The 101,961-nt window shown below is 40.0% G+C and carries 84 protein-coding genes and 2 tRNA genes (1 of these 86 cut by a window edge); 25 read left to right on the top strand and 61 right to left on the bottom strand.

Translation table 11 applies throughout. The features are described from left to right. Positions 1 to 110 precede the first annotated feature (110 nt). From AN944_RS10145 to dnaQ, 5 genes are all read right to left on the bottom strand, one after another. Positions 111 to 2,117 carry a sodium:proton antiporter gene (locus AN944_RS10145; protein ID WP_082419983.1) on the bottom strand — a complete coding sequence of 669 codons (2,007 nt, stop codon included), beginning with the start codon at positions 2,115 to 2,117 and terminating at the stop codon, positions 111 to 113. Between the two features lie 236 nt (positions 2,118 to 2,353). Continuing rightward, positions 2,354 to 2,430: transfer RNA gene (locus AN944_RS10140), tRNA-Asp, on the bottom strand. A gap of 50 nt (positions 2,431 to 2,480) precedes the next feature. Further along, positions 2,481 to 2,557, bottom strand: a tRNA-Asp gene (locus AN944_RS10135). A gap of 467 nt (positions 2,558 to 3,024) precedes the next feature. Beyond that, complete coding sequence (locus AN944_RS10130) at positions 3,025 to 4,320, bottom strand: TIGR03503 family protein (RefSeq protein ID WP_055024490.1); 1,296 nt, start codon at positions 4,318 to 4,320, stop codon at positions 3,025 to 3,027. A gap of 3 nt (positions 4,321 to 4,323) precedes the next feature. After that, entirely contained in the window at positions 4,324 to 5,058 is a 735-nt protein-coding gene (dnaQ, locus tag AN944_RS10125; protein WP_055024489.1) for a DNA polymerase III subunit epsilon, read from the bottom strand. A 68-nt stretch (positions 5,059 to 5,126) separates the two neighbouring features. Here dnaQ and rnhA point away from each other — a divergent pair, with 68 nt between their 5' ends. Further along, positions 5,127 to 5,600 (top strand): ribonuclease HI, encoded by a 474-nt coding sequence (gene rnhA / locus AN944_RS10120; protein WP_055024488.1) that lies wholly within the window; start codon positions 5,127 to 5,129, stop codon positions 5,598 to 5,600. Between the two features lie 5 nt (positions 5,601 to 5,605). Here the strand turns inward: rnhA and AN944_RS10115 are convergent, their stop codons facing one another. Beyond that, a complete protein-coding gene (locus AN944_RS10115; protein WP_055024487.1) occupies positions 5,606 to 6,331 on the bottom strand; it encodes a class I SAM-dependent methyltransferase in 726 nt (241 codons plus the stop codon). A gap of 316 nt (positions 6,332 to 6,647) precedes the next feature. On the opposite strand from AN944_RS10115, the gene gloB reads away from it, so the two are divergent. Together gloB and AN944_RS10105 are read left to right on the top strand one after the other, a co-directional pair. Further along, a complete protein-coding gene (gloB, locus tag AN944_RS10110) occupies positions 6,648 to 7,424 on the top strand; it encodes a hydroxyacylglutathione hydrolase (RefSeq protein ID WP_055024486.1) in 777 nt (258 codons plus the stop codon). A gap of 143 nt (positions 7,425 to 7,567) precedes the next feature. Next, complete coding sequence (locus tag AN944_RS10105) at positions 7,568 to 9,085, top strand: LysM peptidoglycan-binding domain-containing protein (RefSeq protein WP_055024485.1); 1,518 nt, start codon at positions 7,568 to 7,570, stop codon at positions 9,083 to 9,085. Between the two features lie 144 nt (positions 9,086 to 9,229). Here the strand turns inward: AN944_RS10105 and AN944_RS10100 are convergent, their stop codons facing one another. From AN944_RS10100 to AN944_RS10090, 3 genes are all read right to left on the bottom strand, one after another. Beyond that, positions 9,230 to 9,775: a BsuPI-related putative proteinase inhibitor gene (locus tag AN944_RS10100; protein ID WP_055024484.1), complete on the bottom strand. Its 546-nt coding sequence runs from the start codon at positions 9,773 to 9,775 to the stop codon at positions 9,230 to 9,232. Further along, a complete protein-coding gene (locus AN944_RS10095) occupies positions 9,775 to 11,595 on the bottom strand; it encodes an AsmA family protein (RefSeq protein ID WP_055024483.1) in 1,821 nt (606 codons plus the stop codon). The genes AN944_RS10100 and AN944_RS10095 overlap by 1 nt, the downstream gene beginning before the upstream one ends. Positions 11,596 to 11,657: 62 nt before the next feature. Beyond that, on the bottom strand, positions 11,658 to 12,152 hold the full coding sequence (locus AN944_RS10090) for a putative 4-hydroxy-4-methyl-2-oxoglutarate aldolase (RefSeq protein ID WP_055024482.1): 495 nt from the start codon (positions 12,150 to 12,152) through the stop codon (positions 11,658 to 11,660). Between the two features lie 184 nt (positions 12,153 to 12,336). Between AN944_RS10090 and AN944_RS10085 the strand changes: the two genes are divergently transcribed. Continuing rightward, complete coding sequence (locus tag AN944_RS10085) at positions 12,337 to 12,651, top strand: hypothetical protein (RefSeq protein WP_055024481.1); 315 nt, start codon at positions 12,337 to 12,339, stop codon at positions 12,649 to 12,651. Between the two features lie 363 nt (positions 12,652 to 13,014). On the opposite strand, the gene AN944_RS10080 is transcribed toward AN944_RS10085, so the two are convergent. From AN944_RS10080 to AN944_RS09980, 21 genes are all read right to left on the bottom strand, one after another. Next, entirely contained in the window at positions 13,015 to 14,661 is a 1,647-nt protein-coding gene (locus AN944_RS10080) for a methyl-accepting chemotaxis protein (protein WP_055024480.1), read from the bottom strand. A gap of 367 nt (positions 14,662 to 15,028) precedes the next feature. Next, the gene (locus tag AN944_RS10075) at positions 15,029 to 16,177 is read right to left on the bottom strand and encodes a diguanylate cyclase (RefSeq protein ID WP_055024479.1); all 1,149 of its coding nucleotides are present in this window, start codon (positions 16,175 to 16,177) and stop codon (positions 15,029 to 15,031) included. 228 nt (positions 16,178 to 16,405) lie between these two features. Further along, positions 16,406 to 18,013 carry a glycoside hydrolase family 43 protein gene (locus AN944_RS10070; protein ID WP_055024478.1) on the bottom strand — a complete coding sequence of 536 codons (1,608 nt, stop codon included), beginning with the start codon at positions 18,011 to 18,013 and terminating at the stop codon, positions 16,406 to 16,408. 243 nt (positions 18,014 to 18,256) lie between these two features. Continuing rightward, positions 18,257 to 19,333, bottom strand: a complete 1,077-nt coding sequence (locus AN944_RS10065) for a LacI family DNA-binding transcriptional regulator (RefSeq protein WP_055024477.1) — start codon at positions 19,331 to 19,333, stop codon at positions 18,257 to 18,259. 269 nt (positions 19,334 to 19,602) lie between these two features. Further along, positions 19,603 to 20,085, bottom strand: a complete 483-nt coding sequence (locus AN944_RS10060) for a GNAT family N-acetyltransferase (protein ID WP_055024476.1) — start codon at positions 20,083 to 20,085, stop codon at positions 19,603 to 19,605. Between the two features lie 64 nt (positions 20,086 to 20,149). Continuing rightward, positions 20,150 to 21,133: a Gfo/Idh/MocA family protein gene (locus AN944_RS10055; RefSeq protein ID WP_235530885.1), complete on the bottom strand. Its 984-nt coding sequence runs from the start codon at positions 21,131 to 21,133 to the stop codon at positions 20,150 to 20,152. A gap of 339 nt (positions 21,134 to 21,472) precedes the next feature. Beyond that, entirely contained in the window at positions 21,473 to 22,789 is a 1,317-nt protein-coding gene (xylA, locus tag AN944_RS10050) for a xylose isomerase (protein ID WP_055024475.1), read from the bottom strand. Positions 22,790 to 22,862: 73 nt separating this feature from the next. Then, positions 22,863 to 24,317 carry a xylulokinase gene (xylB, locus tag AN944_RS10045; RefSeq protein WP_055024474.1) on the bottom strand — a complete coding sequence of 485 codons (1,455 nt, stop codon included), beginning with the start codon at positions 24,315 to 24,317 and terminating at the stop codon, positions 22,863 to 22,865. Positions 24,318 to 25,389: 1,072 nt separating this feature from the next. Next, positions 25,390 to 25,923: a cell division protein ZapC gene (locus AN944_RS10040; RefSeq protein WP_055024473.1), complete on the bottom strand. Its 534-nt coding sequence runs from the start codon at positions 25,921 to 25,923 to the stop codon at positions 25,390 to 25,392. Between the two features lie 187 nt (positions 25,924 to 26,110). After that, positions 26,111 to 27,133 carry a quinone-dependent dihydroorotate dehydrogenase gene (gene pyrD, locus AN944_RS10035; RefSeq protein WP_055024472.1) on the bottom strand — a complete coding sequence of 341 codons (1,023 nt, stop codon included), beginning with the start codon at positions 27,131 to 27,133 and terminating at the stop codon, positions 26,111 to 26,113. 65 nt (positions 27,134 to 27,198) lie between these two features. Next, complete coding sequence (locus tag AN944_RS10030; protein ID WP_055024471.1) at positions 27,199 to 32,043, bottom strand: NAD-glutamate dehydrogenase; 4,845 nt, start codon at positions 32,041 to 32,043, stop codon at positions 27,199 to 27,201. Between the two features lie 267 nt (positions 32,044 to 32,310). Beyond that, positions 32,311 to 34,665 carry an RND family transporter gene (locus AN944_RS10025; protein WP_055024470.1) on the bottom strand — a complete coding sequence of 785 codons (2,355 nt, stop codon included), beginning with the start codon at positions 34,663 to 34,665 and terminating at the stop codon, positions 32,311 to 32,313. Between the two features lie 132 nt (positions 34,666 to 34,797). Next, complete coding sequence (locus tag AN944_RS10020) at positions 34,798 to 35,808, bottom strand: YCF48-related protein (protein WP_055024469.1); 1,011 nt, start codon at positions 35,806 to 35,808, stop codon at positions 34,798 to 34,800. A gap of 48 nt (positions 35,809 to 35,856) precedes the next feature. Further along, entirely contained in the window at positions 35,857 to 37,221 is a 1,365-nt protein-coding gene (locus tag AN944_RS10015) for a DUF1329 domain-containing protein (RefSeq protein ID WP_055024468.1), read from the bottom strand. Between the two features lie 13 nt (positions 37,222 to 37,234). After that, positions 37,235 to 39,286, bottom strand: a complete 2,052-nt coding sequence (locus tag AN944_RS10010; protein ID WP_055024467.1) for a DUF1302 domain-containing protein — start codon at positions 39,284 to 39,286, stop codon at positions 37,235 to 37,237. A 315-nt stretch (positions 39,287 to 39,601) separates the two neighbouring features. Continuing rightward, positions 39,602 to 39,817 (bottom strand): DUF2835 domain-containing protein, encoded by a 216-nt coding sequence (locus AN944_RS10005; protein ID WP_055024466.1) that lies wholly within the window; start codon positions 39,815 to 39,817, stop codon positions 39,602 to 39,604. A 140-nt stretch (positions 39,818 to 39,957) separates the two neighbouring features. Further along, complete coding sequence (gene pepN, locus AN944_RS10000; RefSeq protein WP_055024465.1) at positions 39,958 to 42,513, bottom strand: aminopeptidase N; 2,556 nt, start codon at positions 42,511 to 42,513, stop codon at positions 39,958 to 39,960. A gap of 94 nt (positions 42,514 to 42,607) precedes the next feature. Beyond that, a complete protein-coding gene (prc, locus tag AN944_RS09995; protein ID WP_055024464.1) occupies positions 42,608 to 44,722 on the bottom strand; it encodes a carboxy terminal-processing peptidase in 2,115 nt (704 codons plus the stop codon). Between the two features lie 22 nt (positions 44,723 to 44,744). Further along, the gene (gene proQ / locus AN944_RS09990; protein WP_055024463.1) at positions 44,745 to 45,380 is read right to left on the bottom strand and encodes an RNA chaperone ProQ; all 636 of its coding nucleotides are present in this window, start codon (positions 45,378 to 45,380) and stop codon (positions 44,745 to 44,747) included. 268 nt (positions 45,381 to 45,648) lie between these two features. Beyond that, on the bottom strand, positions 45,649 to 46,107 hold the full coding sequence (locus tag AN944_RS09985; protein WP_055024462.1) for a GAF domain-containing protein: 459 nt from the start codon (positions 46,105 to 46,107) through the stop codon (positions 45,649 to 45,651). Between the two features lie 18 nt (positions 46,108 to 46,125). Beyond that, a complete protein-coding gene (locus tag AN944_RS09980; protein WP_055024461.1) occupies positions 46,126 to 46,419 on the bottom strand; it encodes a YebG family protein in 294 nt (97 codons plus the stop codon). Between the two features lie 214 nt (positions 46,420 to 46,633). On the opposite strand from AN944_RS09980, the gene AN944_RS09975 reads away from it, so the two are divergent. The 3 genes from AN944_RS09975 to AN944_RS09965 are packed head-to-tail and all read left to right on the top strand — an operon-like array spanning position 46,634 to position 50,529. Then, positions 46,634 to 47,263 (top strand): paraquat-inducible protein A, encoded by a 630-nt coding sequence (locus AN944_RS09975; protein WP_055024460.1) that lies wholly within the window; start codon positions 46,634 to 46,636, stop codon positions 47,261 to 47,263. Next, on the top strand, positions 47,253 to 47,903 hold the full coding sequence (locus AN944_RS09970; protein WP_055024459.1) for a paraquat-inducible protein A: 651 nt from the start codon (positions 47,253 to 47,255) through the stop codon (positions 47,901 to 47,903). Before AN944_RS09975 ends, AN944_RS09970 begins: the two co-directional genes overlap by 11 nt. Next, the gene (locus tag AN944_RS09965; RefSeq protein WP_055024458.1) at positions 47,890 to 50,529 is read left to right on the top strand and encodes an MlaD family protein; all 2,640 of its coding nucleotides are present in this window, start codon (positions 47,890 to 47,892) and stop codon (positions 50,527 to 50,529) included. Before AN944_RS09970 ends, AN944_RS09965 begins: the two co-directional genes overlap by 14 nt. 191 nt (positions 50,530 to 50,720) lie before the next feature. Here the strand turns inward: AN944_RS09965 and AN944_RS09960 are convergent, their stop codons facing one another. Further along, positions 50,721 to 51,947 carry a nucleoside recognition domain-containing protein gene (locus tag AN944_RS09960; protein WP_055024457.1) on the bottom strand — a complete coding sequence of 409 codons (1,227 nt, stop codon included), beginning with the start codon at positions 51,945 to 51,947 and terminating at the stop codon, positions 50,721 to 50,723. A gap of 98 nt (positions 51,948 to 52,045) precedes the next feature. Here AN944_RS09960 and rsmF point away from each other — a divergent pair, with 98 nt between their 5' ends. Both rsmF and AN944_RS22050 read left to right on the top strand, forming a co-directional pair. Further along, the gene (rsmF, locus tag AN944_RS09955; protein ID WP_055024456.1) at positions 52,046 to 53,488 is read left to right on the top strand and encodes a 16S rRNA (cytosine(1407)-C(5))-methyltransferase RsmF; all 1,443 of its coding nucleotides are present in this window, start codon (positions 52,046 to 52,048) and stop codon (positions 53,486 to 53,488) included. A 144-nt stretch (positions 53,489 to 53,632) separates the two neighbouring features. Then, complete coding sequence (locus tag AN944_RS22050) at positions 53,633 to 53,770, top strand: pentapeptide repeat-containing protein (protein ID WP_160319085.1); 138 nt, start codon at positions 53,633 to 53,635, stop codon at positions 53,768 to 53,770. Positions 53,771 to 53,847: 77 nt separating this feature from the next. On the opposite strand, the gene AN944_RS09950 is transcribed toward AN944_RS22050, so the two are convergent. From AN944_RS09950 to apbC, 8 genes are all read right to left on the bottom strand, one after another. After that, positions 53,848 to 54,636, bottom strand: coding sequence for a TatD family hydrolase (locus AN944_RS09950; protein ID WP_055024455.1), 789 nt, complete (start codon positions 54,634 to 54,636; stop codon positions 53,848 to 53,850). 44 nt (positions 54,637 to 54,680) lie between these two features. Next, positions 54,681 to 55,007 (bottom strand): PilZ domain-containing protein, encoded by a 327-nt coding sequence (locus tag AN944_RS09945; protein WP_055024454.1) that lies wholly within the window; start codon positions 55,005 to 55,007, stop codon positions 54,681 to 54,683. Between the two features lie 12 nt (positions 55,008 to 55,019). Further along, entirely contained in the window at positions 55,020 to 55,979 is a 960-nt protein-coding gene (gene holB / locus AN944_RS09940; protein ID WP_055024453.1) for a DNA polymerase III subunit delta', read from the bottom strand. Between the two features lie 34 nt (positions 55,980 to 56,013). Then, complete coding sequence (gene tmk, locus AN944_RS09935; RefSeq protein WP_055024452.1) at positions 56,014 to 56,643, bottom strand: dTMP kinase; 630 nt, start codon at positions 56,641 to 56,643, stop codon at positions 56,014 to 56,016. Beyond that, a complete protein-coding gene (gene mltG / locus AN944_RS09930; RefSeq protein WP_055024451.1) occupies positions 56,640 to 57,650 on the bottom strand; it encodes an endolytic transglycosylase MltG in 1,011 nt (336 codons plus the stop codon). Before mltG ends, tmk begins: the two co-directional genes overlap by 4 nt. A gap of 6 nt (positions 57,651 to 57,656) precedes the next feature. Next, positions 57,657 to 58,502 (bottom strand): aminodeoxychorismate lyase, encoded by an 846-nt coding sequence (pabC, locus tag AN944_RS09925; RefSeq protein WP_055024450.1) that lies wholly within the window; start codon positions 58,500 to 58,502, stop codon positions 57,657 to 57,659. 247 nt (positions 58,503 to 58,749) lie between these two features. Continuing rightward, positions 58,750 to 59,388: a uridine kinase gene (gene udk / locus AN944_RS09920; RefSeq protein ID WP_055024449.1), complete on the bottom strand. Its 639-nt coding sequence runs from the start codon at positions 59,386 to 59,388 to the stop codon at positions 58,750 to 58,752. A gap of 9 nt (positions 59,389 to 59,397) precedes the next feature. Beyond that, entirely contained in the window at positions 59,398 to 60,513 is a 1,116-nt protein-coding gene (gene apbC / locus AN944_RS09915; RefSeq protein ID WP_055024448.1) for an iron-sulfur cluster carrier protein ApbC, read from the bottom strand. A gap of 155 nt (positions 60,514 to 60,668) precedes the next feature. Between apbC and metG the strand changes: the two genes are divergently transcribed. Further along, a complete protein-coding gene (gene metG / locus AN944_RS09910) occupies positions 60,669 to 62,711 on the top strand; it encodes a methionine--tRNA ligase (protein WP_055024447.1) in 2,043 nt (680 codons plus the stop codon). Positions 62,712 to 62,794: 83 nt separating this feature from the next. Here the strand turns inward: metG and AN944_RS09905 are convergent, their stop codons facing one another. Both AN944_RS09905 and AN944_RS09900 read right to left on the bottom strand, forming a co-directional pair. Then, the gene (locus AN944_RS09905) at positions 62,795 to 64,732 is read right to left on the bottom strand and encodes a monovalent cation:proton antiporter-2 (CPA2) family protein (protein ID WP_082419981.1); all 1,938 of its coding nucleotides are present in this window, start codon (positions 64,730 to 64,732) and stop codon (positions 62,795 to 62,797) included. Between the two features lie 27 nt (positions 64,733 to 64,759). Continuing rightward, on the bottom strand, positions 64,760 to 65,527 hold the full coding sequence (locus AN944_RS09900; protein ID WP_055024446.1) for a Nif3-like dinuclear metal center hexameric protein: 768 nt from the start codon (positions 65,525 to 65,527) through the stop codon (positions 64,760 to 64,762). 198 nt (positions 65,528 to 65,725) lie between these two features. Between AN944_RS09900 and AN944_RS09895 the strand changes: the two genes are divergently transcribed. Then, a complete protein-coding gene (locus AN944_RS09895) occupies positions 65,726 to 66,088 on the top strand; it encodes a hypothetical protein (RefSeq protein ID WP_055024445.1) in 363 nt (120 codons plus the stop codon). Positions 66,089 to 66,194: 106 nt separating this feature from the next. On the opposite strand, the gene AN944_RS09890 is transcribed toward AN944_RS09895, so the two are convergent. After that, positions 66,195 to 66,686, bottom strand: coding sequence for a glycine zipper 2TM domain-containing protein (locus tag AN944_RS09890; RefSeq protein WP_055024444.1), 492 nt, complete (start codon positions 66,684 to 66,686; stop codon positions 66,195 to 66,197). 53 nt (positions 66,687 to 66,739) lie between these two features. Between AN944_RS09890 and aat the strand changes: the two genes are divergently transcribed. From aat to infA, 3 genes are all read left to right on the top strand, one after another. Further along, on the top strand, positions 66,740 to 67,447 hold the full coding sequence (gene aat, locus AN944_RS09885) for a leucyl/phenylalanyl-tRNA--protein transferase (protein WP_055024443.1): 708 nt from the start codon (positions 66,740 to 66,742) through the stop codon (positions 67,445 to 67,447). Then, positions 67,437 to 68,150 carry an arginyltransferase gene (locus AN944_RS09880; protein ID WP_055024442.1) on the top strand — a complete coding sequence of 238 codons (714 nt, stop codon included), beginning with the start codon at positions 67,437 to 67,439 and terminating at the stop codon, positions 68,148 to 68,150. Before aat ends, AN944_RS09880 begins: the two co-directional genes overlap by 11 nt. A gap of 85 nt (positions 68,151 to 68,235) precedes the next feature. After that, on the top strand, positions 68,236 to 68,454 hold the full coding sequence (gene infA, locus AN944_RS09875) for a translation initiation factor IF-1 (RefSeq protein WP_011496276.1): 219 nt from the start codon (positions 68,236 to 68,238) through the stop codon (positions 68,452 to 68,454). Between the two features lie 133 nt (positions 68,455 to 68,587). Here infA and clpA read toward each other — a convergent pair whose 3' ends face one another. Together clpA and clpS are read right to left on the bottom strand one after the other, a co-directional pair. Further along, positions 68,588 to 70,846, bottom strand: coding sequence for an ATP-dependent Clp protease ATP-binding subunit ClpA (gene clpA, locus AN944_RS09870; RefSeq protein WP_055024441.1), 2,259 nt, complete (start codon positions 70,844 to 70,846; stop codon positions 68,588 to 68,590). Between the two features lie 59 nt (positions 70,847 to 70,905). Then, the gene (clpS, locus tag AN944_RS09865; RefSeq protein ID WP_055024440.1) at positions 70,906 to 71,214 is read right to left on the bottom strand and encodes an ATP-dependent Clp protease adapter ClpS; all 309 of its coding nucleotides are present in this window, start codon (positions 71,212 to 71,214) and stop codon (positions 70,906 to 70,908) included. A 196-nt stretch (positions 71,215 to 71,410) separates the two neighbouring features. Between clpS and cspD the strand changes: the two genes are divergently transcribed. Continuing rightward, positions 71,411 to 71,617, top strand: a complete 207-nt coding sequence (cspD, locus tag AN944_RS09860) for a cold shock domain-containing protein CspD (protein WP_055024439.1) — start codon at positions 71,411 to 71,413, stop codon at positions 71,615 to 71,617. Between the two features lie 246 nt (positions 71,618 to 71,863). Here the strand turns inward: cspD and AN944_RS09855 are convergent, their stop codons facing one another. Then, complete coding sequence (locus AN944_RS09855) at positions 71,864 to 74,089, bottom strand: NADP-dependent isocitrate dehydrogenase (RefSeq protein WP_055024438.1); 2,226 nt, start codon at positions 74,087 to 74,089, stop codon at positions 71,864 to 71,866. 284 nt (positions 74,090 to 74,373) lie between these two features. On the opposite strand from AN944_RS09855, the gene AN944_RS09850 reads away from it, so the two are divergent. The 6 genes from AN944_RS09850 (at position 74,374) to AN944_RS09825 (ending at position 80,032) form a co-directional block, all read left to right on the top strand. Then, positions 74,374 to 75,021 (top strand): rRNA large subunit pseudouridine synthase E, encoded by a 648-nt coding sequence (locus AN944_RS09850; protein ID WP_055024437.1) that lies wholly within the window; start codon positions 74,374 to 74,376, stop codon positions 75,019 to 75,021. Between the two features lie 35 nt (positions 75,022 to 75,056). Further along, complete coding sequence (locus AN944_RS09845) at positions 75,057 to 75,536, top strand: NUDIX hydrolase (protein WP_055024436.1); 480 nt, start codon at positions 75,057 to 75,059, stop codon at positions 75,534 to 75,536. 140 nt (positions 75,537 to 75,676) lie between these two features. Further along, positions 75,677 to 76,795, top strand: a complete 1,119-nt coding sequence (gene mnmA / locus AN944_RS09840; RefSeq protein ID WP_055024435.1) for a tRNA 2-thiouridine(34) synthase MnmA — start codon at positions 75,677 to 75,679, stop codon at positions 76,793 to 76,795. 3 nt (positions 76,796 to 76,798) lie between these two features. After that, the gene (gene hflD, locus AN944_RS09835) at positions 76,799 to 77,419 is read left to right on the top strand and encodes a high frequency lysogenization protein HflD (RefSeq protein WP_055024434.1); all 621 of its coding nucleotides are present in this window, start codon (positions 76,799 to 76,801) and stop codon (positions 77,417 to 77,419) included. 40 nt (positions 77,420 to 77,459) lie between these two features. Then, positions 77,460 to 78,830: an adenylosuccinate lyase gene (gene purB / locus AN944_RS09830; RefSeq protein ID WP_055024433.1), complete on the top strand. Its 1,371-nt coding sequence runs from the start codon at positions 77,460 to 77,462 to the stop codon at positions 78,828 to 78,830. Positions 78,831 to 78,901: 71 nt separating this feature from the next. Next, complete coding sequence (locus tag AN944_RS09825) at positions 78,902 to 80,032, top strand: cupin domain-containing protein (RefSeq protein WP_055024432.1); 1,131 nt, start codon at positions 78,902 to 78,904, stop codon at positions 80,030 to 80,032. Between the two features lie 84 nt (positions 80,033 to 80,116). Here the strand turns inward: AN944_RS09825 and lpxM are convergent, their stop codons facing one another. From lpxM to pheS, 4 genes are all read right to left on the bottom strand, one after another. Then, positions 80,117 to 81,052, bottom strand: coding sequence for a lauroyl-Kdo(2)-lipid IV(A) myristoyltransferase (gene lpxM / locus AN944_RS09820; RefSeq protein WP_055024431.1), 936 nt, complete (start codon positions 81,050 to 81,052; stop codon positions 80,117 to 80,119). A gap of 194 nt (positions 81,053 to 81,246) precedes the next feature. Beyond that, complete coding sequence (ihfA, locus tag AN944_RS09815; RefSeq protein ID WP_055024430.1) at positions 81,247 to 81,546, bottom strand: integration host factor subunit alpha; 300 nt, start codon at positions 81,544 to 81,546, stop codon at positions 81,247 to 81,249. A gap of 4 nt (positions 81,547 to 81,550) precedes the next feature. Next, positions 81,551 to 83,938 carry a phenylalanine--tRNA ligase subunit beta gene (pheT, locus tag AN944_RS09810; RefSeq protein ID WP_055024429.1) on the bottom strand — a complete coding sequence of 796 codons (2,388 nt, stop codon included), beginning with the start codon at positions 83,936 to 83,938 and terminating at the stop codon, positions 81,551 to 81,553. Positions 83,939 to 83,953: 15 nt separating this feature from the next. Beyond that, positions 83,954 to 84,937 (bottom strand): phenylalanine--tRNA ligase subunit alpha, encoded by a 984-nt coding sequence (gene pheS, locus AN944_RS09805; RefSeq protein ID WP_055024428.1) that lies wholly within the window; start codon positions 84,935 to 84,937, stop codon positions 83,954 to 83,956. Positions 84,938 to 85,337: 400 nt separating this feature from the next. Here pheS and AN944_RS09800 point away from each other — a divergent pair, with 400 nt between their 5' ends. After that, positions 85,338 to 86,846: a methyl-accepting chemotaxis protein gene (locus AN944_RS09800; protein WP_055024427.1), complete on the top strand. Its 1,509-nt coding sequence runs from the start codon at positions 85,338 to 85,340 to the stop codon at positions 86,844 to 86,846. A gap of 132 nt (positions 86,847 to 86,978) precedes the next feature. Here AN944_RS09800 and AN944_RS09795 read toward each other — a convergent pair whose 3' ends face one another. The 10 genes from AN944_RS09795 to yceD form a co-directional block, all read right to left on the bottom strand. After that, a complete protein-coding gene (locus AN944_RS09795; protein WP_055024426.1) occupies positions 86,979 to 87,851 on the bottom strand; it encodes an NAD(P)-dependent oxidoreductase in 873 nt (290 codons plus the stop codon). Positions 87,852 to 87,904: 53 nt separating this feature from the next. Continuing rightward, complete coding sequence (locus AN944_RS09790; protein WP_055024425.1) at positions 87,905 to 88,390, bottom strand: acyl-CoA thioesterase; 486 nt, start codon at positions 88,388 to 88,390, stop codon at positions 87,905 to 87,907. Positions 88,391 to 88,670: 280 nt separating this feature from the next. Further along, positions 88,671 to 89,915 carry a beta-ketoacyl-ACP synthase II gene (gene fabF / locus AN944_RS09785; RefSeq protein ID WP_055024424.1) on the bottom strand — a complete coding sequence of 415 codons (1,245 nt, stop codon included), beginning with the start codon at positions 89,913 to 89,915 and terminating at the stop codon, positions 88,671 to 88,673. Between the two features lie 197 nt (positions 89,916 to 90,112). Then, positions 90,113 to 90,346: an acyl carrier protein gene (acpP, locus tag AN944_RS09780; protein WP_011496723.1), complete on the bottom strand. Its 234-nt coding sequence runs from the start codon at positions 90,344 to 90,346 to the stop codon at positions 90,113 to 90,115. Between the two features lie 159 nt (positions 90,347 to 90,505). Continuing rightward, on the bottom strand, positions 90,506 to 91,240 hold the full coding sequence (fabG, locus tag AN944_RS09775) for a 3-oxoacyl-ACP reductase FabG (protein ID WP_200913369.1): 735 nt from the start codon (positions 91,238 to 91,240) through the stop codon (positions 90,506 to 90,508). Between the two features lie 21 nt (positions 91,241 to 91,261). After that, positions 91,262 to 92,188, bottom strand: coding sequence for an ACP S-malonyltransferase (fabD, locus tag AN944_RS09770; protein WP_055024422.1), 927 nt, complete (start codon positions 92,186 to 92,188; stop codon positions 91,262 to 91,264). 124 nt (positions 92,189 to 92,312) lie between these two features. Next, positions 92,313 to 93,272 (bottom strand): beta-ketoacyl-ACP synthase III, encoded by a 960-nt coding sequence (locus AN944_RS09765; protein ID WP_055024421.1) that lies wholly within the window; start codon positions 93,270 to 93,272, stop codon positions 92,313 to 92,315. 9 nt (positions 93,273 to 93,281) lie between these two features. After that, positions 93,282 to 94,310 (bottom strand): phosphate acyltransferase PlsX, encoded by a 1,029-nt coding sequence (gene plsX, locus AN944_RS09760; RefSeq protein ID WP_055024420.1) that lies wholly within the window; start codon positions 94,308 to 94,310, stop codon positions 93,282 to 93,284. A gap of 15 nt (positions 94,311 to 94,325) precedes the next feature. Next, the gene (rpmF, locus tag AN944_RS09755) at positions 94,326 to 94,496 is read right to left on the bottom strand and encodes a 50S ribosomal protein L32 (protein WP_011496728.1); all 171 of its coding nucleotides are present in this window, start codon (positions 94,494 to 94,496) and stop codon (positions 94,326 to 94,328) included. Positions 94,497 to 94,513: 17 nt separating this feature from the next. Further along, on the bottom strand, positions 94,514 to 95,038 hold the full coding sequence (gene yceD / locus AN944_RS09750; protein WP_055024419.1) for a 23S rRNA accumulation protein YceD: 525 nt from the start codon (positions 95,036 to 95,038) through the stop codon (positions 94,514 to 94,516). A gap of 240 nt (positions 95,039 to 95,278) precedes the next feature. Here yceD and AN944_RS09745 point away from each other — a divergent pair, with 240 nt between their 5' ends. Next, on the top strand, positions 95,279 to 95,890 hold the full coding sequence (locus AN944_RS09745; protein WP_055024418.1) for a nucleoside triphosphate pyrophosphatase: 612 nt from the start codon (positions 95,279 to 95,281) through the stop codon (positions 95,888 to 95,890). Positions 95,891 to 96,057: 167 nt separating this feature from the next. Here the strand turns inward: AN944_RS09745 and AN944_RS09740 are convergent, their stop codons facing one another. Both AN944_RS09740 and rluC read right to left on the bottom strand, forming a co-directional pair. Continuing rightward, positions 96,058 to 96,714 carry an HAD-IA family hydrolase gene (locus AN944_RS09740; protein ID WP_082419980.1) on the bottom strand — a complete coding sequence of 219 codons (657 nt, stop codon included), beginning with the start codon at positions 96,712 to 96,714 and terminating at the stop codon, positions 96,058 to 96,060. Continuing rightward, the gene (gene rluC / locus AN944_RS09735; protein ID WP_055024417.1) at positions 96,711 to 97,667 is read right to left on the bottom strand and encodes a 23S rRNA pseudouridine(955/2504/2580) synthase RluC; all 957 of its coding nucleotides are present in this window, start codon (positions 97,665 to 97,667) and stop codon (positions 96,711 to 96,713) included. Before rluC ends, AN944_RS09740 begins: the two co-directional genes overlap by 4 nt. Positions 97,668 to 98,272: 605 nt before the next feature. Between rluC and rne the strand changes: the two genes are divergently transcribed. Together rne and AN944_RS09725 are read left to right on the top strand one after the other, a co-directional pair. Continuing rightward, a complete protein-coding gene (gene rne / locus AN944_RS09730) occupies positions 98,273 to 101,587 on the top strand; it encodes a ribonuclease E (protein WP_055024416.1) in 3,315 nt (1,104 codons plus the stop codon). Positions 101,588 to 101,778: 191 nt separating this feature from the next. Next, on the top strand, positions 101,779 to 101,961 hold the 5' portion of the coding sequence (locus AN944_RS09725) for a SulP family inorganic anion transporter (protein WP_055024415.1). It continues 1,377 nt past the right edge of the window; 183 of the gene's 1,560 nt are visible here — the first part of the coding sequence; it begins with the start codon at positions 101,779 to 101,781; its stop codon lies beyond the right edge, outside the window.

Here is a 101,961-nt window from a genome sequence, read left to right as displayed (position 1 = left end):
TGAAAACCCCAAACGAGGTGCATGAAAAAGCCAGTAGGGAGTACCAACTGGCTTAATAAAAACCGTCAACCTATTTTAGGACTAGACATAATGACGTTTAATCTACAAAACTATTGCTTTGTTTCGTCCTTTTCATTAATTGCATTATTCACTGTAGTGTTAGCTTCTGCATCACCTTCTGAATCAACTGCAGTTAACGTTTGATCAGTTGGTGCTTCTTCGTTGTCTAGCTCTACTGTTTGCTCTTGTGAGTCAAGGGTCTTTTGAGCAGCTTTATTGGCTTGTTCTTCTGCTTCAGCTAAATTACGTTGAATAATCGCTTGCTCTTGCGCTTCTTGTGGTAACAGGCTAATTAACTCAATTCCAACGGGTAAGTCAGTGTCTTCACCTGTGACAATTTTAACTTTTTGCTCTTTGGTTAAATATATCAGTGGCATTGCGGTTTCACCGTAACGCTCCCTAAAATGAGTCAAGGTGAAGTTTTCAGTAATGTTGGTCACTTTAATTACTGCACCTTTTGACATATAGCTCGCAATGCGAGCATATGAGACTGACTCCCCAAATAAACATAATCGTTTTAAATACGATTCTGACAATTGGTGTCTTGCGCTACCACCTTCGGCGTTATTTAGGCCGTACACTTTTTTAACGCCAAATAAATCCTGAAAATGAAAACTAACTAATGGGTTTAATTGTCGATAAGGCGATAAAATTAGCACTCTGCCGATACCACTTAAATCCATAAAGTTTTCAGCATGTTCTGATGCAGGGTTACCAAAGTACACCGGAATATTTGCCATTCTTGCTTGGCGAATGTTGTCCCAGTTATTATCAGCCAATACCACTTTAACTTGTTTATCAGTCAGAACTTTTGCTAGTTCTCGAGAAAACTTAGACGCGCCAAATAATAGCAATCCCTGAGATGAATCAGCCTTAACCCCCAAAAACTTAGCCCAAGGGCTCGCAGTAAGACTTTGAATAACCACAGTGCCTATAATGATCAAGAACACTAACGGTACGATTGAACTTGCTCCGTTAACACCAATGGCTTCCAATTTAATGGCAAAGAGTGATGATATGGCAGCTGCCACAATACCTCTTGGTGCTACCCAACTTAAAAACCATTTATCAGCCCGAGATAAACTTGTCCCAATTCCTGATATCCAAATACTCAGCGGACGGGCAATAAATAAAACGACCAATAATACACCGACCCCTCCCCATCCTAGATCCAACATCGCTGTCGAATTTAATCGCGCGGCGAGTAAAATAAATAGTGCCGAAATCAACAGTACAGTAAGCGTTTCTTTAAACTCTAAAATATCGGCAATGTCGACGCCACGCATATTGGCAAGCCATATCCCCATGACCGTCACAGTCAATAACCCCGATTCTTCTTGAAGCAAGTTCGATCCAACAAACATACCCAGCATGATGGTTAATACGGCGGTATTTTTTAGATAATGGGGAAATACATTGGTTCTTAGCGCAATACCGATGAGGTAGCCTGCAACGGCGCCCATGCCAAAACCAAGTAAAAGTGTCATTCCTAAAGCTGACAAAACATGCGTCGTAGGATCTGCTGCAGCGGCGACTGCAATATACTCATAAACCAGAACAGCGAGAATCGCCCCAATAGGATCAATAACGATACCTTCCCAGCGTAATATGCTGGCAAGGTTTGATTTAGGACGCACGGTGCGCAGCATGGGAACAATCACTGTTGGGCCCGTAACAACAACTAATGCGCCAAACAACATAGCCATAGGCCACTCAAAACCTAATAACCAATGTGCTGCTGGTGCAATACAAGCCCATGTAATAAAAGCGCCAAAAGTCACTAAATTGGTCACCATTCTGCCGTGATCTTTGATTTCTTTAAAATTAAGTGTCAGTGCGCCTTCAAATAAAATGACCGCCACACCTAACGAAATGATAGGGAAAAGTAAATCACCAAAAATGGCATCAGGATTTAATATATCTAGACCAGGGCCAAGTAATAACCCACAAAGAAGTAGCGGTAAAATAGCGGGTAAACGAAACTTCCAACCTAACCATTGACACAATAGAGACAAGACGCCAATTAACGCAAGCATGCCTGTGATGTGTTCTACCATGTTATTTCCTTATAAAGACACTAAATACTTATGCCATCAAATGTTGACGCTAATACCTTTAATAAAATACTAAATGTGATTATAGAGCAAGCAGTAATTGACAGTTTGATAGCATTTTATCGAATTTGATTAACATTGAAGAGCTAGTATTAAGAGTGGCAATAAATTTTGTATATTCAGTAGGTTAAATTGAAGGCACAAAAAAGCCCTTGTCATATGACAAGGGCTAATCTGTTTGGCGGAGCGGACGGGACTCGAACCCGCGACCCCCGGCGTGACAGGCCGGTATTCTAACCAACTGAACTACCGCTCCTAAACTGTGTCACCTGTATATACAGATAAACAAAATTTAAGTAACTTAACTGGCGGAGCGGACGGGACTCGAACCCGCGACCCCCGGCGTGACAGGCCGGTATTCTAACCAACTGAACTACCGCTCCACTTAAGTTGCGAAGAATAATAAAGTTGTCGTGAAAAACCGTCAACCATTTTTTTGAACTTTTTGTCTGTTTAGTTAAAAAATGCGCAGCAAAGGCTAAAAGATACACTTATTGATGATAAAACTAGCAAATCAAATAGCATTAATATTTCAAGCAGGACAGGATTCTAACGACAAGCAGGCCTGATGAATTAAAAAACTTACTGTTAAATTAACTAAAATCAGTTTTAGTTTTAGTTTTAGTTTTAGTTTTAGTTTTAGTTTTAGTTTTAAGAGTATAGTAGAAACATAACGCATGAAAATACAAAGGGTAAAAAAAGCCTGTGGACAAAACATCAATACAAAGTCGGTGTTAAAGTGGTTATTGCTGAATTAGCTAGCCGCTTTGCAGCGGCTATCTGTAAAGTCGTTTACGACTCAAGTCATCCTGCTTATAAAGAGGATTTAAATCCAACCATCAAAATAACACTACTTTTCATCTGGCATTGTTAAATCAAGATCATCAAGAGACGGGACATCTTCCTTGTCGCCTCCCTCTTGCTCTAATCGCAGCTTAGTCGCAGCTAATGCTTTATTAAGCGCTTGTTTTTTCCGCCAAATGATTAAGCCTAGAATACCAATGACTAATAAAGAGCCATTAACGACAAGGATCCAGAAGATAGCTTCTTCCTTAGCTGCAGCTTCTTCATTTGCAGCTTGTATCGCTGCTCGTCTAGCGAGCTCTTCAGCTGAAGGTGGCGGTGCTGGCGGTTCGATGAGATTAAAAAACTGCTCGGGTAAATCGAGCACTATTTCTCGTCCTTCGACTGTTGTAGATACCGCAGTGCCTTTAATTCGGTAACTCCCAAAGTCAGTCACTTGAGGGATCGAAATCAATGTTTCAGTACTCGTCACTTCATTAAAGCTTAGCGGTAATTTAAGCCCTGCGGGACCAACAATATCAAAGTGAAAATGCGTTTGTTCCAGTTTTAATGCTTCTTCATTTACCAGCGCTTGAATCTGCCAAATACCATTGAGCTTATCTTCTGGCTCTATAATTTCGACTTCAATTGGCTTTTCAGACAAATAGAACGGATAACTGACTTCTCGCTGAAAGATATTATTACGAGCTTCTACTGTTAAAGTGTAATTACCCCAAGGCTGATTTAAATTCTTTTTACCAGTGAACACACCATCATCAGGTGCTTCATCTAATCCTTCGCCATTGTCTTTATACGAACCGACAATGATTGTGCCCGTTGTAAAGTTGGCGTCGGTGTTTTTATGATGGCTTGCAAATTTTGTGGTCCACTCCACCATAAAATCTAAGCCAGGTAATCTAACCGTTAACCCGTCACCTAATAATCGTGCAGTGACTTTTAGACGTTCACCTTGATATAACGGCTGCGGAATGGGTTCAACTTCGATTTCCAGTTCTGAAACTTTCTGAATACTTGAGCCTTCAGCAAGGCTACCCAACAATTGCCAAGGGCCAGGCATAGGCTTAGTGATTTTAATCATATCGCCAGTTAAGCCATCAACCCACTTAACTGATTCAGGGTGACGGTCTGAATACCATTTTGAGCCGTCAGGTAAAATGACAATTACAGGCGCAGTGCCGTATTCTCGCTGTACTAACAAGGTTAACTCATCAACCATATGATCAATTCGAAAACGGTTTTTGAGTTCACTCGCTTGAGTGTATGGAACAGCAAAAGCCGATTGAGGAATCAAATTCCCAATCAGCAAAATGAACAATAAACAATACGGCTTTAATGCGGTCATCGGCTACGCTTCACCTCTCCAGAGGCACTTTCCTGACTTTTGAACTAAATCAAGACGTTGATCATGTGATACTAGTTCATCGGCCGTTGCAGAGATCACTTTAAGATTAAACTCATTTTGATCGATAAGCTGAATCCCACCCGCCTCTTGACCAGCTTTTTCATTGGACAAATTAAACTTAATTTGTCCACCCGTCATGATTAAATAAACATCTGCGAGGATTTCAGCATCGAGTAATGCACCGTGATAGGTTCTTCTCGAGTTATCAATGCCATAGCGCTTACATAAGGCATCCAAGTTGTTCTTTTGACCAGGATGTAAATGCTTAGCAACGGTTAATGAATCAAGAATGCCACAGATGTCGGCAGTTTTCGGTCCGTTAGGCTGCAAGTTAGCAAATTCATGATCCATAAAGCTGATATCGAAGGGAGCGTTGTGTGCAACAATTTCAGCTCCATCAATAAAGTCGATAAACTCTTGAGCAATTTGATGAAAACGCGGCTCTTTGGCAACCCTTTCGTCAGTGATGCCATGAACTTCAATTGCTTCAGGGTCAATTGCTTGACCTGGGTTGATGTATTGGTGATATGTACGGCCCGTGAGTTTTCTATCTATGACTTCTACACAACCAATTTCAATAATGCGATGTCCAATATATACAGGGCCACCAGCTTGGTTCATACCTGTTGTTTCGGTATCTAAAATAACCTGACGGCTTGCGCTAGAAATAATATTCATAGGTAACTCATTAATAAATGTTTAGGTATAATTGCCAAAAATAAGGTCAAACGTATGGTAACAATTCAATGTCAGAACTAAAACTTATCAAAATCTATACTGACGGCTCATGTTTAGGAAACCCAGGTCCTGGCGGATACGGTATTGTAATGAAATATAAGCGCCAAACCAAAGAAATGTCTGACGGATTTAAGCTTACCACCAATAATAGAATGGAGCTGCTCGCGCCAATCATCGCATTAGAAGCCTTGTATGAGCCCTGCCAAGTCATATTAACCAGTGATAGCCAATATATGCGACAGGGTATCACGCAATGGATCCACGGTTGGAAAAAAAAGGGCTGGATTACCTCAACGAAGACCCCAGTAAAAAATGTCGATTTATGGAAACGTTTAGATAAGGTCAGCCAAATCCATCAAATGGATTGGCGTTGGGTTAAAGGTCATGCTGGCCATGCAGAAAACGAACGTTGTGATGATTTAGCTCGATGGGCTGCTGAAGCAAAGCCCGAGCAAGAAGATGTCAATTATAATTCAGACTAACCAAATTATTGGTTAGTCTGTTTAGAATGACCCGTTCGCCCCGCTGTTGATGCTTGGGCCCATTGCGGCGCTCGAGCTTTTTTCTTTTCTCGTATAGGTGTTAATGGCGAGTCCATTTTACGTGCAACGATTAAATAGACGCTGCCGATTCCTGGTAGCCATCGCTCTAAGCGGTTTTGCCACCAACTACCTTGATTGATATCGCCTATTAAAGGGTGATAAATAAACCGTTCATCTTGAAGTATTTGATAACCGAGCAATCCTAACCAATCTTTGACTCGAGCAGGCATAAAAAATTGCCCAGACCAAGGAATTTGAGTTTGGTACTTAGGTAACAATTTACCCGCAAACGCCGTGCTTACCGGGTTTAGGCCACAAATGAAAATATAACCACCACAAATCATTACCCTATCGACTTCACGTAGTAGTCGATAAGGATCTTGTTCAAACTCAATTAAGAAACTCATTAAAACCGCATCCATTGAGCCACTTTGTAAAGGTAAGTGATGTGGATCAGCAATAATCGAAGCACCTTCTTCCTCATGAATAGAAAAATGGCGAGAGATATTACAATTTAAGCTGGAGATTTGATGACTTAAAGGACCTAATTTTAATAAATGGTAGCCGAATATTCTTGGCCACCAACTTGCTAAGCGCTGTTCTACAGCCAATTGTATTTCATCACCACAGGGTAATTGATGCCACTGTTGCGGTTTGTGATGAATCGACATAAACGCCCAGCCCCTTATAAAATACATATCGATAATTGAGTATAACGATTTATAACCCAAAGTCGTCAAGGGATAACAAAATATTTATTGTTTTGAGATCAATAAGTAAAATTAATGACATTCTTTATTCTAGTGGCAATAACGTCGCCTTTACTTCTTGTTAAATGACAGTGTTTAATCAAAGTCAAAATATAGAGTGCACTGTTTATTGAGAGAATGTATTAATCCAACAAGGCTCATCATACTGTTGATCAACATTTGGCGAGCTTCCAATAATCCGTTACTCTGTATCGACATATTTTACTAAGGTTAAATCATGCTTTCTGTTAACGCTATTCCCGCATTTAATGATAACTATATCTGGTTAATTCATCAGCAAGGAACCAATAAAGCTTACGTTGTCGATCCTGGATGTAGTCAAAGTGTGTTAGACCATATCAATGACACAGACCTTGAATTAGTCGGTATTCTAATCACACATCACCATGCAGATCATACTGGCGGTATCGCAGGTTTACAGCAAGCATACAACCAACAACTGAGCGTATATGGTCCTCAAAAAGAAAACATCGCAGGATTAACTCATCCTATTGAATGCGAACAAGCCCTAACGTTACCTTTTATCAATTCGTCAGTGCAGGTACTTATGGTACCAGGACATACACTCGGCCATATCGCCTATTGCATTGATGATGCTCTATTTTGCGGAGATACCTTATTTAGTGGCGGCTGTGGTCGATTATTTGAAGGAACGCCTGAGCAAATGGCAGCATCATTGGCAAAATTGACCAAACTAAATGGCAACACAAAAGTGTACTGTGCACATGAATACACCCAAGCTAACATCACTTTTGCGGTCGCGGTAGAGCCTAATAACACAGCTTTATTGCAATACGAGCAAAAAGTTGCAGCAGCAAGACAGCACAATATTTCAACAATCCCGTCTACCATTGCAACAGAATTAGCAATTAATCCATTTTTACGAAGTAGTAGTTCAGAAATTAAACAATCTATTTCAAAGCAGTTTAATCAACAAAATTTGACTGAACTACAAACATTTACTCTTCTCAGAGAATGGAAGAATCACTTTTAGTTTAGGGTTGATATCCCACGCAGGTTAACTTAACAAAGACAATTAGCGCATTTTGCTCTACAATGCCGCTTCAATTTTGACCAATACTTTAGGCTGACGTACTAAACATGTCAGTTTTGCAAGACTTAGGAATTTCGTTTTTGATGCATAAATCTTTATATTTTATCGTTGGTGGTGTGGCCTTTTTAAGTGGCTGTCAAACACTAACAACACCTAAGCCGGCTAAAGAGCCTATTACCATTCAAAAGCCAGTAGAGCCTGAAGAAACGGTCGTTAAAGTTGAAAAGCCCGTCGAGATCACAGATGTATGGCAACGCATTAGCCTACAGATGAAAATGCCGATTGATGACCAAAAGCTCGTCAATCAATATCGTGACTGGTATTTGGCGAACCCAAGGCATTTGGAAATCGTTTCACAGCGGGCTGAGCCATACTTACATTACATCGTAGAAGAGCTTGAAAAGCGTGACATGCCAATTGAAATTGCGCTATTGCCCATCGTTGAAAGTTCATTTGACCCATCTGCTTATTCAGCAAGTGCAGCTTCGGGGCTTTGGCAGCTCACGACCCCAATATCGAATCATTTTGGGGTAAAAAGTGATTGGTGGTACGACGGACGCAGAGATGTACCCGCGGCGACAACTGCTGCGTTAGATTTTCTAGAATATCTTTACGACAGAACTGGCGAAAACTGGTTGTATGCCATAGCAGCGTATAACACTGGTGAAGGCAGAGTAAATAATGCCGTTCGCAGAAATAAAGCCGCAGGTAAAAGCACTGAATTTTGGGCATTATCATTACCTCGAGAAACCCGACGTTACGTCCCGCAGCTCATCGCTTTATCCGATGTCATCAAAAATGCCGATAAATACGGCATTACCTTAACACCTATCGCTAATGAGCCTCATATCGCCGTTGTCGATACCCAAAGCCAAATTGATTTAAAACTGGCTGCTGATTTAGCGGACATGAACATAAACCAACTTAAAGCACTTAACCCAGGTCTTGATCGCTGGGCCACGTCACCAGAAGGGCCGCACACTCTAGTGCTGCCTTATGACAAAAGAGATGTATTTGAGCAAAAATTGGCGCAACTTGACCCAAAAGACAAGCTCAATTGGCATCGTTATAAGATTCAATCAGGTGATACTGTCAGTCATATCGCCAAACGCTTCGATACGTCAGCATCATTTATTCGCTCAAGTAACAATCTTAAAAACAACAATATTCGAGCTGGCAGATATTTAATTATCCCAGTGCCACCTGAAGGCGCTGACTTAACAACAGATCAGTTATTAGCGCAAAATCAATTAACACCTAAGAATATCACTTATACAGTGAAGTCTGGCGATTCACTGTGGGTTATCGCAAAGCGTTACAATGTCTCGGTCGATGATTTAATTCGCTGGAACCGTCTGCCTAAAAATGGCGCGTTAAGTATTGGAAAAGAACTGACAATTGGTAGCCGTGCATCAACAAATGCAACTGAGCGAACAGTTAACTACAAAGTTCGCTCAGGTGATTCACTTGCCCGTATTGCCAATAAATTTAACGTATCTGTAGATGACTTAATCAAGTGGAATAAGTTACATAACACCAAATATATTCAGCCTGGACAAATGTTACGTTTAATTGTTGATGTATCAAAAGTGAACGCTTAATTGAGTTACGCTATTCATTACTAATTACAAAAGTGCTGATTCGTTAAGCTTGAATCGGTAACTTAAATACCACCAATAAAAATGGCAAGTGATAATATCACTTGCCATTTTTTTACGCTGATTAGTGCTAATGGAAACGAAATGCTAGTTAACAACCAAAGGTGTTGAACCTGCATTTATCACTGGCATTGCACTTTCTTCAGCTTTACCGGCAAACTTGACACTGAATCGATATCCCGGTCCTGACACTTTTGCCATCACAGCAGCAGGGACACTAAAACGAGTTTCGATTGTTTGTGCTGGTGCTAACGTAACAGTACGCAATGCTTGGGTATACATCATATCCTGAGAAGAAGACCAAATTTGTTGACCTTTAGGATCATAAAGTCCTAAATCAGCGGTCATCCCTGAATTAAACATCAAGCTAACAGGATAACTCTGACTGTTAGTTGCCGTATGTTTTACCGACATTGCTTTAGTAGAGTCTGTATAGGTTTCAGCTTCTAAAAAGCCGACTAATAAGGTTTCTGCCATTGTTGATACTCCAGCACCAAGCGAAATTGATTTTGCTTTTACGACACTTTTAGTCTCTTTCGCAGTATCGACATCCGTGTTTTGTGCAGTGACATCTGTACTTGTTGTACTACAGCCCACTAACAGTAAACTTAAGCAACCTATAAAACGTTTCATTAAAACCCTCCTAATTTTTTGAACAAGCTATCTTTAAGCTTATCGGTTTCACCTTTTATTTTGGCATCAAATAACGCACTCGTGTCGATACCAAATTTAGGGTCTTGCATGCTACCTGTAATCGTTAACGGAATATCAACGCCCGCTAATGCATCTTTCTCACCACCCTGTCCTGCTAAAGAACCCACTAAAGACGTAGTTAATTTATAATCTACTGTTTGTGAGTCTATATTGGCATTACCATTACCGCTTAAACGTATAAGTGGTGATGACATCGCTAAATCAGGGTTGGTCAGTACTGCATTATTTAAATCAAAGCTGCCTGTCAGACTTGTAAAATCTGTTTTTAACTCTTCAGTATTTTTCGCAGAAAGATCACCTTTGAGTTTATCTTGCGCACTGCGGATCATTTGCGGAATATTAACCCCATAAAGTGAACCATCAGCGATTTCAAAATCCCCTTTCGCTAATAGGTTTTTCTTTATATTGTCAGGGATTAAACTTTTACCAGAGCCTTTAACTTTGAAGTTTGCTGCACCTGAAATTAAATCCACATCAGCAGCGTCTTTTAGTAGCGGTCTGAATTGTACGCCAGTCAGTGATTCTTCAAAGTGATAACTTGCGACTTTTTGGCGTGCATCAAGTTTTGCCGTTGCTTGAATACTGCCTTCATATAGGTTTGCAGAAAATTCACTCAAATTGGCGATACCATCTTTAACTGTGGCGTTCATTTTCCAATTTTGAGTTAGTAAATTAGCCACTTTAATTGACTTAATAGTGACGCCCATAGTCACATCAATGGTTTTTAATGCGGATAAGTCAGGCTCTGTTGCAGGTGCCGTGCTCGCCACCTTTTCTGTTTCTGCTGGAGTTTGCTCATCAGAAGCGGGCATTAACTTATCCACATCGATGTCGCCAAAGTCCATTTGCATGTTTATTTTCGGGATTTTTGCACCATAGTTGACACTTAGCTTACCTGTAGCATCAATTTCCATTGCAGATAATTTGCTAATAATGACTTCTACGTTTTGTGAATCAAGTGCAACGGCTATATCTGTCACTAATTGCGTGGATACTTGATTATTAGGAATGCCCTTACCGCTGACATCAGTATTAATCGTGAAGCCGTTAATGGCTAATTTAGCCAAGTCTTTACTGACGTTTAGCTTGCCTTCACCATTACTGTTAACCGTCATATCAGGAAGCTGTGCTGAAAAGTCATATGCAAAGTCAGCGTCATTACCCAATGAAAACTCACCCAATGTTAAGCTATTAAGCTTGAAGACTTGAGTCGTATCTGTCGTTTCATCAATCAGATTAATAGTGGTATTGGTGATTGATACTCCGCCAATTTGTAAGCTTTGTAGTTCAACACTTGTTTTAGCTGTTGAATCAGTCGTTTTGTCTTCTATCACAGCTGCCGAACTGTCACCACTCAAACCATCGATACTCGTGGTACCGTCCTTTTGCGTTATCATATTGACCGTTAAGCCATCTAATGAAAGCATCGCAATTTCAACTTCTTGGCTTAATAACGGCATTAATTCTACGTTGGCAACAGCTTCATTCACTTCAACAAAGTTGTTAGCAGAGAAATTTTCTGGATTAGATAGTGATATCCCACCCAATTTTATGCCAATCGATGGGAATACACTCCAGCTCAAATCATCCTTAATGACAAATGTACGTCCAGTTTGATTTTCAACCGCCTCAACAATTTGCGGTTTAAAACTATTCAAATCAAAAAATACCGTTAAGTACACTGCGAGTATTAATATTACTCCAGCCACGATACCTAACAGCCATTTAAGTGCCTTCATGTTTGCTTCCTTGTCAGTAAATTGGTTCTCAATTTAGCGTTACTATGTTGTTATGTAACAGTTTAGCTCAAAACCGTTAAATCTAAAGGTTTTTCAGCAATGGCAATACCATTGATATCAGCATAGATCATCATCTTGGGTTTAATATCGACACCAGCAATATTGATGGCAACATCAATTAAACCGACATCTTTTTTCTCAGTTTTAATTGGGTTTGTCGCAAGTGCCTGCACACCAATATCTATGGTTGCGATAGTACCTGCATCTCTGATTGCGCCATAAATGATTATCCCTTCCCATTCATTATTAAATGCAGACTCCGCAATCATATCGCCCAATAAGGCCCGTCGACAGACGCCACCACCATCAACCACTAGCACTTTACCTTTTCCCGGTGTGGCTAATACTGACTTAACTTTAGAGTTATCTTCAAAACATTTAACGGTGACCACTTCGCCATAAAAAATAGTTTTACCACCATAAGAGTTCCAATTCGATTGAACTAAAGTCAGTTTATTTTCGTAATGGTCAAATAAGTCGGGTAATAAATCTAACATCTCACACTCCATGTACTAAAATGAATAGGTTACCTCATAATATAAACGTCCATAGCTATTGAAACAATTCATTAATCTGAATAAACTGTCGCCTATACTTTACTTGTTCATGGATGAAAACATTGCAGTATTTGAATTTCTCATTTATTGCGAAATACCAATTAACTTTTAAGTAGTTTTCAATATGACTGATATCAATTTACAAAATGTAATAAATGCGTTCGATGAATTAGATTTTGAAAATAGAACAACTAAAAATCTTGAGAATGCACGTAATAGAATGCAAATGAAGACGTATTTATCTTCTTTGGATTACAGTTTACGACGCTTAAAAATCTTAGAAGAAGTGGTTTCTGAAATTGTCGAAGAAAAACAAACTGAATTGGTAAAGCAAGAACATATTCAAACCTACAAAGCAAAAATTATCCAGTTATCAAGAGAGTATAAAATCTCGTATCAAGACGTTATCAACATAATGAATAAGTTGAAACACCAGTAATGACTGTGCTTACTAATGAATTGGTTTAATACCGATTAATCTTCCTCGATAATTACCCTTTGCTAACTACTATCGACCATCGTTGATTTATATGTGCTGTATTATATATGCAGCATTAAATCTCCACTCCAGTCTAGCAATCATTTCTAAGCCCATAAGCGGTCTATCAGATAGCTTATGTTATTTTTAATGTGTTTAATGCAAATATCAATTCGTCAGCTATGTAAATTAACCATAAACAGTTAACAAAAATGAAATAAATTTGCATTTACAAGTTCGAATAAAAAAACCTTATTGAATATTTCCAACAAGGCTTTATTAGTTTATAAATGCGAGGTGTTCATCAATAAGACTATTTATGGTTTACACTTTAAACTGCCCTACTATGTTTTCAAGCTCATTTGAGCCTTTTGCTATATTGTCACTACTATCCAGTAATTTCTCGTTATGATTTTTATTCTCTACCGACATATCATTAATGCGGGTAATATTCATATTTAATTCTGAAATCACTGCACTTTGCTCTTCTGTTGCACCTGCTATTTGAATATTCATTTGAGAAATATCCCCAATCGCTGACTTAATTGAATGAAGAGCTTGTTCTACTTTTTGCGTTTCACCAACGGTTTCATCTGATTGTGTTAAAGCCCGTTCTACTGAATGGTTTACATCTTCAATAGCCTCTCTAATAGCATCAATAATGCCATTGATTTCACGGGTTGAATCTTGCGTTCTACTAGCAAGCGTTCTAACCTCATCGGCAACCACAGCAAAGCCTCGACCCGCTTCACCAGCACGGGCGGCTTCAATAGCAGCATTTAATGCCAATAAATTGGTTTGCTCAGCAATACCAACAATAACATCTAATATTTGCCCAATCTGGCTTGAGCTAACTTTTAGGCCTTTTGCAACAGATTCGGTTTGTTGTAGCTCAGAAGACAAATCACCAATTTTTGACATTGCCTTATCTACAATCATGGCAGTATTGTCGGCTTCAGTGTCGGCAATATTTGCACTCTGTGCAGCAGCTTGTGCATTTGACGCAACTTCTGCGGCTGTCATCGACATTTCATTTATCGCAGTAGCAACATTTTCGGTTTCCATTTGAACATTACTCGACACTTGATTTGCATCAGATGATATAGATGCAAGCTGTTGAGCAAGAGCTTGGCTTTGAGTGACATTTCCCGCAACTGAAGATACTAGATTTTGGATCTTGTCTGTAAAAATATTAAAATTATGAGCAATTTGCTTAAGTTCATCTTGACCATCTTCGGCTAACCTCAGTGTCAAATCCCCTTCACCTTTAGCAATATTCTCAAAAGCTGAAATAGTCTGTTGCATCGGCGTTGAAATACTTTTAGTGATAACAAACAAAATAATCAGGATCGGTAACCAAACCAATAAGAGTAAAAATAAATATTGCATCAAAAATTCAGTTTTTTGCGTTTGGATATCGTCGATATAAATCCCCGTACCAACGACCCATCCCCATGGAGTAAAACGTTCTACAACACTCATTTTAGGGCTAGGAGTATCTTGATTGGGTTTATTCCACATGTAGTTAACCGTGGCATTTTTGGCATTATGAGTACGTTCAATCATTAATTGAAATAACGGCACATTATCAGGGTCACGCATTGATAACACATTTGTATTGATGAGTTTTTTCGCAAATGCGTGTTGTACCATGACCCCAATGGTATCAACGGTAAAAAAATATTCATTACCAGAATAACGTAAATTATCTAAGGCATTAATAGCAGCAAGTTTCGCTTCTGCCTCCGACATATCACCTTGCTCAGAAGCCAAATAAAACTGATTGATGACAGAGCTTGCGACCTCAATAATACCAGTAAGTTTGGCCTGCTTTTCTTGCACCAATACATTTTCGATACGGTTAAAAGCGAACAAAAACATGAGCACAGTTGCAAAAGCTGCAACCATAATCATGGCCATCAAGCGGTTAGAAATACTCGTTTTACGAAAAAAATGATCTATAGCATTCATTGTCGTTCACCGTATTATTAGAATAAATATTGAGACAAACTAGACTATGGTTAAAGCTAATGAATAAGTAATGAACTGATTGTTATTTCCCCAAACAATCATCATTCAAATTTAGCTTATAAACATACCTTATTCCTTATAATCGACCGATTAAAGAAATTATTTAGCAAAGCACATGAATAAAAATCAATCAATAAACTCAGCAACTATGGGTAAGCCGCAAATGATTCGTGGTGAATAGAATAATTAAATATAGAATAGTGAGAGGTGTTCGCCATGTAATAACGCTTGTCGAAAAGGTGTTCATCAAAAAATAATAGCAAGCATTAAGCAAAAGTTAACTAAGGTCATCACTAGATGACGTGCATTACTGCGTTATCAATTGAATCTGATTTTTACCATTCTGTTTTGCAAGATATAAGGCTTTATCACCATGAGAAATCAACTCGTTCAAATCCCAACGTTGTTTTACATCTATTGACGCCCCAATCGAAATCGTGACCCTGAGGTGGGTATTCGGCCAATACAATTTGGGAACATCATCTAAGATTTTCTCTGCAATCTGACATAACTGTTGCTCATTGAAGCACTGAAAAACAGATAAAAACTCTTCTCCTCCGTATCGTACATTCATTCCAGTATACCGACCGCAATGTTGACGTATAATTTGCGCTACTCCATAAATCACATTGTCGCCGACTTGGTGGCCATAGGTATCATTAATTGATTTGAAGTTATCAATATCTATCATTAACACGCTTAATGGTTTATTAGTGTGTTGTGCGCTTTGTTCAATTTGCGGACCATTTTTAGTTAAATACAAACGGTTTTTAAGCTCGGTTAATGGATCCGTAACTGTTTGCAACGCTAATTTTTTTTGACTTGCTCTAAGCCGTAACTGTTGCCTTCTAATTTGGCTAAACTGCTGGAAGCTTTTACGAGTTTCAGAATCTCGGCGTAAGCTAGCCACTAAACTAATTAGGAACACAGCAAAAAAGATAGATATTCTATCGAGCTCTTCACCATAATCTTGTCCAATTCTATCTGGTGCGATTATCAGTAAATAACTCAACAACATCAGTGATAAACCAAATAGGCTCAGCTTAAATGGCATTCGAGATAATGCCCCGATGTAAACCATGACTAACACGCCACCTGATTGATAATCAAAATTACCTTGGGTCATCGCCAATTTTCCGATAGTAATAATCGACATGTATACCGTTAACACTAAAAACAGCTCGGCGAGCTCTAAATACTTGGATGCATAACGCCGCAAGGTAATTAACACCACTATGCAAAGTATCGATAAGAAGACTCTGCTGAGTGTCGCAACCCAAGCATGCTCAGTTAAGTGCTGGTAATCTAAAAGGCCAAATAAAAGATAAATAGGAATGACAGATAACAAAAATCCGGAATACGGCAACATGACTTGATGGACGTGATAATGCTTAAAACGCAATAACGAAAAACCGGTTAGTTTTTGATGAAAAGGCCGTAAAATAAAGTCGAACATAGACTACCCATTTTTCCTAAATTTTGCTTAAAAGCAGCAAAAACAGGTAAAACATTATTAATATTATGTCTTTATATATAGCAAAGTTTTCAAATACTAGCTACGAAATCATCCTCCATATGATTGAATAAATATGTCATAAATTTACCACACCACTCAATAATGTGAATAACACAAATTCTATCGCCATGTTATTCACATTAAGTCAGAAAGTATGTATGTCCATTCCTATTGATGGCGTTCTTTGTAGTCAAAGTAACTAAACTCTGCAACTGTGTTTTGCCCAGTTAAATCTTGAGCACATAAACCAACAAATGCACCAGTAAAACTGGAACCTTCTCCTTTGCCTGCTTCATCAGAAATTAAACTGTAATCTAAAGACGCAATGTGAAACCAGTCAGATCCATTTAATGAGTATTCAAATTTAAGTGTTTCATAGTGCACATCTGCTCGTAGATAAACCGATGATTGTAACAAGGGAATACGCTGTTCAAATATTGGAAATACAAGATCTAAACTTTGCTCACCTTCACAGCTCATAATATCTAGGTTTAGCCCAATTTTTTCATCATAAGATAAATATAAATAATGAAATTTATGAGCGTTGTAATAACAAATTAATCCTGCGGTTTGCTGAAAGTGGTTAGATTCAAACATGATTTTGGTTTGAGCAACAAATGAAAAATGACGCTGCCTTGTCGCAACCAACGCTTGCTCAAATGTGCTACCTAATGAATGCATTCCTGTCAGCAATAAGCTACCTGGTTTACGGGTTGTGCTTACAAAGTTTTCAGGGGTTGGACTTCTAAGCCATTGAAATTGATCCGCGATAAATCTATCTGTGAATTCATCTCTAAACGAGAAATCTCGCTGCGGTTTAGCTGTTAATCCAATTGGATTTAATTGTGCCTGCGATGAGTTAGTCGCTAACCTAAACCAACCATCATCGGTATATTGAACAGATTCTATTGCTGTTTCTCTGCCCATAGGACTGCGACGCTGTGATGTAGGTTGTTCAATATCAAGTGGTCTAGAAGTCAGATGAGCTAAATACCATTCCCCTTCTTTACTTTCTACTAAGCTACCATGACCATTACGTTGCAATTTGTGCTGTAAATGAGGAACCGTTGCTACAATAGGACCTTGAGGATCAACGTCATAAGGGCCATCGATATGTTTTGAACGGGCCATAGTACAAACATGTTCGTACCCAGTCCCCCCCTCAGCAGTTAATAAATAATAGTAACCATTTTTTTTATATAAATGAGGCCCTTCAGTTAACCCGAACTCTGTACCCGTAAAAATAATTTTCGACTCGCCAATTAATCTTTCTGTTTTATCGCAATATTGTTGTAAAGCGATACCACCGAAGAAACTTCTATCTGGCCGATAATCCCAAACCATATTCAATAGCCACTTTTTCCCATCGTCATCGTGAAATAAAGATGGATCAAAGCCACTACTATTGAGATAAACCGGACGAGTCCACTCTCCATCGATTGTTTCACAGGTAGTTAAATAATTAGGTGAATCTTTAAAGTTGCCATCAAATCGTTTGACGTTGGTATAAATAAGATAAAACTTACCATTATTGTGTGTAAGACATGGTGCCCATATACCACATGAGTCTGGGACACCAGTCATATCTAATAAATCAGCTCGATTTAACGGTCGATGGACTAAGGTCCAATTAACCAAATCTGTTGAATGATAGATTTGTACCCCTGGATACCACTCAAATGTTGATACAGCGATATAGTAATCATCATTCACACGTACAATGCTTGGATCTGGATTAAACCCTGGCAGTATGGGATTAATATCGGGTAAATTCATAGCTCACCTTTTCAGTTTGATAAGTTAAATGCCTTCACACTCTTTTAATCGCCAATATAAAACAACTGGGTGTTAACAGTATGATACAACATGCATATGTTAACGATAACATATTACCAAATCAGCTTAGTGTCAATTTGACAAATAAAAGCATTAAAAATGATGAAGCACGACAACAGACGAGGCTACACAAAAAAGCAGCAAATGATTGCTGCTAATAAAAATTCACTTGGTGTGGTGTGATCAGGCGTTAGGAATGAGCGATGACTTAACCCGGCTAGTTGAATCACGCTGTTTTAATTCAAAATCAAGCACGTGGCGTAAGTCAGACAATTTATCACTCAAGCCTTGATCAAACTTTCCTGTCGTCAACATTGCTATTGCAGCTTCTGCCATGGCTTCAATTGGTTGCTTAACCGTTGTAATGTTGGGCCAAATCGTCGTCGCTATTGACGTATCATCATAACCTACGACACTAAGTTGCTGAGGGACTTGTATCCCTAAAGAATTTGCCACAGAGATAACCGCTGCCGCCATATCATCATTACTTGCGAAAATAGCTGTTGGCATATTATTACAAGTTAACAACGCCTTAGCCGCGCTTAATCCAGATTTATAACTGAACAAACCTTGCTCGATGTATTCTGGCGGTATAGTTAACTTATTTGAACGCATTGCATCTAAGAAGCCTTGATAACGTAACCGACTTGCTCCTACATCTGGATGGCCAATAATAAACGCTATATCTATATGTCCTTGCTCTATCAATAGATTCGTCATTTCAAAAGCGGCTTGATAATCATCCATACAAACAAATGGGGATTGAGTCAGCTCGACATCAGGTGAAACACGAATGTAAGGAACGTTCAATGCTTTAAGCTCATTTAGAATTTCAATATTATTGCAAAATGGCGGCAATAAAATGACGCCATCGACACGGGTTTCTTCAACGAGATCACGAGTAATAGTCAGTTTTTCTACCTGAGTCCCTTCACATTCATCAACGACTAAATGATAACCACGCTGCCGACAGCTTTTTAACGCTGACATCATAAACTGACTGACATAACCACCTTGGCTAGGGTTTTCGTACAGTAATCCAATGAAGTAAGATTTTGCACTGGCTAAGCGACGAGCCGAAATATTTGGTCTGTAATGTAATTTATTGGCCGCCTCTTTAACTTTTAAACGCGTTTTATCACTGACCTTTTCATCATTGTTCAACACTCGAGAAACTGTCATTTTTGATACACCAGCTAATTCAGCAACATCCTGAATCGTGGATTTTGTTTTAGAATTACTCTTACTTATTGGACTCATTACAGACTCGCCAGCAGCTTAAAAATGTTACGAAATTCAAATGTAACAATACGAAGGAAAAAATAACAGGATTACTCAACAAATGACCCAGCTTGAACTTATTAAAATTATCTGTTTATGCTTTATTAAGACAAAACATACCAATATAAAACGAATAGAAACATAGCAATAAGTAACATTAATCTTATAAAGTGCCAAACAAGAATAATTATGATACCGATAACTTACAAAAACGATTAATCATTGCTTGCGTCTTAAGCACTATGTTATTAAAAACGCTTAAGCATCCATATATCACAGCCACCATGAATAGTTCCTGTAAGAGGCTTATCTAAATGTGTAAATCCCATAGATTCATATAAAGAAATAGCAGCTTTCATTGATGCTAAGGTATCTAAATAGCACTGCTCGTATCCTTGAGATTGCGCAAAATCCAAACACACTTTAGTAAGTTTTCTACCAATGCCAAAGCCTCTTGATTCTGGTAACAGGAACAATTTTCGTAATTCACAAGTTTGCTCACTGTCATTAAACTTTGCTATTCCACCGCATCCCACAATTTGGCCATTTAATTTGGCTACATAATATTGGCTTTTATTTTCTAAAGAATAATATCGGCTCATTTGACTTACTTCAGGATCTGAAGGACCAAACCCCTCCCCAATTGCACCAAATTCTGTACCTACTTTTGCAATAATATCTGCAACGGTCTGATCTTGATTTGGTGTGATCGGTTTGATTTCAATATTCATTTTTACTCCACTCCAAATTAACTAGCACTTTGTCAAACTCAAAAGGTATCTTAGAGTCAAAAAACTATTGGTTTATTTGGGATTTGATCCATTCCATCCGTGCTTGAAATGCTAATGACATTTGCTCAGTCACTATATTAGATGAGAGTTTACCAGCCAAAATATCGTTTGCAGCAGCTTCTATTTCAAAATTAAAACCGATACTTTTACGTTTATCATTAAACTCTGAGATTAACTCATCTCCCTGATATAAAAAGCACTGACTTGCTCGCCAAAAGTCTGGAATAGCAATATAACCTTTGTCACCAATGATGTAAGCCCAATTCTGTAATTTGCATCTAAAAGATGTAGCTAAGGTGGCCGTTACATTTTCATATTCAAATATGAAAGCTGCATCATTTTCGATTCCATTAGGTGCCAGATGTGAGGTAACAAATCCTGATATTGGCGTTTCATTAATGAAAAGTTGAGTAATGGCAATAGGATATACTCCCATATCATATACACAGCCACCAGCAAGCTCTTTGGCATACTCTCTTGAGTTAGGTTCATAAGCCTGCGGATAACCAAAATCAGCTTTAATGTGCATTAAATTGCCAATATGTCCTTCTTTAACCCATTGCTTTGCTTGCTGAATCGCTGGTAAAAAATACGTCCACATTCCTTCTAATAAATAAACTTTTTTTTGCTTTGCTAATTGATAAAGTACCTTTGCTTCTTCAGTAGAAATGGTAATTGGCTTTTCACACAGTACGGCCTTTCCTGCCAGAATTGCAGCCTTTGCTTGCTCGAAATGAAAATTGTGTGGGGTCGCAATATAAATAGCATCGACATTTTCATCATTGAATAAACTGTCATAATCTCCGTAAGATTGACAAATATCATATTGCGTCTTAAAAGCTTCAGCTCTTTTAGAGTCACGTGCTGCAATGGCATATAATCTGCTATTGTCGACATATGACATATCTGCAGCAAATTGATGAGCAATCCTACCTGCCCCAATAATTCCCCAGCTAACTTGCTTCATTTCTAATCCTTGTTTGTTCATTATTTATCCCACTCTGATTGTTCTGAGTCGCATGGATAAAATATAATCAATAATCTTCCGTAACTTTTTAAACCAAAATAATAGTCCAAGCTTATCCATTTAATAAAAGGCATGAACAAGATTAACTTTTATCATTATCTATTTTTATACTATTGGCGATTAACCGTCACGACAATAAAAAAGCCGTTAATTAGTATTAACGGCGGTTTATCAATACGACAACCAAAGTTATCGCAACTCTTATTTAGCAAGCATTGCATTGATAAGAGCCAATAAAAAGTAATCAATATTCACAAGCGACCTTCTTGTAGAATGAGATTACGTGAAAAAGTATGAACATTAAAAAATCATGCGATTAACATAATTTTCTAATAACTCTTGCTGACCACTTTGCGGTTTAGGGTCAAGCTGCTTAGCTTGGGCAAATTCACTTAACCCTGCTAAATCTAGCTTACCATGTAAAATGTTTTGACCTAGTTCACCATCCCAACCTGCATAGCGTTGCGCAACCTTTTTCTCTAAGGTTGCATCTGTAAACATGTCAGCCGCTTTAAGCAATGCCACAGCAATCGTATCCATACCACCAATATGGCCGTGGAATAAATCATTTGGATCGATACTTTGACGGCGGATTTTGGTATCAAAGTTAAAGCCGCCTGACTTAAAGCCACCCCCTTTCAAAATTTCATGCATGATTAATGTCATTTCTTCGACACTATTTGGGAACTGATCCGTATCCCAACCCAGTTGAGGATCGCCACGGTTAGCGTCGATAGAGCCAAACACATCGAGTGCAAAGGCATTAGCAATTTCATGATGGAATGAATGCCCTGCAAGCGTTGCGTGGTTCGCTTCGATGTTCACTTGGAACTCTTTTTCTAAACCGTACTGAGATAAGAAACCATGTACCGTCGCAGTATCGTAATCATACTGATGCTTAGTCGGCTCTTGTGGTTTTGGCTCGATTAATAGAGCACCTTTAAATCCAATTTTATGTTTATGTTCAACTACCATGGTAAGGAATCGAGCAAACTGTTCGCGCTCACGCTTTAAATCGGTATTTAATAGCGTTTCGTAACCTTCACGCCCGCCCCATAAAACGTAGTTCTCACCGCCTAGGCGTTGTGTTGCATTCATTGCAGTACAAACTTGGGTTGCGCCATAAGCGAACACTTCAGGGTCTGGATTCGTCGCGCCACCTGACATATAACGCTTATTACTGAATAAGTTTGCAGTACCCCATAGTAACTTCATGCCGGTTTCTTCTTGCTTCTGTGCAAGCACATCCGTCATTTCAGCAAAGTTATTTAAATATTCACGAATGTTGGCACCTTCTGGAGAAACATCTACATCGTGAAAACAGTAATAAGGCACGCCAAGCTTTTGGAAAAACTCAAACGCGACATCGGCTTTTTGTTTTGCCATTACTAAAGGTTCGCCAGATTCTAACCAAGGACGGTCAAAGGTATTAGCACCAAAAATATCAAAACCATTCCAACAAAAGTTATGCCAGTAACATGCTGCAAAACGCAGATGTTCTTTCATTGTTTTACCTAATACGACTTTATTTTCATCGTAATAACGAAACGCCAAAGGATTAGTTGATTCTGGGCCTTCATATTTTATTTTGCTGACGCCACTAAATAATTCACTCATAGTTCTCTCCAAACAGTAAGGTAAATACGCATGTAAAAAGTCACTACTTTTTCAATACGCTTATTATTAATCATTAAAATAATGAATTTAGGTTTTGATAAATTTGGCTGAATTTTTCACGACGCTCTTTGTGATGGTTAAATTCGGCTTGATTGGGTTCATATGACTCAACTAATGTTGGTACAGGACAAATATCTTCAATATTGGCATTGGGTGTTACCGCGAGTTGTGCAAGTCGTGCAGCGCCAAGCGCGGGACCAACATCGCCGCCTTGTCGATAAACGAGATTTTGGCCAAGAATATTTGCCAATAATATGCGCCAATATTCACTTTTAGCACCACCACCTATCAAGGACACTTCATCAGGCTTTACGCCCGATGCATGCAATGCATCGCAGCCATCAGCAAATGCATAGCCCACTCCTTCTAACACGGCTTTAGTCATGTCAGCTCGTTCAGTTGAATGAGTAAGCCCAAAGAAAACACCTTTAGCGTGTGGATTATTGTGTGGCGTGCGTTCGCCACTTAAATAAGGTAAGAAAATAAGATCTGATTGGTTATCTGATTGTTGTTGTGCTAATTCATTTAATAACTCAGGTACACTGACATTACCGACTAAATTTGCTAACCAATTCAAACAAGAAGCGGCACTCAATACAACAGACATTAAATGCCATGTACCAGGAAGCGCATGACAAAAACTGTGTACAGCACTGTCAGGATTTGATTTATAGCCGTCAGTGACTGCAAAATAAACACCGGAAGTCCCAAGAGACAACATAGCTTGACCCGATTTAATAATGCCTACACCTACCGCACCAGCAGCATTATCACCGCCACCGGCAACGACTGGCACTTGTCTGATGCCCCAGCGTCTAGCTAATTCAGGTTTAATGTAACCAGTGATTTCAGACCCTTCATAAAGAGTTGGCATGTGGTCACGAGAAAGGCCAGTAGCAGCCAGTAAATTGTCATCCCAATCTCGCTTCGCCACATCAGTCCATACAGTGCCTGTTGCATCGGATAAATCAGATGCAAAGTCACCAGTTAGAAGGTAACGAACATAATCTTTTGGTAATAATACTTTTGCGACCTTATCGAAAATCGCAGGCTCGCTCTCTTTAACCCACAATAACTTTGGCGCGGTAAAACCTGGCATAATCATGTTACCGGTAAGCTGACGAGCATTAGGCACTGATTCCTCAATACTAGTGCACTGCATTGCACTTCGACCATCATTCCATAACATTGCAGGACGAAGTACGTCACCATGATTATCAAGTAATGTTGCGCCATGCATTTGGCCTGAAAGTCCAATTGCTTTTAAATCTGCGAGTTGACCTTTAGCAGCAAGTTTGTCCATTGCTGTCATCGCTGCCTGACCCCAAGACTCAGCAGATTGTTCTGACCATAATGGTTGTGGACGAGAAACGGTGAGCGACACACTCGCTGTATCTACAACAGTGCCGCCTTCAGTTACCAATACTAGCTTTATACAAGATGTTCCTAAATCAATCCCTAAGTACACAGTCTCTTCCTCGAACAGTTCTTAATTAAGGCTCATTGGAGAACAATACTTCGCCAAATGAAAGTAACATAAACATTACATTAAAATGTTACCGCTCACAATTAAAAAGTTACTTTTTCAAAAAATTTTTGCAATAGGTTATAAAAACAATAACTTGAAGAACATCCAACATTGATAAGCAGTCATTAAAAACTGAAACGTAGCAAAAGACATGAAATATGAGATTGTAGATCAGCGAGAAATATCAAAAAAAATATCAATTCGTCATCCTTGACATATCTCCCCCTGTTTATTCATTTTTAGATTTAAGAACAAATAACTAAAGCTAAACACTGCATAATGGCTCGGTTTAGTTAAGTGTATTTTAAACAGAGAGCTATGCTTTGCATCAAATATGTAAATGGTTCTTTATTCGGGTTTAGATAATAAGAGTGTTTAACAGCATTCAAGGTTAATAGAATTATTTTAAAGGTCAGCGTTAACTGTTAATGAAAGCTTTAGTGAAAGGAAGAGGGAAAGGGATACGCGTAGTAATAATATTAGCGCCGAAATTTACTGTAAGTTTTTAATGATGACAACATATTAGTCAGCTCAAGAGCTACTCACGATTTAACAGGCTTTCAATTAAAAGATAATTCATAAACAAAATAACTATTCGCTATGAGAAATATATCATGAGCTAAAAACCATATTATGAGTAACACTGTCTATAACTATCAACCTCATTAACTGGCAGCCTCACTAACTAACAATGCAAATGAAAACGCATCGAAGTTATAGCTTAACAATTAACTTAACGAACAATTTATCAGCAATATACAGTGACTAATTATCAGGTGATACTGAGCTTTTATTAATCAATATGTCTAGAGTTGCAACTGAAACCAAGATTGTATGATAGGAAATAAAAGCTTAAATAAAGTAGAGATATCGCAAAATGGAACAAAGAAAATGAATTTATAAGTAAAATATAGCTAGCTAAAAAGAAATTAATCTATAGCATCTAGATTTTCAGACATGTAATGCATTCATTGAGAGATAAACTTGAATTAACTCCCCTACTCTATAGCAGTTACGCAGCAACAACCTGTGCAATCTTCTTCAGTGGGTTTAATCGATTATGCATCACTTTAATCGTTTCAAATTGCTGTAAAACTTTAGTTTCGGTTAATGGGCACTCTTTAGATAGCACCATAACTAAAGCTGCTTGCAAACTATTTTCTACCACTAATACCAGTACGTTATTACCACTAGCATTTAACAGAAATAGTTTACCAACTTCGCAATAAACACATTCTTGGCTTATTTCAAAAAACCATGATTTCGGCATTTGTGGTTTAAGCAAAAAATGTGAGGCGGTAGCATTTAATGCAGTTTGAACAATCGCCGCATCAGACATATTGACAATTTTAGGTAAGGTTTCAAGCATGTGAATATAGAATTTAGCGTGCTCGACACTAAACTCTGATGTTATTAACGCATCAGGGATGAGAGATTTACTTTTATATGGAGTTAAGAACTCCATGTCAGGACCCAATGAAATACTTAATCGCTTATAGCATTCATTAAATTCCCACTGCCAGTCCTTATTTGGCATTAATAACATTTTTAGTACCTAATTATAAGAATACAGTCTGATAATAGATTATATTTCCAACAATATCAAAAGTTATTTCAAATAATTGATATAGAGATCAAAAAGTTATAACGATCGAAAGATCAAAAACGCGATCGTTATAACTCACTAAGATCTATTATTTAGATCTTAGTATGGTTTTTAAGCTATTAAGATCTTATTTCGCTTTATAAGCATTAACAATATCATTAATTAAACCAGGCCCTTGATAAATAAAACCTGTATATATTTGAACCAATTGCGATCCTGCATCGAATTTAGCTAATGCATCTTCTGCACTATTAATTCCACCGACGCCAATAATTGGGATCTCACCGTTCAAAAATTCAGCTAATTGTTTGATCACTTTAGTTGAAAGATCAGTTAATGGCTTACCGCTTAACCCACCCATCTCATTTGCATTATCTAAACCAACGACTGCATCACGAGTTAATGTGGTGTTTGTGGCAATAGCACCATCAAATTTACTCTTTAATAAAGACTGAGCAATTTTTTCAATCTCTTCTGTTGTTAAATCTGGCGCAATTTTAAGCGCAATTGGAACATACTTATTATGTTTTTCAGCTAATTCCGCTTGCTTTGCTTTTAATGAACTTAATAAGTCATCTAAAAGCTCACCATATTGTAAAGTACGCAAACCTGGTGTGTTTGGTGAAGAAATATTTACTGCAATATAATCTGAATGCTGATAAACCTTCTCCATACAAATTAGGTAATCATTTTTACCTTCATCAACTGGGGTATCTTTATTTTTACCGATATTAACACCAACAATAATGTCAGTTTTCTTAGCCATTAAATTTCTAACTAAGTTATCAACACCTTTATTGTTAAAACCCATTCGATTGATAATCGCTTTAGCAGGTTTAAGTCTAAATAAACGTGGTTGTTCGTTACCAGGTTGAGGACGTGGTGTTACGGTCCCTACTTCAACGTGACCGAAGCCCATTGCATGAAATGCATCAATTGATTCGCCATCTTTGTCTAAGCCCGCAGCAAGCCCTACAGGGTTATTAAATGTAATTCCCATGCATGTGACTGGAGCAGCACTTACATTTTGACTATAAAATAGGTTTAAAGGGTTGTTTCCAGTGTTTTTTAAACTTCCAATAGCGATGTTATGCGCTACTTCTGGATCCATTTGAAACATTACTTTTTGTGCAACTTTGTAAAAAAACATGCTTTCTCCTAAACCTAAAAAAAGCCCCGGCTATTTGCCAGGGCTTGTTCACTTATTATAAATAATTATCTTGGGCCTTCGCAATGAAGGATCAATAAATTAAGTTCACGTAACGCCACCGAGAATTTTGCGAAATCATGGCTTTGAGACACTTTAAAGTCCGCTAGTAGATGGAACCAGCGTTCCAATAGCTTCTCATTATTATCAATCCACTGCTGAATGATTGTGTCTGCATTGCACGTATCAGTACATGCTCTAAGTACTGTAGAGCTCAATGCTCGTTGCTGCCAATCAAGCTCTTCTCTGAAGGCTGCACGTGCTAAAGCTTGCCAATGATTCGATACTGGTTGATTGCTGATTTGTTCTAGGAACCAATGCAATTCAACTTTCGCACCCAATCTGAAGTAAGTTTCTGCCACTAATTGAACAGTCTTTCCTTCGAGTTCAGCAATCTGAGCAATATCTAACGCTGAGAATAATGTACTCATTTTAGCAACAACTTGCGCTAATGACTCAGGTACACCTTGTTCTGTTAATGATTTTATTTCACTTGAAATTGCAATCACTTCTGCAGCAATCATATATTGATCAACATTGGCTTTTAACTCTTCAAATACTGGTTTGAAGAATGCCACTGTTTGCTCAATGTTCTCACCTTTATTGCGGTGACGAATAAACCAACGACAGGCTCTACGCATATTACGACGTAGTTGATGTAGCATCTCACTTTGCACATCAGCCGATACGACGCCATTGAGCTCAGTGATTGACTGAGTTAACTCTGCTAGACCAAAAACTTCGCGGGCCATAGTATAGCAAATAGCAGCCTCTGCGACTGTGGCACCTGTCTCATCTTGCATGCGTTGAACGAAATTAAAGCCCATGTCATTAACCAATTCATTGGCTAGTGACGTTGCGATAATTTCACCACGCAGTGGATGTGCAATCATTTTGTCAGCATATTTAGCTTGTAATTGCTGCGGGAAATAATCCGTAAGTAACTTACTTAAGAAAGTATCTTCGGTAATTTCTTCAGTCACTAACTGCTCTTTCAGCACCATTTTACCGTAAGCCACCAATACTGATAACTCAGGTCTAGTCAGTGGGCGATTATTAGCTAAACGCTCGGCAAGCTCATCATCAGTCGGTAAGAATTCAAGCGCTCTATCTAATTTGCCATCTTTTTCAAGATATTGGATATAGCGTATGTGCTCTTTTAACTGAGAAATGCCATGGGCTTGAGTGACTGAAATAGTACGAGTTTGGTCGTTACAATCTTGAAGTACAATTTCACCAACTTCATCGGTCATGTCTTCAAGTAAACGGTTACGTTGCTTAACAGTCAGTTCGCCGTCAGCAACCAATGTATTAAGTAAAATCTTAATGTTAACTTCGTTATCAGAGCAGTCTACGCCGCCAACGTTATCAACAAAGTCGGTATTGACTCGGCCGCCATTGGCTGCAAATTCAATACGGCCTAATTGTGTCGCACCTAAGTTACCGCCTTCACCAATGATTTTAGCTTTCAGTTCATTACCATTTACACGAATAGCATCATTAGCACGATCACCAACTTCAGCATGTGTTTCTGAAGTTGCTTTAACGTAAGTTCCGATACCACCATTCCAAATTAAATCGACACGCATTTTCAGTAATGCTTGCATCAATTGATTTGGCGTCATGGTGTCTAAATCAGTTTCAAGCATCGCTTTAATTTCTTTAGTCAGCTTCAATGATTTAGCTGAACGTTGGAAAATAGCACTGCCCTTAGACATTAACTTAGTGTTGTAATCTTCCCAGCTTGAACGTGGTAAGTTAAATAAGCGTTCACGCTCAAGATAACTTTTCTCCACATCCGGATTTGGGTCAACGAAGATATGCATATGGTTAAATGCAGCCACTAATTTAGTGTGACGCGATAACAGCATACCGTTACCAAATACGTCGCCCGCCATGTCGCCAACCGCTAAGCAGGTAAAGTCTGTGGTTTGACAGTCAATGCCTTCTTCACGGAAGTGACGTTTAACCGACTCCCATGCCCCTTTTGCAGTAATGCCCATTTTTTTATGGTCATAACCATTACTACCACCCGATGCAAAGGCATCACCAAGCCAGAAATCGTATTCGATAGCAATTTCATTAGCAATGTCAGAGAAAGTCGCTGTGCCTTTATCTGCCGCAACAACAAGGTAAGCATCATCTTCATCGTGACGAACAACATCTTTTGGTGGCACGACATTACCTTCGATAATGTTATCGCTTATATCGAGTAAGCCACGAATAAATAGACGGTAACATGCTTGACCTTCATTAAAGAACGCTTCACGTCCCCCATCAGTAGGGAGTTGTTTACAAACAAAACCACCTTTAGCACCCACTGGCACAATGACGGTGTTTTTAACTTGTTGCGCTTTTACAAGGCCGAGTACTTCGGTACGGAAATCTTCTCGTCTATCAGACCAACGTAATCCACCACGTGCGACTTTACCTCCACGTAAATGAACACCTTCAACACGCGGCGAATACACAAAGATTTCAAACTTTGGTAATGGGCGTGGCATCTCTGGGATATCTTCTGGCGAAAACTTAAACGAGATATAAGGCTTATTGATACCTGTTTCTAAAGTTTGATAGAAGTTAGTACGCAATGTGGCATTAATTAAATCTAAATAACGACGAATAATACGATCGTCATCCAAACTTGAAACATCTTCAAGACGTAAATCAACTTGCTCTAGGAACTTGCTCAAGGTACGAGTTTTGAGCTTAGGGTTGAATTTACGAATAAACATTTTAACCAACAAATCAGCAATTTGTGGGTAACGATTAAATGTTTCTTCAATGTAAGACTGACTGAAAGTCGCATCAATTTGGCGCATATATTTTGCATATGCACGTAAAATAGACACTTCGCGGCCGGTTAAGCTAGTCGCTAAAATCATGCGGTTAAATCCATCGTCTTCCAGCTCTTTATCCCAAACTTGAGATAATGCATTTTGGAAGCGATCTTGACTGTCCGCTAAATTATCGACTGCAGCACCTTGAACTGTCATTAAGAAATCTAAAATCCAGTATGTATGGCCATCAGCTGTTTTCACTTCATATGGGCGCTCGTTAATCACACGCAAACCGAAGTTTTCAAGCATAGGTAACACATCAGAAAGATGAATTGGCTCATCTTTATGGAAAAGTTTTAACCTAACTTTATTGTCATTTAATGCCGTTTCTTGAGGCTGATAGAACAACATTCCTAACTTATGTTCATCATTTAATGCTTCAAGGTGTTGAATATCAACCACAGCTGAACTTGGTAGAACATCTTCTTTATAGCTTGGTGAAAATGCATTTAAGTAACGCTTGGTTAATCCAGTACCAGACTGTTCACCTAAGGCATTATTTAAAGAACTGTGTAATTTATCTTCCCAAGAGCGAGCAGCTTCAATTAGGTTTTTCTCAATAGCTGCCACATCGACATCCATATTATTATTATCAACTTTGATGATGTAATGCGTACGCGCTAAAGTTGATTCAGAAAAGTAAGTAGTAAATTCAACATCTTCACTACTGTTAAAATGCTGAGCTAAAATACGTTGTGTATCTTGACGTAACTTAGTGTTGTAGCGGTCTTTTGATACATACACTAAACAAGATAAGAAACGACCAAAGCCATCTTTACGGACAAATAATTTTAATTTGTCACGATCTTGCATTTCTAGAACACCACGAGCTATATCAGCGAGTTGATTTTCTTTAGCTTGTATTAGCTCATCACGTGGTAAGTTCTCAAGGATATTCATCAAGGCTTTATAGTCATGGGAGCGAGGCGCTAAACCTGATTGCTCCATAACACGCTCAACTTTACCCGCAAGCAAAGGAATTTCGCGAGGGCTACGGTTATATAAGTTAGATGCATATAAACCTAAGAAGCGATCTTCACCAATCACATTTCCGGCTTTATCAAAGCGTTTAATCCCGACATAATCGACATATGCTGGGCGGTGAACACGACTTTTAGTCGAGCTTTTCGTTAATACGAGTAGGCTAGAATCTAATGCTTCTTTACGGGCAGATGCTGAGAACGTTGACAGTAATAAGCCACGGTCACTATGTTGATTGCTTGAACGTCCCATCAAACCAAGGCTTGATTCTAAATCTGGAACAAGCTCAACATCACCTTCTACTCGCTTAAGCTCATAATAACGATAACCTAGCAGTGTGAAATGATGATTATTCAAGTAGGTCAAAAAGTTAGTCGCTTCTTCCATTTCGGCTTTTTCACCAGGAAATGGCTGCTTAGGTAACTTTTTAATGGTTTCTGATAATTTGTCAGACATCTGTTGCCAATCATCAACAGATGACACGACATCGGCAAAAACTGACTCAAGTTCTTTACCAATGGCTTTAATATCTTTTTCACTGCTTTGACGGTCAATTTCAATTAAAAATACCGCAACATTTTCAGTTGCTTCTGGCGCATCTTTAATAAATGACACTTCTTTAACCAATTCCTCATCACGTTGTAAAGCAAGTGGTGTATGTAACACCATATGCGCCGTAATGCCCATGCGGTTTAATGCCATAGTCACTGAATCAACCAAAAATGGCATATCAGGTTGAATAATTTCAATAATACTATGGGTAGACTGCCAGCCATGTTTTGACTGACTTGGGTTAAACACACGGATGTGGCTGTTGGTTTCAGCAGATTTATTGAGGGCATTCCAAAGGCTTAATACTGCACCATAAAGGTCGCTGTCATTACGAGCATTTAAGTCGTCTTTAGACATATGTGCATATATACAATTGGCAAATTGCTCAACTTGTTTAGCTTGAGAATTAGGGATTTTTTTATGAATTAAATTGACTACATTTTCTAGTAGTACTGAAGGCATTGCATCTTTAAAGGCCATGTTGCAGTTTCCTTAAGCGTTTATGGCAGCGCTTTTATCATTATATTGGATGCTTCGGCTTGTTGATTCAGTTTTAGAACTGAGATCTGGAGCAAAGTTTATTACTAATTTAATGCTATTTCGAGCACTATTTTAGTGGTAGATCCTCTAAAATCCTTGTTAACACAGCAATTATAGTCACTATTTGACCAATCAAGCGTTTAGATAGAGTAAGTATGCAAAAAAAAAGAGGAGCTAGGCTCCTCTTTATAATTCTAAACCGTTTACCTACTTGGGTTTGCGCCAAAATACTGCTGATAATGCAGGTAAAATAATTATCGCACCCAACATATTCACTAAAAACATGAAAGTTAACAAAATACCCATGTCCATTTGGAACTTAAGTGCCGAGAAGAACCAAGTACTTACACCGATGGCTAATGTTAAGCCAGTAAAGATAACCGCACTACCTCGTTCAACAAGTGCTTCGAAGTACGCTTGTTGAACTGCCATTCCTTGGGTTAATTTGCCGGACATGGTCGATAAAATATAAATACCGTAATCAACACCAATCCCGACGCCTAACGCAATAACAGGTAACGTACTCACTGCAAGACCAATATCTAACCAAGTCATTAATGCTTGAGCTAAAGTCGACACGACATACAAAGGCACGATAACTGCTATGGTGGCTTTAATTGAACGGAAACTTATCAAACAAAGAACAAATACAGCGCCATACACATAAATCATCATAGGCAATTGCGCTTCACTGACAGCTTCATTAGTGGCAGCCATTACTCCTACAGGTCCTGATGCCAGTTTAAATTGCAAGGTATCAGTGTTTAGTTGTGCTGCAACTTGTTTAACTTTTGCTGTAACAACTTCAATCGTTTCTGCTTTATGATCCTTTAAGAAAAGAAACACTGGCATGACCGAACAGTTACCATTAAGCAAACCAGATGTAGTAGGCACCCGCCCTACAGCTTGAACCAAACTTGCTGTAGTACGTGGAAGCACTTGCCATTTAGGATTACCTTCATTAAAGCCAGCATTCACCTGCTTAGACACCGACGCAAGACTTGCTGTTGACTCAACACCTGGCGTATTACCTACCATCCATTCAAATTGGTCTATCTCATTAAGAATCGAATGATAAGTACACGCTTCAGGTGTCGCCTCAACAATTACCGTCATGTAATCGGTAGTAATTGAGTAATTATCGGTAATATGAAAAGTATCTTGGTTATAACGCGAATCAAGGTGCAATGCTGGCGCTCCGCCTTGTAAGTCACCAATTTTCATATTGCTAGCTTGCTGAAAACCAAAGGCATAAAGCAGTACCGTACAGACTAATACTACACTGGCATATTTTGGCGTTGCAAAACGTGATAACGACTTCCACAAACCTTCAATTTTTGCTTTTTTAACTGGGTCTTCTTTTTCTGGCTTTATCGTGGTGTATGAAATAACCAGAGGCAATAAAATGAGATTGGTTAAAATAATAACCGCAACACCTAACGATGCTGAAATAGCTAGCTCACGGATAATGCCGATATCAATAGCTAATAAGGTCAAAAAGCCCACAGTGTCAGACAGTAATGCGACGCCACCTGGAACTAATAAACTACGAAAAGCTGACGCTGAAGCGGCTTTTGTATTTTGACCATCAATAACACGACGTCTAACAGCATTAATCATTTGTACGCCATGACTTACACCAATAGCAAATACCAAGAAAGGTACAAGAATTGACATAGGGTCAAGACCGAAACCCACTACCGTTAATAATCCCAATTGCCAGCAAACCGCAACCAAGCTACAAATCAAAGGTAATAAAGTTAAAATTAATGACTTAGAAAAAAGGTAAACCATGACGGCAGTGATTAAAATCGCAATCAAGAAGAAAAGTAAAACGCCTTTTGCACCTTCAGCGACATCACCTGCCATTTTAGCAAAACCAATAATATGAATTTTTATCGTATCAGTTTCATATTTACCCCGAAGTTCTTCTTCAAGTTGCTTAGCAAATTGAATGGTATTCAATGGTTTGGTGGTAATATCTTTTTCTGCGCCTTCAGACTCTGCCATTTCTTCGTCAGTTTTGGCCACAAAATCCATTAACTGAGCCGTTAACATGGCTGATGAGTAGTCATTTGATACTAAACGTCCAACAATCCCTGCCTTTTCAACGTTATCGCGGACTACATTTAAGCCATATTCATCATTACGAAAGTCTGCTGGAATGACAGGGCCGCCAGCAAAACCGTCTTCAACGACTTCAGTAAAGCGAGTTGATGGCGAATAAAGTGATTTAACTTGAGAACGTTCAACTCCAGGAATGAAAAATAATTGATCGTGAACGTTTTTAAGTGTTTCGAAGTATTCAGGGTTAAAAATATTGCCACTGGTATCTTCAACAGACACCATAATCCTATTCGCCCCACCAAAATCTTTTTGATGTTTGGTATACGTTTTCATGTACTCATGATTCAGCGGAATATTTTTGCTGAACGCCGCATCCATTTTTAATTGGCTAGCTTGGTAACCCAAAAAAATTGTAATGAGTATGAATGACAAAATCACCCACATACGGTTTCTGAAAAGATGGGTTTCAAATCCATTGACCAGTTTTTCTAACATCTTATCGGCCCTATTATTGTTGTTTTATTTTTATGTTTATCTAACGTAAATCAAATATCAGTCTAAAATGAATTTCAATGTCAAAGCCTAGAACTTATCTTGAATAACTCGATTAAACTTAGCCTAAATTATCTATTTAAGCTGAAATAACCCTTTAGAACCTGCAAACCAAAGTTCACCTTTAGCGTCACTTTCGATTGCTACAATGTTTTCGCCTTGTCTTCGAGTGACAATGTTAGCGGCATCGTTAGAATCAAGCTCAATCACCACCCCAGCGTTACCCACTAAATAGACTAAGTTATCTTTAATATAGGCATTATTAATGGATGACTTAACAGGCAGTGCGATTTCATTCCACTGAGTAAATTGTTTATCAGTTTTAAACACGTGACCACGAAGTCCCATGACATAAATAGCATCGTTTGTTTCAATAGCATTAAACATAGACCCCTCATAATAAAAATCTTTGGTCTCAAATGTTTGGCCATTATTATTTGATGTTGCTACTAACCCAAGTTCACCAACCATGAGCAGTTGAGTATCACTTAATTGAATAACACGGTTAAAATGCGGTAATAATGCAGCTCGCTCTGATAAATACAATGCTTCATCTTCTGCTTTTAAATCTGCTAAATAGGAAACATCTTCCGGAAATAGTAGCTCTTCATGAAACTCTTCCTGCCATTGTTTACCGCCATCGGTTGTGCGATAAAACAAACCATAAGCACCCACTGCGATGCCTTCATTTTCATTGAAGAATAAAATATCAAGTAATGGCTTTTCTACTTCGATAGACTGAAACTGTACTTGCCAAGTCAACCCGCCATCTTCGGTGTGAATAATGGTGGCATCATGACCAACTGCCCATCCCTTTTTATCATCAAGGAAAAACACTTTAGTTAATTGTGAGATGACTGGCGTAGCAACTTGTTGCCATTGATTATCTTGCTTAACAAGCACATGCCCTCTTTCTCCCACGGCAACAAGGCTTTTACCTGCTTTGGCTAAATCAAGAACAAGAGAAGATTGCGCTAAAGGTTGGATCTGAACAGAAAGAGGATCGAATTGAGCATGGACTGGCGCTTGAGCTAAAAAACAACTCGCACTAAAAGCGACAACATTGCGAAGTGTGCGGAACGACATACAAACTTCCTTAGAAATTGTAGGGGCGCATTGCGCCCCTATTTGGTCTTAACGAATACCTGCACGGCGAAGCGCATCAGGCGTGAAGTTAGCTTCAGAAAGGTTTGCATCAAAATCATACATGCGCCCTTCGTTGTCTAACCCCATCGCTAAGTAACGACGAGATTGTAAATCATGGAAGATTTCTAACGTGCTCCAATGGGTAGGAACTTCATAGTAGTTAATCGAGTGCGCAGTACCTACACGGTATAACTCATCACGGTTATCGTACATATCCGTTAGTGAAACCTGCCAAGAATCTTCATCGATGTAGAAAACACGTGTTTTATAGATATGGCGCATACCATCTTTAAGGGTTGCTTTAACTTCCCATACACGGTGTTTTTCCCAGCGCGCAAACTCTGGATTAATATGGCCAGGCGTTAAGATTTGATCGTATTCAAGTGCGTCAGAATGAAGCTTGTAATCATTATATGGGATATAAAGCTCTTTCTTGCCGACTAATTCCCAGTTATAACGCACTGGAGATCCGTTAAACATATCAAAGTCATCAGTGGTTCTTAAACCATCTGAAACAGTACCTGGAGTATCAAAGGCAACGTTTGGTGCTTTACGTACACGACGTTGTCCTGTGTTATAGGTCCAAGCCTGACGTGGAAGCGCTTCTTGATCCATCGTTTCTTTTACAAGTAGTGCCGTACCCGCTAGACGAGCAGGTTGACGTACAACTTGCTTGAAGAAGAACAAGGTGTTCGACTCTTTTAATTGATCTAACGTCACTTCTGGACGACTGTAACTGAAACGAATTTCTTCAGCAGTTTCAATTAATGTGTACGAACCACTTGCTGTTGGAGCCGCTTGGCTACGTGCAGTTTTAATATCAACACCACGATAGCGAAGAATATGGTTCCAAATGACCTCTAACCCGTTATTTGGAATTGGAAACGGTACACTGATCGACGCACCACTTACACCATTACCATTTGCAACAAGTTCAGCATTTAATGCATTAGCCTTAGTTGCATCATAAACATACTGAGGCAGCGAGGCAGTACGGCGAGTCTCGTAAACATTCATTTTGTATGTATCTGGATACAGTTCAAAAAGCTTGTTTTGGCCCGGCGTTAAAAATTCAGCATATTGCGCTTTATTTGCATTAGTAATGGTGAATAAAATTTTATCTGAAGGAAAAGGATCTGGATGATGCATTCCTTTTTCATATCCAGCAACTGGAGATGTAATGCCGTTATCCCAAGCAGGGATAGAACCATCAGCATTACCTGCTTTAACAGCACCCACTGGAGTAAGCTCGTTACCCAATTTCGCAGCTTCAGCTTCAGATACTTTCGCCATCGCTGCAGGAGCGCTAAACGCCATGATTACTGCAGCCGATAATATCGTCAGTTTCTTCATTATTATTGTCCTTCTAGATAGAATACTTGACGTTAAACGAGACATAATCTCGGTCAGTCATTGCATTAGTTGTTCCTACACCACCAAAGAAGCTGTTGTAAGAAATATCAGCGCCCCAACGACTGCGGTAATCAAAGTTAACACCGACAGCGACAGACTTACGACCTTCAGTAAATAAGAACATTGGATCTGGTGTAATACCGTCAACATCATGTGAGAAAATCACACGTGGTGACATATTTACACCTGCGAAGATATTATTGTAGTCGGCTTTAGCCACTAAGCGATAACCCCAAGCAAAATCAGTTGGGAATGGATTGGTTTCAGGACCATCGTGCAGAGCTTCGATAATACCTGGCATATCAGGATTACCACCAGAACGAGCGGTACCAGGACCATTTAGGCGAAGCTCATCAAAGCCAGGCATGTCATGGATCCATACACCACCAATTTCAGCAAGCATCGTCAGGTTATCCGTACCTAATGTCGGTCCGAATAAATGAGTAAATGTTGCTTGAGCTTGAGTTGTATCAGATAAAATGAAACCATCAATGGACTCACCAGGTTTAACACCTTCAATTTGTGAGATACCATCTAAGTCAGGTCGAAGACCCGCTTCAGCCAATTGTTGAGGCATACCAGCAAACAATAACTCTACGTCATCAATTTGTAATGGCTCATCAACACGGTGAGCAATTTCACCCGCAACCGAAGTATCACCCACTAAAGTGTTAAAGCTGAAACCATAAAGCTGAATATCTTCAGGATAAACAATTTGCGCTTTAGTGAAGGTTTCCATGCTTAACAGCAATTCACGGTCAATTTCACCACCACTTGCAGCTAAACGACCATAATCACGAGCAACCGCTTCAGAAGTAAAGTTAGAAGCTGTACCACTAATTAAAGGACGGCGGCTATGGTAATTCATGTAATACAGACCAAATTCAGTTTCACCTAAACTTGGCGCATAATAACCTAACTTGATACCATATTGACCATCATCACTTGGCTTGGCTTCATCTTGTACTAATGCAACCTTAGTCGCATATGGCACCATATAAGCGGCATAAGCTGGGTCGAAGTTAGCAGCAGCTGCAGCGCCGTATAAAGCAGAATACTCAGACATTAAAAATTCCATATTAATGTCTGGGTTGGCATTAAAACCTAATTGAGCATTTTGGGCATAACCACCAAAACCTGCAAAATCATTGGTTGCGAAGTTAGAACCAGGTGTAGGTACCCAAATTGGCTCCCAGTCATATTGGTAATAAGCTTCAACCGATAAATTATCTGTAATCCCCAAAGAAGCCCACACCATACCTTGTGGACGGAACGCTTCTTTAAGCTCTGCACCTGGTGCATTCAAAATGTTTAAATCCACAGCATTAATAACACCAATGCCATGAGGAATTAGGGTGCTTTCGCCCCAAGAAACCACTTGGTTACCAACACGAACAGATAATGGGTTTTGGCCATCATTTAAGTCCCAGTTAGCGTAAACAAAGGCATCTAATAAGCGAACATCTTTACACTGAACTTCTGATGCGCGGTCATCTTCACACGGATCAAATTCGTTACCAGTAAGAGGATCGTTAAAATCATAATCACCATCGTTTAATTTACGATCGTAAAAATACATTCCACGAACAAATAAACCATAATTTTTGTATTCCAACGATAACTCGTGTAAGCCTTTAAAAATTTCTGAGGTGGTATCACCTTGAGAATAAAGTAGGTTACTTAAGTCATTGTTACTTGAATATGAGCCTGGTTGGCTCCAGATTTGAGAAGTGGTGTACTTTGGTGTTTGGCCAAAAGGCGCACCAAAAGCAGAATAACCAGACCAATCAAATTGTGGCTGGTTAACTTTACCGATTTGCCCTTCCCAATCACGCTCAGACACACGCCAGCTAGCCCCGACTGTCCAAGTAGAATCGAAAGTGCCTCGTACTTCACCCCAATCAAATGAAACAGCACTAGCGCTACTGCTCATCCCTAAAGTCAATGCCGACATCACCCCCAAAGCGAGTGCCGACTTGTTAAAGCGTCTTTTAACAATATTCATTTTTGCTTCTCTCCGTAACCTGCCGGATTCGTTGTTATAGGATTTGAACCAACATTTTGTTAGCCTGCAGGCAACACCATTGTTACAGCAATTAACATCATTGAGCAAGTTCAAAAAACAGAAAATTTGTTAACGAATTGGTGTAGTTAGGAGATTTTTTGAGAGATTAAACTGAACTTTATTTGAATTAGATCACACGAATTGACTACTAGATGATATTAGTTAATAAATAATAAACAAAATCATAAAGTTAATTGAAACAAGACTTAGCTAATTTACTTTTTTAAAATCAATTGAACGTTTGAAGTATTTACTCTAAATTTTATTTAGAGAAATAAATTTTCCAGAGGCATCAAGTTGCAAAACGAACTGACCTTGAATACCAGAAGTGGTAACAAATGGTCTGAAATATTTACCATTAATGTGTAATAGTTTGCCTCTTACATCCCTCACCTCAACATTTTTTACATAGCCTCGGTAATAAGGAAGGAAGTCTTCAAAACTAATATACATGGAAAAAGTAAATTGCATGGTGAGAAACAAACTCTAGGCGCTGTGATATGAAAGGTAATGCTAATTAATTTGGCAGGTATTGTCACTCGGTAATTGAAGTAATTAATATGAAGATTACCACTGATAACATCACATTATCAGTGGTAATTTATTAAGGGTTAAGCGAGGGCTTTTTCAACTTTTTCAAATAAATCTTTTGATAAATTAGGTAAGCCTTTTAAGCGAAGTAAGCACTGTTTCATTTTTTGCTGACGTTCGAGATCAAACTTACTGAATTGAATCAGTGGCGTTATCATTCTGGCTGCCGTTTGTGGATTCAGCTCATTTAACTTAATTAAAATATCAGTCAAATACTCATACCCAGAGCCATTTGCCTCATGGAATTGGTAAGTGTTAGCCGCCACAAAGAAACCAATCAAAGAACGAACACGATTTGGGTTATTAAAACTAAAGCTTTCATGCTTGGTCAGTGATTTGATAACTTCGAGTACATCTGGTGTATTTTGAGATGCTTGTAAGCTAAACCACTTATCCATCACTAACGGAGTCGATAACCATTTTTGTTCGAAATCTTGCATTAATGCATCTTTACAGCTTAATTGACCAGAAACAGCGGCTTTAAGTGCTGCTAAGCTATCGGTCATATTGGTTGCAGCTTTATATTGTTCAGTCACTAACAGTTCATATTCAGAAGACACTCGAGACAACAAGACTAAACAGATGTTTTTAAATGCACGTGCTGCATGGTTATCTTCAGTAATTAATGAACGATAGCGCGTGACTAACTCATCTAAACAAGCTTCAGCAAGCTCATCTACAACAAATTCTCTAGCAGCTTGTAAAGCATCTAAGTTTACCGTATCAACTTGTTCAATAAGCGCCGCAGCTGTTGGGAAAGCAAGTATTTCAGCAACTAGCGCTTTATCGATATTCTCATCTAAAATTACGCCTCGAATCGCTTCAATAACTCTTGGGTCAAGATGCATTGATTCTTTTGCTGAAAGGCTTTCCACATTTTGCCAAACCGCTTGGCTGAATAAACCAACAGATGCTTCCCAACGAGCGACTTCACTGGTTGCAAATCGAGTTAAGTGCACTAATTGATCGACATTAAATTCATAATCTAGACGCACTGGCGCTGAAAAATCTTGCAGTAATGAAGGCACTGGGATTGACTCAATACCATCAAAGGTGAAGGTTTGCTCAGCTTGCTTGACTGCCAACACTTGATTATTTATCGACTGACCTTCGGCATCTAATAATTCGACGCTGAAAGGTATATGCAACAATTTGCCTTTCTCGCCTTGTGATTGCACTGATTGTTTAACTGTTAACTGATATTGCTTTTTATCGGCATCAAAGCTGTCTGTCACGCTAACAACAGGGGTACCTGCTTGGCTGTACCAGTTTCTAAATAAACCTAAATCGATACCACTCGCTGATTCCATTGCGTTAACAAAGTCATCGCAAGTCACAGCTTGTCCATCGTGACGTTCGAAATAGCACTTCATGCCTAATTGGAAATTTTTCTCACCTAAAATGGTGTGCATCATGCGAATGACTTCAGCACCTTTGTTGTAAACAGTCACGGTGTAAAAGTTATTCATCTCAATGACTGATTCTGGACGAATTGGATGCGACATTGGGCCTGCATCTTCAGCAAACTGCTGATTTTTCATAACGCGGATTGCTTGAATACGATTAACCGCACGGGAACCTAAGTCAGAGCTAAACTCTTGATCTCTAAATACAGTTAAGCCTTCTTTCAGACTTAGTTGGAACCAATCACGACATGTGACACGGTTACCCGTCCAGTTATGAAAATACTCATGACCCACGACAGACTCGATACCATGATAATCTTCATCGGTAGCGCTTGCAGTGTCAGCTAATACATATTTGGTGTTAAAGACATTCAAGCCTTTATTTTCCATGGCGCCCATGTTGAAAAAGTCAACAGCAACAATCATGTAGATGTCTAAGTCATATTCTAAATCAAAACGGCTTTCATCCCATGCCATCGACTTTTTCAGAGATACCATTGCATGATTAGCTTTGTGTAAATTACCTTTATCGACAAACACCTGTAACTTGACTTCACGGCCGCTACGAGTAACAAACTTATCTTCTAATAAGTCAAAATCACCCGCGACTAGCGCAAAAAGGTAGCTTGGTTTTGGAAATGGATCTTCCCAGCGGACATAATGACGGCCTGCAGTTGTATCCCCCTTCTCGACAAGGTTGCCGTTACTTAATAAGAAAGGAAATGCAATTTTGTCCGCTTCAACTCTCACAGTATAAATAGCAAGGACATCTGGACGATCTAAGAAATAAGTAATTCTTCTGAAGCCTTCGGCTTCACACTGGGTACAGTATGCGCCATCAGACATATACAAGCCCTCTAGGCTAGAATTAGCCTCAGGATCTTGTAAGGTCACTAGGGTTAATTCAAAGTCATCAAGGCTCGTTTGAATCACTAATTCATTATTTGCTTCTTGATATTGAGCTTTGTCACCGTTTATCAAAACAGACTGTAAATTTATTTGCTCACCAACCAAGACTAAATTTTCGGTATGTTGACCAACACGTTGCACCTTACTGGTGGCTACAACTGTGGTTTCATTGCCCTTTAAATCGAAATTTAAATCAATATGGCTAATAGTATAAGTGGGTGCTTGGTAATCTTTCAGGTGTTTTGCTTGAGCTTGAGTCATAAATAATCCTTGAATAACACTTAGCAAATTATGCGATAAATTTTACTTAATAAAAAACGCGCTTAAAGCGCGTTTTTTTCTGGCGAAATAATGATTACTTCGCAGCTAGTTTTTTAGCATCAACCATATCTAAAGTGATTAGTGCTGTTTCTTCTAAGAACGCATCTGGCACTTCTAATTCATCTTCATCTGACGCATCTGTTTCACTTCCAGCGGCTTCGCTTTCTGCAACGTCAGTTGTTTCAGTCTCAGTTGATTCTTCATCTTCATCATCTAAAGATGCAAGAGGCTCTAGTCCATTCTTAACACGACGCTCATTGGTACGATCAAGAATACGTTTTTCATCTTCTTCACGTGATGCAATACGCTCACTTTCAACTAATGAAATCGTCTTATCGTTATGATGCTTTTTAAATTCTGCTATATCATCAAAAATATAACCGAATTCGACATCCGTTTTAATACGTTGCTGATGCTTAGTATCAAGCTTGGTAATCAGCTCAGGATAGATATTGCCAAGTGTTCCGTATTGCGCAACTGGCACTTTATCCCAAGGTAAGGCGTTTTTCTCTTCAGATTCACCATATTCACCCGGCTCTAAGGCACTTGGGAATTTAATGTCAGGAGTTACACCTTTAAGCTGAGTACTGCCACCATTAATACGATAGAACTTTGCGATAGTGTATTGAACATGACCAATTGGTTTTTCATACATATCGTAAATGCGGCCAAGGCTCTTGTGTTGTTGCACAGTACCTTTACCAAAACTTGCTTCTCCAACAATGAGTGCACGGTCGTAATCTTGCAGTGCTGCAGCAAAAATTTCTGAAGCTGAAGCGCTATAGCGATCGACCATTACTGTTAGTGGACCGTTGTAAGCACTCTTACCGTCGTTATCACGATTTTGAGTTACGCGGCCATTGGCATCACGAATTTGAACCACTGGGCCCATATCGATGAATAATCCGGTAAGCAAAGTAGCCTCGGTTAACGCACCGCCGCCATTGCCACGTAAATCGATAATAATGCCTTCGACGTTATCTTCTTTCAGTTTGGCAATTTCTTTTTCTACATCTACAGATAAGTTCATGTAGAAACCAGGAATTTGAATAACCCCGACCTTACGGTTGGCATATTCACCTTCTGTTGGTTCAACCACTTTAGATGTTGCAGCTCGGTCTTCTAAGCGAATTTTATCTCGAATGATAGTTACTTCGAAAGTTTTCGCATTAGCGCCACCTTTTTTAGGTAGTATTTGTAAATTAACCTCACTGCCTTTTGGCCCTTTGATTAATTCAACTACATCATCTAATCGCCAGCCGATAACATCAACAATTTCACCGTCTTTTTGGCCTACACCAATGATTTTATCTTCAGGTGATAGTTTTTCACTACTGGCCGCAGGGCCACCAGCAACAAGACTTTTAATGACAGTGTAATCGTCATCCATCTGTAACACAGCACCAATGCCTTCAAGGCTTAGGTTCATTTCCATTTGGAAACGTTCAGCATTACGAGGAGATAAATAACTTGTATGAGGTTCTACTGTACGCGCAAAGGCGTTCATCACACCTTGGAATACATCTTCACTGTGAGTTTGGCTCAGACGCTTGATAGCATTGTTATAACGCTTACCGAGCACTTCGACTGTTTCTTCCCAGTCTTTACCAGCAAGTTTAAGATTCAATGCATCGTATTTAACACGCTGACGCCAAAGCTCATTAAGTTCAGCTTCATCTTTTGGCCAAGCAGCTTCTTCACGATCGAACTCATAAGCATCACCAGCTTCGGTAAAATCGAATTCTTTATCAAGTAAAGTTAACGCATAGGCAAAACGTTCATAGCGACGTTTTTGCAATAAAGAGAACATATCAAAGGCAGGAGCGATATTGCCCGTTTTGACCATATCGTCAAACTGAGTTTGATACTGCTTGAAGCTATCAACATCAGCTTGGGTAAGCACATTACGTCTGAAATCTAACTGTTGCAGATAACGGTCATAAATGAGCTTAGAAAAAGCATCATCAAGTTCAAAGCGATGGTAATGAGAACGGGTAAATAAATTCGTTACTCTTTTACTCGCAACCTTATGTTGAGGCTCTTGCTCAAGTTTGGGTAACTCGTTGATTTGAATAGTGGGTGAAATTGCCCAAGCCGAAAAACCGACAAATAAAGTGGCAATCGACGCAGCCAAAGTGAGTTTTCGCATCAACAAGTTACTCCTTAAATGATCACGATAATAAAATATGCTCGGCACGTACTTTAACGACTAAACCAGAATCAAGTTGTACATGGACATCTTCTTTCTTGATATCAGTGATAACGCCGGCAACTGGATTTTGCCCTAACTTCACACTAACACGTTGTTTTTGTTTAAGCTCGTCAAATTTTGCTGGCACATAATTAACTTTTGGTTCAGCAGGCTTTTTCGCTTTTGCTGGACGGTCTTTCTTAACTGGAGCAGTTTTTGCTGAAGGTGCTTTTCTAGCAGGCTTCTTTGGATTTGCTTTTGCAGCTTGTGCTTGGCGTTTCGCTTTTGCTTTCTCTTGGCCTTCTTTTAGGGTTTGCTGAGCGTGATCAATATGCTCTTGCTCAAGCTCACCACAATCTTGGCCATCTAAGTCGATACGCTGTACGCCAGCTTTAACGCCTTTAAGGTAGCGCCAGCTACTTGTATAACGTCTAAGTGCAACACGTAATTGTGTCTTACTTACTTTAGAATCATCAGCCAACCTTTCAGCTAAATCTTGAAACAAACCAATTTTTAATGGCTTAGTTTCACCTTCTGCAATAAAGCATAAAGGAAAAGTTTCATATAAATACGCTAAAACTGCGTTGGTGTCGGTCAACTTGTCTGTTGATTCCATTTTTACTTCCACGTTATATAAGGGGACTGGTTAATAGCTTTCTTGGCTAGTACAGTCGTTTGTCTTTCGTTAAACAGAGTCTTGCTTAACGTTCAAATTAGCACTTCCTACATGATTGCTAAAGCAATTGAAACATGCCTTAACAAATTAACTTAGTTAGCTGCAATTTTACAGTAAATAAATTTTTCAGTAGTTAATGCGTGCAGCTCAGTATTATAAAGCGCATCACAGCGATTGCGACCTGCAATTTAGATTATTTGTTCGCAAATTAAGCAAATAAGCAAGATTCGAAGCTTTTTACTAAGATTTCGAGACCTTTTTGATCGTCTGTATCAAAACGATTCAACAATGGACTGTCAATATCGAGCACGGCAACCACATCATTTCCGTTACGAACCGGCACAACGATTTCTGAATTACTGGCTGCATCACAAGCAATATGCCCTTCAAATTGGTGTACATCTTCAACAAGTTGAGTCTGATCTAGTGCCGCAGCTGTCCCACAAACTCCTTTGCCTATCACAATACGAGTACAGGCAACTTTACCTTGAAACGGGCCTAAGACTAATTGGTCTGCTTTTTTAATGTAAAAGCCAACCCAATTTATATTGTCTAAATTATCATTTAACAACGCCGAAAAGTTTGCCATGCCAGCAATCAGATCATCTTCGCCTTCCATTAATGCTAATACTTGACGGTTCAATGTGTCATAAAACTCAGCTTTCATTCTACTTCCTAAAATATTTTATTCTGTTGGCGCTTTTTTATTAGTTTTTTTCGTGGCTGCTTTATTGGCAACTGGCTTAGGTTTTACTACGCCTTTTAATAAATTAGCTAGCTCATCTTTATTAGAAGCTAAGTAAAAAGCAAGCTTCTCTACACTATTCTCGTCAATTTCGAGTTCAGCGCTAGTAATAAAAGGAACTAAGTTATCAGCAATGTCGAGCATTTTGTCATAGGCATCGGCTTCCTTTTTAGATGTAAATGTCATCTTTTCCACCCCTTCTCTTACCACGACAAACTTTGTAATTACCGCCATGATTAACCTCTTACTGTTTTTATATACAGTGCATAGAGTGTCATAGAACTAACTTCTGATGCAAGTATTCTGATTATTCTGGTATTATCTGGTTTTATTGTATCTTGAATAATTGACGTTTTGACTATTTAAAGCCATATTTTGTGCACTTTAGTCAGATATTGTTCAGTAATTTACAGCTCTTAATTATATAGATGGATGGTTTGCGCTTTATATGCCAAAAAATGTAGATCAAGAGAGCATCGTTTTATGTCGCTCTTGTGACTTAGCAGTTCAGCGCCGTGCGCTACCTTCGAATGTCAGAGCCCTATGTCCTCGCTGCCATACGGCACTCTATGATGTGCCATATTGCTCTATTAACGGCATGCTAGCTTTGTGTATTACCGCGCTACTTTTTTTTATCCCAGCTAATTTTTTACCCGTTTTAGAAATCCATTTTTTGGGTAGCATCCGTGCAACGACTGTCTACGAGACAGCCATCGCAGTTTGGGCACAAGGTTATTGGATTGTCGCTGTTGCTGTTATTGCCTCAGCAGTGATTGCCCCTGGCTTATTAATACTGTCGATATTGCTACAAATCATTATCGTAAAAAGCAACTTACACAGCTATTTTTGGCAACGAACCTATCGGCGTTTGCTGAAAAACCAAGCCTTACTCACCCAATTATCAATGTTAGAAATTTATGTCATTTCTTTCTTGGTGGCCGCATTCAATTTATCTGACTTTGCGGATATCTATTTAGGCATGGGAACTTTTTGTTTCGGAATGTTATTTTTGGTTATTTTGTTTTTGCAACGTGAGTATAATCTGGAACATATGTGGAAGCTGACTCATGACGAATAAAATAGAACAAGCTAAAAGCAATGATTACCAGCAAGGTAAAGATATCGGAATGACCTTGTGTGGGGTATGTCGCAACATTAACCCTATTGAGCAAGGGTATTGCAGCCGCTGCGAATCAAAAATACAACCTCGTAATGAACAGAGCTTGCAACAAAGCTGGGCGTTATTAATTACTGCAGCGATTTTATTAATACCAGCCAATATTTATCCGATCACTATGCTCACAAACCAAGGCAAAGTGACTTACGATACTATTTTTACTGGGATAGTACATTTAGTGCATTCGGATATGATCCCTATTGCCATTATCGTATTCACCGCCAGTATTTTAGTACCATGGCTAAAAATTGCTGGACTAGCGATATATTTAACTGCGATTAGTTTTAACTTACCAGTTTCAAAAAAGAAGCTCATGGTGGGGTTTCATATTATTGAATGGATTGGCCGTTGGTCTATGTTGGATTTATTCGTTATTGCACTGACAGTTGCGGTAGTCAATATGGGTCAACTTTTAGATGCTAAACCCGCTCCGGCAGCAACCGCATTTGCACTCGTTATCTTACTGACTCAATTGGCAGCTAAGGTGCTTGATACACGTTTACTTTGGGATCGCTTGGACAAAAAAAATGACACGAATTGAATCACCAAAAGTCGTTAAAAAGAAACTTTTCTCTCCGATTTGGTTACTTCCTATTGTTGCCCTGGTATTAGGGGCTTGGCTAGGTGTTAAAAGTATCAAAGAGTCGGGAATTGAAGTTCAAGTGCACTTCCCTAGTGCTATCGGTATCGATATCGGTAAAACCCTAGTTAAATATCAGGGATTAACGGTCGGTAAAGTCACCGATATCAGCATTGATAAAGACCTTTCTGGCGTCAATGTTAAAATCATTATGGATTATCGCTCTGATCCATTTTTAAACAAAAATACCCAGTTTTGGCTTGTGACTCCAAAAGCAAGTATCACAGGGATAGAAGGATTAGATACCTTATTTTCAGGTAACTATATTGCTATTCAGCCAGGAGATGGTAGTTCGGCATCAGAGTTTGTTGCTTTAACAGAAGCCCCTACGATGATCCCCAATGATGAAGAAGGCATTGTTGTAAACCTTACCACTTCAACACTAGGCTCCCTTGATGTCGGCTCAATGGTATTTTACCGCCAAGTGCCAGTCGGCAAGGTGGTTAACTACCGGTTAATCGATAGTGATACCATTACTATCAGTACCTTTATCGAGCAGCAATACGCACACTTAGTCAATCAAGAGTCACAATTTTGGAATGTCTCTGGGCTCAAAATCGATGCCTCTATGTCAGGGATTAAGGTGAATACCGAAAGTTTGGCATCATTACTTGCTGGCGGGATCAGTTTCAACTCAGATACAAAAGCGGACAAAGCAGTTAGTGGCGATACCTACGTACTTTACCCTGATGAAGAAAGTGCAGTTAAAGGGATTGAATTTGTACTTACCGCCGAAAATGCAGATGAGATAAACCAAGGTTCAGCGCTGGTTTATCGTGGCGTTGAGGTGGGTAAAGTTCATCAAACTCAATTGACTGAATCCGGCGTTAAATTTTTAGCCAAGTTTGATGTGCAATATCAGCACTTATTAAATGCCGATAGCCAATTCTGGATTGCTGGTGCCGACATTTCGCTTGAAGGTGTGAAACATGCAGCACGTTTATTAACTGGGAGTGTCGTCAATGTGCTCCCAGGCACCAGTGACCAAGCGTTACCAGAGCTATTTACTTTACAACCTGAAGCGCCAGATTTACTTCAAGCGCAAAAGCTCACAATACAACTTACTTCTGATGAACACAGTGGCTTAACCGCAGGCGCAGAAGTTAGATTTAAACAGATGCCTATTGGTACTATCACTGAAGTGACATTAACCGAAGACTTTACCGGTGTTCTGTACCAAGTCGAAATTTTACCTGAGTTCGCCTCACTATTAACAACTGATAGTTATTTCGTCACAGAGTCAGCGTTAAGTATTGACGCCTCTTTAGACGGCGTATCTGTAACAACAAGAGATTTAAACACTGTTATTGAAGGTGCGGTTTCCTTGGTTAAAGGAAAAAATAAAGCATTAGTTACCCCGCAGGCAAAATTTGCCTTGTATCGTTCTAATGATGACGCACTTATCGCCCTTAATAAAAATAACATCACCACATTAACACTCGACAGTATCGATGGCGCGGGGTTATCTACAGGTTCTCCTATTTATTACAAAAAAATGCAAATCGGTAGCGTTAAAGAAGTTTATTGGAACAGCAATACAGACCAATTCTCGATTCGTATCGCAATACAAAATAAGTTTAAACAGTTGATTAAAGACTCAAGTGTATTTTGGCGTAACGATGCAGCAAATATCAATGCAAGCTTGTCTGGTATCGAAGTCGATGTGGCACCTTTAGAAGGTGCACTCAAAGGCAGTATTAGCCTGGGTTTACTTGATAATGACCAACCAGGCAATGTATCTCGCTTGTATGACTCTAAAGCCTTAGCGCTTAAACAGGCTAAAGCCATTACCTTAATCTTGCCTGCTGAAGCAAAAGTTTCTGAAAAAGCAGCGATTCGCTATCAAGGCCATCAAATTGGTATAGTGCAGCAGGTGAAGTTAAATCAAAACCTCGATACGTTAACAGCAAGTGCCTATTTATACGGTGAATATGCTGATCACTTTACTAAAGCGGACAGTGAATATTTTGTGGTTGATGCGCAAATATCTTTAACGGGTATAACAGCCCCAGAAACCCTAATCACCGGCCCTTACATCGGTGTTTTACCGGGTAATCAAACTGATATTAGCGATAACTTTACCGCACATTTGTCAGCCCGATATGATGCAAATATCGATGCTGATGCAGTCACGTTAGTCCTTGAAGATAGTCAACTGGGTTCTATCAAAGTGGGTACCCCTATTTTCTTCAGAGGTATTTCTATTGGCCAAGTTGATGGTTATTCATTATCAGAAAACGGCAACAAGGTATTGATGTACTCCCATATCGAAAAGCAATACACGCACTTAGTTAATCAAAGCAGCCGCTTCTGGGACGCATCCGGTATCAAACTTGAGGTTGGGATTTTCTCTGGTGCACAAATCGAAACCGGTTCACTAGAAACACTGCTGTCAGGCGGGATTTCTGTTGTTACCGAAGACATCACTACCCCAGCAAATCAAATCGCTTCAGGTGCGAGATTTAACCTTTACAACAAGATGAAAGAAGAATGGCGTAGATGGCAGCCAGAACAAGTGAAGCCGTAATCATTAAAATGACACTATGTAAACTGAACTGGGTCAGTTTTCTAGTTACATTAGATTAAGTGACGTTAGCTTCAAGGAACATTTAAAAAGTCGGCATTTGCCGACTTTTTTCTAATCAAACATCAATAAGCTCATTAAAACCTGAATTCACAGTAAACGCTTAAATAAATTGGTAAATGTCTGACGTTCACTTAACCATAGAACCAATAGCACACTGCAATAGCAGCAATTATTCCGCCGACATCGGCAGCCAAACCACAGCCCAGTGCATGGCGGCTATTTCGGATCCCTACAGAACCAAAGTAAACAGCTAACACATAAAAAGTGGTTTCTGTGCTACCTTGGAAAATTGCTGATAATCGGCCAGCAAAAGAGTCAACACCATGATGCTCCATCGTTTCTAACATCATGGCCCGTGCGCCGGAACCACTAAAAGGCTTCATTAACGCAGTAGGCATGGCATCAACAAAACGATTATCAAACCCCATCATGGACACAAGACCTGCAAGCCCCTGTAATGCATAATCTAGCGCACCGGATGCCCTTAACATTCCAATCGCTAACAGCATCGCTAACAAATAAGGGATTAAGGTTATAGCTTGAGAAAAACCTCCTTTGGCACCTTCTACAAACTCATCGTATATTGCGACTTTCCGGTAGCCTGCAATTAAGATAAAACTCAAAATTAATAATAATAAAATCCCGTTACCGAGTGCTGTAGAAATGGTGCCAATGGCTGATGCTGATAAGGTTAGCAGATAGAATACACTTGCGGTTAATCCACTAAATAGAACTGCGCCATACCCCAGCACCACGGTATTTAGCAATGATAAACGCTGTACTATCGCCACCACAGTCAGGCCGACAACGGTTGATGCAACCGTTGCTAATAATATCGGTAAGAAAACGTCAGCCGGCGCTGCCGCGCCCTGCTGCGCTCGATATAGAAAAACGGTTACAGGTACTAAAGTCACAGATGAAGTATTTAATACCAAGAAAAGAATTTGTGCATTGGTCGCGACAGCTTTATCCGGGTTCAAGCTTTGTAAGTCGTGCATGGCTTTTAAGCCAAGTGGAGTTGCTGCGTTATCTAGACCAAGCATATTAGCTGTCAGGTTCATCGTCATACTGCCATAAGCGGGATGACCTCGAGGTACCTCTGGCATTAATTTAGATAATAACGGTTCAAATAATTTGGCGAAAACACCAACTACACCAGCTTTCTCTCCTACTTGCATTAGCCCCATCCACAGAGCAAGCACACCGATTAAGCCAATTGATATCTCAGCGGCGAGTTTCGCACTACTAAATATGCCATTTACAGCATCACTCAATACTCCGACATGACCATTGAATAGTTGAATAACAATCGCAATAGCAGCCGTTACAAAAAAGAACAACCAAACTCGATTCAGCACTTAATACTCCATCATTATTGCCCGAGGAACTCACGGTGATAAATGCATGATATAATCTAATCCATAATTACACAGTTGTTTTATCGAATTTTTTTACTATGGCGCAAATTAACCCAAATTACCTCACTCACATTTCTTCAGAACTACCTGAACATCTTGATCTAGATGAGTTTATTGCAGCGTGTCAGCGCCCACTTAGAAAGTCCATTAGAGTCAACACTCTCAAAATTTCTGTGGCTGCTTTTATCGACATAATGAAGCAAAAAAACTGGAGTTATGAACCTATCCCTTGGTGTAGTGAAGGTTTTTGGATTACTCACTCTGAAGATCAGCAACCAGGTAACATGGTAGAACATATACAAGGGCTATTTTATATTCAAGAAGCTAGCTCTATGTTGCCGCCCGTAGCACTATTTGATAGCACAGATAGCAACATACTGGAGACGGTACTCGACGTTGCCTCTGCACCCGGTTCTAAAACCACACAACTCGCTGCCCTAATGAATAACCATGGCTTACTCATAGCAAATGAATACTCATCAAGCCGAGTTAAAATATTACATGCTAATGTGCAGCGTATGGGAGTGAATCAATGTGCCCTTACCCATTTTGACGGTAAAGTGTTCGGTGAATACTTATATGAAAAGTTTGATGCTATTTTACTTGATGCCCCGTGCGGCGGTGAAGGCACAGTACGTAAGGACCCGAACGCCCTAAAGCATTGGCAATTAGATGACGTTACTGACATAGCAGAAACACAGAAAGTGCTTATAGAATCAGCATTATTAGCGCTCAAGCCTGGTGGAACTTTAGTGTATTCCACTTGTACACTCAGCCAAATCGAAAATCAGCAGATTTGTCACTATATTCAGCAACAGTATCCAGATGCGGTTGAGTTTATGCCACTTAATGGTTTATTTCCTGGTGCTGAAAAAGCATGTACTGAAGAAGGCTTTTTACATGTTTGGCCACAGATTTACGACAGTGAAGGTTTTTTTGTCGCTAAAATAAAAAAAATAACCTCAGTACCAAGATTGAAAAAATGCCCCAAACCGCAACGCAACTTCCCGTTTGTATCGGCTAATAGCAAACAAGTAGTGGCTATCAAAGCCTACTTCAGCCAACAATTCAATATCCAGCTTCCTGAAAATTATACTGTGATGCTGCGTGATGATGAGTACTGGCTATTCCCTACTAAGTTCAACGAGTTTATTGGTTTGATGCGGTTCCAACGTATCGGGTTTAAACTCGCAGATGTGATGAAGAAAGGCTTTAAGGTTAAGCACGAAGCTATCATGGCGTTAAGTCATTATATCCAAAATACAGAGCGAGTCATTGAACTGAGCCGCGCTCAAGCCATTGAGTTTTTGATGGGCAGAGACATTTCAACTCAAGAGATTGATGGGATTGAACAGTCGGCAATGGGAGAAATGTTGGTTAGTTTTAATCAAACACCATTAGGTGTCGTCAAACATTTAGGCCATAGATTAAAGAACAATCTACCACGTGATTTGGTTAAAGATAAAATAGATAAAGTTTAATTAAATCAAAACAATAGAAGCTATGCACGAAGTCACTTGTGGCTGCTTTTATACACTAGCGTCATCCCAAAGTAGGTTATTCGCATAATTATCGTTCAATAAATGTGCAATATGACAAATGATAACTATAATTTGTGAATCAAGTTGTGCTCGCGAAACATTCCTGAATGTAGACCACAATGCAACTTAACTGAATGCAACTTAACTGAATGCAACTTAACTGAATGCAACTTAACTGAATACAACTTAACTGATTTACTGAGAATAGCCTCTCAACAGTAGCGCAAGGCTCTTTTATGAAGAGCCATTCCCCTAGACCCAGAACAATTGGATAGTTTTGGGTCTTTTTTTGTCTGAAACTAGCGACCAATGAGTTTCGCTGCATCTGTGAAAAGGTTAAAGAAGTTCTCAGAGGTATAACGAGCTAACTCTTCATATTTCTCACCACGAAGTTCAGCGACAAATTCAGCGACATCACGCACATAAGCTGGTTGATTCTCCTGACCTCTGTGCGGTACGGGCGCTAAATACGGTGAGTCAGTTTCAACAAGTAATCTATCTTGCGGCACTTGTCGAATAACACTGCGTAATTCACCAGCATTTTTAAACGTCACAATACCAGACACTGAGATATAAAAACCTAAGTCAATCGCCGCCTTCGCCATCTCCCAGTTTTCAGTAAAGCAATGTAATACACCACCAACTTTATCAGCACCGCCTGCTTTTAACATTGAAATAGTGTCTTCACGGGCATCACGTGTATGGACAATCAGCGGTTTATTCACTTCAACAGCCAAGGCAATTTGCTGCTCGAAACATTGTTGTTGCAGCGTTTTCGTTTCTGGAGCGTAAAAATAATCTAAACCCGTTTCACCAATTGCAACCACCTTTTTATCAGTCGCAAATTGTTTGATTTCAGCTACATTTAGCCCTTCTTGAACATCTAATGGGTGCACACCAGAAGAAAGGAATACGTTATCGAATTGCGCCATTTTCTCACGCATTGATTCGAAACCTTGTTGGCGGACATTAACGCATAACAGGTAATCTACACCGCGAGATTTAGCAGCGTCGATGATAGCTTGTAAACTAGGTTGATCTGGCGCCGCTTTTAAACGGTCCAAGTGGCAATGAGAGTCAATTAACATGGGTATTTTATCTAAAACGAAAATAAGCCAGCAAGAATACCTAGCTACATAGTGCAGGTCAAATCACTTGAAGAAAGTTCACTTGAAAGCAATTTTTCAATATGGTGTTTATGGCTTTCAGGATCGGTTTTAATTTTGACACCAATACCTGCTGGCCTGCCACCTGATGCGCCTAAAGGGTTAATCCAAACCACAACACCTTTAAAGTCGGTCATTTGAGATGTACCAGGTAATTTATATGAAATAGACAACTCTTGCCCTAAAAAATGGCTTTCAGTCGTTGAAATAAATAAACCCGCAGGTTTAATAAAAGGCATATAAGCTCTGTACAATTGGTGCAGAGTATCAAAATTTACCACAAGATCGGTCATAGTCTCAGTCTATTATTTAAGATGAATAAGTTGTCTAAATTCGAGTATATAGTCTTGGCATAATGCTGGGGCATTAATACTCGCCATTGTCGTTAATCGCTGACACATTTGTGCCACTTTCGAAGACAAACCAATAATGTTACTTGTCGCTAATGGATCTATCTTTTTACTTTTTAACACATATTGTCGCAAGTACAAATATAAAACATTAAGTGCGTCAACAATTTGCTGTTCAGAAACCTTGATTAAACTACCACTAAGATGACCTGACTGAATACTTTTAGCCCAATCTTGTCGGAAAGTTAATAGCTTATGATAATGCTCATTTTCTAAACTCTCAGCCAATTTTAACGGTCCACCCATCATACCTAAGCACCAAGTGACATCATGTGTTTTTTGGCCTTCTGGTGCAGGAGGCAGTAGTTGGAATTGATTTAACCAATCAAGCACTTGTTGCTTGTTAGGTTTAAGGTAAGCCACCTGTTGGCAACGACTTTTAATTGTAGCAAGTAATCGAGACGGCACATCAGTTTGTAAAATAATTAAAATATTATTCCCAGGTTCTTCCAATGTTTTTAATAGTGCATTTGCTGAAGCAAGGTTAAATTGCTCACTATTTTGAATAATTGCAACCCGTTGACCACCTTGCTGCGCTGTCACCGTGAGTTTTTGGCACAAGTCACGTATTTGATCCACTTTAATCTGTGTTCCATCAGCTTTAATAACATGACAATCTGGGTGTGTTCCTGCTTTAAACAATAAACAACTTTTGCATTGCCCACATGCGCCAACAGGTGTTAGTTGAGTGCACATTGCAGCTTCAGCCATTTCCCTAGCAAGAATATGCCCGCCATACCCTTGTTCAATGCTTACCAGTTGCGCATGAGCACTATGACCACTAAGTCGCTCGTTAACAAAACGCGTAAATGGCGCATCTAACCACGGAAGTTGGTTCAAATAAAATGCCTGCATTATTGTCTCACTGTTTGTCGTGAAGTGGTGCTATTCAAGATAATCTTGCCGTTAATTCTGTCGTAATTTGTTGATGCACTTCTTCAAGGGTTTTACTGGCATCAATAACAATAATAGAGTCATCTTTTGCCGCAAAATCTAAAAATGTTGCTCGTGCGCGTTCAAAAAATTCGATTTTTTGAACTTCAATTCTATCCAGTGCACCACGATTTGCTGCTCGCTCAAGCCCAAGTTTTGGCTCAATATCCAAGTATAAGGTCAAATCCGGTTTAAACCCTTTTAAGGTAATATCACTGATTGACTTTACAAGCGGCATCAACCCTCTTCCACCGCCTTGATAGGCTAAAGATGACAAGTTATGGCGGTCGCCTAATACCCATGTATTGTCAGCAAGTGCTGGCTTAATTACATTGGCAATAAGCTGAGCCCTTGCAGCATAAAAAAGTAAGCATTCTGCTTCATCACATAAAGGATCGGTTTCATCAGCAATTTTTACTAAATCGCGCATTTTCTCAGCTAATGGTGTTCCACCAGGCTCACGAGTACACACCGGCGCTTTTCCGGTATGGGAGGTAATGAGTGTTTTTACAAGTTCAATCGCACTTGATTTTCCTGCGCCTTCGAGGCCTTCAATTACGACAAACTTCGCTTTTTGTTCAATCATTTTCTGTTTCTCTGATACTCGTTAACGGCACGATTATGTTGTGCTAATGTCTCTGAAAATACATGACTACCGTCATTTCTTGATACAAAGTATAAATACTTCACGTCAGCTGGTTTCGCAGCGGCAAAAATAGCAGCCTTACTTGGGGCTGCGATTGGTGTAGGCGGTAGCCCATTTATTCGATAGGTATTAAATGCTGTTTTCTCGCGTAAATCAGCGCGCGTGATATTTCCGTTATAGCGCTCACCCATGCCATAAATCACTGTTGGATCGGTTTGCAAGCGCATCCCAAGTTTCAATCTGTTATTAAACACTGCGGCAACCCAATCACGCTCTGATGGCTTACCTGTTTCTTTCTCAATAATAGATGCAATTGTTAGTAATTCATAAGGCGTCTTGAGTTTAAGTTCCTTATCTCGCTCTTCCCAAGCTTGCTCTAAGGTCTTTTGCATCATCTGATAGCTGCGATTTAAAATTGACTCAAGAGATTCGTTGGCTTGATATTGATAAGTTTCGGGAAAAAACTTTCCTTCAGGTAATCCTGAATCATCACCATTTTTTAGCAGCACTCGATTAAATACGTCCTCATCAAACGTTAAATGCGGCAAATCAGTTAATGCTTCATGCCATTCTTTAATGGTTTTACCTTCAATTAAGGTCAACGAAAAAGTCATTTCGTCGCCTCGGTTTAGTTTTGTTAATAATGTCTCGATATTGTCTCCAGGATTAATTTGATATAACCCTGTTCTTATATGCGCATATTCAGGCTTAATTTTTAATAAATATTTAAATTTCCAACTATCAGAAAGCGTTCCATTTGTTTCAAGTTCTTTTCCTAGCTTAGTAATATTCATACCTTGGGCAATCACTAACTCGGTCGGCTCTTTAAGCTTGAGTGCTTGTTTGGGGTAGGCCAAAATCTGTTGGTAGGCCCAAAACCCTACCACACACGCAACCGTAGTCAGTGTCATCAAAGATGTAAGAAGTATCGTGAGTGTTTTTTTCATATTATTTTATAGTGACAATGTTAGCTGGGTTAATAATGGTGTGGTGTACTGCCAAGGTTTATAGTGAGTGGTCGAGCTTAAGCTGGCATTAACTTGGCGATCAATAATTGAATTAATATTTACCATACCCAATAAACTATTGGTGATAAAGACATGGTCAGCGTTTTTAATATCATCCATTGTCACCTTTGTCGCCATTACAGCAAAATGATTATCTAGCAATGTGTTGATGACTTGCTCTCGCATTACGCCCGCCACACCGCTATCAGAAAGTTTTGGGGTAATCACTTGGTTACCTTTGACCAAAAATATATTAGCCATTGAAGTTTCAACAACATGATTATCAGTATCCAGAATAAGCCAATCATCTGCCTTAGCTGTTAATTCATACTGTTTAATCAACACTTGTTCAAGGCGATTTAAATGCTTCATTCCCGCTAATAACGGCTGTTTAGCCAACTGTACAGATGAAACTGACAAACTAATGCCTTGCTGCTGCCAACCTTGGTAATGCTTTGGTATCTCATGCAGTGATATCACTTCAGTTATAGTCGGATTCGATGGGGCGGTATAACCGCGTCCACCAACACCACGACTAATTAAGAGCTTTATACATCCCTCACCGAGTGATTGTGCATGCTTTTGCAAACGGGACTGTAAATCAGATAATACGGGAGGTTGGAAACCTAATCTAAGGCAAGCTTGGTTTAACCGAGACAGGTGCGCTTCAATAAACATCAACTGACTATTGGAAACTCGCATAGTTGCAAATACGCCATCGCCATATGCAAGCCCCCTGTCGAGCGCTTGAATAGTATTATCAGATTGTCCGTTCACAAATACTAAAGCCATGTTTTATCCTGAATCTATCCCTGCGGGTGAAAACTACTTTCTTACTTAATCTATTATCAATTTACATCAATGAGTTATTGCAAGTCATTTGTAACACCCCGCCGCAACGCCATATTTACGTATCTTGTAGGTGATAGTTAAAATAACAAGCGGTGTAATACTATTTAAAAGCGTCATTAAAAAATAGGCTCTGAATTAGAGCCTATAATTTATCACTTAAACAAGCATCTGTATAAAAGCGAAGATATTATCTTGCTAATAGATGCTGAATACGAGCTTTTAAAATATCCGTCGCAATTCTGTTTTTACCACCACGAGGAACAATGATATCAGCATGCTGTTTTGAAGGTTCAATAAACTGTAAGAACATTGGGCGCACTGTTGCTTTATATTGCGCAATAACCGATTCCATTGTACGGCCGCGCTCTGCAACGTCACGAGTTAAACGACGTAAGAAACAAATATCCAGCGGTGTGTCCATGAATACACTCGCATCCATAAGTTCACGTAATTTAGGATCAGTTAACAATAAAATACCTTCTAAGATAATGACCTTTTTAGGCTGCATATCCAGCGTTTTACTCATGCGAGTATGTTCTTTGTAGCTATAACAAGGAATATTTACCTGCTCACCCTTCTTCAATTGCTTAAGGTGTTCAGCTAATAGTTGATGATCCAGTGCTTTAGGATGATCATAATTGGTTTTAACACGGTCTTCCATTGTCATATGACTTTGGTCACGGTAATACGCATCTTCATTAATCACACCGATTTGATCGGTGCCCAGGTCGCGCTTTAGTTCTTCAAAAATCGTTTGGGCAATTAAACTTTTGCCTGATGCTGAAGCACCTGCGATACCAATAATGACACATTGCTGAGAATTCATTACTTAACCTTACTCGTCGTCTGAAATACTGATTGAAACTGTGTTTTTGTTTTGCTGCTTGGCAAGTTGCGCACCCACTTTACGGGCAATTTCACGATAAATAGCAGCAACTTCTGAGTCTGGCTTACTGGCAACCGCAGGGTTACCTTCATCCATTGACTCACGAATATTAATATTAAGCGGCAATGCGCCCAATAATGGCACTTCATAACGTTCAGCAATCTTGCTGCCGCCATGGGTACCAAAAGGATGTTCTTTATGACCACATTCAGGACATAAATGAAAACTCATGTTTTCGATGATACCTAAAACTGGAATATCCACTTTTTGGAACATGGTGATGCCTTTTTTAGCATCTTCAAGTGCGATATCTTGTGGTGTTGTAACAACAACCGTGCCACTGACTGGAAACTTTTGTGACAGTGTTAATTGTATGTCACCAGTTCCTGGTGGCAAATCAATCACTAAATAATCTAATTCTGGCCACTGAGTTTCAGTTAATAACTGGTTCAATGCACCTGCTGCCATTGGACCGCGCCAAACAGCGGCTTCTCCATCACCTAGCATAAAGCCAATTGATTGAGCAGAAATGCCATGTGCAGAAGCTGCTGTCATCATTTTGCCATCTGGTGATGTAGGTTTAAAACCTTGAAGCCCCAACATCATTGGGATTGATGGACCATAAATATCAGCATCTAAAATACCGACTTCAGCGCCTTCTGCTTTTAATGCCAACGCAAGGTTGACTGCAGTTGTAGATTTACCGACACCACCTTTACCAGAAGCCACTGCAATCACTTGCTTGATATTTGGAATAGGTTCTACTGAAGCAATGGCTGAAAATACGCGAGGCTGGAAATCAATTTCGCATTCGACTTCGTCGATGGCGTCTAACACGGCGAGCTTTTTTGTCACATCCATAACCGTATCGCGATATTGCGTCATACAAGGGTAAGGATATACCAAGCCAAGAAGCAGTCGTTTGCCTTCTATCGCAAGCTTATTAACACAACCTGCAGACACTAACCCTTCGGCTAAATATGGATCTTGATATGCATCTAAAATACTCAATACTGGACCAAGAAGGTCATCACTTAATTGATAATCTGTATGCGAAGTAGACAAAAGCAGAACTCCCAGCGAAAAATTTGCCCAAGTGTACCAGAATTAGAGAAAAATGAGCGCTAATTTAGCCGTTTTTGTTGTTGTTTGATGAAATAATCACTTTGATCGGTTAGTATCTTGACCATATATTTAGTGTAATCGATTGTTGAGACGAAATGACAAATTCACAACGTAAAATCCTGGTGACAAGTGCCCTCCCATATGCCAATGGTCCTATCCATTTAGGTCATATGCTTGAGTATATTCAAACTGATATTTGGTCTCGTTACCAAAAGCTTCGTGGACATGAATGTCACTATATTTGTGCTGATGATGCCCATGGCACCCCAATCATGCTCAAAGCTCAACAAATGGGAATTACCCCAGAAGAAATGATTGCTCAAGTACAAAAAGAGCATGAACAAGATTTCGCGGACTTTAATATTCAATTTGATAACTTTCACAGTACTCACAGTGATGAGAACCGTGAATTAGCCAGTGATATTTACTTAAAATTACGCGATGGCGGTTACATCAAAACCAAAACTATCTCGCAATTATATGATCCTGAAAAAGAAATGTTTTTACCGGATCGTTTCGTTAAAGGCACCTGCCCTAAATGTAAAAGTGAAGATCAATACGGTGATAACTGTGACAACTGCGGTGCAACTTACAGCACAACAGATTTAATCAATCCTTACTCTGTTGTATCAGGTGCAACTCCAGTCATGAAAGACAGTGAACACTTCTTTTTTGACTTACCTGCATTTGAAACCATGCTCGGTGAGTGGCTTTCATCAGGTTCTTTACAACCTGAAATTGCTAACAAATTAAGAGAATGGTTCGACCAAGGATTACAACAGTGGGATATCTCACGTGATGCGCCGTATTTTGGGTTCGAAATTCCAGAGCAACCAGGCAAGTTTTTCTATGTGTGGCTAGATGCCCCAATTGGTTACATGGGTTCATTCAAAAACTTATGTGATAAACGTGATGATCTGAACTTTGAAGAATACTGGAATAAAGATTCAAGCACCGAGCTTTATCACTTTATCGGTAAAGATATCGTAAACTTCCACGGTTTATTCTGGCCTGCAATGCTTGATGGCGCAGGTGTGCGTAAACCTACGAGTGTTTTTGCTCATGGTTACGTCACAGTGAACGGCGCAAAGATGTCTAAATCAAAGGGCACCTTCATCAAAGCCCGTACCTACTTAGATAACTTAAACCCTGAGTACCTTCGTTATTACTATGCCGCTAAATTAAATAGCCGTGTTGATGACTTAGATTTAAACCTTGAAGACTTCGCTCAACGCGTAAACTCAGATCTAGTCGGTAAATTGGTAAACTTAGCATCTCGCACGGCTGGTTTTATCAGTAAACGATTTGAAGGTAAGTTAGCTAAAATTAACGATATGTCGTTAACAGAGGCTTTCTTAGCTAAACAAGATCTTATTGCTGATTTGTATGAAACCCGTGAATTCGGTAAAGCGATGCGTGAAATCATGGCACTTGCCGATATGGCGAACGCTTATGTTGCCGATGCTGCACCTTGGCAGTTAATCAAAGACGAAGCAAAACAAGAAGAAGCGCATCAAGTTTGTAGTAATGCACTTAACTTGTTCCGTATTTTGGTGACTTACCTAAAACCAGTGTTGCCTCAGTTAGCTGAAAAAGTTGAAAGCTTCCTACAGTTAACCTTAACTTGGGACAATTTAAACCAAGATTTAGCAGGCCACGAAATTGCTAAGTTTAAAGCGTTAATGCAACGTATTGAAATGAAGAGTATTGAGGCGATTATTGAAGCGTCAACTGAAAATCTTCAAGTTGCAGAAACCAAAGCCCCTAAAGCTGAGCAAGTGCAAACAGAACTTGAAAAAGAGCCGTTAGCACCTGAAATCACTTTTGATGATTTTGCTAAGGTCGATTTACGTATTGCACTCATTGCTAAAGCTGAGCACATTGAAAAAGCGAATAAACTCCTTCGTTTAGAGCTTGATTTAGGCGGTGAAACTAAACAAGTATTTGCAGGCATTAAATCAGCTTATGCACCAGAAGATTTAATTGGTAAACACACTGTCATGGTCGCTAACCTTGCGCCGCGTAAGATGAAGTTTGGCGAATCTGAAGGCATGGTGTTAGCAGCAGGCCCTGGTGGAAAAGATATCTGGATTTTAGAACCACACGCTGGCGCTAAACCAGGCATGCGAGTGATGTAGTCTCTGGTGAGTTAATACAAAAAAGGCCGTCAATTGACGGCCTTTTTATTTATGAGTCAGCTTCTAGCTACCCAGAAAACATATTATGACATCACCTTTGGATTAGCATCTTCGCAAGCGTTCACATTTTCAGGATCGCATGGCGCTTCTTGAGCAAAACGCTGACTTTTATAAGCCTCTGTGTCCGCTTCAATCGCTTCCTTCAAACGCTCTTCATATTCAATGAATAGATTAATAAAGTCACCGCCAAACTTCTCACCGTCAGTGCGACCAGCCCATTCGTTATACAGTACTTCAGAAGCTTCTTTTTCCACTCTCATATACGTTTGTTTTTGTCGCTCGACCAACTCTGAAGAGAACCCCATAGCTTTCATTGATTCAGCGCCTACTTTCAATGCCGACCTGAACGTTTCAGATTCAACATAATCGGCTCCAGCTTGACGTAACAAATGACCATGCCCCCGATCAAATGCACGGCTGATCACTTTTAAGTGAGGATACTTGTGCTTAAGGTGCTTGACGAGCTCAACGCTACTCTGTGGGTTATCAATCGCTACAACAAATGCTGACGCTGTGGCAACGCCAGCCGTCTCAAGTAAATCAGGACGAGTTGCATCACCATAGTAAGCTTTCGTATTGATTTTACGTAAGTTGTCTACTTGGGTCGCTTGGTGATCCAGCACGACGGTTTTAACGCCATTAGACAGCAGTAAACGATTCACAATCTGTCCGAAACGACCAATACCTGCAATGATGACTGCTCCCTGCTCATCGACTTCATCTTGCTCTCGATCATTCGAGGTTTTCTCGTATTTAGGCAAGATGACTTTTTCGTAAAAAATGAATAACCCAGGAGTAAGGAACATAGATAACGCAACGACTATTGATAACGGCTGCGCAATTTCTTGCGAAATTACATGGTTTTGCTGACTAAAACTTAACAATACAAAACCAAACTCACCTGCTTGCGCCAAGCTCAGAGTATATAACCATCTATCACTTCCTTTGATGCGAAATATAAAGCTCAGCACTAATAATACCAGCGCTTTCAATAGCATCACAGCAGCTGTGACGCCTAATATCACTCCGAGATAATTCCAAAGGATTTCAAAGTCGATACCTGCGCCGACCGTTATGAAAAACAAGCCTAGCAATAACCCTTTAAATGGACCAATATGTGTTTCAAGCTCATGTTTAAATTCACTGTTTGCAAGTACGACACCCGCTAAGAATGTACCAAGTGCAGGTGATACCCCCACTAAGCTCATTAGCGTTGCAATCCCAATCACCAAAAGTAAAGCCGCCGCAGTTGAGATCTCACGCACCCCTGAATCTGCGATAAACCTGAATACAGGCCGACTCAAGTAATGTCCCCCAAATACAACCAAGCCGATTGAAAGCACTAATACCAGCGCATATAAACCACCATGTAAGTCTGCAACTAAAGAAAGTTCTTCGTGGTGCTCAGCAGCAGCTGTCACTGAGGACTGCGCAGCTTCAACTAATTCAGGAAGCGCTAGGAGCGGAATAAGCGCAAGCATAGGGATTACCGCGATGTCTTGAAATAACAACACGCCAAATGCATTCTTACCAGCCGTTGTTTTGGTTAAGCCTTTTTCATCTAACGTTTGTAAAACAATCGCTGTGGAAGATAAGGAGAAAATTAAGCCAATAGTTAACGCGACCGTCCATGACATTTCAAACATCATAGCAATAGCCATCACAATACCTGCCGATAAGCCGACTTGCAGCCCACCCATGCCCACTAATCGATGTCTCATCGACCAGAGCATTTTAGGTTCAAGCTCCAGACCGACTAAAAATAGCATCATGACGACGCCAAATTCTGCAAAATGCTGAATGGTGTTGGTTTCACTTCCGACTAACCCAACAATCGGTCCAATGACAACCCCTGCGATCAAATAGCCAAGTACGGAACCTAAGCCCATGCGTTGAGCAATAGGCACTGCGATAACCGCTGCTGATAAATAAATAAATGCTTGAATAAAATATTCAGTCATGGCGTTAACCTTTGGTTTTTCTATTGATTAAACAGGATTAACAATATCAATAAACTGATGTGTCAAACCAAACTTTTCAGCTAAATGTTCACCTAATGCTTGAATACCAAATTGCTCAGTTGCATGGTGGCCAGCAGCAAAATAATGGATTCCCAGCTCCATTGCACAGTGATACGTGCGCTCAGAAACTTCACCACTAATAAATGCATCAACTCCCAAAGCCGCAGCATGATCAATATAATCTTGCGCTCCACCTGTACACCATGCCAACGATGAAATTATTTGCTCATCATCGCCTATATGAAATGGTTGGCGATATAATTTTTGATTCAATAACTCACTTAATTGTAGAGGCGAAAGTGGCGTTGCAAGTTTTCCTTTCCAGAGTAAATTTTGTGGAATATCTGCACACACTTCAACATCGACTAATCCTAACTTCTTAGCAAGTTCTGCATTATTCCCAATAGTTTCATGGGCATCTAGTGGTAAATGATAGCCGAATAAATTCATATCGTGACTCATAAGCGTTTTAATTCGCTTATATTTCATCCCTGTAAGCACTTCTGGTTCATTTTTCCAAAAAAATCCATGATGAACCAATATGGCATCAGCATTCACTGCAGCCGCTTGGTCAATGAGCGCTTGGCAGGCTGTTACCCCAGTGACTATGGTACTAATCGTATCTGTGCCCTGAACCTGCAGTCCATTAGGTGCATAATCTTTAAATTGGCTAACGCTAAGAAAATCATTTAGATAGTTGGATAATTGCTCGCGAGATACAGACGTTAATGACATAAAACTAACCCTAAAATTTTTGATATTAATAGTGTAACGCAGACCAATACTTATTGAAAAACCCTTGTTAACATTGCTTATTTGCTAAGCGATTTTGGCTTAAATTGGACTTTTGGGTACTTTAAACACTAAAATTAGCGCTAAGGGATGTTGAAAACATTAAATAAAACTATTCATTACAGAAAAATAGGTCTCAATATGTCAAACTTGACTAAAGAAGCGCTTATCGCCGAACTTAAAGCTGCTCTTGAAAAACAAACTTCAAAAACTGTTGAAATCGAGCAGAAAGGCAGCTGGTATAAAATTGATGGCGGCAAGTCTTTACGCTTTAGCGATCTTGAGAAAATGCACCTTGAAGTGACTCAAGGTCAAACAGAAGCACCTGTTGCAGAAAAAGTTGTCGCTAAAAAGCCTGCAGCCAAAAAAGCTGTTGCAGCCAAAACTGAAGCGAAAAAGCCTACTGCTAAAAAAGCCAACACTTCAGGCGGTAAAACACCTAAAGAACTATGGCGTGAAAAATTAGCAAATGCAGGTAAAAATACCTTACCTCGCGGTTTCTAATACAAGCTTACTGTTACTGATCTAGCGACCAATCACAAAAGGAGCCACTGAGGCTCCTTTTTTATTGCGCGAATCACACAAAAAATGTGATTTTACTATCCGTTCATTACATGGCTAAATCCACACGAACATAACCGGTTAAATACACAACACGCACTTCGTCACCTGCAACAAATGACATTCCAGGATCTAAGTCTTGTATCACCATGACTTGTGTTCCATCGTCTAAATTAATCATCATTTCAATTAGTTTATATTCAAGTGTACGAGTTGAGTTGCCGTATTGGTTGGCTGCAGCACCACCAAGTAATGCGCCTAATACGGTTGCGACATCCTGTCCTGAGCCACCACCAAACTGATGCCCAATAACGCCACCTATTAATGCACCGCCAAAGGTTTTCCAGCCAAGGTTACGATCTTCGACTAATTGCGTTTGAGTAACGTGTTTAATTGATTCGACTTGGCCATAGATTACCTTTTCAACTGGCACTGCCTGATTACGCTCATATGCCGCTAGTGCTGTGCTACTCATTACCCCTGATAATATGACCAAAAGTGCACTAAAAACCATCACTGAGCTGTTTGTGAGTTTCAACATAAGCAAAATTCCGCTAACGTATAGATAAGACCTATTTAATAATATACTTAATTGTGAACTCACTGTCTTATTTAAATCACCTTCCTCAGTTTCCTGATCCCATGCAAGCACTTGACGAACCAAATGGCTTACTGGCGGTTGGCGGTGATTTATCACCAACTCGATTAGTCGAAGCCTATTATCAAGGCATTTTCCCCTGGTTTAACGATGATGATCCCATCCTATGGTGGTCACCTCACCCAAGAGCGGTATTTACTCCACAAACTCAGCCGCTAAACAAAACAATGCGAAAATGCCTGAAAAAATCAACGTGGCGATTTACCATTAATCATGCCTTTGCAGAGGTAATCAAAGCATGTTCAGAACCAAGAGCCAGTGAGCAAGGCACTTGGATTTCATCCGATATTCAAAATGCCTATATTAAATTACACTCTTTGGGTAAAGCTCACTCAATTGAAGTGTGGGATGATAAAACACTTGTTGGCGGTTTATATGGAATAGCGGTAGGTAGTGTATTTTGTGGAGAATCAATGTTTCATCGCCAAACTAATGCATCAAAAGCTGCATTTGCAATGCTTAATCAGCATATTGCCAAACATGGTTTTAAGCTGATTGATGCACAAATTATGAACCCACATTTAGAAAACTTAGGTGCGAAACCTGTACCTAGAAATGAGTTTTTACAAACCTTAAAACAATTACGTAATCAAGTTATTGATAATCAAGCTTGGGTTACTCAAGAGGTATATTTTGACATCTAGAAGCATCAGTGTCGGCATTAGTCACCCTTTTGATTGTAGCTATATTGATGGGCTTCAAGAGCAGCTATTAATTATTCAAGAGCCACAGTTGGACGGCGCGCTATTTGAACAATTACTTGGCATGGGCTTTAGGCGAAATGGCAACTCTATTTATAAACCACGCTGTCCGAGTTGCTCAGCATGTCAATCTATTCGCGTTGTGGTGCCCGAATTTAAACTTTCTAAACGACAAAAACGCACCATCAAAAACAATCAGGACTTAAGATGGCAAGTCACAGATGAGTGTTCAGCTGAACACTACGCATTATACGAACGTTATATCAGTGGCCGCCATTCTGATGGGCCAATGTATCCTCCGAGTGAAGATCAATATAATGACTTCCTGCTGTGCAGCTGGCTTAAACCCACTTACATTGAAGTTTTTGACCAAGATAAACTCATTGGAGTGGCGGTAACGGATCAACTCAATAATAGTTTGTCAGCCATTTATAGTTATTTTGATCCTGACTATGCTAAACGCTCACTCGGCAGCTTCATGATCTTGTTGCAGTGTGATTTAGCCCTGCAACTAGGTAAGCAATTTGTATATCTGGGCTATCAAATTGATGAAAATAGAAAAATGAATTACAAACGTTTATATCGTCCATATCAAATATTAACAGCGAATGGATGGCAACATATTGAAAAAGAACCCACGCTTTAGTGTTTCAATCCTTTACAGCAAGCGCTTTTTGGGGCATGATACTGCGAATTTTTTTTATATTTGAAGGCATAAAGGTAACCAATTAATGGCGAAAGAAGACAACATTGAAATGCAGGGCACAATCCTTGAGACCTTGCCAAATACAATGTTCCGCGTAGAACTTGAAAATGGTCATGTCGTGATTGCACACATTTCTGGCAAGATGCGCAAAAACTACATCCGTATTTTAACGGGTGATAAAGTCACGGTTCAATTGACTCCTTACGATTTAAGTAAAGGTCGTATCGTCTTCCGCGCACGTTAATTCTGCCTCATCTATTTAAAAACCCGGCTTGATTGTCGGGTTTTTTGTTGGCTAATGATTAACGTTGATGCAAACAAAAATGGCTATCTGTTTTCAGATAGCCATTTTTATTACCAGAATGAACACGATTAATTTATGACACTTTTTCTTCGCATTCACAGCTAATAACAATTTCATTATCTTTAGCGTCGACTTTGGCAATACCGCCAGCCTCTAACTTACCGAAGAGTATTTCATCAGCTAATGGTCGCTTGATTAACTCAGTGACAACACGACCCATTGGTCTTGCGCCCATGTTCTTATCGTAGCCTTTTTCAGCCAGTAAAGTACGAGCTTCATCAGTGACCTCTAGAGTAACGCGTTTTTCATCCAATTGAGCTTGTAACTCAATTAAGAACTTATCAACGACCTTGGCAATTATCGTCATGTCTAAATGATTAAACCAAATAATTGAATCTAAACGGTTACGAAACTCCGGTGAGAAGACTTTATTGATTTCTGACATCGCATTTAAGCTATTGTCTTGCTGTTTAAAGCCAATCGAAGTACGAATAGACTCTTGGACACCAGCATTGGTGGTCATCACTAAGGTGACATTTCTAAAGTCTGCTTTACGGCCATTATTGTCAGTTAACGTACCATGATCCATCACTTGCAATAGCAAGTTATAAACATCAGGGTGCGCCTTTTCAATTTCATCCAACAATACAACGCAATGCGGGTTTTTAATAACGGCGTCAGTTAATAGACCACCTTGCTCGTAACCAACATAACCAGGAGGCGAGCCGATTAAACGAGAGACGGTATGACGCTCCATATATTCAGACATATCAAATCGAATCAGCTTCATATTTAAACATGCGGCTAATTGATTAGTAACTTCGGTTTTACCAACACCAGTAGGGCCTGCAAATAAGAAACTACCAACCGGCTTTTTCTCCGCACCTAAACCACTTCGAGATAATCGAATAGCCGAACTCAGCCCCTCAATGGCTTTGTCTTGACCAAACACTAACATCTTAAGGTTACGCTCTAGGTTTTTGAGTAAATCCTTGTCAGTTGATGATACGGACTTCTCAGGTATGCGCGCAATTTTAGCGATGATCGCTTCAATTTCAGGTTGACCAATGGTTTTCTTACGTTTGCTTTGCGGTAACATCACCATTCTAGCACCCGCTTCATCAATCACATCAATGGCTTTGTCTGGTAAGTGACGATCATTAATGTGCTTCGCTGATAAACTCGCTGCAGAACTGATTGCCGCTTGAGTATAACGAACACCATGGTGCTCCTCATACTTAGATTTAAGCCCCAATAAGATTTTAGTGGTTTCAGCCACTGACGGCTCATTGATATCGATTTTTTGGAAACGTCTTGCTAACGCTCGGTCTTTTTCAAAAATGCTTTGATATTCTTGGAAAGTCGTTGAGCCCATACAACGTAATGTCCCGTTAGATAATAACGGTTTAAGCAAGTTAGACGCATCCATCACGCCACCTGAAGCGGCACCAGCTCCAATGATGGTATGGATTTCATCAATAAACAGAATCGCATGTTCATTTTTACCCAGTTCTTTAAGCAAGCCTTTAAAGCGTTTCTCAAAATCACCACGGTATTTTGTGCCGGCAAGTAATGAACCTAAATCTAACGAATACACGGTTGCATCTTTAATCACATCGGGGACTTGCTCATTAACGATTCGATAAGCTAACCCTTCAGCAATAGCCGTTTTACCCACACCAGCTTCACCAACAAGTAGTGGATTGTTTTTACGTCGACGACATAAGGTTTGAATTGCACGTTCAACTTCATCATCACGGCCAATGAGTGGGTCAATCACACCATCCTTAGACATTTGATTTAAATCGGTCGCAAACTGCGACAATAAACTTCTGTCTTCAGCTTGTTCAGTTCCTTCTTCTGATGCTTCAGGGTTATTCATTTCCTGATTATCATCATCTTTAGGCAAACCATGTGAGATAAAATTGACCACATCTAAGCGGGTAATTTCACACCGACGTAATAAGTAAACAGCTTGTGATTCTTGCTCGCTAAAAATTGCCACCAGCACATTTGCGCCAGTGACTTCATTGCGACCTGAGGACTGCACATGAAACACTGCGCGTTGCAGAACACGTTGGAATCCTAATGTTGGTTGAGTTTCTCGCTCTTCAGTGCTTTCAGCGATTAACGGGGTTGTTTGTTGAATGAAGTTAGATACTTCCTCGTGAAGACGAGTAATATCAGCGCCACAAGCCAGTAGTGCTTCTTTGGCCGATGGATTATTGATTAATGCTAATAATAAATGTTCTACCGTCATATATTCATGACGTGAATCTCTAGCTTGTTGAAACGCTAGGTTCAAGGTGACTTCAAGATCTTTGTTTAGCATAAGCACCCCCTAAAAATACTCATAAACTGCAGAGTTACCGATGGAGAAACAACTGTTCACTATGCGGCTTCTAATGTACACAGTAACGGATGTTGGTTTTCTCTGGCAAATTGATTTACTTGTAACACTTTCGTTTCAGCAATGCCAAACGAATAAACACCACATATTCCCTTACCTTGGTGATGGATAGCCAACATAATGTCCGTGGCCTGTTGTTCATCCTTATTAAAAAAACGTTGTAGCACTTCAATCACGAAATCCATCGGAGTGTAATCATCGTTATTTAACACGACTTTATACATTGAAGGTGGTTGTAGCTCCGATTCAACACGCTCTTCTGTGTGCTCTACGCTGCCTAATCTACCCATGTGTTAATACTAGCCTCTAGTTTGGTACAAGACCAATTGATATTATTAAATTAATTAAATGTTGTCATTTTGTTAATTTTTACTTGACATCTTTTCGTACAAATTTCATTCTGTTCTGAGGCGGCAATAAAAGACCGCTGATTAAAATAAGTTTTACTATCTTACTGGTAAGTAGACAACAGAAGGAAGTGGAAGTATGGCAAGCGGAACTGTTAAATGGTTCAACAACGCCAAAGGATTCGGGTTTATTTGCCCAGATCAGGGTGGCGAAGATGTATTTGCACATTATTCAACAATCGAAATGGAAGGTTATAGAACGCTTAAAGCGGGACAACCTGTAGATTTCGAAACTGAGCAGGGCCCTAAAGGGATGCATGCTTCAGCCATTTCACCGACTAAATAGTCGATGAAACTATAAAACAAAAAGGCAGAGATTTTAATCTCTGCCTTTTTTATTTCACATAAATAATGTAAATAATTTATCGTTTGCTTATAAATCAAACAAAAACGCCCCCATCACCTTCAACTTAGCCTCGACATTTACTTTGTCCATCTTAGATTTTAGCTCAGGTATAAAGCTGCAGAGATAAAAAAAGCAGAGACGTTCATCTCTGCTTTTTATTAATCGCTCTTTTAAACCGATTATCGCTTAGCCTGTAATAAATGAATTAAGCAATTGGCTAGGACGCATCGCTTTCTCAGCTTTAACAGCGTCTAAACGGAAATAACCGCCTAAATCAACCGCTGGACCTTGCGAGTCATTTAATTCAGCAACAATTGCAGCTTCATTAGTCGTTAATGATTCAGCAAGTGCGCTAAATTCAGCAGCTAAATCAGCATCTTTTGCTTGAGCCGCTAATGCTTGAGCCCAGTACATCGCTAAATAGAAGTGACTACCACGGTTATCAAGTTCACCTACACGGCGTGAAGGTGACTTGTTGCTATCTAAGAACTGACCAATGGCAGCATCAAGCGTATCGGCTAATACTTGTGCTTTAGGGTTATTTTGCGTTTGGCTTAAATGCTCAAGCGATGCCGCTAACGCAAGGAACTCACCTAATGAATCCCAACGTAAGTGACCTTCTTTCTCAACTTGTTGAACATGCTTAGGCGCACTACCACCCGCACCTGTCTCGAATAAACCACCGCCATTCATTAGTGGCACGATAGATAGCATTTTCGCACTGGTACCCAGCTCAAGAATTGGGAACAAGTCAGTTAAGTAATCTCGTAAAACATTACCCGTTACTGAAATGGTATCTAAACCCTCATGCACACGTGCAAGTGTCGCACGGGTTGCAGCTACAGGCGCTAGAATTTGTAAATCTAATCCGTCTGTATCGTGATCTTTTAAGTAACGCTCAACCTTTGCGATTAACTGCGCATCATGCGCACGGTTACTGTCTAGCCAGAAAATTGCAGGTGTATTACTTAAACGTGAACGATTTACAGCAAGTTTTACCCAATCACGGATTGGTGCATCTTTAACTTGGCACATTCTGAAAATATCGCCAGTTTCAACATTATGGCTCATTAATACATTGCCATTACTGTCGATAACTTTCACTAAACCAGCAGTCTCAATTTCAAATGTTTTATCATGGCTACCGTATTCTTCAGCTTTTTGCGCCATCAAACCAACATTTGGCACACTGCCCATTGTTGTTGGATTGAACGCACCATTGGCTTTACAGAATGCAATTGTTTCTTGGTAAACACCGGCATAACAACGATCAGGGATCATAGCCTTAGTGTCTTTCAATTGGCCATCAGGGCCCCACATTTTTCCTGATGAACGAATAGCAGCTGGCATTGACGCATCAATAATGATGTCACTAGGAACATGTAAGTTGGTGATTCCTTTATCAGAATCAACCATCGCAAGTGCAGGACGCTTTGCGTAAACAGCTGCAATATCAGCTTCTACTTCAGCACGTTTTGCTTCTGGTAATGTTGCAATTTTTGCGTAGACATCACCAAAGCCATTGTTAACATCAACGCCGAGTTCATCAAACAATGCTTGGTGTTTAGTGAACACATCTTTAAAGAACACTTTAACTGCATGACCAAATAGAATTGGGTCTGATACTTTCATCATGGTTGCTTTTAAATGCAGTGATAATAAAACATCTTCAGACTTTGCAGCTTCAATTTCACGTTCGTAGAAAGCAACAAGCGCTTTGTTACTCATCACGGCAGTGTCGATGACTTCACCGGCTTGTAAAGGCAAGTCCTGCTTAAGCACAACATCTTGACCATCAGCTTTAGTTAATACAATGCTAACTTTATCAGCTTCGGCAACAGTGACAGATTGTTCACTGCCATAAAAGTCACCCTCTTGCATGTGAGCAACGTGAGAAGCTGAGTTACTTTCCCATTTACCCATTGAATGCGGGTTTTTCTTAGCATAATTTTTTACTGAGCCTGGCGCACGACGATCAGAGTTACCTTCACGTAAAACAGGGTTTACTGCACTGCCCTTAATTTTGTCATAACGGCTTTGAACTTCACGTTCGGCATCTGTGGTAGGTTCGTCAGGATAATTCGGAATATCATAACCTTTGGCTTGTAGTTCAGCGATACAGGCTTTTAATTGTGGAATTGAGGCACTGATATTAGGTAATTTGATAATATTTGCTTCAGGCGTCCCCGCCATCACACCAAGCTCTGTTAACGCATCAGAAATTTTCTGTTCTGCTGTTAACTTTTCAGGAAAGTTGGCGATAACACGGCCTGATAAAGATATATCTCGGGTTTCTACTTTAACACCAGCAGCATTGGTAAATGTACGGATGATTGGGAGTAATGAAAGCGTCGCTAATGCGGGTGCTTCATCAGTTTCAGTATAAATGATCGTTGGAGAATTATCTTTCATGCTTTTTCCTACATTATTGAAATAAAAAGTTTTTATAATTTTATTATTGTAATAACTATCTACCTTTCAACTGCATCAATCTATAAGCCAATGTCAGTTGTATATGGCACAAATCCCTATGAAATTAGAAAAATAATGTGTGGCTGCTTGTGTAAAAACGGGCACAGATCACATTTTTTAGGCCAACATCATAGACCATTATCTGTAAGATTCAAATTCCACTAAGGCCCAATGCCAAGTAAACTATACAAAATGAATCAATTTCATCCTAAATAGGCTTATGTATGTCAGCAAATGACAAACCCAAACGTTTTAGCACTAAACCTGCATTTTCCAAAGTAAATAAAAAACACCGTAAGCCGACTAAGCGCACGGTAAGTAAACCTGTTGAAAATCCGATAATAGTGTTATTTAACAAACCTTTTGATGTTCTATGTCAATTTACTGATGAATCAGGAAGACAAACTTTAAAAGATTTTATTCCGGTAAAAGATGTCTATGCTGCTGGCAGATTGGATAGAGACAGCGAAGGATTATTACTGCTGACCAATGACGGTAAATTACAGGCAAAATTAACCCAACCGAATAAAAAAACTTTCAAGACATATTGGGTACAAGTTGAGGGTGAACCTAGCGAATACTCAATTACTGCATTACAGCAAGGTGTTGAATTAAAAGATGGAATGACATTACCAGCGAACGTTAAGGTGATTGAAGAGCCCACAGTTTGGGAACGAGTTCCGCCTGTTAGGGAAAGAAAGTCTATCCCCACTACATGGTTAGAAATACAAATTTGTGAAGGCCGCAATCGTCAAGTTAGAAGAATGACCGCTCATGTTGGCCACCCCACTCTAAGATTAATTCGCTATAAAATAGGTCAATGGAGTTTAGATGACTTGCCTAATGGTGCTTATAAAACCATTAAGCAGTAACAGATTAATAATATAAATGATGAGAGGACGACACCATGTCAACACTTCGCTATAAGCCTAATACGACTGTCGCCTGCGTCATCCATAGTCAGGGAAAATTTTTATTCGTTGAAGAACTCATTGATAACCAACTACGTCTAAATCAACCCGCTGGCCATATTGAAGCCCATGAAACACTCGAGCAGGCTTGTAGAAGAGAAGTTAGAGAAGAAACTGGGCTGGATATTACATTAACTGGCCTTATAAGCATTTATCAATATAGTGCCAGTGAAGAATTAGCTTTTGTGCGTTTTACTTTTGCAGCTGAATGGCAAGATAACGACCAATGCATACCACTAGACAACGACATTATCGCGTGTCACTGGTTAACTTTAGATGAAATTAAACAACGTAAAGCGATCCTTCGCAGCCCGTTAGTCATTAAATCCGTAGAAGACTTTTTACATAAAGCTCACAGCCCATTATCACTGATTAATAGTGACTTACAGGTGATAGCCGACAACAATAATGCATGATAGAATATGCGCCGCACAATTTAGAGATTTTCGTAAGGTATTTATCTACGAATAAAGACTGGGTTTGTTGACTTGAAAAGCACTCGACTCGACCACATGTTCATCTCTTGTATCCGTAATTTCACTGGTTTTTAGGTTTTATGACATCAATCAATCCCGATTCAAATGGTAAAAAAGTCATCGTAGGCATGTCCGGCGGTGTAGATTCTTCAGTTTCTGCATACTTGCTCCAACAGCAAGGATATCAGGTTGAGGGATTGTTTATGAAGAACTGGGAAGAAGATGACACGGATGAATATTGTCTTGCAGCTGAAGATTTAAAAGATGCGCAGGCAGTATGTGACAAGTTAGGCATTAAGCTTCACACAGTTAACTTCGCCTCTGAATACTGGGACAATGTATTTGAGCACTTCCTTGCTGAATATAAAGCAGGTCGTACTCCTAACCCGGATATTATGTGCAACAAAGAAATCAAATTTAAAGCATTTTTAGAATTTGCAGATGAAATTTTAGATGCTGACTTTATTGCGATGGGACATTACGTTCGCCGCCGTGATAACGAAGACAGTACCACTCAAATGCTACGTGGTATTGATAACAACAAAGATCAAAGCTACTTCTTGTATACCTTAAGTGACAAACAAGTCGCTAAAAGCTTATTTCCCGTCGGCGAACTAGAAAAATTTCAAGTTCGTGATATCGCCAAAGAAATGGGCTTAATTACCCATGATAAAAAAGACAGTACAGGTATCTGTTTCATCGGTGAAAGAAAGTTTACCGACTTTTTAGGTACATATTTACCAGCGCAACCTGGTGATATTGAAACCGCTGAAGGCGAAGTCATCGGAACCCACCAAGGTTTGATGTATCACACGCTAGGTCAACGTAAAGGGCTTGGCATTGGTGGCATGAAAAACAGTAATGACGATCCTTGGTACGTAGTTGAAAAAGACTTATTGCGTAATGTTTTAATTGTCGGCCAAGGTGGAAACCACCCTCGCCTGATGTCAAATGGCATGACAGTAAGTCAACTTCATTGGGTTGACCGCAAAGGCCCAAGTTCACCAGCTAAGATAACCGTGAAAACACGTTACCGTCAGCAAGATGTTAACTGTACCGTGACGACTGAAGGTGATGACAAAATTAGCGTGATATTTGATGAGCCAGTAGCTGCTGTGACACCTGGTCAGTCTGCTGTTTTTTATGATGGTGAAGTCTGCTTAGGCGGCGGTATTATCGATACACTAATTAGAGGATAGAGCGTGAGCCAAGTATTATTTGAACGCACTATGGCGTTTGCAGGTATTTTACAAGCGATTGCTCAAGTTCAACATCTCGCGCGTCATGGCGATTCAGACGAAACAGCTCTTGCTGCGAGTCTGAACACCATTATGGTGACTGACCCAGATTCTGTTTCAGAAATTTATCAAGATAAACAAGCACTCAATAAAGGGTACCAACTGATTGAGAATCAGTTAGGTGATGGCAACAGCAAAGATGTTGAAACCACTCGCTACCTAGTTGGGATGCTCGCATTAGAACGTAAGCTCGCTCGCTCAGCAAATGGGTTAGGTATGCTAGCCGAACGTATCAACCAAGTGCACCGTCAATTACATCACTTCGCCATTACCGATGAACAAATCATTGCGAGTTTAGCGAGCATATACAGCGATGTGATCAGTGAGCTTGGCCCCAAATTACAAATTTCTGGTAATCCAGCTTGCTTGCAACAACCGCAAGTACAACAAAAAATCCGTGCTTTACTTTTATCAGCTATGCGTAGTGCAGTTTTATGGCGCCAACTCGGAGGCAAACGTCGCCACCTCGTTTTTGCTCGTAAAGCCATTGTGGATACTGCTATTAGTAGCCGTAAAAATAATTAATCGTATCACCCTACAACAAAAGTTCATCAAGGAGCTTCAAATGGATCTTTCTGCACTGACTGCTATCTCTCCGATAGACGGTCGTTATGGTAGCAAAACCACCTCTTTACGAGGCATTTTCAGCGAATTCGGTTTAACTAAATACCGTGTTCAAGTTGAAATTAACTGGTTAAAACTACTTTCTAGTTGCCCAGAGATTGAAGAAGTTCCGCCATTCAGCGAAGAAGCATTAACTTTACTGGATAGCATCAAGGATAACTTCAGCGAAGAAGACGCGTTACGCGTTAAAACAATTGAAAGAACCACCAACCACGACGTTAAAGCGGTTGAATATTTCATTAAAGAAAAAATTGCAGACAACGCTGAGTTAGTTGCAATTGACGAATTTGTTCACTTCGCTTGTACTTCTGAAGACATTAACAATCTATCTCATGCGTTAATGCTTAAAGAAGCACGTGATTTAGTATTAGCACCTCAGTGTCTTGAAATTGTTGATGCAATCAAAAAATTAGCGGCAGAAAACAAATCTGTACCGTTAATGTCACGTACACACGGTCAACCAGCATCACCTTCTACATTAGGTAAAGAAATGGCAAACGTGGCAGTTCGTTTAGAACGCCAACTTAACCAAATCAACGCTGTTGAAATCATGGGTAAAATCAATGGTGCAGTTGGTAACTACAACGCACACATCTCTGCTTACCCTGAAGTTAACTGGCATGAATTGTCGCAACGCTTTGTAACAAGCCTTGGTATTAACTGGAACCCATACACCACTCAAATCGAACCGCATGATTACATTGCTGAACTATTTGATGCTGTTGCTCGTTTCAATACTATTCTTATCGATTTCGATCGTGATATCTGGGGCTACATTGCATTAGGTCACTTTAAGCAACGTACTATTGCTGGCGAAATTGGTTCTTCTACGATGCCACATAAAGTTAACCCTATCGATTTTGAAAACTCAGAGGGTAACCTTGGTATTGCTAACGCACTTATGCAACATCTTGCTGCTAAGTTACCTGTTTCAAGATGGCAGCGTGACTTAACGGACTCTACCGTATTGCGTAACCTTGGTGTCGGTATGGCTCATTCATTAATTGCTTATCAAGCAACAATGAAAGGGATCAGCAAGCTTGAAGTGAATGAAGATAACTTACGTGCCGAATTAGACAAGAACTGGGAAGTACTGGCTGAACCAGTACAAACTGTGATGCGTCGTTACGGTATCGAAAAGCCATATGAAAAATTAAAAGAGTTAACACGTGGTAAGCGTATTGATGGCGAACAACTTGCTACATTCATTGATGGTTTAGCGCTGCCTGACAGTGTTAAAGCTGAACTTAAAACAATGACACCAGCTAACTACATCGGCCGCGCTGAAGCGTTTGTTGATGAGTTAAAGTAATTTATAAACAGCTATCTGTTTAAATTAAGGAATGGCGACATCTCAGCAGAGCTGTCGCCTTTTTATTGACTATGTATACATTAAATTTTGATACTGCGGCGTTTGTCAAAGACACTTGGCAAAAAAAGCCTATTGTCATTAAAAATGCTTTTAATGCCTTTGAAGATCCGATTTCTGCCGATGAATTAGCAGGTTTGGCAATGGAAGAAGATATTTCTTCTCGTATTGTCCAAACGAAACCGGATGGTTGGAATGTCATACAAGGTCCCTTTGAGGACTATGACGAATACGGCGAAAATGGATGGCAATTATTAGTACAAGCAGTTAACCATTGGTATCCTGAGTCACAAGCTTTTGTTGAAGCATTCCGGTTTTTACCAGATTGGCGCTTTGATGATTTGATGGTGTCTTTTGCAACACCTAAAGGTGGTGTAGGACCTCATATCGATAATTATGATGTATTCATTATTCAAGGCGAAGGCGAGCGTCGCTGGAAAGTCGGTGATAGAGGCGACCATAAACAACGTGGCGGCGATATAAATAGCCCATTAGTTGATGACTTTGAGCCAATTATCGATGTGGTATTAACTAAAGGTGACATCCTTTACATTCCACCAGGTTTTCCCCACTGCGGTGAAACATTGTCACTGGCATTGAGTTACTCCATCGGTTTTAGAGCACCAAGCCAACAAGAACTATTAACAGAATTAGCTGATGCATTGATTGACAATAATTGTGGCCAACACCGTTTTACTTCGAATGAAGAAGTCGCAAATAAAGGCCAAGTAAGCCAAGCACAACAACAAGGGATTATGGATTTATTAGCCCAACTGGCAAACGATCCAAACCAATATCAAACAATGCTTGGGAAAATGTTAAGCCAAAACCGTTTTGAGCTAGACATTAACCCATTTGAACAAGCGATTAGTTCAGTAGATGTGATTGAAGCCATTGAAGACGGTGCAAGCTTACAACGCGTCGGTGGACTCAAAATTCTGTCACTAGAAAACGATAAACAAGCACAAATCTATATCAATGGTGAAGCTGTAAACGTTGACAATATAGAGAGTGAGATTATCGATATCGTCAGTAACGAGCATCTCATCTGTCAGTCAGTTTTACTGAACTGGAAAGATTTACCCGCAGTCATCACATTACTCACATTATGTGTAAATCAAGGTTGGTTATACTTCGCTGAATAGCGTGTAAAGGTCTTGAAGTATTAATACAAAAAAGGCGCTTATCCATTGGGTTAAGCGCCTTTTGTATAATAGCGACTGTTACTGCTAATACAATTCAGACTGACCATTTGGCCTTGTTTTTAAAAACTTCAAAAACCACATGTATTGCTCAGGGTAAGCAATAATCACTTGCTCCACCATCTTATTAAGCGCGATGGCCTCATTATCCTTGCCCACCATATCTTGCTCATCAACTGCAGGCATTAATGTTAAGTTGAATTGATATTTCTCGGTGTCATAGCCAATCTTTACAGGAATAACCCTCGCCTTACCTGCCTGTGCAAGACGACCAACCACTGGCAAAGTAGCTTTCTCCGTTCCAAGTAAAGGCGCAAAAACACTTTGTTCGGGCCCTAAGTCTTCATCTGGTAAGTAAAAGAAACTGTTATCTTGACGTAATTCACTGATTAACGCGCGTATACCCGCTTCTCGCATGTAAACCCGCCCTTTTTGACTACTACGTAGGCGATTACTAAACCAGTTAAACAAACCGTTTCTGTGGGCTTTCGCCATGGTTACCATTGGTAATGCTAAATTTAACCTGATCCCAGCATAATCAATCGGCCAAACATGAGGCATAATAAAGATAATGGGTTGGCCCGCGTCCCTCGCAGCTTGTACATGTTCATAACCAGCTATCGTCACTCGACGTTTAATATGCTCATTTGACCTAATCAAAAGCTCAGCTTGTGACAACAAGGCTAAAACAAACATATCCACGTTTGCTTTAATTAGCGACTCTACTTCATCAGCAGACTTTTCAGGAAAACACGTTTGAATATTAATCCGTGCCACTTGAATAGGTTTTTTAGCAATTCGCATCACTACCTTAGCCAGTAAACGAGAAATGGGATCACGTACTCTGACAGGTAAGATGCCAAAAATAAATAAAACAGCAATTGCTAACCATGAGCCCCAATATCGTGGGTGAAGTAAGGAAAGAGTGAACCGACGATCGAAATGTTTTGCTTGTCTAGCCAAAAGAAACCTCAGAGATTACAACAACACGAACAAAAAACGATATAAACAAAAGGAATGTTTCAACGTCATATAATACCAATTATATGATTCCAACGGCACACATTTTAACGCCATTCACGACAATCGTTGATGTTTTGCTAAATATACAAACAAAAAAGCCACTCTTCAGAGTGGCTTTTACAACGAAAGCGAAATTATTTCTTAGCCGAGTTAGATTCTTCTACTCGAGTTTTCAGCTTTTGTCCTGGACGGAAAGTCACAACACGACGGGCTGAAATCGGAATATCTTCACCAGTTTTTGGGTTCCTTCCCGGTCTTTGATTCTTATCGCGCAGATCAAAGTTTCCAAAGCCAGATAACTTGACCTGCTCACCACTTTCAAGAGCTTCTCTAATTTCTTCAAAGAAAGACTCAACCATCTCTTTGGCAACACGTTTGTTAATGCCCAGCGTTTCAAAAAGATGTTCTGCCATTTCGGCTTTGGTAAGTGCCATACTTTTAATCCCTCAACGATGCGTTGAACTCGGTCTTAAGTGCAGAGACAACTGAATCAACTGTTTCAGTAATGTCTTTTTCTTCAAGTGTACGAGTAATGTCTTGTAATGTAAGTGCGATTGCTAAGCTCTTTTTGCCAGCCTCTACACCTTTACCTCGGTATACGTCGAACAAGTTTAAGCCAACCAACTGATTTTCGCCAACTTTTCTTATCAAATTCATAACATTAGTTGCAGAAACTTCTTCATCAACAACAACAGCAATATCACGTCGATTTGCAGGAAACTTAGATACAGTCTGGGCTAGCGGCAAACTGGCATGCAGTAAAGCGTCCAGTTCTAACTCAAAAATAATTGTTTTGCCATTGAGTCCAAAAGGCTTTTCCAAACTAGGATGGACAGCACCAATGATACCAATAACTTGATTATTTCGTAGTATTTCAGCACATTGCCCTGGGTGAAGAGCAGAATGTGTTGCACTTCTAAAAGTAAATTCAGAAGTTGAAACTGTCAAGCCGATAATTGATTCTAAATCACCTTTTAAATCAAAGAAGTCGACAGTTTTTGAGTCCATAGACCAATGTTCGTCATTTTGAACACCAGAAATTACCGCACCAATCATTGGTTCTTGTCTAACACCAGAATCTGCTTTGGCATCAGGTACAAAGCGTAAACCTGTCTCGAATAAACGCACTCGACCTTGTTGACGACTTTGGTTATAGCCTACTGACGTTAATAGTCCAGTGAACATAGATAAACGCATTGCTGACATTTCTACTGAAATAGGGTTCGGTAGAATCATTGCTGGCGCGTCAGGATGAACAAGGTTTTGCTGCTTAGGATCTACAAAGCTATACGTCACTGCCTCTTGGAAACCACGAGCGACTAGTACATTACGTACTTTACGTAATGAAATATCTGCTTCTTTGTGATCAGACATGGTTAACGAAGCAACAGGCGCAATATTCGGGATATTGTTATATCCATAAATCCGCGCAACTTCTTCAATCAAATCTTCTTCAATCGCCATATCGAAACGGTAAGTTGCAGTAACAACGTCCCATGTGTCGGCTTTGGCAGTCACGGTGAAGCCTAAACGTTCAAGGATTTCAGTCACATCAGTATCAGGGATATGATGACCTAAAATCTTATCTAGTTTGCTACGACGAAGCGTTAAGTTAACCGGCTTAGGTAAATTTGCTTCTGTAACAGCTTCTTCCACAGGGCCTGCTTCGCCGCCACAAATATCTAATACAAGGCGCGTAGCACGATCCATTACTTTGTGTTGTAGTTCTGGGTCAACACCACGCTCAAAACGATGTGAAGCATCGGTATGTAGACCTAAGCGGCGTGATTTACCCATGATCGCAAGCGGAGCAAAGAATGCACACTCTAACAAGATATCTTGAGTCTTCTCAGTCACACCTGTTTTTTCGCCGCCAAACACACCAGCCAACGCTATAGAACCACTGTCATCAGCAATAACTAAAGTGTCATCAGGTACAGTCACTTCATTGCCATCAAGCAATGTCAGCTTTTCTACACCATCACTTAAACGTACTTGAATCTCACCAGTTAGCGTTGCTAAATCAAAAGCATGCATTGGCTGGCCGTACTCAATCAAGACGTAGTTGGTGATATCAACGATTGGATCAATTGAGCGAATACCACTACGGCGTAATTTTTCTTGCATCCATAATGGGGTTGCTGCAGCAAGGTTAACATTCTTAACCACACGGCCTAAGTATCGAGGACACGCTTCATCAGCAATAACATTAATTGCCACTTTATCGTCGATTGTAGCTGTCACAGCTTCCCATGTAGGCTCTGTCACAGTCTCACGATTTAATACACCAACTTCACGAGCAAGACCTGCCATACCAAGACAATCAGCACGGTTAGCCGTTAAATCTACATCAATAACCGCATCGTTAAGATCTAGGTATTCACGCACATCTTTGCCAATAGGTGCATCTGTTGGTAATTCGATAATGCCATCACTTTCGATGTCGATACCTAATTCACCGTACGAACACAACATACCAAATGATGGTTGGCCACGTAATTTAGCTTTTTTGATTTTGAAATCGCCAGGAAGCACTGCGCCTACCATAGCAACCGCAACTTTTAATCCTAAGCGGCAATTAGGTGCGCCACAGACGATGTCGATAAGTTCTTCATCACCTACGTTAATTTTTGTTACACGTAATTTGTCTGCATCTGGGTGTTGGCCACATTCAACCACTTCACCCACAACGACACCACTAAACTCACCCGCTACTGCATCTACGCCATCTACTTCAAGACCTGCCATAGTGATTTGGTGAGATAAGTCTTCACGGCTTACTGATGGGTTAACCCATTCACGAAGCCAAGATTCACTGAATTTCATCTGTTTATTGCTCCGTTATTTGAATTGCTTAAGAAAACGTAAATCGTTTTCGAAGAAGGCACGTAGGTCGTTAACGCCGTAACGCAGCATCGTTAAACGCTCAACACCCATACCAAAAGCAAAACCAGAGTATTTTTCAGGGTCGATACCGACACTGCGAAGCACATTAGGATGTACCATGCCACAACCTAATACTTCTAGCCATTTACCGTTTTTACCCATTACATCAACTTCAGCTGATGGCTCAGTGAACGGGAAGTAAGATGGGCGGAAACGAACTTGCAAATCTTCCTCGAAAAAGTTGCGTAAAAAGTCATGTAAAATGCCTTTAAGTTCCGCAAAATTAACTTTTTCATCCACTAACAAGCCTTCAACTTGGTGGAACATTGGCGTATGAGTCTGATCATAGTCATTACGATAAACACGGCCTGGAGAAATAATACGTAATGGTGGTTTTTCATGTTCCATCGTGCGGATTTGAACACCTGAAGTCTGCGTGCGTAGCATGACTTTAGGGTTAAAATAAAAGGTATCGTGATCGGCACGTGCAGGATGATGTTCTGAAATATTTAGTGCATCGAAGTTATGGAAGTCATCTTCAATTTCAGGACCATTCTTAACTGAGAAACCAAGTTCACCAAAGAAAGTTTCGATACGTTCGATAGTACGTGTGACAGGATGAAGTCCACCCATCTCAATTGTACGACCGGGTAACGTCACATCGATTTTTTCAGCGATAAGTTGTGCTTCTAATTCCGCAGATTTTAAGCCTTCAATGCGTGCAGAAAGTTCTTTCTGTACAGCTTGTTTAGCTTGGTTGACTGCTTGTCCAAAAGCAGGCTTTTCTGCTGGGCTTAAGCTGCCCATTAATTTCATCATGTCAGTGATTTTACCTTTCTTACCAAGGTAATCGACACGGATATCATCCAATGCCTTTAGATCACTGGCCTTACCTATCACTTCTAAGGCTTGTTCTACGATCTCAGTTAACTGCTGCATTATATCTTCCACTGCATTCTTGCATATCAAATGCGTTAGGGCGCCTAAGGTTCAGGCGACATTATTAGTCTTAGTGTTAAAGCACGCTTTACACTTAGAGCATGGGGTTAAAACAAAAGATGGAATTTTACGTGAGCTAGGTTAATTTTACTAGCATTTATTACAATTTAAGGCAGTAAAATTGAGTATTTATACGCTTTTAGCTCATCAAGTCATGTATATGTTTAATGGATTGTATTGACACATAAATCTCACATCAAACTTAAGCAATTCACAACAGCTTCTATCTTGACTCCACCATAAAATATGAGCAAAAAACCAGCAATTTATAATCCAACTAAAGTTTACCGAACAAGATCCGATATACATTAGTAGCGAGTCATATTATGTAGAGGCGTACATGAAAGAAGTAAAATTTAGATGGATTGACCAATTTTTAATAAAACTAACAATAAAGGCAAAATTCACCATTTTGGCCATGGTGCCAATTTTACTGATTTTGTTACTTACGATAGCGTTAACCACTAGTTTTAAAACGACGTTAGCAGAAGCAGAAATAGATGAAGCTATCGCGCTCAATAACACTTATAACCACGCTGTAGAAGTCGCACTAGACTTGCTTAATGAAGAACAAAAACAAACCTTTTTATCAAATATCAACGGCAATAGTAACGCTGTCAATGTTTCATCATTAGGCCACCAAGCTCAACAAATGGCACGTCAAGGTGGTGGCTCAATTGAAACAGCAGCTGGATTTGAAGTGCTGAGTAACATTAATAATTACGATATTGTCATCACCACATTAATCCCTCATAGCAATATAGAAAAAAAAGCTGGTAAAAATAATAGCTTAGCCTATGCTTTAACCGCTGTAATCATCATCATCATTTTGCTTTTTTCTTACTATATTTCAACCTTCATAGGTGGTGCATTGTATACCACAGTAATGGCATTGAGACGCGCAGCAGACGGTGATTTGAGTAGTCGATTAAACTTTTTTGAAGTACCTGATGAGTTTAGTTTATTAGCAATTAGTGTCGATACGTTAGTAGACAGGCAACATAAACTTGTCTTACAAATGTCACAGGCAACAGAGCAAATAAGGCAGGTTGTACAATCGTTTAGAGCAACTGCTGAGGACGGTCAATCGGTAGCAGTGAATCAGCGCCAACATTTAGATTCATTAGCGACTGCGATGGAAGAAATGACAGCTGCAGTAAAAGAAGTTGCCCGAAACGCAGAGCAATCGTCATCAGAGACACAAGAGGCAAATAATCAAGTTACCGCAGGCTCTGAAGACATTGCCACAACGGTGCAAGCCATTGATTTATTGTCAACAGAAATTGCTGACGCATCTGATGCTGTTAATGTATTAAATGATAACGCCAGTAAGATTGATGCTGTTGTTACAACAATTAATGCTATTTCTGAGCAAACCAACCTACTCGCTCTGAATGCCGCAATTGAAGCAGCAAGAGCCGGAGAGCAAGGAAGAGGTTTTGCTGTCGTTGCTGATGAAGTCAGAACACTTGCAGGTCGCACGCAATCTGCAACAGTTGAAATCAAAACCATGATTGAAGCATTACAGTCTGGCTCACAAAACCTTACTCAAGTGATGTCTCGTACCGTCGAGCAGGCTGAAGAAGGCAAGAAACATGTACTTCAAACAGGTGAGGATTTAGCAAGTATTGCTCATCACAGTGGTAAGGTATTTGAAATGAGTGTGTTAATAGCCACTTCTGCAGAGGAACAATCAGCAGTAGCAAACGAAATTGCATCAAACTTGATGGAAATCAGGAACCAGTCTCATAACGTTGAAGAAGCGGCCAATATGTCCGTGTCTGGTTGTGATGAACTTAATCGCACCGCTGAAGCGTTAGATAAGTTGATGATAGGTTTGAAGGTTTAACACCTCATAATTTGATAAAACGTCTTTAACAAAGCCTTTAATTAAAAAGAACTTTATAAAAAGCACCATAAACGAAAAAGCGCGTTAACAATTCAGTTAACGCGCTTTTATGTCAAACGTAAATAATGACTGTTAACGGTTTTTTTCAAGTCTTGCTAGCAAACTTGAGGTATCCCAACGGTTACCTTTCATTGCTTGTACTTCTGAGTAGAATTGATCAACTAATGCAGTCACTGGTAAATGGCTGCCATTTTTACGCCCTTCAGCAAGTGCAATGCCTAAATCTTTACGCATCCAATCAATAGCAAAGCCAAAATCATATTCACCCTGCCACATGGTTTGGTAACGATTTTCCATTTGCCAGCTTTGCGCAGCGCCTTTGCTGATCACCTCTACAACTTTTAATCCATCAAGCCCTGCACTTTTAGCAAAATGTAATCCTTCGGCTAAGCCCTGAACCACACCCGCAATACAAATTTGATTAACCATTTTTGTTAATTGACCGGCCCCGACTTCACCTAAAAGCTCAGCACAACGACTGTAGGCATCAATAACAGGTTTGACTTGTTCGAATACGTTTTGTTTTCCACCCATCATCACAGTCAACACGCCATTCTCAGCGCCAGCTTGACCGCCAGATACAGGTGCATCCATAAACTCGATATTTTTACTTGCTAATATGGCCGAAATATCTCGAGCAACATCAGCTGAAGCTGTCGTGTGATCGACTAAAATAGCGCCATCAGCAATACCATGAATAACACCATTTTCGCCAAGAATAACTTGTTTTAAGTCTTCGTCATTGCCAACACAAGTAAATACGATTTCTTGATCTTCTGCGGCTAACTTGGGTGTCAACGCTAATTGGCCAGTGTAATCTTTAGTCCATTGCTCTGCTTTGGCCGTAGTACGATTATAAACCGTCACTTGATGCCCCTGTTTTACCAGATGCCCCGCCATTGGATAACCCATTACACCTAAACCAATAAAAGCGACCTTTGCCATACCTTTCCCTTATCATTGTTATTTATGAGATGAAAACGTATTGATTGTAACCTTTAAAGCGCTGGTTTTACATGGGCTTCCATTTCTGCGCCAATGCGTTTACGCATGTCCATCAATCTTAGTGCAGAATCTCGTAATCGAATATCATCCTCAGTTTCCGGGATCCATTCAGGTACGGAAGTCGGTTTACCGTCATCGTCTACTGCAACCATAATCACAATACAATGAGTCGTTAAGTGACGTTCAGGTTCTTTAGGATCGCCAGCTTTTACATCAATACCTAAATGCATAGAAGATGTGCCGGTATAAATAACTTTGGCGCTGACTTCAACAATATTACCCACATGAATCGGTTTTACGAACCTGATACCGCCTGCATAAACAGTAATACAGTATTTACCGCTCCAACCTGCTGCGCCTGCATAGGCTGCCAAATCAATCCATTTCATCACGGCGCCACCATGGACTTTGCCGCCAAAATTGACATCTGCTGGCTCTGCTAAAAATCGTAATGTAATTTCTCTGTCTACTCCGGCCATTATGCCTCCTAATTTTATGCACTGTCGCCAGTTTACGATATTTCTAATCAGAAGTGGTTAAAAACGCCTAAGTTTAAATAAATATCTCGATTGAATGAATAATTATAATTTAAACCGCAATAAATCAAACATTCTTCATTTTAATTCTGAAAGTGAGGCCTATGAGTAAAATAAACTTAAAAACGGTCGTTATAGAAAAAAGCAGGCCAAAAAAAAGCAGTAACCAGAGTTACTGCTTATTCACACTTTTAATTAAAGTAACACACTCACTTTGCACGCTTTACGCATCGCCTTTTTTAAATAAAAGCGAACCGTTGGTGCCGCCAAAGCCAAATGAATTACATAATGCATAGTCAAAACGATGCGCTTTAGCAGTGTGAGGCACAAAATCTAAATCACAACCTTCATCCGGATTATCAAGATTAATGGTTGGCGGTACGATTTGATCTCGTAAAGCAAGAATGGTCACAATGGCTTCTACAGAACCCGCAGCACCGAGCAAGTGTCCTGTCATAGATTTAGTGGAGCTGACTAATAAATTATAAGCATGTTCACCAAATACTGACTTAACCGCTGCAGCTTCTGCTTTATCTCCAGCAGGAGTTGAAGTGCCATGGGCATTGATGTAACCCACTTTTTCATTGTCAATTTGCGCATCATTGATGGCATTTTCCATTGCTGCTGCAGCGCCTGCACCATCAGCTGGAGGTGATGTCATGTGGAATGCATCACCACTCATGCCAAAACCAACTAACTCAGCATAGATTTTTGCACCACGTGCTTTGGCATGTTCGTATTCTTCCATAACCATTACACCAGCGCCGTCACCAATAACAAAACCGTCACGGTCTTTATCCCATGGACGACTTGCTGCCGTTGGGTCATCATTGCGTGTTGATAATGCTTTTGCTGAACCAAACCCGGCAACAGCTAATGGACAAGTCACATCCTCTGCGCCGCCAGCAACCATGACATCTGCATCACCGTAGGCGATTGTACGTGCAGCAAAACCGATATTGTGGACACCTGTCGTACAAGCTGTTGTTACAGCAAAGTTCGGGCCTGTCATACCATATTTTATTGATAAGTGACCTGAGATCATATTGATAATGGTACTCGGCACAAAAAATGGAGACACTTTACGAGGACCAGACTTTAATAATGCGGCATGGTTTTGTTCGATTAATGGCATTCCGCCCATTCCCGCACCAATCGCGGTACCCACTCTTGCAGGGTTTTCTTGTGACATATCCAAACCGGCATCGTTCATGGCTTGAATACCAGCAGCCATACCATATTGGATAAATAAATCCATTTTGCGTGCATCTTTGCGTGATAAGTACTGTTCGACGTCAAAGTCTTTTACTGAACCGCTGAAACGAGTTCCGTATTCAGATGCATCAAATTTAGTTATGGGTGCAATACCACTTTTACCCGCTAATAAAGACTGCCAAGAAGTATCAACATCGTTACCCACTGGAGTAACTAGTCCTAGGCCTGTAATCACGACACGACGTTTAGACACAGTATTCACCTTTGAAATAAATAGGCATAAGCCAAATAAAGATAATTGGTTAATCCATCACCAACAAACAAGGTTAATTGGGCAGATAAGAATCGAGCAGAAGGATTAACGCGTTGAAAATAAGTCTAGTCGAAAAAAATCGACTTCAGAAACAAAAACAGGCGGCATAAATGCCACCTGTTTTTGTAAATCTGGGATTACTGATTCTTTGAAACGTAATCGATCGCTGCTTGAACAGTAGTGATCTTTTCAGCTTCTTCATCAGGGATCTCGGTGTCAAACTCTTCTTCTAGAGCCATAACCAATTCAACAGTGTCCAGAGAATCTGCACCTAAATCGTCTACGAATGATGCAGCTGATTTAACGTCTTCTTCTTTAACGCCAAGTTGCTCAATGATGATTTTCTTTACACGTTCTTCGATGTTGCTCATTAGTTTTCTTTCCTATTCAAATTACACACTTGCGTAAGATTGCGAGTAGTTTATTCGATCCAGCTGACAATGCAAGCTTAGTTTTCGTGGTCTAACCACGAAAATTATCATACTTTGATATCAAACGAGATTCAATAAAGTCGTTGCCATAAAAGGCGATTAAACCATGTACATTCCGCCATTTACATGCAGGGTTTCACCTGTTATGTAAGCAGCTGAGTCAGATGCCAAGAATAAAACAGCATTAGCAATTTCTTGTGCTTGTCCTAAACGTTCCATTGGAACTTGAGACATAATGGCTTGTTGTTGCTCTTCATTTAGCTCATCAGTCATATCAGTTTGAATGAAACCTGGTGCAATAGCATTAACTGTTATTTGACGAGATGCAACCTCTCTAGCAAGAGATTTTGTAAATCCGATCAATCCAGCTTTTGCCGCAGAGTAATTTACTTGCCCTGCATTGCCCATTGTACCTACAACTGAGCCAATATTAATAATGCGGCCATTACGTTTTTTCATCATAGAACGCATAACAGGTTTAGATAATCTAAACAGTGAAGTCAAATTGGTGTCAACGATATCTTGCCACTCATCATCTTTCATTCTCATCAATAAATTATCACGAGTAATACCCGCATTGTTAATCAGAATATCAACATCACCGGCTTTTTCTTTGATCTGGGCGAATAATTGCGCAACTGACTCACTATCGGTGACGTTTAAAACTAAACCATGACCTTTATCACCAAGGTAATCTTGAATTGCTGCAGCACCTTTCTCACTTGTTGCTGTACCAATAACTACAGCGCCAGCTTCAACCAGAGTTTCTGATATAGCGCGGCCGATACCACGGCTTGCACCTGTAACTAAAGCTACTTTGCCTGTTAAATTCATGCTAATGCTCATGTCTTTTCCTTATTGGATTAAAGCAGATAAAGACGCAGCATTATTCACAGCTTGCCCCTTTAACGATTTATTTATTCTTTTTGTTAACCCTGTTAGTACTTTTCCAGGTCCCATTTCAACAAGTTCAGTAACACCTTGAGAAGCAATAAACTCAATTGTTTCGCTCCAGCGCACTGGGCAATATAATTGGCGTACCAACGCATCTTTTATATCTGACTCTGACGTAGGAGCAGCAACATCAACGTTATTGATAACATTGATTGTTGGCTCATTAAACGTAATAGCTTCAAGTGCGGCAGCAAGCTTTTCTGCCGCAGGTTTCATAAGTGCACAATGTGAAGGCACACTCACAGGTAGTGCAACAGCCATTTTAGCACCAGCAGCTTTACATGCAGCAGCAGCTCTTTCAGTTGCTTCTTTTTCACCAGCAATAACCACTTGGCCTGGGCTGTTAAAGTTTACCGGACTGACGACTGCACCATTGGCAGACTCTTCACAGGCTTTTGCAATTGAATCGTTATCTAGACCAATTACAGCAAACATTGCCCCTGTTCCAGCAGGAACCGCTTGTTGCATTAATTGGCCACGCAGCTCAACTAATTTCACTGCGTCTTCAAATGCTATTACGCCACCGCAAACTAGTGCTGAGTACTCACCCAAACTATGACCTGCTAGTAATGCAGGCTTAGCTGCACCACTTTCTTCATACGCACGCCAAATAGCAACACTTGCTGTTAATAATGCAGGTTGAGTTTTATCTGTTTCATTAAGTTTTTCAGCAGGACCATCTTGTGTTAACGCCCATAAGTCGTAACCTAAAACCGCACTTGCTTGAGAAAAAGTTTCTGTGACAATGGGAAATTCAACCGCAAGATCAGCTAACATGCCAACAGCTTGTGAACCTTGTCCAGGAAAAACGAAAGCCATATTTTCCATTATAATTATTACCTTTTTTCGTTCATGAAAAATGAAATAGAACTTCACCAATACTATAAATAAAAAGACACAGAAATCTATGTCTTTAGGTGTCTAGTAGCTTACTGGTGATATTACAAAAAATCTAGAATCTTACTAATGCACTACCCCAAGCAAATCCGCCACCGAATGCTTCAAGTAATATAAGCTGACCACGTTGAATTCGACCATCTCTTACTGCTTCGTCCAATGCAATAGGCACTGATGCAGCAGAAGTATTGCCATGCTTTGCTAAGGTCAATACGACTTTGTCTAAACTCATATCCAACTTTTTAGCTGTTGCTTTGATAATTCTGAAGTTAGCTTGATGAGGTACTAACCAATCAATCTCAGATTTATCGATATTGTTAATTCGCAATGTTTCAGTTACAACATGTGATAGCTGAGTGACAGCAAATTTGAATACATCATTCCCTTTCATTGTCATGAAGCTAACGGCTTCTGACGACTCTGCCGCTCTTGGTGGGAATGAACACTTTAATAAATCGCCCTGACGGCCATCTGCATATATGTGCGTTGAAATAATACCGGGTTGTTCACTTGCACCAATCACGGCTGCACCAGCGCCGTCACCAAATAAAATCACTGTGGTTCTATCTTCAGGATCACACAGACGCGATAACACATCAGCACCTATGACCAATACTTTCTTTGCTGCACCGGTTTTAACAAACTGATCAGCCACAGATAATGCATAAACAAAGCCTGAACACGCAGCGGCAATATCAAAAGCAGGAATGGTGTGAATGCCTAATAATTTTTGTATTTCACATGCGGCAGCAGGAAAAGCATTACTTGCGCTCGTAGTACCACAAACAATCATATCAAGCTCACTGGCCTCAACACCGGCCATTTCTAATGCCTGTAATGCTGCTTGATACCCCATCGTGGTCACAGTTTCATCTTCAGCGGCAATGCGGCGTTCAGATATTCCTGTACGCTCCACAATCCATTGATCTGAAGTTTCAACCATTTTTTCTAGATCGTGATTACTACGAACTTGCACCGGTAGATAACTACCAGTTCCGAGAATTTTTGTATGCATATAATGAGATCAGTTATTGATGTCTAAAAGAATCGTCTCCAAACGATCTTTAATCATTTCTGGAAGACGACGTTTCGCTTCTGTAGCAGCTAAATTAATTGCTTGTAAATATGCTGCTTCATCTGCATTTCCGTGACTCTTTACTACTATTCCGCGCAATCCTATCAGACTTGCACCATTATAGTGGTCGGGGTTCATCTTACTAAGCACAGATTGTATACGTGGAGCGAGGAGTTTAGACAACATCCGAACGAATAAACCTTGCGTTAAGCCTCGTTTTAACTGATGTACGAGTAACTTCGCTATTCCTTCAGAAGTTTTTAAAGTGATATTGCCGACAAATCCATCACAAACAATGACATCAACATTTCCAGTGAATATTTCATCACCTTCAATAAATCCAGTGTAATTGACTTGCTCGGTATCAATTAAGTATTGAGCGGCTTGTTGAACTTGATCATTTCCCTTAACGTCTTCTATTCCGACATTAAGTAATGCAATTTTGGGTTTGGCACGTTTATGGACAGCTTCACATAAAACAGAGCCCATGACAGCAAACTGAAAAAGGGTTTCAGAATCACAGGACACATTAGCGCCAAGATCTAATAGATATACAGGCTTACCTGTAACAGCAGGCAAACAACTCACTAAAGCGGGTCTATCAACACCCGGTAAGGTTTTGAGTAATATTTTAGCGAGTGCCATTAAAGCACCTGTATTACCCGCACTCACACACGCTTGTGCCTTGCCGTCTTTAACAAGTTCTAATGCAAGACGCATAGAACTTTGTTTACGAGAACGAATGGCATGAATAGGCCTATCACCCATGGTGATAACTTCAGTGGTATGAACAATTTGAATGCGTGCACGAATGGCACTGTCAATCTCAACTAAAAAGGGATCAATCTCAGCTTGATTGCCTACAAGAATTAATGATAGTTGGGAATTGAATTTAAGTGCCTGCAAGGCTGCAGGCACTGTGACGGAAGGGCCATTATCGCCCCCCATCACATCCAACGCGAGCGTCAGATCCGTCATAAGATTAGCAACAAATTACTTGTTGATAACCTTTTTACCGCGGTAGAAACCATCAGCAGTCACGTTGTGACGTAGATGTAATTCACCGCTAGTAGCGTCTACAGATAATTGAGCAGTGCTCAATGCATCGTGTGAACGGCGCATGCCGCGCTTTGAACGTGATTTTTTATTCTGTTGTACAGCCATTTGACTTGTCTCCTAGATTACTTGCTCTTCAGTTTTTCTAACACTGCAAACGGATTTGGACGCTCCTCTTGAGAGGGCTCGATTTCGCCTACAGCTATGTCACTTGTTCCTAGATTGCAATCAGCATTCTGATGCATAGGAATAATTGGCATAGCGATTATCAATTCATCTTCAATCAACTGATGCAGACGAACTTCACCAATTTCATTGCACTCAATCGGCTCATACGCATCCGGGAGCTCATCGATTTCTTCTTGAGTCTTACAAGGACTAAAGGAGAAGTCGACCGTAACCTCTGTGGTATATGGTGTCATGCAACGTTGACATAGCAGAGTGAGCTCCGTCACAGCCTTCCCGCTAAGGTAGACTATCCCCTGAATATCGACGCCACATTCTAACGACACTGTCACATCGGAACAATCGCCAGCACATAACTCGTTTAATCGCTTATTCTGTCTGCCTGGCACAATGCCTTCATAACGAAGACCACTGGCAGCAGTTCGAATAGGATCAATTGATACTGGTATCTTTACTGTTTGCATAAGGCGCGCATATTATAGTTTGAAAACGCTAGAGTCAAAGGAAATTTATCCAAATTGCGGTTAAATACATAACCAAACAAAATGAACGATTAACTAAAACGCCAACATTAAAATTGATCGAAGCGAAATATTACCTGTGACCGCGAGCGATCACAAGCGCGATCCGACTAAATTTACTGCATTTGAACGCAATTTTGACTTAATATAGTCGCAATTGGACAAATAGACGAATCGCACCCCATGAATACAAAAATCATCTTAGCTTCAACATCCATTTATCGCAAAGAAATCCTCAGTAAATTGCAGCTTCCATTTGACTGTATTTCACCTGAAACAGACGAGACAGCAGTAGAGAATGAAACCGCTGAAGAGTTGGTATTAAGACTAGCAAAAGCCAAGGCTCTCGCAGGGGCTAAACTATATCAGCAAACAAGTCAGACAAACGATGAGGCACTGGTCATTGGTTCAGATCAAGTAGCCGTTATTAATGGCAATATTATCGGTAAACCACTGACACAAGACAATGCAATCAAACAATTACAACAAGCTTCAGGCCAAGCTATCACCTTTTATACTGGCCTTAGTGTCATTAATAGCGATAGTTTACAAGCCCATTCCATCGTAGAACCCTTTACTGTTCACTTTAGGCAGTTAACCCTTGAAGAAATAACTCGTTACGTAGAGCTTGAGCAACCGTTATATTGTGCAGGAAGTTTTAAGTCTGAAGGCTTAGGAATTGCACTATTTGACAAATTAGCTGGTGATGACCCAAATACATTAATTGGTTTGCCACTGATTAAGCTTATCGCTTTGTTAAAATGCCATGGATTAGACGTTCTGACATCTCAATAAAATACACAAATAATATTTTACTAGAAAACCCAACCCCTTCTAGAAGTTTACAAGGCCCGTAGAAAGCTTAATTAACCAAAAAATAAATAATAAAAAGCCGCAGATTGAGCTGCGGCTGATAGAAGCATGTTTTGCAACCGTCGACGAGTTTTTGTGAAAGAGTCGACTTATATATGCAACAGAATATCTTGCGGCGAATTAACTGTATTTGTCGGTGACTGGGTTAGTAAATCTTCTAGGCTATGAGCGCCATAAGTCACTGCAATACTATTCACGCCAGCATTATTAGCCATCGCAATATCTAATTTTGAATCACCTATCATTACCGTTTTACTTGGACAGATGTCCAATTCTTCAAGCAATGAAGTAATCATAGATGGATGCGGTTTAGATTCCGCCTCATCAGCCGAACGTGTTGCAATAAAATAATGACCTAAGCCTGTCTCGGTAAGCATACGGTCAAGGCCTGCTCGGCGTTTACCTGTCGCGATAGCAAGCGTCTGCCCATTGGCTTTAATCTGTGAAAGCACTGACTCAATACCATCAAATAAAGGCGAAGGCGTCGCGTTAATATTCATATAATAGTTTTTATAAGCTTCAAGCAATGCATCATATTGTTCAGGATTGTCAGGAAATAATTTTTCCATCGCTGGTAATATAGACAATCCAATGATGTCTCGAACTTGTTGCTCTGACGGCACAAGTAAATTCAATTCTTTAGCAACACATTGCATGCAATCAACAATCTTACCAATTGAATCCATTAATGTGCCATCCCAATCAAAAATCACTAACTCATACTGCTTAATTGTGTCTTGATTCATGCGCGTTTCAGCTTTTCTAATGTTGATTGTAATACGTCATCTAATGGCGCTTTCACTATTTTGACTTCATCATTTTCTGGATGAATGAATTTAAGTTCTGCCGCATGCAAAAATAGGCGATTTAAGCCTTTTTCGCGCATTGCATCATCAAATTTTTGTTCGCTATATTTATCATCACAAGCGATAGCATGGCCCGCAAATTGACAATGAACACGGATTTGATGAGTACGGCCAGTGACAGGGCTTGCCTTTACAAGGGTACAACCTTGATAACGCTGCATGATTTTGTAACGAGTTTCAGAAGGCTTCCCCTCTTGATTCACACGAACAATTCGTTCACCAGACTTAAGAGTAATTTTTAACAGCGGCGCTTTAACGACTTTATCTTTCGCTTGCCAATCACCACGCACCAACGCCAAATAATCTTTTTGCATAGTTTTTTTACGTAACTGATCATGCAAATGCTTTAATGCACTTCGCTTTTTAGCGATGAGGAGAACCCCTGAGGTATCTTTATCCAGACGATGTACTAGTTCTAAAAACTTTTGCTGTGGACGCAAAGAGCGTAAGCCCTCAATCACACCAAAATCCACACCACTGCCACCGTGAACTGCAATACCAGCCGGCTTATTTAATACGATTAAGTGATTATCTTCATGAATAATGCGTTGTTCTAGCTGAGTCACTTTAGATAATTTAGGTGACGGCGCTGTTCGGTAATCTTTCTCAGCCATTCTGACTGGTGGAATACGAACCACATCATCAATTTGTAATTTATACTCAGGTTTAATGCGTTTTTTGTTAACTCTAACCTCGCCCTTTCGCACAATACGATAAATCATGCTTTTAGGGACACCTTTAAGTTTGGTGAGTAAAAAATTATCAATGCGTTGCTCAAAATGATCTTCATCAATGGTGACCAACTGAACTTTCGTGGGAGTTTCTGTATTCATGATGCGCCTATAGTAATTACGAGGCACATTGTACCCTAAGTTTCGCTTGGATGGGACAATAAGAATGTGTGGTTTTTATTGCTGTATAAATTGTTTATTGCTATATTTGCGCTGTGATTGAGGATAAACAGTGAATAAATTGTTCACAAGCTCAAATCATTACGGTGTTTTTTCAGTAGAATTCATGAGCACGACAGGTAGCAAGTCATTGATTTGCAAATTGTAAACATCACAATTCGATTAGTATCGTTTTTACAGTTAAACCGTCTGCTTAATCATTATTTACTAAGTTTTCCTGAAAACCTACGCCCCCCTATTCGAACAAATTTTAGCTTGTTATCAAACAGACAGATTCGTCTTGGGCATTACCGGAAAAGAAATTTAAATTTATGGGGTTTGTTGGCGATTAACAACGAATTCCTTGTTTTTGTAATTATTAAAAAATAAGCCATAAATAGGTCGCGACACGCAGCGAATGCGTCTTACAGCAATGCGCCCCTAACTTGCCTAAAAACCAGCCGTGAGGCTTAGTAAACAACAATTTTAGGCCCGTAATGCAACGAAATCTCGACGTTTGATGACCTTATTAGAAGAATTAAGTCATCATGAAACGTATGTTAATTAATGCAACTCAATCGGAAGAGTTGCGTGTTGCCCTAGTAGATGGGCAACAATTGTATGATCTGGATATCGAAAGCCCAGGCCATGAACAAAAAAAATCAAATATCTATAAAGGCACCATTACTCGCGTAGAACCTTCATTAGAAGCTGCGTTTGTTGATTACGGCGCTGACCGTCACGGTTTCCTTCCATTAAAAGAAATCGCTCGCGAATACTTCCCTAAAGGATACTCTTTCCAAGGCCGCCCAAATATCAAAGAAGTGGTATCTGAAGGCCAAGAAGTTATCGTCCAAATCGATAAAGAAGAACGTGGTAATAAAGGCGCTGCCTTAACAACGTTTATCTCTCTTGCTGGCTCTTATTTAGTTCTGATGCCAAATAATCCTCGTGCTGGCGGCATTTCGCGTCGTATCGAAGGTGATGAGCGTACTGAGCTTAAAGCGGCTATGTCAGAGTTAACTGTACCAAATGGTATGGGTCTGATTGTACGTACTGCTGGTGTTGGTAAAGATGCTGCTGAATTAAAGTGGGACTTAAAAGTTTTACAACACCACTGGGAAGCAATTCAAGAAGCAGCTCAGAGTAAACCTGCGCCATTTTTGATTCATCAAGAAAGTAACGTGATTGTTCGTGCAATCCGTGATTACTTACGTCGTGATGTGGGCGAAATACTAATTGACCATCCACGTATCTATGAAGAAGCAAAACAGCATATTGGTTTAGTGCGCCCTGATTTCGTTGAACGTGTTAAGCGTTACGAGTCTGAAGTACCATTGTTCACACACTTCCAAATCGAATCTCAAATTGAGTCAGCATTCCAACGTGAAGTGCGCTTGCCTTCTGGTGGTTCAATCGTAATTGACCCAACGGAAGCACTAACTTCAATCGATATCAACTCAGCCCGTGCAACAAAAGGCGGCGATATCGAAGAAACAGCGTTAAACACCAACTTAGAAGCGGCAGACGAAATTGCGCGTCAGTTACGTTTACGTGATTTAGGTGGTTTAGTCGTCATCGACTTCATTGATATGACGCCAGTTAGACACCAACGTGAAGTTGAGAATAGAATGCGTGATGCGGTTCATTTAGACCGTGCTCGTGTTCAGCTTGGCCGTATTTCACGTTTTGGCTTAATGGAAATGTCTCGTCAACGTCTACGCCCTTCTCTTGGCGAATCAGCAGCGCATTTATGTCCCCGCTGTCATGGCCAAGGTACAATTCGTAGTACTGAGTCATTAGCGCTTTCTATTCTTCGTTTAATGGAAGAAGAAGCCATTAAAGAGAACACGTCTCAAATTGAAGCTGTTGTTCCTGTTGATGTTGCTGCGTTCTTATTAAATGAAAAACGTAAAGCAATTCGCATTACAGAAGAACGTCACAATGTTGAAGTGTATGTCATTCCTGATTCTCACATGACAACACCTGACTACCGTGTATCTCGTTTAAGAAGCGACGATGAAGTCGTTGAATCAAGCTACAAGCGTGTAGAAAAGCCTGAAGCTAAATTATACGAGCCTCGCAAACTTGAACGTGCTGAAGCGCCTCAACCAGCGATTAAAGGTTTCGGTACGCCGAAAGCTGCAGCAAAACCTGCTGTAGAAGCAAAACCAAAAGCAACGGAATCAGCGCCGTCAGAGCCTGGTTTCTTCGCTAAAATGGTTTCTGCTATCAGCAAGTTATTCTCATCAGATGAACCTGCTAAGAAAGAATCTAAGCAGTCTGATAAGAACCGCAAAGAAGGTCAAAATAATCGCCGTAACCGTCGTAACGACTCTCGCCGAAATGACAATCGTCGCAACCGTAACGATAACCGCAGTGATAATCGTAATGATGCTGACAACAAAGGCAGAGACAACAAAGGCCGTAATAAGAAGGCTGACAGAGATGTTGCAAATAAAGAGCAACAAGAAAAACGTCAGTCTAAAAACGACCAACGTAACAAGGCTAACAAGCCTGCAGATAAGTCTCGCCCAGAAGGAGAGAAGTCTCCTAAGCAAGAAGCTGCAAGAGAGCGTCGTCAACGTCGTAACATGCGTCGTAAAGTTCGTATCGAAAACGAACAAAGTGAAGCAAAACTAAATGAAGTTGAAGTAGCTGAAAATGCTAAATCTGCTGACGTAACTGCAAAGCCAAATGCGGAGCAATCAGCTAAACCAACACGCACTCGTCGCCCAAGGAAAGACAACAAGGCGAAAGTTGAAACTGAAGCGAATGCTGAATCTGTAGCTGCTAAACCCTCATTAGATGCCACGGTATCTAAAGTTGCAGCCAGCGCAGAAGTTCCAACTGAAACCACTGTTGAAACTAAGGTTGAGCCAAAAGCTGAAACTGTTGTTGAAACAACTGACGTTGTAGCTGCAACAAATAATGCAGTCTCTGAAGCAACTGCTCCTGCTAAAGTTGAATCATCGGACGCTTCAGATGAAGCAACCTCAGAAGACAACGAAGAGAAACAAGGTCAACGTCGCAGCCGTCGTAGCCCACGCCATCTTCGTGCAGCTGGACAACGTCGTCGCCGTGATGAAGATGAAACAGCACCTTCTGCAGCCGTATTTACGCCTGTAGATGAACTAGAAAAGCAACTTGATGCTGAACAAGCTGCAGTAGAAGTCACTACAGAGCCAGCTCCTGCTGTTGAAGCTCCTACTTCTCAAACTGTAGAAACTGAAACACCAGCTGTGACTGACGATAAAGTTGAAGTTACGCAAGAAGAAACGTCAACTGACACTCAAAAAGTTGTCGAGGCTTCAGAAAAGGTTGAGACGCCTGTTGAATCAACTAGTGAAGTTGAAGTGCCAGTCGAAGCACCTGTAGCTGAAACTGCAGACGTTATCGAAACAGCACCGCAAGCTGAAACATCAAACAATGCAGTTAAACCTGCCGAAGTTGAAGTTGAGGCTAAGGTTGAAGCTACAGTTGAAGTTAAGGCTGAGCCTGCAAAAGCTGAGGCTGTAAAAACTGAAACAGTAAATGCTGAACCAGTAACTAAAGATAATTCAATTGCATCAGCACCAATGGCTAAGCCTGCTGCAATCGAACGTAAAGTGGTTACCGCGCCAGTTGCTGCCGAAACTAAAACAGAAACTAAAACAGAAGCGAAAACTGATGCACCAGCTAAAAAGCCTGCTGCTAGTCGCTTTGGTTCAATGGTCATGTCAGAAACAACTAAACCTGTATCTGAAGTGCGTCAGCAGCAAGCTGTACCAAAAGGTCGTGAATACCAAAAATCACAACCTGATGCTGAAACGGTAAAATCAAAAGTAGCTAACAGTGCATCTTCTGATACCACTAAAGCATAAACTCAAATACTGAGCCTATATTAGGCTCCTTAAAAACCACGCTAAATAGCGTGGTTTTTTTTTGAGTCTACGTTGGTCAAATATAGTAATTAAACTGAATTAAGCTTAAATTCAGGTTTAGTGAAGCATTAAATTTTGTTAACATACGCACACTTTAATTTTCAAACACTTCAATTGTTTTCAGAGGCTAAATGTTCGATCTACTACGTCATAAAACCAGCAGTAGCAAAGCAGATATTCTATCTGGTTTAACTGTTGCTCTTGCGCTTATTCCAGAAGCTGTTGCTTTTGCATTCGTCGCACAAGTTGAACCTATGGTAGGTTTATACGCAGCCTTTATTATGGGGTTAATCACTGCTGTAATTGGTGGTCGT

Source organism: Shewanella sp. P1-14-1 (genome assembly GCF_001401775.1).
In the GTDB taxonomy this organism is placed as follows: domain Bacteria; phylum Pseudomonadota; class Gammaproteobacteria; order Enterobacterales; family Shewanellaceae; genus Shewanella; species Shewanella japonica.
The sequence above is the reverse complement of the archived record's forward strand: the minus strand, read 5'-3'. Positions and strand labels throughout refer to the sequence as shown.

Bases quoted from the DNA above. Each gene is read 5' to 3' on its own strand.
- AN944_RS10145 (WP_082419983.1), bottom strand. From the start codon at position 2,117: ATGGTAGAACACATCACAGGCATGCTTGCGTTAATTGGCGTCTTGTCT.
- AN944_RS10130 (WP_055024490.1), bottom strand. From the start codon at position 4,320: ATGACCGCATTAAAGCCGTATTGTTTATTGTTCATTTTGCTGATTGGG.
- dnaQ (WP_055024489.1), bottom strand. From the start codon at position 5,058: ATGAATATTATTTCTAGCGCAAGCCGTCAGGTTATTTTAGATACCGAA.
- rnhA (WP_055024488.1), top strand. From the start codon at position 5,127: ATGTCAGAACTAAAACTTATCAAAATCTATACTGACGGCTCATGTTTA.
- AN944_RS10115 (WP_055024487.1), bottom strand. From the start codon at position 6,331: ATGTCGATTCATCACAAACCGCAACAGTGGCATCAATTACCCTGTGGT.
- gloB (WP_055024486.1), top strand. From the start codon at position 6,648: ATGCTTTCTGTTAACGCTATTCCCGCATTTAATGATAACTATATCTGG.
- AN944_RS10105 (WP_055024485.1), top strand. From the start codon at position 7,568: ATGCATAAATCTTTATATTTTATCGTTGGTGGTGTGGCCTTTTTAAGT.
- AN944_RS10100 (WP_055024484.1), bottom strand. From the start codon at position 9,775: ATGAAACGTTTTATAGGTTGCTTAAGTTTACTGTTAGTGGGCTGTAGT.
- AN944_RS10095 (WP_055024483.1), bottom strand. From the start codon at position 11,595: ATGAAGGCACTTAAATGGCTGTTAGGTATCGTGGCTGGAGTAATATTA.
- AN944_RS10090 (WP_055024482.1), bottom strand. From the start codon at position 12,152: ATGTTAGATTTATTACCCGACTTATTTGACCATTACGAAAATAAACTG.
- AN944_RS10085 (WP_055024481.1), top strand. From the start codon at position 12,337: ATGACTGATATCAATTTACAAAATGTAATAAATGCGTTCGATGAATTA.
- AN944_RS10080 (WP_055024480.1), bottom strand. From the start codon at position 14,661: ATGAATGCTATAGATCATTTTTTTCGTAAAACGAGTATTTCTAACCGC.
- AN944_RS10075 (WP_055024479.1), bottom strand. From the start codon at position 16,177: ATGTTCGACTTTATTTTACGGCCTTTTCATCAAAAACTAACCGGTTTT.
- AN944_RS10070 (WP_055024478.1), bottom strand. From the start codon at position 18,013: ATGAATTTACCCGATATTAATCCCATACTGCCAGGGTTTAATCCAGAT.
- AN944_RS10065 (WP_055024477.1), bottom strand. From the start codon at position 19,333: ATGAGTCCAATAAGTAAGAGTAATTCTAAAACAAAATCCACGATTCAG.
- AN944_RS10060 (WP_055024476.1), bottom strand. From the start codon at position 20,085: ATGAATATTGAAATCAAACCGATCACACCAAATCAAGATCAGACCGTT.
- AN944_RS10055 (WP_235530885.1), bottom strand. From the start codon at position 21,133: ATGAACAAACAAGGATTAGAAATGAAGCAAGTTAGCTGGGGAATTATT.
- xylA (WP_055024475.1), bottom strand. From the start codon at position 22,789: ATGAGTGAATTATTTAGTGGCGTCAGCAAAATAAAATATGAAGGCCCA.
- AN944_RS10040 (WP_055024473.1), bottom strand. From the start codon at position 25,923: ATGTTATTAATGCCAAATAAGGACTGGCAGTGGGAATTTAATGAATGC.
- pyrD (WP_055024472.1), bottom strand. From the start codon at position 27,133: ATGTTTTTTTACAAAGTTGCACAAAAAGTAATGTTTCAAATGGATCCA.
- AN944_RS10030 (WP_055024471.1), bottom strand. From the start codon at position 32,043: ATGGCCTTTAAAGATGCAATGCCTTCAGTACTACTAGAAAATGTAGTC.
- AN944_RS10025 (WP_055024470.1), bottom strand. From the start codon at position 34,665: ATGTTAGAAAAACTGGTCAATGGATTTGAAACCCATCTTTTCAGAAAC.
- AN944_RS10020 (WP_055024469.1), bottom strand. From the start codon at position 35,808: ATGTCGTTCCGCACACTTCGCAATGTTGTCGCTTTTAGTGCGAGTTGT.
- AN944_RS10015 (WP_055024468.1), bottom strand. From the start codon at position 37,221: ATGAAGAAACTGACGATATTATCGGCTGCAGTAATCATGGCGTTTAGC.
- AN944_RS10010 (WP_055024467.1), bottom strand. From the start codon at position 39,286: ATGAATATTGTTAAAAGACGCTTTAACAAGTCGGCACTCGCTTTGGGG.
- AN944_RS10005 (WP_055024466.1), bottom strand. From the start codon at position 39,817: ATGCAATTTACTTTTTCCATGTATATTAGTTTTGAAGACTTCCTTCCT.
- pepN (WP_055024465.1), bottom strand. From the start codon at position 42,513: ATGACTCAAGCTCAAGCAAAACACCTGAAAGATTACCAAGCACCCACT.
- prc (WP_055024464.1), bottom strand. From the start codon at position 44,722: ATGCGAAAACTCACTTTGGCTGCGTCGATTGCCACTTTATTTGTCGGT.
- proQ (WP_055024463.1), bottom strand. From the start codon at position 45,380: ATGGAATCAACAGACAAGTTGACCGACACCAACGCAGTTTTAGCGTAT.
- AN944_RS09985 (WP_055024462.1), bottom strand. From the start codon at position 46,107: ATGAAAGCTGAGTTTTATGACACATTGAACCGTCAAGTATTAGCATTA.
- AN944_RS09980 (WP_055024461.1), bottom strand. From the start codon at position 46,419: ATGGCGGTAATTACAAAGTTTGTCGTGGTAAGAGAAGGGGTGGAAAAG.
- AN944_RS09975 (WP_055024460.1), top strand. From the start codon at position 46,634: ATGCCAAAAAATGTAGATCAAGAGAGCATCGTTTTATGTCGCTCTTGT.
- AN944_RS09970 (WP_055024459.1), top strand. From the start codon at position 47,253: ATGACGAATAAAATAGAACAAGCTAAAAGCAATGATTACCAGCAAGGT.
- AN944_RS09965 (WP_055024458.1), top strand. From the start codon at position 47,890: ATGACACGAATTGAATCACCAAAAGTCGTTAAAAAGAAACTTTTCTCT.
- rsmF (WP_055024456.1), top strand. From the start codon at position 52,046: ATGGCGCAAATTAACCCAAATTACCTCACTCACATTTCTTCAGAACTA.
- AN944_RS09950 (WP_055024455.1), bottom strand. From the start codon at position 54,636: ATGTTAATTGACTCTCATTGCCACTTGGACCGTTTAAAAGCGGCGCCA.
- AN944_RS09945 (WP_055024454.1), bottom strand. From the start codon at position 55,007: ATGACCGATCTTGTGGTAAATTTTGATACTCTGCACCAATTGTACAGA.
- holB (WP_055024453.1), bottom strand. From the start codon at position 55,979: ATGCAGGCATTTTATTTGAACCAACTTCCGTGGTTAGATGCGCCATTT.
- tmk (WP_055024452.1), bottom strand. From the start codon at position 56,643: ATGATTGAACAAAAAGCGAAGTTTGTCGTAATTGAAGGCCTCGAAGGC.
- mltG (WP_055024451.1), bottom strand. From the start codon at position 57,650: ATGAAAAAAACACTCACGATACTTCTTACATCTTTGATGACACTGACT.
- pabC (WP_055024450.1), bottom strand. From the start codon at position 58,502: ATGGCTTTAGTATTTGTGAACGGACAATCTGATAATACTATTCAAGCG.
- udk (WP_055024449.1), bottom strand. From the start codon at position 59,388: ATGAATTCTCAGCAATGTGTCATTATTGGTATCGCAGGTGCTTCAGCA.
- metG (WP_055024447.1), top strand. From the start codon at position 60,669: ATGACAAATTCACAACGTAAAATCCTGGTGACAAGTGCCCTCCCATAT.
- AN944_RS09905 (WP_082419981.1), bottom strand. From the start codon at position 64,732: ATGACTGAATATTTTATTCAAGCATTTATTTATTTATCAGCAGCGGTT.
- AN944_RS09900 (WP_055024446.1), bottom strand. From the start codon at position 65,527: ATGTCATTAACGTCTGTATCTCGCGAGCAATTATCCAACTATCTAAAT.
- AN944_RS09895 (WP_055024445.1), top strand. From the start codon at position 65,726: ATGTCAAACTTGACTAAAGAAGCGCTTATCGCCGAACTTAAAGCTGCT.
- AN944_RS09890 (WP_055024444.1), bottom strand. From the start codon at position 66,686: ATGTTGAAACTCACAAACAGCTCAGTGATGGTTTTTAGTGCACTTTTG.
- infA (WP_011496276.1), top strand. From the start codon at position 68,236: ATGGCGAAAGAAGACAACATTGAAATGCAGGGCACAATCCTTGAGACC.
- clpA (WP_055024441.1), bottom strand. From the start codon at position 70,846: ATGCTAAACAAAGATCTTGAAGTCACCTTGAACCTAGCGTTTCAACAA.
- clpS (WP_055024440.1), bottom strand. From the start codon at position 71,214: ATGGGTAGATTAGGCAGCGTAGAGCACACAGAAGAGCGTGTTGAATCG.
- cspD (WP_055024439.1), top strand. From the start codon at position 71,411: ATGGCAAGCGGAACTGTTAAATGGTTCAACAACGCCAAAGGATTCGGG.
- AN944_RS09855 (WP_055024438.1), bottom strand. From the start codon at position 74,089: ATGAAAGATAATTCTCCAACGATCATTTATACTGAAACTGATGAAGCA.
- AN944_RS09850 (WP_055024437.1), top strand. From the start codon at position 74,374: ATGTCAGCAAATGACAAACCCAAACGTTTTAGCACTAAACCTGCATTT.
- AN944_RS09845 (WP_055024436.1), top strand. From the start codon at position 75,057: ATGTCAACACTTCGCTATAAGCCTAATACGACTGTCGCCTGCGTCATC.
- mnmA (WP_055024435.1), top strand. From the start codon at position 75,677: ATGACATCAATCAATCCCGATTCAAATGGTAAAAAAGTCATCGTAGGC.
- purB (WP_055024433.1), top strand. From the start codon at position 77,460: ATGGATCTTTCTGCACTGACTGCTATCTCTCCGATAGACGGTCGTTAT.
- AN944_RS09825 (WP_055024432.1), top strand. From the start codon at position 78,902: ATGTATACATTAAATTTTGATACTGCGGCGTTTGTCAAAGACACTTGG.
- ihfA (WP_055024430.1), bottom strand. From the start codon at position 81,546: ATGGCACTTACCAAAGCCGAAATGGCAGAACATCTTTTTGAAACGCTG.
- pheT (WP_055024429.1), bottom strand. From the start codon at position 83,938: ATGAAATTCAGTGAATCTTGGCTTCGTGAATGGGTTAACCCATCAGTA.
- pheS (WP_055024428.1), bottom strand. From the start codon at position 84,937: ATGCAGCAGTTAACTGAGATCGTAGAACAAGCCTTAGAAGTGATAGGT.
- AN944_RS09800 (WP_055024427.1), top strand. From the start codon at position 85,338: ATGAAAGAAGTAAAATTTAGATGGATTGACCAATTTTTAATAAAACTA.
- AN944_RS09795 (WP_055024426.1), bottom strand. From the start codon at position 87,851: ATGGCAAAGGTCGCTTTTATTGGTTTAGGTGTAATGGGTTATCCAATG.
- AN944_RS09790 (WP_055024425.1), bottom strand. From the start codon at position 88,390: ATGGCCGGAGTAGACAGAGAAATTACATTACGATTTTTAGCAGAGCCA.
- acpP (WP_011496723.1), bottom strand. From the start codon at position 90,346: ATGAGCAACATCGAAGAACGTGTAAAGAAAATCATCATTGAGCAACTT.
- fabG (WP_200913369.1), bottom strand. From the start codon at position 91,240: ATGAATTTAACAGGCAAAGTAGCTTTAGTTACAGGTGCAAGCCGTGGT.
- fabD (WP_055024422.1), bottom strand. From the start codon at position 92,188: ATGGAAAATATGGCTTTCGTTTTTCCTGGACAAGGTTCACAAGCTGTT.
- AN944_RS09765 (WP_055024421.1), bottom strand. From the start codon at position 93,272: ATGCATACAAAAATTCTCGGAACTGGTAGTTATCTACCGGTGCAAGTT.
- plsX (WP_055024420.1), bottom strand. From the start codon at position 94,310: ATGACGGATCTGACGCTCGCGTTGGATGTGATGGGGGGCGATAATGGC.
- rpmF (WP_011496728.1), bottom strand. From the start codon at position 94,496: ATGGCTGTACAACAGAATAAAAAATCACGTTCAAAGCGCGGCATGCGC.
- yceD (WP_055024419.1), bottom strand. From the start codon at position 95,038: ATGCAAACAGTAAAGATACCAGTATCAATTGATCCTATTCGAACTGCT.
- AN944_RS09745 (WP_055024418.1), top strand. From the start codon at position 95,279: ATGAATACAAAAATCATCTTAGCTTCAACATCCATTTATCGCAAAGAA.
- AN944_RS09740 (WP_082419980.1), bottom strand. From the start codon at position 96,714: ATGAATCAAGACACAATTAAGCAGTATGAGTTAGTGATTTTTGATTGG.
- rluC (WP_055024417.1), bottom strand. From the start codon at position 97,667: ATGAATACAGAAACTCCCACGAAAGTTCAGTTGGTCACCATTGATGAA.
- rne (WP_055024416.1), top strand. From the start codon at position 98,273: ATGAAACGTATGTTAATTAATGCAACTCAATCGGAAGAGTTGCGTGTT.